At 47.1% G+C, this 115343-nt stretch carries 102 protein-coding genes and 3 pseudogenes (2 of these 105 cut by a window edge); 47 read left to right on the top strand and 58 right to left on the bottom strand.

Translation table 11 applies throughout. The features are described from left to right. The 11 genes from ON05_RS19885 to ON05_RS19935 all read right to left on the bottom strand — a co-directional run. Nucleotides 1-225 carry the beginning of a 3'(2'),5'-bisphosphate nucleotidase CysQ gene (locus ON05_RS19885; protein WP_175307251.1) on the bottom strand. The gene continues 543 nt to the left of window position 1, outside the view, so the window shows 225 of its 768 coding nt (coding positions 1-225); it begins with the start codon at nucleotides 223-225; the stop codon falls past the left edge of the window. 8 nt (nucleotides 226-233) lie between these two features. Continuing rightward, nucleotides 234-1061: an NAD(P)-dependent oxidoreductase gene (locus ON05_RS19890; RefSeq protein ID WP_010476797.1), complete on the bottom strand. Its 828-nt coding sequence runs from the start codon at nucleotides 1059-1061 to the stop codon at nucleotides 234-236. A gap of 49 nt (nucleotides 1062-1110) precedes the next feature. Continuing rightward, complete coding sequence (locus tag ON05_RS19895; protein ID WP_010476798.1) at nucleotides 1111-2151, bottom strand: N-acetylneuraminate synthase family protein; 1041 nt, start codon at nucleotides 2149-2151, stop codon at nucleotides 1111-1113. Between the two features lie 26 nt (nucleotides 2152-2177). Continuing rightward, nucleotides 2178-3176 carry an ATP-grasp domain-containing protein gene (locus ON05_RS19900; RefSeq protein WP_175307252.1) on the bottom strand — a complete coding sequence of 333 codons (999 nt, stop codon included), beginning with the start codon at nucleotides 3174-3176 and terminating at the stop codon, nucleotides 2178-2180. A gap of 191 nt (nucleotides 3177-3367) precedes the next feature. Further along, on the bottom strand, nucleotides 3368-4867 hold the full coding sequence (gene pseG, locus ON05_RS19905) for a UDP-2,4-diacetamido-2,4,6-trideoxy-beta-L-altropyranose hydrolase (RefSeq protein ID WP_010476800.1): 1500 nt from the start codon (nucleotides 4865-4867) through the stop codon (nucleotides 3368-3370). A 3-nt stretch (nucleotides 4868-4870) separates the two neighbouring features. Further along, the gene (locus ON05_RS19910; RefSeq protein WP_010476801.1) at nucleotides 4871-5494 is read right to left on the bottom strand and encodes a pseudaminic acid biosynthesis-associated methylase; all 624 of its coding nucleotides are present in this window, start codon (nucleotides 5492-5494) and stop codon (nucleotides 4871-4873) included. Next, on the bottom strand, nucleotides 5494-6234 hold the full coding sequence (locus tag ON05_RS19915) for a cytidylyltransferase domain-containing protein (RefSeq protein ID WP_010476802.1): 741 nt from the start codon (nucleotides 6232-6234) through the stop codon (nucleotides 5494-5496). Before ON05_RS19915 ends, ON05_RS19910 begins: the two co-directional genes overlap by 1 nt. Then, on the bottom strand, nucleotides 6231-7397 hold the full coding sequence (gene pseC / locus ON05_RS19920; protein WP_010476804.1) for a UDP-4-amino-4,6-dideoxy-N-acetyl-beta-L-altrosamine transaminase: 1167 nt from the start codon (nucleotides 7395-7397) through the stop codon (nucleotides 6231-6233). Before pseC ends, ON05_RS19915 begins: the two co-directional genes overlap by 4 nt. 10 nt (nucleotides 7398-7407) lie before the next feature. After that, entirely contained in the window at nucleotides 7408-8424 is a 1017-nt protein-coding gene (pseB, locus tag ON05_RS19925) for a UDP-N-acetylglucosamine 4,6-dehydratase (inverting) (RefSeq protein ID WP_010476806.1), read from the bottom strand. A 44-nt stretch (nucleotides 8425-8468) separates the two neighbouring features. Further along, nucleotides 8469-9629: a DegT/DnrJ/EryC1/StrS aminotransferase family protein gene (locus ON05_RS19930; protein ID WP_010476807.1), complete on the bottom strand. Its 1161-nt coding sequence runs from the start codon at nucleotides 9627-9629 to the stop codon at nucleotides 8469-8471. 454 nt (nucleotides 9630-10083) lie between these two features. Next, nucleotides 10084-11028 carry a Gfo/Idh/MocA family protein gene (locus ON05_RS19935; protein WP_010476808.1) on the bottom strand — a complete coding sequence of 315 codons (945 nt, stop codon included), beginning with the start codon at nucleotides 11026-11028 and terminating at the stop codon, nucleotides 10084-10086. Between the two features lie 162 nt (nucleotides 11029-11190). Between ON05_RS19935 and ON05_RS19940 the strand changes: the two genes are divergently transcribed. Next, a complete protein-coding gene (locus tag ON05_RS19940; RefSeq protein WP_010476809.1) occupies nucleotides 11191-11526 on the top strand; it encodes a helix-turn-helix domain-containing protein in 336 nt (111 codons plus the stop codon). 233 nt (nucleotides 11527-11759) lie between these two features. Beyond that, a pseudogene (locus ON05_RS38635) lies at nucleotides 11760-12492 on the top strand (transposase). Nucleotides 12493-12551: 59 nt separating this feature from the next. Here the strand turns inward: ON05_RS38635 and ON05_RS19955 are convergent. The 9 genes from ON05_RS19955 to ON05_RS19995 form a co-directional block, all read right to left on the bottom strand. Beyond that, nucleotides 12552-14486, bottom strand: coding sequence for a nucleoside-diphosphate sugar epimerase/dehydratase (locus ON05_RS19955; RefSeq protein WP_010476812.1), 1935 nt, complete (start codon nucleotides 14484-14486; stop codon nucleotides 12552-12554). 1420 nt (nucleotides 14487-15906) lie between these two features. After that, the gene (locus tag ON05_RS19960) at nucleotides 15907-16050 is read right to left on the bottom strand and encodes a hypothetical protein (protein WP_010476813.1); all 144 of its coding nucleotides are present in this window, start codon (nucleotides 16048-16050) and stop codon (nucleotides 15907-15909) included. A 251-nt stretch (nucleotides 16051-16301) separates the two neighbouring features. After that, nucleotides 16302-16979, bottom strand: a complete 678-nt coding sequence (locus ON05_RS19965; protein ID WP_010476814.1) for a DUF2301 domain-containing membrane protein — start codon at nucleotides 16977-16979, stop codon at nucleotides 16302-16304. 138 nt (nucleotides 16980-17117) lie between these two features. Beyond that, a complete protein-coding gene (locus ON05_RS19970; protein WP_139025964.1) occupies nucleotides 17118-17900 on the bottom strand; it encodes an S-adenosyl-l-methionine hydroxide adenosyltransferase family protein in 783 nt (260 codons plus the stop codon). A 159-nt stretch (nucleotides 17901-18059) separates the two neighbouring features. Further along, a complete protein-coding gene (gene rpmA / locus ON05_RS19975) occupies nucleotides 18060-18314 on the bottom strand; it encodes a 50S ribosomal protein L27 (protein ID WP_010476817.1) in 255 nt (84 codons plus the stop codon). A gap of 50 nt (nucleotides 18315-18364) precedes the next feature. Next, on the bottom strand, nucleotides 18365-18775 hold the full coding sequence (gene rplU / locus ON05_RS19980) for a 50S ribosomal protein L21 (RefSeq protein ID WP_010476818.1): 411 nt from the start codon (nucleotides 18773-18775) through the stop codon (nucleotides 18365-18367). Between the two features lie 164 nt (nucleotides 18776-18939). Further along, on the bottom strand, nucleotides 18940-19362 hold the full coding sequence (gene rsfS, locus ON05_RS19985; protein ID WP_010476819.1) for a ribosome silencing factor: 423 nt from the start codon (nucleotides 19360-19362) through the stop codon (nucleotides 18940-18942). A gap of 92 nt (nucleotides 19363-19454) precedes the next feature. After that, nucleotides 19455-20057: a bis(5'-nucleosyl)-tetraphosphatase (symmetrical) YqeK gene (yqeK, locus tag ON05_RS19990; RefSeq protein WP_010476820.1), complete on the bottom strand. Its 603-nt coding sequence runs from the start codon at nucleotides 20055-20057 to the stop codon at nucleotides 19455-19457. Between the two features lie 212 nt (nucleotides 20058-20269). Then, nucleotides 20270-21097 carry a COP23 domain-containing protein gene (locus ON05_RS19995; RefSeq protein WP_010476822.1) on the bottom strand — a complete coding sequence of 276 codons (828 nt, stop codon included), beginning with the start codon at nucleotides 21095-21097 and terminating at the stop codon, nucleotides 20270-20272. Nucleotides 21098-21355: 258 nt separating this feature from the next. Here ON05_RS19995 and crtR point away from each other — a divergent pair, with 258 nt between their 5' ends. Beyond that, complete coding sequence (gene crtR, locus ON05_RS20000; RefSeq protein ID WP_010476823.1) at nucleotides 21356-22306, top strand: beta-carotene hydroxylase; 951 nt, start codon at nucleotides 21356-21358, stop codon at nucleotides 22304-22306. 10 nt (nucleotides 22307-22316) lie between these two features. On the opposite strand, the gene ON05_RS20005 is transcribed toward crtR, so the two are convergent. Then, entirely contained in the window at nucleotides 22317-23372 is a 1056-nt protein-coding gene (locus ON05_RS20005; protein WP_010476824.1) for an AI-2E family transporter, read from the bottom strand. 82 nt (nucleotides 23373-23454) lie between these two features. Continuing rightward, nucleotides 23455-24312 carry an SDR family oxidoreductase gene (locus ON05_RS20010; protein ID WP_010476826.1) on the bottom strand — a complete coding sequence of 286 codons (858 nt, stop codon included), beginning with the start codon at nucleotides 24310-24312 and terminating at the stop codon, nucleotides 23455-23457. 221 nt (nucleotides 24313-24533) lie between these two features. On the opposite strand from ON05_RS20010, the gene ON05_RS20015 reads away from it, so the two are divergent. Together ON05_RS20015 and cimA are read left to right on the top strand one after the other, a co-directional pair. Then, nucleotides 24534-25079: a late competence development ComFB family protein gene (locus tag ON05_RS20015; RefSeq protein ID WP_010476828.1), complete on the top strand. Its 546-nt coding sequence runs from the start codon at nucleotides 24534-24536 to the stop codon at nucleotides 25077-25079. 114 nt (nucleotides 25080-25193) lie between these two features. Continuing rightward, nucleotides 25194-26864, top strand: coding sequence for a citramalate synthase (cimA, locus tag ON05_RS20020; RefSeq protein WP_010476829.1), 1671 nt, complete (start codon nucleotides 25194-25196; stop codon nucleotides 26862-26864). A gap of 47 nt (nucleotides 26865-26911) precedes the next feature. Here the strand turns inward: cimA and ON05_RS20025 are convergent, their stop codons facing one another. The 5 genes from ON05_RS20025 to ON05_RS20045 form a co-directional block, all read right to left on the bottom strand. After that, nucleotides 26912-27526 carry a hypothetical protein gene (locus ON05_RS20025; protein WP_262562035.1) on the bottom strand — a complete coding sequence of 205 codons (615 nt, stop codon included), beginning with the start codon at nucleotides 27524-27526 and terminating at the stop codon, nucleotides 26912-26914. Between the two features lie 149 nt (nucleotides 27527-27675). Then, on the bottom strand, nucleotides 27676-28581 hold the full coding sequence (locus ON05_RS20030; protein WP_039781161.1) for a hypothetical protein: 906 nt from the start codon (nucleotides 28579-28581) through the stop codon (nucleotides 27676-27678). A 256-nt stretch (nucleotides 28582-28837) separates the two neighbouring features. After that, nucleotides 28838-30478 carry a serine/threonine-protein kinase gene (locus ON05_RS20035; RefSeq protein ID WP_010476832.1) on the bottom strand — a complete coding sequence of 547 codons (1641 nt, stop codon included), beginning with the start codon at nucleotides 30476-30478 and terminating at the stop codon, nucleotides 28838-28840. 110 nt (nucleotides 30479-30588) lie between these two features. Continuing rightward, the gene (locus tag ON05_RS20040) at nucleotides 30589-31503 is read right to left on the bottom strand and encodes a branched-chain amino acid transaminase (protein ID WP_010476833.1); all 915 of its coding nucleotides are present in this window, start codon (nucleotides 31501-31503) and stop codon (nucleotides 30589-30591) included. Between the two features lie 158 nt (nucleotides 31504-31661). Next, nucleotides 31662-32918 carry a hypothetical protein gene (locus ON05_RS20045; RefSeq protein WP_010476834.1) on the bottom strand — a complete coding sequence of 419 codons (1257 nt, stop codon included), beginning with the start codon at nucleotides 32916-32918 and terminating at the stop codon, nucleotides 31662-31664. Nucleotides 32919-33203: 285 nt separating this feature from the next. Here ON05_RS20045 and ON05_RS20050 point away from each other — a divergent pair, with 285 nt between their 5' ends. The 3 genes from ON05_RS20050 to ON05_RS20060 all read left to right on the top strand — a co-directional run bounded on the left by ON05_RS20050 (nucleotide 33204) and on the right by ON05_RS20060 (nucleotide 36706). Then, the gene (locus tag ON05_RS20050) at nucleotides 33204-35009 is read left to right on the top strand and encodes a sugar phosphorylase (RefSeq protein ID WP_039781164.1); all 1806 of its coding nucleotides are present in this window, start codon (nucleotides 33204-33206) and stop codon (nucleotides 35007-35009) included. Further along, entirely contained in the window at nucleotides 35002-35829 is an 828-nt protein-coding gene (locus ON05_RS20055; RefSeq protein ID WP_010476837.1) for a mannosyl-3-phosphoglycerate phosphatase, read from the top strand. The genes ON05_RS20050 and ON05_RS20055 overlap by 8 nt, the downstream gene beginning before the upstream one ends. 166 nt (nucleotides 35830-35995) lie before the next feature. Next, nucleotides 35996-36706 (top strand): TVP38/TMEM64 family protein, encoded by a 711-nt coding sequence (locus tag ON05_RS20060; protein ID WP_010476839.1) that lies wholly within the window; start codon nucleotides 35996-35998, stop codon nucleotides 36704-36706. 18 nt (nucleotides 36707-36724) lie between these two features. On the opposite strand, the gene lspA is transcribed toward ON05_RS20060, so the two are convergent. Together lspA and ON05_RS20070 are read right to left on the bottom strand one after the other, a co-directional pair. Further along, a complete protein-coding gene (gene lspA / locus ON05_RS20065; RefSeq protein ID WP_010476840.1) occupies nucleotides 36725-37222 on the bottom strand; it encodes a signal peptidase II in 498 nt (165 codons plus the stop codon). 3 nt (nucleotides 37223-37225) lie between these two features. Continuing rightward, nucleotides 37226-37873 carry a biotin transporter BioY gene (locus ON05_RS20070; protein ID WP_010476841.1) on the bottom strand — a complete coding sequence of 216 codons (648 nt, stop codon included), beginning with the start codon at nucleotides 37871-37873 and terminating at the stop codon, nucleotides 37226-37228. Nucleotides 37874-38455: 582 nt separating this feature from the next. On the opposite strand from ON05_RS20070, the gene ON05_RS20075 reads away from it, so the two are divergent. The 5 genes and pseudogenes from ON05_RS20075 (at nucleotide 38456) to ON05_RS20105 (ending at nucleotide 42553) form a co-directional block, all read left to right on the top strand. Beyond that, nucleotides 38456-39514, top strand: a complete 1059-nt coding sequence (locus ON05_RS20075; RefSeq protein WP_010476842.1) for a chlorophyll a/b binding light-harvesting protein — start codon at nucleotides 38456-38458, stop codon at nucleotides 39512-39514. 273 nt (nucleotides 39515-39787) lie between these two features. Further along, a complete protein-coding gene (locus ON05_RS20080; RefSeq protein WP_262562041.1) occupies nucleotides 39788-40483 on the top strand; it encodes a hypothetical protein in 696 nt (231 codons plus the stop codon). Next, nucleotides 40453-40740: a hypothetical protein gene (locus tag ON05_RS20085; RefSeq protein ID WP_262562043.1), complete on the top strand. Its 288-nt coding sequence runs from the start codon at nucleotides 40453-40455 to the stop codon at nucleotides 40738-40740. The genes ON05_RS20080 and ON05_RS20085 overlap by 31 nt, the downstream gene beginning before the upstream one ends. Nucleotides 40741-41036: 296 nt before the next feature. Then, a pseudogene (locus ON05_RS38640) lies at nucleotides 41037-41755 on the top strand (2-phosphosulfolactate phosphatase family protein); the annotation flags it as partial. Nucleotides 41756-42085: 330 nt separating this feature from the next. Continuing rightward, entirely contained in the window at nucleotides 42086-42553 is a 468-nt protein-coding gene (locus tag ON05_RS20105; protein WP_262562045.1) for a hypothetical protein, read from the top strand. Between the two features lie 21 nt (nucleotides 42554-42574). Here the strand turns inward: ON05_RS20105 and dusA are convergent, their stop codons facing one another. From dusA to holA, 6 genes are all read right to left on the bottom strand, one after another. Next, a complete protein-coding gene (gene dusA / locus ON05_RS20110) occupies nucleotides 42575-43582 on the bottom strand; it encodes a tRNA dihydrouridine(20/20a) synthase DusA (RefSeq protein ID WP_010469664.1) in 1008 nt (335 codons plus the stop codon). 10 nt (nucleotides 43583-43592) lie between these two features. Next, on the bottom strand, nucleotides 43593-45158 hold the full coding sequence (locus tag ON05_RS20115) for a DUF4335 domain-containing protein (RefSeq protein ID WP_010469666.1): 1566 nt from the start codon (nucleotides 45156-45158) through the stop codon (nucleotides 43593-43595). A 57-nt stretch (nucleotides 45159-45215) separates the two neighbouring features. Next, nucleotides 45216-45812 carry a DUF3038 domain-containing protein gene (locus ON05_RS20120; protein ID WP_010469668.1) on the bottom strand — a complete coding sequence of 199 codons (597 nt, stop codon included), beginning with the start codon at nucleotides 45810-45812 and terminating at the stop codon, nucleotides 45216-45218. 24 nt (nucleotides 45813-45836) lie between these two features. Further along, nucleotides 45837-46772, bottom strand: coding sequence for a glycine betaine ABC transporter substrate-binding protein (locus tag ON05_RS20125; RefSeq protein WP_010469670.1), 936 nt, complete (start codon nucleotides 46770-46772; stop codon nucleotides 45837-45839). A 108-nt stretch (nucleotides 46773-46880) separates the two neighbouring features. Continuing rightward, nucleotides 46881-47330, bottom strand: a complete 450-nt coding sequence (locus tag ON05_RS20130; RefSeq protein ID WP_010469672.1) for a DUF4168 domain-containing protein — start codon at nucleotides 47328-47330, stop codon at nucleotides 46881-46883. Nucleotides 47331-47500: 170 nt separating this feature from the next. Continuing rightward, nucleotides 47501-48520 carry a DNA polymerase III subunit delta gene (gene holA, locus ON05_RS20135; RefSeq protein ID WP_010469674.1) on the bottom strand — a complete coding sequence of 340 codons (1020 nt, stop codon included), beginning with the start codon at nucleotides 48518-48520 and terminating at the stop codon, nucleotides 47501-47503. A gap of 191 nt (nucleotides 48521-48711) precedes the next feature. Here holA and ON05_RS20140 point away from each other — a divergent pair, with 191 nt between their 5' ends. Next, nucleotides 48712-49332, top strand: coding sequence for a cobalt-precorrin-8X methylmutase (locus ON05_RS20140; protein WP_010469675.1), 621 nt, complete (start codon nucleotides 48712-48714; stop codon nucleotides 49330-49332). Continuing rightward, nucleotides 49332-50588: a bifunctional cobalt-precorrin-7 (C(5))-methyltransferase/cobalt-precorrin-6B (C(15))-methyltransferase gene (locus ON05_RS20145; RefSeq protein ID WP_010469677.1), complete on the top strand. Its 1257-nt coding sequence runs from the start codon at nucleotides 49332-49334 to the stop codon at nucleotides 50586-50588. The genes ON05_RS20140 and ON05_RS20145 overlap by 1 nt, the downstream gene beginning before the upstream one ends. A gap of 130 nt (nucleotides 50589-50718) precedes the next feature. Here the strand turns inward: ON05_RS20145 and ON05_RS20150 are convergent, their stop codons facing one another. Next, complete coding sequence (locus ON05_RS20150; protein WP_010469678.1) at nucleotides 50719-51102, bottom strand: AbrB family transcriptional regulator; 384 nt, start codon at nucleotides 51100-51102, stop codon at nucleotides 50719-50721. A gap of 534 nt (nucleotides 51103-51636) precedes the next feature. Between ON05_RS20150 and ON05_RS20155 the strand changes: the two genes are divergently transcribed. Beyond that, entirely contained in the window at nucleotides 51637-52686 is a 1050-nt protein-coding gene (locus tag ON05_RS20155; RefSeq protein ID WP_010469680.1) for a succinate dehydrogenase/fumarate reductase iron-sulfur subunit, read from the top strand. Between the two features lie 113 nt (nucleotides 52687-52799). Then, entirely contained in the window at nucleotides 52800-52994 is a 195-nt protein-coding gene (locus ON05_RS20160) for a chlorophyll a/b-binding protein (RefSeq protein ID WP_012164046.1), read from the top strand. Nucleotides 52995-53060: 66 nt separating this feature from the next. On the opposite strand, the gene ON05_RS20165 is transcribed toward ON05_RS20160, so the two are convergent. Further along, nucleotides 53061-53660: a superoxide dismutase gene (locus ON05_RS20165; protein WP_010469685.1), complete on the bottom strand. Its 600-nt coding sequence runs from the start codon at nucleotides 53658-53660 to the stop codon at nucleotides 53061-53063. A gap of 297 nt (nucleotides 53661-53957) precedes the next feature. Beyond that, nucleotides 53958-55037 (bottom strand): phytoene/squalene synthase family protein, encoded by a 1080-nt coding sequence (locus tag ON05_RS20170; protein WP_010469686.1) that lies wholly within the window; start codon nucleotides 55035-55037, stop codon nucleotides 53958-53960. 246 nt (nucleotides 55038-55283) lie between these two features. Between ON05_RS20170 and ON05_RS20175 the strand changes: the two genes are divergently transcribed. Further along, entirely contained in the window at nucleotides 55284-55976 is a 693-nt protein-coding gene (locus ON05_RS20175; protein ID WP_010469688.1) for a hypothetical protein, read from the top strand. A 31-nt stretch (nucleotides 55977-56007) separates the two neighbouring features. Here ON05_RS20175 and ON05_RS20180 read toward each other — a convergent pair whose 3' ends face one another. From ON05_RS20180 to ON05_RS20195, 4 genes are all read right to left on the bottom strand, one after another. Then, the gene (locus ON05_RS20180; RefSeq protein ID WP_029315012.1) at nucleotides 56008-56964 is read right to left on the bottom strand and encodes a 3'(2'),5'-bisphosphate nucleotidase; all 957 of its coding nucleotides are present in this window, start codon (nucleotides 56962-56964) and stop codon (nucleotides 56008-56010) included. Between the two features lie 59 nt (nucleotides 56965-57023). Beyond that, nucleotides 57024-57338: a hypothetical protein gene (locus tag ON05_RS20185; RefSeq protein ID WP_010469692.1), complete on the bottom strand. Its 315-nt coding sequence runs from the start codon at nucleotides 57336-57338 to the stop codon at nucleotides 57024-57026. A 10-nt stretch (nucleotides 57339-57348) separates the two neighbouring features. Next, nucleotides 57349-58041, bottom strand: a complete 693-nt coding sequence (gene bchM / locus ON05_RS20190) for a magnesium protoporphyrin IX methyltransferase (RefSeq protein WP_010469694.1) — start codon at nucleotides 58039-58041, stop codon at nucleotides 57349-57351. A gap of 220 nt (nucleotides 58042-58261) precedes the next feature. Next, a complete protein-coding gene (locus ON05_RS20195) occupies nucleotides 58262-58636 on the bottom strand; it encodes a hypothetical protein (RefSeq protein WP_236618844.1) in 375 nt (124 codons plus the stop codon). A 135-nt stretch (nucleotides 58637-58771) separates the two neighbouring features. Between ON05_RS20195 and ON05_RS20200 the strand changes: the two genes are divergently transcribed. Next, nucleotides 58772-59653, top strand: coding sequence for an SDR family oxidoreductase (locus tag ON05_RS20200; protein WP_010469698.1), 882 nt, complete (start codon nucleotides 58772-58774; stop codon nucleotides 59651-59653). A 45-nt stretch (nucleotides 59654-59698) separates the two neighbouring features. On the opposite strand, the gene ON05_RS20205 is transcribed toward ON05_RS20200, so the two are convergent. From ON05_RS20205 to ON05_RS20215, 3 genes are all read right to left on the bottom strand, one after another. After that, on the bottom strand, nucleotides 59699-60172 hold the full coding sequence (locus ON05_RS20205; RefSeq protein ID WP_010469699.1) for a GNAT family N-acetyltransferase: 474 nt from the start codon (nucleotides 60170-60172) through the stop codon (nucleotides 59699-59701). A gap of 24 nt (nucleotides 60173-60196) precedes the next feature. Further along, complete coding sequence (locus tag ON05_RS20210) at nucleotides 60197-60664, bottom strand: nuclear transport factor 2 family protein (protein ID WP_236618846.1); 468 nt, start codon at nucleotides 60662-60664, stop codon at nucleotides 60197-60199. 61 nt (nucleotides 60665-60725) lie between these two features. After that, the gene (locus ON05_RS20215) at nucleotides 60726-61145 is read right to left on the bottom strand and encodes a Fur family transcriptional regulator (RefSeq protein ID WP_010469702.1); all 420 of its coding nucleotides are present in this window, start codon (nucleotides 61143-61145) and stop codon (nucleotides 60726-60728) included. Between the two features lie 201 nt (nucleotides 61146-61346). On the opposite strand from ON05_RS20215, the gene ON05_RS20220 reads away from it, so the two are divergent. Then, nucleotides 61347-61919, top strand: a complete 573-nt coding sequence (locus ON05_RS20220) for a peroxiredoxin (protein ID WP_010469704.1) — start codon at nucleotides 61347-61349, stop codon at nucleotides 61917-61919. Nucleotides 61920-62027: 108 nt separating this feature from the next. Further along, nucleotides 62028-63386, top strand: a complete 1359-nt coding sequence (gor, locus tag ON05_RS20225; protein WP_010469706.1) for a glutathione-disulfide reductase — start codon at nucleotides 62028-62030, stop codon at nucleotides 63384-63386. Nucleotides 63387-63514: 128 nt separating this feature from the next. Here the strand turns inward: gor and ON05_RS20230 are convergent, their stop codons facing one another. Next, the gene (locus ON05_RS20230) at nucleotides 63515-63985 is read right to left on the bottom strand and encodes a ubiquinol-cytochrome c reductase iron-sulfur subunit (RefSeq protein ID WP_010469708.1); all 471 of its coding nucleotides are present in this window, start codon (nucleotides 63983-63985) and stop codon (nucleotides 63515-63517) included. A 198-nt stretch (nucleotides 63986-64183) separates the two neighbouring features. Further along, nucleotides 64184-64615 (bottom strand): DUF6916 family protein, encoded by a 432-nt coding sequence (locus ON05_RS20235; RefSeq protein WP_010469710.1) that lies wholly within the window; start codon nucleotides 64613-64615, stop codon nucleotides 64184-64186. A 292-nt stretch (nucleotides 64616-64907) separates the two neighbouring features. Here ON05_RS20235 and ON05_RS20240 point away from each other — a divergent pair, with 292 nt between their 5' ends. The 5 genes from ON05_RS20240 (at nucleotide 64908) to ON05_RS20260 (ending at nucleotide 67489) form a co-directional block, all read left to right on the top strand. Beyond that, complete coding sequence (locus ON05_RS20240) at nucleotides 64908-65384, top strand: GNAT family N-acetyltransferase (RefSeq protein ID WP_010469712.1); 477 nt, start codon at nucleotides 64908-64910, stop codon at nucleotides 65382-65384. 161 nt (nucleotides 65385-65545) lie between these two features. Continuing rightward, nucleotides 65546-65857, top strand: coding sequence for a DUF6916 family protein (locus ON05_RS20245; protein ID WP_010469714.1), 312 nt, complete (start codon nucleotides 65546-65548; stop codon nucleotides 65855-65857). A 68-nt stretch (nucleotides 65858-65925) separates the two neighbouring features. Continuing rightward, a complete protein-coding gene (locus tag ON05_RS20250) occupies nucleotides 65926-66426 on the top strand; it encodes a phage tail protein (protein ID WP_010469716.1) in 501 nt (166 codons plus the stop codon). 15 nt (nucleotides 66427-66441) lie between these two features. Next, complete coding sequence (locus tag ON05_RS20255) at nucleotides 66442-66960, top strand: phage tail protein (RefSeq protein ID WP_010469718.1); 519 nt, start codon at nucleotides 66442-66444, stop codon at nucleotides 66958-66960. A 10-nt stretch (nucleotides 66961-66970) separates the two neighbouring features. Next, nucleotides 66971-67489 carry a phage tail protein gene (locus ON05_RS20260; RefSeq protein WP_010469720.1) on the top strand — a complete coding sequence of 173 codons (519 nt, stop codon included), beginning with the start codon at nucleotides 66971-66973 and terminating at the stop codon, nucleotides 67487-67489. 90 nt (nucleotides 67490-67579) lie between these two features. Here ON05_RS20260 and ON05_RS20265 read toward each other — a convergent pair whose 3' ends face one another. After that, entirely contained in the window at nucleotides 67580-78349 is a 10770-nt protein-coding gene (locus ON05_RS20265; RefSeq protein WP_236618847.1) for a hypothetical protein, read from the bottom strand. Between the two features lie 699 nt (nucleotides 78350-79048). Here ON05_RS20265 and zds point away from each other — a divergent pair. From zds to ON05_RS20280, 3 genes are read left to right on the top strand one after another with little or no spacing between them, the layout of a single operon-like run. Further along, complete coding sequence (gene zds, locus ON05_RS20270) at nucleotides 79049-80527, top strand: 9,9'-di-cis-zeta-carotene desaturase (protein ID WP_010469723.1); 1479 nt, start codon at nucleotides 79049-79051, stop codon at nucleotides 80525-80527. Continuing rightward, nucleotides 80512-80955 carry an SRPBCC family protein gene (locus ON05_RS20275; RefSeq protein ID WP_010469725.1) on the top strand — a complete coding sequence of 148 codons (444 nt, stop codon included), beginning with the start codon at nucleotides 80512-80514 and terminating at the stop codon, nucleotides 80953-80955. The genes zds and ON05_RS20275 overlap by 16 nt, the downstream gene beginning before the upstream one ends. A 57-nt stretch (nucleotides 80956-81012) precedes the next feature. Next, nucleotides 81013-82173, top strand: coding sequence for a pentapeptide repeat-containing protein (locus tag ON05_RS20280; RefSeq protein ID WP_262562058.1), 1161 nt, complete (start codon nucleotides 81013-81015; stop codon nucleotides 82171-82173). Here the strand turns inward: ON05_RS20280 and ON05_RS20285 are convergent. Then, a protein-coding gene (locus ON05_RS20285; protein WP_262562060.1) for an ISAs1 family transposase occupies nucleotides 82165-83252 on the bottom strand; the annotation gives its coding sequence in 2 pieces (ribosomal slippage) (nucleotides 82165-82892 and nucleotides 82892-83252; 1089 coding nt in all). The genes ON05_RS20280 and ON05_RS20285 overlap by 9 nt on opposite strands. Nucleotides 83253-83485: 233 nt before the next feature. Between ON05_RS20285 and ON05_RS20290 the strand changes: the two genes are divergently transcribed. The 4 genes from ON05_RS20290 to ON05_RS20305 all read left to right on the top strand — a co-directional run bounded on the left by ON05_RS20290 (nucleotide 83486) and on the right by ON05_RS20305 (nucleotide 87633). Beyond that, the gene (locus ON05_RS20290) at nucleotides 83486-84634 is read left to right on the top strand and encodes an acyltransferase (protein ID WP_010473507.1); all 1149 of its coding nucleotides are present in this window, start codon (nucleotides 83486-83488) and stop codon (nucleotides 84632-84634) included. 295 nt (nucleotides 84635-84929) lie between these two features. Further along, nucleotides 84930-85781: a lysophospholipid acyltransferase family protein gene (locus tag ON05_RS20295; protein WP_010473506.1), complete on the top strand. Its 852-nt coding sequence runs from the start codon at nucleotides 84930-84932 to the stop codon at nucleotides 85779-85781. A gap of 476 nt (nucleotides 85782-86257) precedes the next feature. Then, nucleotides 86258-86650 carry a hypothetical protein gene (locus ON05_RS20300; protein WP_139025760.1) on the top strand — a complete coding sequence of 131 codons (393 nt, stop codon included), beginning with the start codon at nucleotides 86258-86260 and terminating at the stop codon, nucleotides 86648-86650. A 143-nt stretch (nucleotides 86651-86793) separates the two neighbouring features. Beyond that, nucleotides 86794-87633 (top strand): RNA methyltransferase, encoded by an 840-nt coding sequence (locus tag ON05_RS20305; protein ID WP_029315201.1) that lies wholly within the window; start codon nucleotides 86794-86796, stop codon nucleotides 87631-87633. 57 nt (nucleotides 87634-87690) lie between these two features. Here the strand turns inward: ON05_RS20305 and ribD are convergent, their stop codons facing one another. Continuing rightward, on the bottom strand, nucleotides 87691-88854 hold the full coding sequence (gene ribD, locus ON05_RS20310; RefSeq protein ID WP_010473500.1) for a bifunctional diaminohydroxyphosphoribosylaminopyrimidine deaminase/5-amino-6-(5-phosphoribosylamino)uracil reductase RibD: 1164 nt from the start codon (nucleotides 88852-88854) through the stop codon (nucleotides 87691-87693). A 184-nt stretch (nucleotides 88855-89038) separates the two neighbouring features. Here ribD and ON05_RS20315 point away from each other — a divergent pair, with 184 nt between their 5' ends. Beyond that, nucleotides 89039-89479 (top strand): hypothetical protein, encoded by a 441-nt coding sequence (locus ON05_RS20315; RefSeq protein WP_010473499.1) that lies wholly within the window; start codon nucleotides 89039-89041, stop codon nucleotides 89477-89479. A 150-nt stretch (nucleotides 89480-89629) separates the two neighbouring features. Here the strand turns inward: ON05_RS20315 and ON05_RS20320 are convergent, their stop codons facing one another. The 3 genes from ON05_RS20320 to ON05_RS20330 all read right to left on the bottom strand — a co-directional run bounded on the left by ON05_RS20320 (nucleotide 89630) and on the right by ON05_RS20330 (nucleotide 91533). Beyond that, nucleotides 89630-89767 carry a photosystem II reaction center protein K gene (locus tag ON05_RS20320; protein WP_010473496.1) on the bottom strand — a complete coding sequence of 46 codons (138 nt, stop codon included), beginning with the start codon at nucleotides 89765-89767 and terminating at the stop codon, nucleotides 89630-89632. Between the two features lie 185 nt (nucleotides 89768-89952). Further along, nucleotides 89953-91077, bottom strand: a complete 1125-nt coding sequence (gene tgt, locus ON05_RS20325; RefSeq protein WP_010473494.1) for a tRNA guanosine(34) transglycosylase Tgt — start codon at nucleotides 91075-91077, stop codon at nucleotides 89953-89955. Between the two features lie 210 nt (nucleotides 91078-91287). Continuing rightward, the gene (locus tag ON05_RS20330; RefSeq protein ID WP_010473492.1) at nucleotides 91288-91533 is read right to left on the bottom strand and encodes a hypothetical protein; all 246 of its coding nucleotides are present in this window, start codon (nucleotides 91531-91533) and stop codon (nucleotides 91288-91290) included. Nucleotides 91534-91994: 461 nt separating this feature from the next. Here ON05_RS20330 and ON05_RS20335 point away from each other — a divergent pair, with 461 nt between their 5' ends. From ON05_RS20335 to ON05_RS20370, 8 genes are all read left to right on the top strand, one after another. Further along, complete coding sequence (locus ON05_RS20335) at nucleotides 91995-93017, top strand: permease (protein ID WP_010473491.1); 1023 nt, start codon at nucleotides 91995-91997, stop codon at nucleotides 93015-93017. 11 nt (nucleotides 93018-93028) lie between these two features. Next, nucleotides 93029-93790 carry a TIGR03943 family putative permease subunit gene (locus ON05_RS20340; protein WP_063710529.1) on the top strand — a complete coding sequence of 254 codons (762 nt, stop codon included), beginning with the start codon at nucleotides 93029-93031 and terminating at the stop codon, nucleotides 93788-93790. Between the two features lie 492 nt (nucleotides 93791-94282). Next, on the top strand, nucleotides 94283-95503 hold the full coding sequence (locus ON05_RS20345) for a response regulator (protein ID WP_010473489.1): 1221 nt from the start codon (nucleotides 94283-94285) through the stop codon (nucleotides 95501-95503). Nucleotides 95504-95603: 100 nt separating this feature from the next. Continuing rightward, entirely contained in the window at nucleotides 95604-97229 is a 1626-nt protein-coding gene (prfC, locus tag ON05_RS20350; RefSeq protein ID WP_010473488.1) for a peptide chain release factor 3, read from the top strand. Nucleotides 97230-97397: 168 nt separating this feature from the next. Next, complete coding sequence (locus tag ON05_RS20355) at nucleotides 97398-97661, top strand: helix-turn-helix transcriptional regulator (protein WP_010473487.1); 264 nt, start codon at nucleotides 97398-97400, stop codon at nucleotides 97659-97661. A 44-nt stretch (nucleotides 97662-97705) separates the two neighbouring features. Then, nucleotides 97706-97996 carry a hypothetical protein gene (locus tag ON05_RS20360; protein WP_010473485.1) on the top strand — a complete coding sequence of 97 codons (291 nt, stop codon included), beginning with the start codon at nucleotides 97706-97708 and terminating at the stop codon, nucleotides 97994-97996. Nucleotides 97997-98062: 66 nt separating this feature from the next. After that, nucleotides 98063-99244 carry an AGE family epimerase/isomerase gene (locus tag ON05_RS20365; protein WP_010473484.1) on the top strand — a complete coding sequence of 394 codons (1182 nt, stop codon included), beginning with the start codon at nucleotides 98063-98065 and terminating at the stop codon, nucleotides 99242-99244. Between the two features lie 285 nt (nucleotides 99245-99529). Continuing rightward, nucleotides 99530-101395 carry a sodium:proton antiporter gene (locus tag ON05_RS20370; RefSeq protein ID WP_010473481.1) on the top strand — a complete coding sequence of 622 codons (1866 nt, stop codon included), beginning with the start codon at nucleotides 99530-99532 and terminating at the stop codon, nucleotides 101393-101395. A gap of 60 nt (nucleotides 101396-101455) precedes the next feature. Here ON05_RS20370 and ON05_RS20375 read toward each other — a convergent pair whose 3' ends face one another. Further along, entirely contained in the window at nucleotides 101456-102574 is a 1119-nt protein-coding gene (locus tag ON05_RS20375; protein WP_010473479.1) for a hypothetical protein, read from the bottom strand. Between the two features lie 199 nt (nucleotides 102575-102773). Here ON05_RS20375 and ON05_RS20380 point away from each other — a divergent pair, with 199 nt between their 5' ends. The 3 genes from ON05_RS20380 (at nucleotide 102774) to ON05_RS20390 (ending at nucleotide 108380) form a co-directional block, all read left to right on the top strand. Further along, nucleotides 102774-103721 (top strand): DUF3616 domain-containing protein, encoded by a 948-nt coding sequence (locus tag ON05_RS20380; protein ID WP_029315198.1) that lies wholly within the window; start codon nucleotides 102774-102776, stop codon nucleotides 103719-103721. Nucleotides 103722-103766: 45 nt separating this feature from the next. Further along, a complete protein-coding gene (locus ON05_RS20385) occupies nucleotides 103767-107477 on the top strand; it encodes a hydantoinase B/oxoprolinase family protein (RefSeq protein WP_010473474.1) in 3711 nt (1236 codons plus the stop codon). A gap of 240 nt (nucleotides 107478-107717) precedes the next feature. Continuing rightward, nucleotides 107718-108380, top strand: a complete 663-nt coding sequence (locus tag ON05_RS20390; RefSeq protein WP_236618958.1) for a hypothetical protein — start codon at nucleotides 107718-107720, stop codon at nucleotides 108378-108380. Nucleotides 108381-108714: 334 nt separating this feature from the next. Here the strand turns inward: ON05_RS20390 and ON05_RS20395 are convergent, their stop codons facing one another. Next, nucleotides 108715-110022 carry a hypothetical protein gene (locus tag ON05_RS20395; protein ID WP_010473470.1) on the bottom strand — a complete coding sequence of 436 codons (1308 nt, stop codon included), beginning with the start codon at nucleotides 110020-110022 and terminating at the stop codon, nucleotides 108715-108717. Nucleotides 110023-110178: 156 nt separating this feature from the next. Between ON05_RS20395 and ON05_RS20400 the strand changes: the two genes are divergently transcribed. Next, complete coding sequence (locus ON05_RS20400) at nucleotides 110179-111888, top strand: MBL fold metallo-hydrolase (RefSeq protein WP_010473468.1); 1710 nt, start codon at nucleotides 110179-110181, stop codon at nucleotides 111886-111888. Here the strand turns inward: ON05_RS20400 and ON05_RS20405 are convergent. Beyond that, nucleotides 111885-112196 carry a DUF6679 family protein gene (locus tag ON05_RS20405; RefSeq protein WP_010473466.1) on the bottom strand — a complete coding sequence of 104 codons (312 nt, stop codon included), beginning with the start codon at nucleotides 112194-112196 and terminating at the stop codon, nucleotides 111885-111887. The genes ON05_RS20400 and ON05_RS20405 overlap by 4 nt on opposite strands. Nucleotides 112197-112474: 278 nt before the next feature. On the opposite strand from ON05_RS20405, the gene ON05_RS20410 reads away from it, so the two are divergent. Then, complete coding sequence (locus ON05_RS20410) at nucleotides 112475-113173, top strand: HAD family phosphatase (protein WP_010473464.1); 699 nt, start codon at nucleotides 112475-112477, stop codon at nucleotides 113171-113173. A 28-nt stretch (nucleotides 113174-113201) separates the two neighbouring features. Here the strand turns inward: ON05_RS20410 and ON05_RS20415 are convergent. Together ON05_RS20415 and ON05_RS20420 are read right to left on the bottom strand one after the other, a co-directional pair. After that, a pseudogene (locus tag ON05_RS20415) lies at nucleotides 113202-114721 on the bottom strand (SagB/ThcOx family dehydrogenase). A 60-nt stretch (nucleotides 114722-114781) separates the two neighbouring features. Beyond that, a protein-coding gene (locus ON05_RS20420) for a TIGR02281 family clan AA aspartic protease (RefSeq protein ID WP_029315197.1) crosses the window boundary here: on the bottom strand, nucleotides 114782-115343 show its 3' portion. Its footprint extends 95 nt past the window's final position; 562 of the gene's 657 nt are visible here — the last part of the coding sequence; the start codon falls outside the window, past its right edge; it ends in the stop codon at nucleotides 114782-114784.

Raw genomic sequence — 115343 nt, forward strand, 5'->3', positions numbered from 1 at the left:
ATACCGAGTAGGTCGTGTGCTGAGATGAGCCTCATCTTCTTCAGATATAACCGGTATATCAGGATAGAGATGGCTTAATTCACTCGTTAAAAACGCATGAGCACGCCTATCTGCTTCCGTCTTAAAGTCTTGCTGAGAATGAAGATGCCGAGCATTATTATCATGACGCCAGTGAGCAACTTGCTCACTTAACGTTTGAACGACTTTAACAACATCGGTAAACACACTATTGCTCACAACATTTGTCCAAACTCTATGATTGCTTGCCTAAATGATCGACTCGGAAGAATTCCTAATTCAGCAGCCTTATTCAAATTAAATTCAAAATCTGGATGCCCGATATCATAATCAATCAATCGTCCAAAAATGTTTTCAACTTCTTTGACAAACCGCGAGATTGAATAAACCCCTGGATAGCCAACATTCACAGCACAAAATTGATTCGTTTCATTATCAGTTAATAATGCAATGCTTTGTGCTGCATCTTCAACAAGCATTGCAGCCCACAAAATCGGCCTTTCTGGTAAAGATATTGCTTGTCTTTCCTTACAAGATCTAACTACGTTTGCCACCAATCCATTTTGACGAGGAGGACCAAATAGACCGGGGAGACGAACCGCAAACGCTGGGCGACCATCATTTTTGAGCATTTCTTCGCCGCTTAACTTACCTTTCCCATAAGCGGAAGTTGGATGCCCCACTTCTAATTCTGTTTTAGGTCCACTGGTCGCAGCATCATACACAGTCATTGAAGAGATGTAAATAAACGGGCACGATGAAGCTTGCAGAACATTCCGCAACATGGCCAAGCTAACTTCAGTGGCATCAGCATCTTGATATTCTTGTTGTGTCTGAGGCACAAAAGCAGCACAGTGAATGATTTGCTCGGGCTGGAGGCGAGAAACAAGTTGGACGACCTCACCATATTGAGTCAAATCACAAGTCCAAACGTTTTGACTAGAACGTCTCCCAGTCTTATGTACGTGCTCACCTTTAGCAATCAGCGCTTCTACAACTTTGCTCCCAAGATACCCTTGAGCACCCGTCACAAGAATAGACATGTTGTGGCAACGGCTTAAAAAGCCTATCTGATATCAGTTTTCACTGATACTAAATCATATCCCAACTAATCCATTCATCCGCCAAAATATCTCTCTTCGCTGTTCGCCCAATCACTTGATCTCGTAAAAAAGGTGAAATTCCAGAGCCAGGTCGTTTTGTACAAAGCATCTCAACCGTGATGCGCTCTCCTTTGGAGATATCTTGAGAAGCATGTAATGAACGGCGGACTTTTTCTGCCATTTCCATCTCTTCGGGGCGTGGTCCGTTTTTTACACCATCTCCTATCGCAGCTTCAACTAATCGAATTTGTTGGACTAAATCCTTTAATTCATGCGGCTCAATGGCAAATGAATGATCTGGCCCAGGTAACTTCCGACTAAGCGTGAAGTGCTTTTCGAGCATACAAGCACCCAGAGCAACAGCAGCCATGGGTACCGTGTTACCAATCGTATGATCTGAGTAGCCAGTTAACGTACGAAAAGAGGACCTCATCGTTGTCATGGCTCTCAAATTTGATAATTCAGCGGGAGCCGGATATAAAGATGTGCATTGCAATAAGATGACGTTCTCATTTCCAGCCGATCTACAGGTATCAACAGCCCGCTGGATATCCATCCAATCAGCACACCCCGTAGAGAGGATAATGGGCTTGCCAGTTTTTGCAATATACTCAATCAGATCGAGATCAGGAAGATCGAAGGACGCAACTTTATGAGCAGTAACGCCAATCTCTTCTAACGAATCTACTGCATCATAGTCACAGGGAGATGAGAAAAAGATGATCCCCTTGTTATTACAATAATCCTGAAATGGCTGCTGCCAGGAACGATTCAGCTCCAGTGTTTGCAATAATCCTTGCACACTTTCACCTTCCATTAAATAGGAAGGCATTTTTGCATATTTTGATACATGACTCTCTGCCTTAAAGGTCTGGAATTTAACGGCATCGACACCAGCATCAATCGCAGCATCAATATGCTCAATCGCTAGATCAAAATCTTGATTATGATTAGACCCAATTTCAGCAATGATAAAACACGGTTGTCCATCACCAATCAAGCGTTGTCCAACAGAAATTAAATTTTTCAAATTCTCTGTCCTCCCTGACAAGATACTTACGATATTGGAATAATTGTATTCACCCAATTTCTCTGAAGAGAACAATCTACCTTTGGAGTGAAACAGGAAGGATGCTCAAGATTCTGTTCACCGAGGAAAATTTTAACGGGATCGAACCCCGTGCTCAAAGCCAAGCAGAAAGTAGTCGATACTCTTGGATTAACTTCAAACGGCATCACTGTTGCATCATCCAATACAACACACTGGATGTTATAAACACCAGATGGTTTAAAGTAAGACTGAAATTTGGATACATATTCAGTGATTTCAGGTACCTTTTCTGTTTTAGCTGAAATAGTAATCCCTTTTTTCTCATTAACTTTTACTGGAATAACAGCACGAAGCTGGCCATAACTATCTGCACAAACGAAAACGGTATATTCTTGCCCCTTCATATGCTCTTGCGCAATAAAGGCACTAGCTTGTTTCTGCTGCAAGGTTAAGTAAGCTTGTACTTGTTCGATATCCTGGAGAAGCATAACACCTCGAGATCCTCGCCCTGAGCGAGGTTTCGCGATAAGTGGAAAGCCAATTTCCGCGGCATCCATAAGAGGTAATGTTCTCGGACACATCAAACCAGCAGATGCTACAGCATTAAAACAAGCCAGCTTATCTAACATTAGATCCACAAAGGCTTGTGACGGTAATAAAAACTCGGGCCAGTCTGAGTTCCCTTGCAAAGCAGATAATTGTGATAGTTCTTCATCTACTCCTGGAACTAGTAGGTCTATATCCAGCTCTTGGCATACCTTACAAAGCGTTATGCAAAACGATAGGTCACTGGCTAAAGGGATCGATACACGGCGATCACGAGGAATTACCGGAGTGATCGCCTGAACAGATGCATCAGCGAAATAAAGTGAATATTTATCCTTCCAAAGCTTCCAAATAGCTTCTGTCCCTGCTCCTCCTCCCCCTGTAAATAAAATATTTTTTCTCATACTATCCAGTTGTCCTGACAAGAATTTGAATAATGAAATTTCAATAACTACCAACCCGCAACCATACAGAAGGCAGCTGATCAATCAATAATTTAAATATTCACAGATTAATAGAATCTACTCAATCCACCACAAAGCCACTATCAGAAAACAACATTTCTAAGGCATCCTATACGAGAAAATGGAGCAACGGTATAGACCTAATTTCAAAAGTGCCTTCCCTCAAAAGACCTAGGAGAACGTGGCTAAGTAACTTTCCTCCTTTCAAGAACATAATGATAGGATGATGCGTTTCGCTCCTTCATGGAGAAATTAGCTTTCTCAAAAGTCTTGATAGAGGCAATATTATCAGGCTTTATATATGCATTAATCACTTCAATGATCGTTTCTCGAAAAATCAGATGAACCGCTTCCATCAGTAGCCGTGAACCATAACCAGATCCTCTCCGACCTGGAGCCAAATGAATATCAATTTCTGCCTGGTTCGTAGCCTCCACATCAAACCTGACTTGCCCAACCGGAAGATCGTCACCATCCATGGCTATAAAAATAAAGCAATTAGGATCTTGCAACTTATGCGTGAACCATGCCACATGCTCTTCCCAAGAAATTAACTTCGAGGAAAAAGCAGACACTCTCACTTGGGGATCATTGACCCATTCCCATAACATCTTGTCATCTGCTTGATTCGCTGTTCTTAATCTCAGGTAGTTATTTCGTAACTTCCTGACAATACGACGACTTCCTTCTCCATCTACTAACTGTCGAGCCGTATTGGAGAGCGTCTGTCTAAGATCAGATGACATTAGCAGGTTATCAACAGCATCAGTAATCGACCTTGGACTTATTGAAGAGTACCATCCTAAATTAATTGCAGCCCCTAGATCATCCAACTTTTCTGCAACTTCAAGCTGATTATCAGCTAGAACAATAATCAAGTTCGGCAAACCTAAAAAAGCTATATCCCAGCAAGTACTACCTCCAGCAGTAACAGCGATATCAGCCCAGACAATCAGCTCTGCCATATTGCTAACATTACACTTCAAGACAATATTTAGATCTGTTTTCTGGGTAAAATCTAACAACTGCTCATAGTTTGGATTGCTACCACCAATAACAACAATAATTTCTACCTCTTGATCCTTGATGTTCTCCAAGCCTTTCAGAACATTTAGTGTCACATTATTCGGATCAGCCCCTCCTAGGGTGACAAAGATTTTTTTTCCCTTGGTTGGGATTTCTCTCAACCAATTGCGATATCCATAAAATTCATTCCTGATCAGCGAATACGTACAACCCAATAAAAGTTTGGTATAAGATTCCTTATGAGCGTACAGTGTTTCGCTAGCATAAACATTGGGATTAACGATATAATCAGCCCAATAATGTTGGGCATGCCCATAATCATCAATAGCTAATAGTTGCAGCCCATTTTTTTTGATCCAGGACTGATAAGTTTCTCCAAAATGGTAGCCATCTAGTATCATCCAGGCTGCCTTAAATACTTTAGAGAGTTCTACTGTATACACGGCATCCTCTTGACTACCTGGAACAATTGAGTCTGCCAAATAGCGAACCTGTACTCCTTCCATTTGCAAACGATCTGCGACGGGTCGCGTACTAAGGCTTGTTAGGTAGGTTACTTGCCCTCCTTCATCCAGGCACACTTGAGCCAGAGCAAGACACCGCATTACATGACCTATACCCTGCTGACGAGAAGCATCTGCACGAATTAAAAGATGCATATCTCAAGTGGTCTTTTTCATCAAAAACCAAGTTGTATCATCTTGAGGAAAATTAGGATCTCTGTGATACGAAAATCCATAATCCACAAGCTTCAGATCAGGATATTTATCAAGAAGATCACCTGCGAAATCTCTCTTAAAAAGTTTATTTTCATGTCCACGATAGGTCACTTCCACGGGGACAGGGTTAAAATACTCAATCACCAGAATATATTTACAAGATGCTTGATAAAGCAAGTTGTAAACCTTATCAATGAAGTCAGGATTTATATGAATCAAAACGCCTTTAATCAAAACCAAATCATACTCAGCTTCTGCTTGAAAATCTAGTAAAGATTGATGATAAGGTTGTACCCATTTCAGTTGTTGAAGATGCTTAATTGCTTTATCATTGATTTCCACAGCAGAAAACACTGCACTAGGCCTGAGTGTTTTCAATGCATGCAGATTCAGGCCCAGATTAGCCCCTAGTTCTAAGACACTATTGACTTGATCAGTTCGAGATAGAATTTTTGAAAAAAGGGCTATATTCGCAGCGATCGCGTCAGCACCATTGTTCCTATCAACATAATCATCGCCAAATTGTCCAGCCCAAAACACCTCTTGATCTGTTTTAAATGACCGCATTAAGTTTCACCATATGCTTTCTGTTTGATATTCGAGTTTATGCGAATCCACTCGGGATTTTGTTCATGTAGCCTTAAACAATCTTCCATAGAAAAGTACGGCAATGTAGGATATAGATTCTCCAACATCACTTTTACTAATAAAAAGTCTTCCATAGTGTCAACCGTCCATCGATGCTGGGATTGGTCTTCACAATGCCTAACGTGCCCTATTCGATACTGTTCAGGATGTCGGTAAATATATGGTGTAACATGCTCCCTATCTGCCTTAGATGTAGCTTGAGCATGAATTTGCTTCAGTACACGGAACGAGAAAACCTCTGTATCCATCCCACGAGGATAAGTGCGTTCTAAACAATTAGCAACATAATCTTTGGCCGGCGAAGCCAGGCAGTAGGCATGAATGACTTGGTCAACCACCATTGGATCAATCAATGGACAATCTGATGTAATTCGAACAACGACATCAGCATCGAATAGTTGAGCTGATTCATAGTATCTCGAGAGAACATCTTCCTCTGAACCTCGGTAAGAGGAGACATTTAGCTGGTTACAAAGGGTAACGATGGGATCATCAGTAAGGTTGGTTGTAGTGGCCACCACAACATCATCCGCATTACTGACTCGTTTGAGCCGTTCAAGCTGATATTCCAGTAGTGGTTTACCCAATACTTTTTTTAGAACTTTGCCGGGCAGGCGAGTTGAAGTCATGCGAGCTTGCACAACTATCAGAATTCTCATCGCACAATCGCTTTAAGTGTGTCTACAATATAGTCTTGCTGTTCAAGCGTTAATCCATAATGCAGAGGGATGCTAATCGCCTCACTATAATACTTCTCTGCTTCAGGGAAATCCCCGCGTTGAAATCCAAGATCGGTGTAGTAAGGCTGGGTATGAACTGGGATATAGTGAAGATTAACTCCTATATTTGCTCGTCTCAACTCTTCAAAGATCTGTCTGTGCGTCTTACTAAGCTCTGGTAACCGCAATCGAATGACATACAAATGCCAACTAGACTCACAGTCTTTATGTTGAAGAGGAAGTTGAATGGGCAAATGAGATAGCAGCTGATTATAACGGCGAGCCAAAAATCTGCGACGGTCAACAAACGTCTCTAGCCTATCCATCTGACTTGCACCTAACGCTGCCTGAATATCAGTCATGCGATAGTTATATCCCAGCTCAAGCTGCTGATAGTACCAGGGCCCTTCAGATATCTCCCTCATTAATCTTGGATTGCGTGTGATACCGTGCGTCCTTAAACGAGTCAGTTTTTCGAACAAATCAGTATTGTTTGTCAGGACCATTCCTCCTTCACCCGAAGTAATGATTTTCACAGGGTGAAAGCTAAAAACCGTTAAATCTGAGTATTGACACGAGCCAACTGCTTTATCACAATACCGGGCCCCAATCGCATGAGAGGCATCTTCTAAAATTTTGATGTCATATTGCCTCGCAAGAGACGATATTATCTCCATCTGGCAGGATTGCCCTGCAAAGTGTACAGGGATAATGACTTTAGGTAATTTACCTAACTGAGCAGCCGCAGACAGTTTATTTTCTAATTGTTGAACACTGAGATTATATAGTGTCGGATCTATATCTACGAAATCCACTGAAGCCCCACAATACAGACCACAGTTTGCAGAGGCAACAAACGTATTGGGCGAAGTCCATATAACATCGCCTTCACTTAATCCTAGAGCCAGGCAGGAAATATGTAGGGCAGCAGTGGCACTACTGACGGCAACCGCATAACGACTCCCACAATAGTTAGCCACCAACTCTTCAAAACGTTCTATCGCTGGCCCTTGAGTAATATAATCTGATGTCAATACATCGATTACAGCATCAATATCCGCTTGATTGATATCCTGCCGACCATATGGAATAAAATTTGACATTAGCTATAAATTATGCTGTAAAACTAGGATCTACATGTTTCTGAATTAGAGACTGTATCTCAGAAATGGTAAGAAAGTGGTTGTTATCTCCAGAGTTATAGCTAAAACCTACCGGAACAAGTTCAGCACCCGTCAATTGGCAATACTCTTCTAAGGTGTAATTCATGTTGACAGGAAGAATCGCAAAATAGTCACCAACCTTTACGGTAGAAGTTGAATCAGAGGTCGTGATTAATTCCTCATGAATTTTCTCACCTGGTCTCAAGCCGATAATTGTATGCTTACATTGAGGTCCAATCGCCTTGGCAATATCTGTGACACGATATGAAGGCATCTTAGGCACAAGTATCTCCCCACCTCTAGAATTCTCGATTGACCAAAGTACCATCTCAACCCCCTCTTCAAGAGAGATATTGAAGCGAGTCATCTGTGGATCAGTAATCGGTAAGATGCCTTCATGACGTTTTTTTAGAAAAAACGGTATCACCGAACCCCGAGATCCCATAACGTTCCCATAGCGGACGACGCTAAAGGTTAAATCGCGGTTCCCTTTGATGTTATTGGCTGCTATGAATAATTTGTCGGAGCATAGTTTGGTGGCTCCATATAGATTAATGGGAGCTGCAGCTTTATCTGTCGAAAGAGCAATTACTTGCTTGACTTGTGTATTAAGAGCTGATTGGATGACATTCTCTGCACCCAGAACATTAGTTTTGATACACTCCATTGGATTGTATTCTGCGGTAGGAACTTGCTTCAATGCTGCTGCATGAATGACGATGTCAATGCCTTCAAAAGCTAACATTAAGCGTTGATTATCTCGGATATCCCCTATGAAATATCTAATTCCTGGGTAGTTTTGGCTTGAGTATTGCTGCGCCATTTCATATTGCTTAAGCTCATCTCGAGAATAAATTACAAGACGTCTTATATTTGGAAACTGGCTTAAAATAATGTCTACAAATTTCTTTCCGAAAGATCCAGTTCCTCCTGTGATTAAGAGAGAGCTGTTTTCATTTATAACCATAAATAACTAACCAGATATGACACAAAGTTTATGCAAAGTACGCTTTAAGTACAACAAATTGGTGTTTGTTTAAAGAGTTTGATGTCAGTAGATATTTTTTCTATCATCTTTGGTTTTAACTCCGGCCAAATTGGTAGACTTAGAACTTCTTTAGAACATTGGTGACTCACGTTACACTTGCTATATTGCCCTTGATATACTGGCAGCTGATCCTGTGGGATTGGGTAATATATCATGGAATCAACTCCTTGCTTTGATAAAGCTTCTTTGAGCGCATTACGCTGTTCGTCTAATACACGAATTGTATATTGGTTGAAAACGTGTCCTTTAATGATTTGTGGCGTAATTACACCAAGAATCCCTTCTAATTCGTGATTGTAAGTACGAGCTATCTTTTGCCGGGTTTGATTCCACTGATCTACATACTTTAGCTTTGTCCTTAGAATGGCAGCCTGGATAGTGTCCAACCGGGAATTATATCCTAAAACTTCATTCTGATACTTTTTTTGAGTTCCATGAACTCGTAGCATGTAAGCTTGTTCAGCTATTGTGTCATCGTCTGTGACAACCAGGCCACCATCTCCATATGCTCCAAGATTTTTGGAAGGAAAAAAGGAGTAGGCTCCTACCGTACCCATAGTGCCTGCGAGTTTGCCATAGATATCACTCAAACCATCTGAATTTGCGATATTTAGAGCCGGATTATAGTACTTGGCGCCAAATGCCTGTGCACAATCTTCAATGACTTTCAAGTTATATTGATGGGCAATCTCTAAAATCTTTGCCATGTCTGCTGGCCGCCCATATAAATGAACCGGCATAATAGCTTTTGTGTTGGATGTGATTTTAGCTGTAATTTCTTGCGCTGCAATATTAAATGTATCGGCTTCAATATCAGCAAATATAGGCTTAGCACCCACATTGCTAATTGATTCTGCTGTTGCACAAAAAGAGAAAGGTGTGGTAATCACCTCATCCCCTGGGCCAATTCCTAGTGCTCTCAATCCAATCACTAATGCATCTGTTCCAGAGTTGACGCTAATCGCATACTTGACGCCGAGATAAGTTGCAACCTCTTGCTCAAATAACTGAACATCTGGCCCCAGAATAAATTCGCCTGATACCAGTACTCTATTAATCGCTTCATTAATCTCAGCTTCCAGAAAAGCGTATTGGGTTTTGAGATCAAGGAAGGGAATTTTCATGCTTGTCTAATGAATGCCATGAGTAAGACTATCAATTTAGAAATTAGCCGCTGTAGCACGTCTATAGACACTCGTGTAAAGCTATGACTAGCACCATGAAAACTTTTCAGGGGACTAGATCTGGCATGTTGCCCACCCGGTGGTTGATATTGTGCAGTCAGTGTGTGGCGTATGTAAACACTCCTCTCCATGAGGATTTTTGGTGTTGATGTCGCCATATTTTTAAGGCATTAAATAAGGCTTGCAAGGGTTATGTAATGTGTAAAGAAAGGAATTGTGTTGGATGAAGAATGGGTTGGGGTTGTGAGAGTGGCATTTCATGCTTCAACGTTATCTGGCTATTGTGAAGTGTAAAGTGAACTGGGTGCAATAAATAAAGGAGTAAGAATCTTGCCTTTTTTTTATTAGCTTCTAGAAGATTCATAGACTCAGTTGTTTAATCTCTCATGTCAGCTCAGCAACACATCACCTCTTGAGCTTTTTCCAAAATGTCAACAACAGCAACCCCATTCCAACCATTAGATCTCGGTTGCTGGCGTGTATTGAGACACTCAAGAAAATGCTCACACTCTAATTGAAGCGGTTGAGTAGTAGCTATGTCGGCTATCCAAGCCTTAGCATCAATTTGTTGGAGGTTAGTATCAATGGATTTTTCATAAACTGTGACTCGTTGCATTACTTCGTCATAAGTTATCATTTGTCGCTCTGCAATAATAGTGGTGGATCTCTGTAATTGTGGATGATACCAAGAGACATAAATATGTGAGGTTTGACCACTCTCAAAAATTAAATCAACATGGACATTATCAGCAATATGAGGTTGTATCATGGCAAGGCCATTAGCCTGTATTGCTTGCAGGTTAGGGTTGTTCAGTAAATCCAGCACAACAGATATATCATGGGGGGCAAAAGACCACCAAACGTTTTTGTCTGAGCATGTTCTGCCTAGTCTGGTGCGTTGAGCCATGATATGCAAAACCTTACCTGCTTGACCGCTAATGAGATGATTGCGTATCCATGCGATCGCAGGTTGATACAACAGTAAATGTCCCACCATTAAAATCAGATCATGCTGATCTGCATATTGGGCTAGCTCAATGGCTTCTTGGGTAAGCAATGTCATTGGTTTTTCAAGAAAGACATCTTTACCAGCGCCTAGAGCAGCCTTCGCCAAGGAATAATGGGTTGAAGCGGGTGTTGCAAAGACTATTGCTGAGATGTCAGTTTCTAAAACTTCTCGATAGTCACTATAAATCTGCAGATTTTGATAGTTGGAAGCAACGGTCTGCCGTAGGTCTGGTTTAATCTCGACAACACCTGCTAAAGCATGGAGTTCATGAAAATTCTTAATTAGGTTCTTACCCCAGTTACCTGCACCAACCACAACAACTTTGTTCATAAACACTGGGTATTTCTAAATCGATATGGATTAGATCAGTTCCCATATGGAGTGTAGAAGATAGTTGGCTTAATCGCTTGTTTGTCAGGCCATTATTAACATTTCTCACTTCACCCTCTAGTTGAGCTATCACAGCAGTAACACCATTGTTTAACCCAAATCGTGCGACAAACCACCAATCCTTATCGCTTGGTACGTCGAGCGAGCATCATCCTATCAGCCGCTTCAGGCGAAAGTAATACCCAGATTAGCCGTCAATGGCAGCTCGACCACAACCAAGTTCGCTATTGGCGTCAGCGCTGGCTAGATAACCAAGAGCGTCTTGCCCTTTGTGAGCAGGTGGATGACAGCGAAACAGAATTAACCCAGCAAGTGTTGGAGACCTTAACAGATGCCCCACGTCCAGGTGTCCCCCCCACCTTTACCCCAGAGCAGGTGGTCCAAATTGTGGCCATTGCCCCAGGACTAAGCTCGCCCTGTGAGTCAATAGACGCCTGAAGAGATTGCTGATGAGGCGGTTAAACGTGGCATCGTCACTCATATTTCGGCAAGCAGTGTGAGACGTTTTTTGGGGAGAGGCTCAGCTGCAGACCCATCGGAGTCGCTATTGGCTCAATGCTAACCCTGAAGATCCAGAGCTGTTCGAGGCGAAAGTGCATCAGGTTTGCCAACTGTATGAATCAGCAGCTGAATTGGATGCTCAACAGATTCACCTTGTCAGTACGGATGAAATGACGGGCATTCAAGCGCTTGAACGACTACATCCAGACCAAGCCATGAAACCAGGGCAACCACGTCGCTTGGAATATGAATATGAGCGGCATGGTACCCTCAGTCTGATCGCCAACTGGCATGTGGCTCTAAGAAAGGTGATTGCGCCTTCTATCGGACCCACTCGAAAAGAATTTGACTTTGCCAATCATATTGCCAATACAGTTGAAACTGCACCAGACGATGGGGGAGCATGTCACCTTTGCAGATGCACAAAATTTAGAATTAAAAATTTGGTGTCTGAAAGCAAGGCTAGCAAGGATTTCTGAGATGAGTATAAATACTAGCTTGCAAAAGTGACATGCTCCCGACGATGGATGGGTTTTTCTGCTCGACCAACTCAATACCCACCGGTCTGCTTCCCTAGTGCGATGGGTCGCGGTCTGTTGCGGTATTGATGCAGATTTAGGCGTTAAAGGTCAATCCGGCATCCTTAAATCGATGGAGACTCGCACGGCTTTCTTGAGCGACCCCAGCCATCGGATTCGGTTTGTTTATATCCCCAAACATACCTCCTGGCTTAATCAGATTGAATGCTGGTTTAGTATTTTGGTGCGTCGATTGATTCGTCGAGGAAATTTCACCTCAACGGATGATTTACAGCAGCGTATCCTAGAATTTATTGAGTATTTCAATCACACTATGGCCAAACCTTTCAACTGGCAATTTAAGGGATTCACGCCGCACGAATAACTGATGAACTATTTACAGATCTATGGACTAGGTATCTTCGACAAACTCAGTGAATGATATCAGCGAGGAGAAACAGGGGTTTTAGTTTGATATCCAGGTACTAGCTTCTGGAGTAAAGACCGAATTTCCATTGAATCATTAATTGATGCAGATTGCAGTAAATCAGCAACATGTTGCAATAGCTGACTAGGAATATTTTGACTAGCGTTTTTAACGACCAGTAACTTCTCATGACCAGTCTTGTGATATTCTTCATCCGGCAGAAATAACTCTTCAAATAGCTTTTCGCCTGGGCGTAACCCTGTATAAGCGATTTCTATATCTTTGCCAACTTGGTAGCCCGATAAGCAAATGAGATCCTTTGCTAAATCCACAATTTTTACAGGCTCCCCCATATTCAGCATCAATATCTCCCCGCCAGGGCTCATCACCACTGCTTGTAGGACTAATTGCACTGCTTCTGGGATGGTCATAAAATACCGGCATATCTCTGGATGAGTCACTGTGACAGGCCCACCTGCAGCAATCTGTCGTTTGAATGTGGGAATCACGCTCCCTCGACTACCCAGAACATTACCGAATCGGACAACAACAAACGGCAGGCCACTCGTTTGGGCCGCCTTTAGCACAATCATTTCAGCAATACGCTTGCTAGCTCCCATTACATTGGTAGGGTTAACAGCTTTGTCCGTAGAAATCATGACAAAATGTTGTACCCCAAATTCAACAGCCAAATCAGTTAATGCTTTAGTGCCTAGAACATTATTAGTGACAGCTTCAGGCGCATTATTTTCCATTAAAGGGACATGCTTGTGGGCTGCTGCATGGAATACGACTTCCGGTTGGTACTTTTCAAAGGCAAACCGTAAGCGAGAGGGATGTCTTAGATCTGCAATGAAAGGTCTAAGTATAGGAACGGATACATCAGAACTGGCAACACCATTATGATTCTGATATTGAAGAAGTTCTTGTTGTATCTGGAATACAGAGTTTTCCCCATGACCCAGCAGAATAAGTTCTATCGGTGCACAACGAAAGATTTGTCGACAGAGTTCGCTACCAATCGATCCACCAGCTCCAGTCACCAACACCCGGCGCCCTTTAAGGAGCTGACGAACACCTTGTATATCTGTCTGAATCGGCTCACGACGAAGCAGATCTTCAATCTGCACTTCCCGAATGCTGTTTTGTAAATCTTGTTGACCGACTAAGACATCTTGTAACGCTGGTAAGGTTAAGGTCTCAACTCCAGTCATCTGACATAGTGCAACAATATCTCGTAGGCTCTGGCCAGATAAAGAAGGCATGGCAATAATCACGGTCTGAATATGCCAAGATTGGATCGTATCTGGGATGACATTCCGATTACCAACGACGGGTAATCCCCGGATGCGCAAATTTAATTTTGCAGGGTTGTCATCGACAAAAGCGATAGGCAGTAAACCAATATGGGGACTCCGTTCCAGCTCTTGTACAAGAGCAACACCTGCATTGCCTGCCCCGACAACTAATGCTCTTTTCCTTAAGTCTCTGCGTTCAGAGGTTTCAAGTTGACGCTTTCTCCGTTCTATTGCCCGAACACTAAACCGAATACCGCCAATAATGAGTAGTGTGAGCAGACCATCCAAAAACGGTAAGGATCGTGGCAAGGACAAAATGGAAAGGGATTTTAGCACTGCAAACGCTAAAGTTTGCAAAATAACTGATGAGCCTGTGAGCACAGCAACATTGCTCAACTCATCAATGCTTGCATAACGCCAGTAGTGCTTATAAAAACCACCTGACAGAAAAACAGTGAGTTTAATCACCATAAATAGCAAGGTGGCTAGCAATAAGTCAGCTTGGTATCGTTCGAAAGTCAGGATAAATCCCAGTGCACTATCTAAGCGCAAGCTCAAGGCAAACAGCGGGATAAATGTAAAGGCAATGATATCAACAAGCAAAAAGTGACGATTTCTGAGATGCAGGCAGTAATTTCCTAACCTATCGATCATTGAGGTAAACCTTAAGGGGAAGAAGTCTCGGTGCTACTTCAGTAGACTGAATAATAAAGCGATGGGTTTCTTTGCGTGTTTTTGTGGCTGTTGTTAGTAAAAAGCTATTCTTTGTCAAAATATAAAAGTTCATAAAAATTATACTGGATTCTTAATTATTTTTCTCATCGCAATATAATCTTTAGGGTCTACTTCACGGAGGCTGTCAGTGCAGAAATTAGGCCAGGTAATCGAGGTGAAATTAAATGCATAGGGTGTTCATATCAATACAGTTCTAAAGACAATCTTTTCTCAGCAAAACAACTGCAGGATGGTTGAAGATACATCTAGAACATCTTTTAACCAAGCCATATTAGTTTTTGTCAAGAGTTAAAGAGCACCTCAGAAACGAGATGGACTTGAGATTTGAAGGGCCTGTAAATACTACCGTATCGTTATGGAGTATCGATACGGCTCGTTTATCTTCCATCAGAATTTTTTTTTGAGACAATCCTAGTCGATTTAAAGCTATAGCGGATTGCATAACTATCGAAACTACATGATCAGCTTAAAGCCTTGTTAGGAAGGTGCTTGGTGTTTCTATAATTCTGAAAGCCGCTATATACGTGCATTGTAAAAGGAAGTTGAGGTTGGCAAGTACTGCTAGTTTACGATAAACATATTGTGAGTTGTTGCTATTCCAATCCCATGATTTAATCGCATTTAAGTTAAGTATTTTAGTCTGTTAGACATGCCAAATCATTTTTAATAATATTTCAATGATACTTAGGTGTGAATATCTTGATTTGATCTAAATTGGCGACTCAAAAAGGGAGGTTCTATCTGGTTGAAAAGTTGGGTTTTGATGTGGTAAAAAGACTTCGATCCAATCATATGGAGCCATCTACCTCTATATGGACAAGCCCAACTCATTTTGACCAAGCTCTATCGGTTGCATCTTTTTTGAGGGGCAATCTAAAAGTATGATTTTTTAGTCTCTGGACTTCAAGCGTATACTAATGCTCACCATGCTTGGATGAGTGAGAATAATTATTTAATATGTGCAACAGCTGGAGTTTAACAGTGGTTGGCCTATCCACTATTGGATAGGCATCAAGTTCTGTGGAGTGATAGGCAGAGTGGGTAAGTGTCCTTAACTAAAAAGACGCTAGTACCCAGAAATTCTAGCGTCTTTTTATCAGATATTTAAAAGCACTAATCGGACAGCGCTGATATCTAGTAGCAATTTAAGAATTCATTTTCTCAAATTTTTACGTAAGATATTATCACTGTCCAATTGTCAGAATTCTGAGTGAAGTTTATTGCTAAGGTGTTTGAGTCAATTTGCTTGCTAGGAGCACTTCAACCTATATCTTAGAAAATTAAGATACGGTAAGCGATAACCAGACTACAGAGCAACGCTGACTTAAACCGCTATTGCTTACTCAGCAGGAGAAGCTTCAGGGGAAGCCTCTGCTTCGGGAGAAGCTTCGGGGCTGGGAGACTCAGATGCGCTATCTGAGCAGGCACCTAAAAGGGTGGAAAAGCCAAGTAGAACGGCTAAAGCAGTTAGTTTGATTTTCATTTGTTTCTTAACTCCTCACAGTGGAATTGATAAAAAAAGAGCCACTTACTTGTATCAAGCCTACGCTGAATTTGCAACTGGTGCAGTTCAAGGCAGGATTATAGAAACATAGTAGTATGCGTCAGATGCTGGATTTGAGTGATAGAAATAGATTGTCCAGGTTTCTTCAAAATCTGTCAATCTATCTTTATGTTTTTGACAAAAATAATGTTTAATGATATGTGCAGGCTGTGAATTGACTAATAGTGTTCTTAGTCGTTGCTAGTTTCTAGTTGGGTAGACCTTTGCTGGTTGTGCAGGTACTCAAACACACTTTTGTCACCAATATCTGGGGGAATAGGTTTGACGATTTTCCTAGATGCAAAAATCATAAACAGTATGGCCCAAGTACCTAATAATACTTTTTCACCTATGATAGGTAGCCAGTTCAACCAATGCCCTAATAGCAGTATCGGAACAACACCCGTTAGCAGCTTGGTCTCTCCATGATTGAAGCAAAACGCTTCTTTGAAGAAAATCCCAGTCAGTGCAACAAATAGCCAGCCAACACCAAATAGATGGAGTGGTTGCTGATAAATGCTAGTAATGAGGGGAGAGGGTTGTGTGATGGCGATATAGACTGCAACTAAAGAGCCAATAGCCCAAAAAATTTGTAGAGCTCGATGTAAGGCACTCATGTAGATGTGAATGGTGGCTAAACTCACTCCGATTGCCACTGCAAAACAAATAAATAAGCCAGTTAGCCATGACAATACATGAGCTTGAGGGCCTAAAAGTAGAAATAGGATAGAGCCCAGGGCAAAGCTAGAAGCCGCTAGCAGCATTGCTCCACGATAAATGACGACTTCTATTCTATCGTCTTTAGAAATCGTGAATTCCCCAAAGTGGCCTTGATAAATGTCTGAGCTTGCTTCAAGGAAAGAAAACATATGTTAACTCCTGGCTACTGCGGGTGGAATCCAAAGGTGTTGAATGAGTCAGGTGGGATGCCTTAATCGATCATTGTAGCGGGTGTCTGTGATGGAAGTTTGTGAGTCTTATGGAGGGAACGGTCTAGGGTAAAAAATTTACGGATTGAGATGTAGCTCTACTGGGTCTCCTATCTTGCTGTTTAGGATGTGATGAGCAGAGCCGTTGGGAAGAGCGATTTCAAGCCACCCATGACTACCAACCAGTGCTTTTAGGGTGGGATAAGCTTCTTCCGTGGTGTATGAGGTCGTACTGTGAATATGGTGCTGATCAATCTGTAGGCTCCACGAAATGTGTTGGACCTCGCTGGCAGGAATATTGGTAATCAAATTGCCGAAATAGTCGATAGCCTGAATATTGCCCGTACCCCCATTTGGGGTGGGTTGCCAGGTAAAAATATTAGATAGGGCTGTGAGTGCCGAAAGGGGTACCTCGGGACCCATGACCTGGAGAGAGAGTCCTTTGGCTAAGTAGGCAGCGGCTGGAGCGAAAATGTCTCTGCCATGAAAGGTATTGCTAGGTTGGGTGGAATACCAATATTGGCTGTTGGTTAGTTCTACGGCTGAGATCGCATCCTCATACTGCAGAACATGGCTAAATAGACCATTGTCAGGGCCAATCAGTATGCCTGAAGGCATTTGGATCGCAATGGCTCGTCGATGGCTGCCCACGCCTGGATCAACGACGGCAACATGAATCGTACCTGGTGGGAAATGTGGATAGGCATTGCCGAGTTGGAAGCTGCCAAGGGCAATATTTTGAGGGGGGATTTGATGGGTTAAATCAATGACATGAGCCTGGGGATGAATGCCAGCGATAACCCCTTTCATAACGCCGACATAAATATCTTCTAGGCCAAAATCCGTAAGGAGTGTAATCATGGGTGTTGCCAATGGCAAGGGCTGGTTCAGGAGATACAACATGCTCCCTACTAGGATAGGAGAGCCCTGAACGCAGATATATATACAAAAACGAGCTGCTACAGAACAGTTAGCAGCTCGTTTATTCAATGCTAAAAGTGCTTTTAATCAAGCGCAATTCTATGCAGGATAGACGCTGACTTTTTTGCGGGATTTACCTTTGCGCTCAAAAGTAACAATGCCATCAATCGTGGCAAATAATGTATCGTCACTACCGCGACCGACATTATTGCCAGGATGAACCTTAGTGCCCCGTTGACGAATAATGATGTTGCCTGCCCGAACGACTTCACCGCCGTAACGCTTAACCCCTAAACGCTGAGCGTTAGAGTCCCGTCCGTTGCGGGTACTACCGGTTCCTTTCTTATGAGCCATAATGTCCTCGTGAATGCTTTGGGATAAGGTTTGAAATTGGTTGGGAATAACTAGTCCGCAACGACTTCTGCTTCAACAGCCACTGCTTCGTCGCTTGCTTTGGATTTCTTGGTCTTTTTGGTGCTTGCTGCCCCAAGAGCCTTACCGTCGAGGTGAATGGCATCCACCATTAAGCGGGTGAGTTCTTGACGATGCCCCCGTTTCTTCCGGGTTTTCTTTTTGGGCTGCATTTTGTAAACGATAATCTTGCGATCGCGGCGATGTTGCATCACGGTCACTTCAATGGTCGCCCCTTTGACTAGGGGTTGGCCAACCGTGGCTTCATTGCCATCATGGACGAGCAAGACTTGGTCGAGGGATAATTTGGTATCTGGATCGTCTGCTAGACGATCGACGTCGTAATATCGACCGGGTTCTACTTTTAACTGTTTTCCACCCGTTTCGATAATTGCAAAAGTCATTTGATTTGAACCTCAATAAGCCGTACAGGTATCTGATTCTCTGTTTTTGCTTGAGCATCAGCATTTAGGGCATGGACCTGATCCGAGCTGAACAAAAGTATGCCGAATATCTAGTATTCAAAATTTTAGGGTGGATTGTCAACTGTTAATCGCACAGACAACCATCATCCTTCAGAGGGAGATTGAAAGGGCAAAGGTAGACGCTCTGCATGTCCCCAAAATGCCTCTAAATCATAGTATTCCCGCTGTTCCGGCATCAGTACATGGGAGATAACGTCGCCATAGTCTAGCACAACCCATGTGCCTTCAGCTTTCCCTTCTTGACGAGCCGGGAGCCTATGGCAATGGTCTTCAGCTGCTTTCTCCATGGACTCTGTAATTGCTCTCACCTGGGTTCGAGAAAAGCCAGTGACGATGACGAAGTAATCAGCGATAAAAGAAACATCTGCGACCTGTAGCACCAAAATGTCGCCCCCTTTGCGGTCATCGGCTGCTTCAGCCAAGCATAAAGCCAAGGTTCGGGCTAAGTCTTGCGATGGTGACAAGGGAGTATTCAGGGTTGGTTGTCCAGAAGAATTAGAAACCAAAAGTTTGAAAAGGTATAGAGCTATTCTCTACACCTTAACTTAGGAAATTTGAGTTGTATGTCAAGATTGCTGAACCTCAATTGGATGTGTCTTTAAGATTGAAGTTCTAACCATGCCCAATTGCGAGTCAGCACCATGCGGGGGTGAATCAGACGCTGGGTTTTGACAAGGTGTTTTAGAGTAAGGTCACAGACGAGTGCAACGGCATGGTGAAGATTTTGGTAACTCATCTCGCGGGCTGCCTGGACTTTGGGCCGATCGCCCCGTCCTGGCTCTAAGCTGTCGGCCAGAAAGACCACGCAGCTTAAATCGCTCATCTGAGGTTGTCCAAGGGTATGGTTGCTGATGGCAGCTAGAATTTCAGTATCCGTAATACCAAAGGTTTCTTGAGCCACTACGGCGCTGACTTGGGCATGTAACAAGTGAGGATTGGCTTCATCCACAGGATCGGTGGGGAGTTGGTGCTTTTGGGCGAGTGCCAAGAGTTGTGCGGGCGGAAAATATTTGGCTAAATCATGCATCAGACCGGCCCTGGCAGCTTGCTCCTGATCGAGCTGATGTCGCTGAGCCAAGTCTCGGGCCATGGATTCGACTCTCAGAATATGTTGAATGCGAATCTCGGGGACATTCTCTTTAAGCCATTGGAGAACAGTATCTCTGGCCCAAGGAGCTAGATCAGGTTGCACAGATGTCATGGGATCAAAATCAATGGCGTATATCAAACTTGATGCAGGAATGATGCTGACGGACCCAGTAGGACTCCCAGCCCCTTGCCGTTCTCAAATCCTAACTGGAAAAGAAGTCTATAGCGAAAAAGCCTTGGCAGTTCTACCAAGGCTAGTCAAGTATTAAGAGAGACCAATGGTTTAGGGAGACTCCCCCTCAAGCCACAGCAATTTTGGGCAGTCTAACGGAATTGATCGGGTTGTAGTTTTAATCCTTTGCTGCTGTTGCGGGTCCGATTTTGCTGTTTGGTGATGGGAACGCCTTTACGGAAGGCTTTGCCGGTGCCGCCATCTGCGGGGTCGAGATGAGGTCTGAGATTCATCCCTGCCGTAAATTGGGTACCGTTTTGGGAACGATTCCGTTTGCCAAAAAGAGAGCGACCAATATTGACGATTTGCCCCAGGGAATCGTTGCCGCCATTGCCGACAAACGTATTGACGCCTTGAGTGGTTTGGCCACTGTTGGCAACCGTCAGGTTATCAAAAACAGCGTTGCGCGTGGTGGTGGCATCTTGTCCCGGTGGAACTGTGAACACGATGCGGCAGCTTGGATCGGCTTCAGATGTTGCACAAACGGTGTTGTAGCCATTCTCAGTGCCTGTTTGGAGTTCCAGCAAGCCGTCTGGGCGATATTCTTCTAAGCGTCGAGCAATTTCTTGACACCGCAGTTCGGGGGTCCAACCGCCTCCCATTTCAGCGGGGACGGCCCAGGCAAAGGCTTCGTTGGGACGACTTTTGGGGTTATACATGACGGTATAGTCACCGCTAGTATATTGGCAGAAAAAGCGAGTGCTGGAGGTTATATCTGGAGTGTCAGTGCGGATATCTGCATCTGGATTGTCGGGATCGACTCGCCCGCTGGTGTCGGGATCAACTTCAGGGATATCATCGACTGAGCTGTCTTGAGCCAGACTGGGATTGAAACCTGTACTGAGAATTGCGATCGCAATCCCCAAACTAGAGTGGGCTGCGATGCGAATTGCGCGTTGATCAACCCTCAAAGTCGCCATAGGAGTGCACCTCAAAATTCCTTAAAACAAGGACATCCAGATCCTCTGGAGCCCGAAAACACGAATGTGGGTAATCTGAGTCAATAGGATGACAACATTGATTCAGATTTTTTAGTAAAAACTGATATATCCCGTAATGACCATCGGATGATGACAATGTTCCACCGAACGCCAGGGAATGTCACAAAACTTTATTAATTATTGTAATTGTCGTATACTTCATAACGATGATCCCACCGGAGCAAGGATAGCCCTTACATGACAGCAAAGGTCACGCCCAAGTCGGTTCCATTTCATTTTCTCGGCCCGCCTGGGGCATTCAATCCAACCCTGCTGTTGTTCTTCGGTGCATTGGCGTTGCTGCTGGGGTCCACCTACGCTCATTACCAGCTGTCTTTACCCGGTTGGTGTACGTTCGTGGCGAATACCTTAGCGCTGCACTTTGCAGGCACTGTGATTCATGATGCTTGCCATAAGGTGGCCCATCAAAATCGCATCGTGAATGCTGCTTTAGGTCATGGCAGTGCATTGATCTTGGGGTTTGCGTTTCCGGTATTTACGCGAGTCCATCTTCAGCACCATGCTGCCGTCAACGACCCTGACAATGATCCCGATCATTATGTGTCGACGGGCGGTCCGCTATGGTTGATTGCCCCTCGCTTCTTCTATCATGAAGTCTTTTTTTTCAGACGTCGTCTTTGGCGCAAGTTTGAGCTGCTGGAGTGGTTCTTAAGCCGCCTATACCTGGTCACCCTAATTGTTTGTGCCTGTAAATTCGACTTTATTCACTACGTATTGAATTTTTGGTTTGTACCGGCACTGATTGTGGGGACCACTCTAGGATTCTTTTTTGACTATTTCCCCCATCGCCCATTTCATGAGCGCAACAGATGGCGTAATGCCCGTGTTTATGCCAACCCCGTCTTGAACGTTTTAATCTTGGGGCAAAACTATCATCTGATTCATCACCTATGGCCTTCTATTCCTTGGTATAAGTGTGAACCTGCCTATCACGCAGTCAAACCTCTATTGGATGAAAAGAACTGCCACCAGCGAATTGGCATTTTCCAGCGCAAAGGATTTCTTGGATTTGTCTATGATTTCTTCTTAGGTGTTCGCTTTGAACATACGGTTTCGACAGAAGCCCTCGAAGAAATGATTGGCGTTAACTCGACAGAACCAGAACTTCAGTTAGTTGAATCAGTTTAGTTATGTAGCCCTAAGACACTTTAGAAAAGTCGTTATCATCATCTTCTGTGTCATTATCCATCAGGCTCAGCAAAACCCCAGCAATGGGGATGGATAGGAATAAACCGACGAGGCCTGATAAACGTGAGCCGATCAGTAGCGCAAAGAACAATACGACTGGATTCATTTGTAATGAATTCTGCATGACTCGGGGCATCAGAATATTTTCTTCAATTTGTTGCAGAACAATACAAGCGATGAGCACCTGCATGGCTCTCCATAACCCTTGAGGCAAGAGAATCAAAGAGATTAAGCCGATCCCAATGGTCGCTCCGATGCCTGGAATCATATCGAAGATACCCGCAACCACTGCCAAAATGAGCGGTACGGGGACGCTTAGACTCAAAAAGACGAAAAAACTGGAGACTGCAAAAAATAACGCCAATAAGAAGCGTCCCCAGAAAAACCCTAAGAAATTCCGTTTCATCGCTAGGGTAAATCGGGTCCGAGACGCTTTGGGGAGTCCCCTGAGTAACCATTTCCAAATGCGCCCACCATCTAACAGCATGAAGAAACTGACGACCGCTACTAGAATAAGGTCGATTAGATTGTTAACGATGCCTTGAATGACCCCGACACTAGACCCAATACTTTCAATCACCTGGTCTCGAAATTTGGCTTCGATAGCCCCAAAGTCAATTTGGACATCGCGTGCCGCCAGCATCTGTTCAACTTGGCGACTTAACTGTTCCATGGCGTTCAAAAATTCAGTCACACTATTGACCAGCTCTTGTCCTTGAGAGAGGACGGCAAACAGAACTGTGATCAGGAGGCCAAACAGCAGCAGTAATCCCACCATAAAGACGACGGTAGCGGCAACGCCGTGGGGGAGAAACCGCTTCAGCCATTGGGTGGGATAGTTGAGGAGAAAGGCCAGAATGGCGGCAAATATAAAAATCAGTAAAATGCTTTGAAAATAGGCAAATACTTGAAGGGTGGCCCAACTTGAAGCAAATAAAAGCAAAAAACGAATGAGAACAGAGTTCGTCAAGCGATTTAAAAAGTATTTGCGGTAAGGAGCAGGCATAGAGACCAGAGGATAACCTACTCAACTATTGCATGCTCGGCTGAGCAGTCGCTTAATCTTATATAAAAGCCATAGATTGCTTCTAAGACGTTTCCATGTTCAAGATGGACTGTAAGCCTTCTCGGTACGAGGGGTGGAGTAGCTGTATACCCAGGTCTGTTTTAATTTTGGAGTTGCTGACGCGGCGACATTCTTGCCAAAAAGAATGGGCCATGGGACTCATCTGAGCATCTTCATAGGCCACAACAGCTGGGGGCTGAATCCCCAGTAATCGGCTGCCTTCTTCAATTAAAGTACTGGGTTCAGAGGGGAGATCGTCGGCAACGTTATAAATAGAGCCAGGCTGGGGGTTCAGCATGGACTGATAGACGGTCTGGACGATGTCATCTACATGAATTCGACTGAAGACATGGCCAGGTTTGAAGATATTGCGGGCAGTCCCCTTTTCGAGGCGATCCAAAATACTCCGACCGGGACCGTAGATACCTGGTAGACGGAAGATGTGAGTGGGTAATGCAGACTGTAAAAACTGGGTTTCAGCATGGACACGATTTTGCGATCGCACCGACTGGGGCTGGACAGAACTCTCTTCATCCACCCATGCCCCTTGGGAATCCCCATAGACACCCGTTGTAGACAGGTAGCCAAACCATTGCAAAGGCAGCTTTTCTAGGGTTGATAGTAGGTGTACAGCGACGGGATCATTGCCCTGTTGATCGGGGGGAATACTACTCAAGACATGGGTGACTCCCTCATAGGCAGCAGCAGGGGGTAAGACAGGATCGGTATCAAGATCATGGGCAAACGGAAACGCAGATAGTCCTGGAATGTCACCGCTGCGATTGGTAACATGTACCCGAATGTTGTCCTGGGTCAGCCGGTCCACTAATCGCAGCCCGGTATAGCCACAACCGAGAATTAACACTTTCATATCAGTCATAGATGCTTGCTGGTGGGGAGACGACGATCTGTGTAGCCAATGGTATGAGAGATGGAAACTGTGCCTTTAGGCAGCGACTTTCAGCCCTGCCATGCCAACCATAGACTTTTTTTCGCAAAAATCATCTCTTTGATTTAAACATTGCTTTGTGTTTGTGTAAAAAACTGGGCAGACTAAGAGCAAGACTTCAACTAGAACTTGCACAGAAGATGACTGCAACGATGACTATTGGTGAAATTGTTGAACAGGCAATGAGAAACGGCTATCTGACTCCAACCATGGAAGCAGAAGTGGGCCGGATCTGTGATAATGCCTCCGAGCTGGCTGTTGAAGAATATCAATCCCTCGATCGATTGATGGGGGCTCTGCTCACGGGCCAAGTGGTGGCGGTGCCTCGCAAACAGTTCATTAATGTCATGGAAGAACTGGTGCTGACTGAAGCGATAACCCGCGTGTCCAAGATTGAAGCAACGAGCAATCACACCTTGGACTTGGGCGATATTGCGGCCTATGCCCTCAATCGATTGCCACCCCTCTATGCCACAACGGAAGAAGGGGCAAACTATCAGCGTCAGCGAGCCAGACAAGAGCTGCTCGATCTGATTATTCAGCAAGTTGAAACCGCAATTTCCCGCAACCTGGATCAGCCGGACTTCTATCCTGATCGTCATGCGCTAGAGTCTGATCACCAAAAAGATTTACTGGGTCAAGTCAGCTCGTTGCTGCAAGCTTATGCCCCTGATTATGAGCAGCCTGTCAAAAGCTAAATAAAGATTGCTTTCAGGATTATGCGGCCTTTCCCTGATACGCTGAGGCTCTAGAATTAATCAATCAGATTCTAGCTTGAGCTTAAAATCAGCAGTTTTGGCCTATCTCTGTCCATGAATATCCAACATCGTTCTCCCCTATGGATTTACGACACAACGCTGCGGGACGGTGCGCAACGAGAAGGTATTTCTCTATCCGTTGAAGATAAATTAACTATTGCTCATCAGCTGGATAAGCTTGGTATTCCCTTTATTGAAGGGGGGTGGCCGGGTGCGAATCCGAAAGATGAACAGTTTTTTCAGAAATTAAAAACGTCACCCCTTCGTCAGGCTGAGGTCGTTGCGTTTTGTTCGACCCGTCGTCCAGGGAACCAGGCTGCAGAAGATCCGGTTCTACGACCGATTTTAGCGGCAGAAACGCGGTGGATCACCCTATTTGGCAAGTCTTGGGATTTTCATGTTACGGCTGGCCTTAAAACCACCCTGGGTGAAAACCTAGCTATGATTGCTGATTCCATCAACTACCTGTGCCAGCAGGATCGACAAGTGATTTATGATGCAGAGCATTGGTTTGATGGATATAAGCACAATCCAGCCTATGCTCTAGAAACGATTCAATCTGCGGTTCAGGCAGGGGCCAAATGGGTTGTCCTTTGTGATACCAATGGCGGAACATTACCCCATGAAGTTGCAGAGAGCGTCCAAGCAGTCAGGCAAGTGATTCAAGACTGTCAGGGAACGACTCAAATTGGCATTCATACCCATAATGATTCGGGAACGGCTGTCGCGAATGCGCTAGCAGCGGTGCAGCAAGGGGCTGAGATGGTCCAAGGGACGATCAATGGTTATGGTGAGCGCTGCGGAAATGCCAACCTCTGTACTCTGATTCCTAACTTGCAACTGAAGTTGGGTTATCGCTGTGTAGAACCAGAGCAGTTAGCTGAACTCACACCCAGTAGCCGATTGATTAGTGAGCGCGTTAATCTAGCGCCGGATGAACATGCCCCGTTTGTGGGGTTATCTGCGTTTGCTCATAAGGGGGGCATCCATGTCAGTGCGGTACAGCGTGATCCCCAGACCTATGAACATATTGAACCCCAGACAGTAGGTAACCAGCGGCGGATTGTAATTTCTGAGCAGGCTGGGCTGAGTAATGTTCTAGAGAAGGCAAACCATTGTGGCATTGCCCTGGATAAGCAAAATCCGGTGAGTCGACAGCTGCTTCAGCAGCTAAAGCAGTTGGAGCATGAAGGGTATCAATTTGAAGCAGCAGAAGCGAGTTTTGAGTTGTTGCTCAGGCAAGCGTTGGAGCAGCGACCTAGTTTGTTTGAACTCCATGGTTTTGATGTGCATTGCTACTGTGGATCTCTAGAGTCTCGCCAGCAAGGCGGCTTTAGCAGCACTGCCCTAGCGACAGTAAAAGTGGTGGTCGGTGTGCAAGAAATTTTGACGGCTGCTGAAGGGAATGGACCAGTATCTGCTTTAGATGCAGCCTTAAGGAAGGCGTTAGTAGATGTATATCCCAGTATTGCGAAGTTTCAGCTTACGGACTATAAAGTCCGAATTTTAGATGGTAAGCATGGTACCTCTGCTAAGACCCGGGTGCTAGTGGAATCGACTGATGGTCAGAATCGTTGGACTACTGTAGGAGTGTCCACCAATATTATTGGGGCCTCCTATCAAGCGGTGGCAGAAGGGATTGAATATGGATTGCTGCGTCCTTGCTTTAAGGATTCTGATGAGTGTCCTATTGGCATTAGAGCTATTTTGAATGATTTAAATTAAGCGCCCGTCAAGCATTCGGCTTAGACACTTAGATTTAGACACTTAGATTATGTGGTGGCTAAGTCTTGGAGCAGCACCTGGAGTCGATCTTGTTCAAAAACTGTAAAACCAGGTAGGAATTGAGGCTTTTGTAAGATTGCTAGGCTTTCTTCAGCTTTGTTCTGAGCAGATTTTTTGTCTCCTGCAGCTAGGTGTATGGCGGCTTCGGCTCTAAGAAGTGTCGAAGGATCAATCAGAATTTTTTCTTGAATTTGGTCTAGCCATTGCCTTGCTGTATCAGGATTCTGACGTATATGTGCTTCATAGTAAGCCCCTTCCAGCAACAAAGAGGCGCGAAAGAGTTCAGGATAGTAGGCATTGATTTTCAATGCCTGATCGAGATAGTCTCCTGCCTGCTGGATGTGGCCTTGGTCTAAGGTCATGTAATAGGCAATGATCAGGCCCGATATATGATCCATGGAGTTCTCGGGTAGTGCTAATACTCGAGTTTTAAGGTCCGGATCGATATCTTTTGGGCGAATTCCTTGTAGCAGAGAAGCGTTAAATTGATACAGAGCTAAAAATCTTTTGCCGGGTACGTTTTTTTGGGCCAAGTCGAGCATCCGACGACCATCGGTGGAGAAGTAACCGATTTTGATGGGGATGGTGTTCAAAATAGCCATATGTAGGCTGATGGCAGACACAAAGGTCAAACACCAGAGGAGAGAAAAGTTACTGATTAAATAGGGAGATAATAGTGGAAGAGTCCCGAGGCCAAATAAGACAAAAGAGGCTGCAGGACCACCCATAATCATGAGAAAAAGTTGTCTGTCTAATCGATGTAGAGATGTCGGGATAGGCTCAGCAAAGCCTCCTGCAAGCTGTTGACGGCACTTACGTAATTTGAGAGACCTTGATCCGTTCGAAAAAGGATCAATCGACCAATGGCGAAACGATAGAGTTCAGAGCCATTTGCCCATGCAAATAAGTAATGGCCCAGTTCATGGATGAAGATGGCGAAATATTGGTAGAGATAGAAAATTCCTAGAAAGATGAATGCTTCAACAATGTAAGGAAGGCCAGATGAAGGTATAGGCGGCAGTAACCACAGCCACCCGCCTATGATGACTAGCAGCGGTAAAAGGGTAATGACAGTGTCTACCCATGTTTTGTGATCTGGAGGAGTGTCCTGCTTGGATGCTGGCTTTGATGATTTCGGAGAAGTATATTTTTGCTGAGTGATATAGCGGAGAGCAACAGCTGTAATAAGGCTGTAGACGAGACCACATGTCAAACCACCGGCTAGGGCAGATATACCAAAGGCGTTATGCCCTAGGTAGAGATAACCCCCGAGCAAAATTCCTAGACATCCTCCAGCGAATAAAGCAAAGCAACTTGCTGGAACCCAACTCCATGCAGGCTGCAACCTTTGACGAAGAACATGCCACTGGCCAAGGCTGATGATTAGCGGAAAAAGGCAAAGCCTCACTGCAGCATCAGATGATGGTAATAGACGTGCGACCCACAAAAGCAGGAGAACAGAGATAATATATCCAGCAAAGCTAAACCAAATCCATTGTGCGGATATAGTCAACTTTCGACGGAGAACTAGCCATTGTGGTATGCCAACCCATAACCCCATAAACATTACGGCTTGGCCAATATAACTGTCGTAATTAGGTGCAGATTGTAAATCTGCCAGAATAATAGGTATGCCCAAACCTAGGCTATATGCCAAGCAATTGCACAGAATCCATTGCAGCCAGAATGTCCGATCTATGCGGCAGGTGGTTTGCATAAAAGTAGGTGAGATGTTGTTGGGTTGAATATGGAGCAGGACGAAGATTAATTGGAGCGATAAACGCTACCAATAACGTTGAATTTCTCGAATTAGCCTTATTCCTTTAACTCTTATTGTTCCCAAAGGCCATTCTGGAAAGGCTTTTGCCTGGGAGTCCTTCACTTTGAATGCTTTATCAGTGGTTGAATAAACACTAATCAGATGTAGATGGAGGTACTTGAAAAAGGACGCTAGGATTTTGGGTTGATGCTAACTTGCTGATGACTTCTAATGCGGTGAAAGCAAAGGTATAGCCTTCAGGGCAAGGCCAATCTTGGTAAGTTTGGGGTTGTGGTGTCGGTAAATCAGCTTTTGGGGGCAACTTCTGACTTGGTTGTAAGCTCTCGCAATAGTTCGTGACGACGATATGGGGCGAAGCTTTACCGCTTCGATTCAGGTTAGGCAGTTGGGATAAACTCAAATCACCCAAAGGATTGCTACTGGGCTGTTTGTTTGCAGGAGTAGGATTACTAGGGGAAGCGGGGGAAGGCCCACCCCAAGCCAAAATGATAAAACTCCGAAGCTTCTCTGTGGTTGGTGTACCAGACACTTGAAGGCCATGTTTGCCTAGTTTTGTAATTTGAAGCGTGTATTGATCTAGGGAAGGCTGGCGGGATACATCCGTTAAAAATTGTCCATGAGCCTGATAATATTGACCGCTGGCATTGGCGATAAAAATTAGGTTTTCTATCGCTTTTAATTCGGTGCTTGTAGCAGGTGTAGGTATGGGGATTGTGGGGGATGGGGATTTGGAGACTGGTGCTTGCGGGGTATCCTGTGGAGCGGGTTTCGGCGTATTTATGACAACAGCATCAGAGGGTGGGGATGAGGTTTGAGGGAATAACTGATACAGAAAGCCCCCTAAGACTAGGCTGCCTAGAAGGCCCGCACCCAAGAGTAGACGACTGTGGCTAGGCTGTTTGGGTTTTGGAGGGGTGTAGAGGTCTGCGATCACATCCTCAACATTCCCATATCTCTGATTTAACGCCGGGGCAATCATCTGATTCAAGACGGTCACCAAAGATGGCTCAAGCGTCTGGTTACAGAGCGATTCCCAAATCCAGACGCCATCTCCATCCATCAAATCAAAAGGAGATAGCCCTGTGAGGAGATGGATGCAGGTCACCCCCAAGCTATACAGGTCGCTGGCAAACTGAGCTTTCCCCCGAGCCTGTTCAGGGGCGATATATTCTGCGCTACCGATACTGGTGCCCGTTTTAGCGATGGCAGTACCCGTTAGCCGTTTGGCTGCACCAAAATCGACGAGGACAAGCTGCTGGTCCGTGGTTCGTCGAATGATATTGGCGGGTTTTATGTCACGATGGAGCAACTGATGCTGATGGATAAAGCTCAAGACTGGCAAGACGTCAGTGAGTAACTGCTGAACTTGTGGTGGACTAAATCGTTCTACGTCAGCTCGTTCCTGAGCCAGGTTTTGACCTTCGATATATTCTTGGATTAAATAAAGTTTGTTATCCTGCTCGAAAGAGGCTAAAAGCTGTGGAATTTGAGGATGATGGCCGAGTTCGTTTAGCAGTTGAGCTTCCTGGTGAAAGAGCGCAACGATCTTGTCTGGCTCCGGGAATTGAGAGGGCCATACTTGTTTGATAACGCAGGCGGGGTGATTGTCTTGGCCTTCATCAACGGCAAGAAAAGTGCGGCCAAATCCGCCTTGACCGAGGAGGCGAATGGGGCAGTAGCGATCCCACAACCGTAACGCAGTCTGACATTGCTCACAAACCGTTGCGGTTTCGGAATTGCTATGGTTACAAGCTGGATTTAGGCAAGCGATCATTCCATGAACACCCTTTCATCCCATGCTAACCGCTTGTTCAGTCAAGCCAAGTGATAATGCACCTAAAAATTAAATAGGTGTAAAGCCAGGAGGGCTTGGTGGATGACGATTTAGCTGAGAGGAATGGGGAAGACCCATTGCTGATATTGGGAGTCACGATTTTCGGTAATAGCCGTCAGTTTATCCCGGAGCTTTTCAGTAATCGGTCGGTCACTAGGCATTGTGTAGTTTTCGATCCGCTTGACTGGGGTAATCTTGGCTGCCGTTCCACTCAAGAAGACTTCATCCGCGATAAATAGTTCTGACTTGTCCACTGGGCGCTCGATGACTGGAATGCCTAGGTCGTGGGCAAGTTGCAAAACACTATCGCGAGTAATGCCTTCCAAAATATCTTGCTCAAAGCCTGGGGTAATAATTTTGCCATGCCGAACGATAAAAATATTCATGCCTGAGGCTTCACTGACTTTGCCCTGAGCATTCATCAGAATTGCTTCATCAAACCCAGATTCGACCGCTTCAGTCTTAGCTAGGGATGACGTAATGTAAGCTCCACTAATCTTGCCTCGCAGCGGTAAGCTGCGGTCTTCCTGTCGGAACCAGGAGCTAAGGCGACAGCTTACTCCTTCGGGAGAGAGATAATCCCCCAGCTCAATCCCATAAACAAAGAAATTCTTTTCGATGTTATGGAGTCTGGGCGCAATTCCTAGGTCGGAGGTATAGACAAAGGGGCGAATATAGAACGAGGTTTGGGGATGGTTTTTTTGGACAAATTCTTTGATCACCTGCTCGATTTTGTCTGCAGGTAAATCGAAGTGGAGTAAACGAGCACTTTGGCTGAGGCGTTGGCAATGTCGATCCAAACGAAAGAGCAGAATTTGATTGGGATTTTGTGGATCGGGTATACCTCGCAGTCCCCCAAAAGCGCCTGTTCCATAGTGAAGCGCATGGGTGGCAATGGAAATATTCGCGTCTTTGAAAGGGACAAACTGATGTTCAAAGTAGGCAGTTGGCAAAAAATTATGCATAACCCAGATCAATGCTCGAACAATTTAGGGAGGACAGCATCCATTCTTCCCTCTACCATTGGGAAATGGAACTGTCACCATCCTAATTGAGACTAACATCGATAGGCTGACACTCCTAAAGAAGCTTACAGCAATTCACTTCTAGCAGCTTCTAAGACTCACCCATTGGATTGAACGGCATGGGGAGCAGCGACAGGTAGAGACAGCGCTTTGACTTCAGCGGCATCGAGTATGGCAGCTTCACGGAGCTGTTCTCGCAAGTCTGGCATCACTGCTAACGCCCTAGTCCAGGCCGGAATCTGTGAGTTTCTGGGATCTGTGACATAAGCTTCGCCACCGTCCAAGATAATTTTTTCGAAGGTTTCAATGGTGACTTCTTCTTGGTGGCGATCAAAGTGTAAGCTGTTGAAACTGGCATCAATAAAATATTGATGAGCATAGTCTTGGGCCGAGCGGCGGAATTTGACCTGTAGAGCGTGAATATGATCTTTGGTCAGCACCACCTGCTCCGTTTCGGTCAGAGTGCGCAGAACGGATCCCAAAATGTCGCGGCACATTTTTTGTAGGCCTGATTGATCCGAGGTCCCAAGCTGTTGATGCTTATGCTCAAACACGCCTAAATCAACTTGGGAAATACGGCGGTGAGCCAGATTTCGATAGACTTCAGATAATAGGCCAATTTCTAATCCCCAATTGCCAGGAATGCGAGTTTGTAAAGCCAGATCATGGGTTAACGCAAACTCCCCCGATAGGGGATAGCGGAACGCATGCAGGTATCGCAAATAATCTCGATCACCCAGTAATGCTGTAAGAGATGTGAGCAGTGGAGCGACGAAGAGGCGGGTGACGCGGCCATATAGGCTGCGGGGATAGTGGCCTAAGCGGGCATAGTACGCCTTATTAAAGGCAATACCGAATTCTTTTTCTAAAAGCGGATAGAGCAGCTTCAGAGGGTAGGACCGATCGTAGGTGGTAATGTCGGCATCGTGAAGTGCGATCGCATGGGCTTCCAAGGACGCAACCCCTAGGCCCAACCATACTGCCCGACCTTTACCCTTATATTTCAGTAAATCTAAGCCTTTTTCTTTCAGCTTTTCTAAAGTTTGGCTGATGGTCGGGCCATTTTCCCAAATAACATAAGTCTTTTGTGGGAGGACGCTAAAAAATCGAACCGCCTGGGCATATTGCTGCAGACTATCAGCGTAGAGACAAATGACAACCGTTTGAACAAAGGCACAGTCCTTCAGATGATCGCAAATCTGCCCTAAAGCCGGTCGTTCCAATTCTGAGTAGAGAGCCGGAATTAAGACAGCGGCGGGGCTTGACTGGGTCAGTTCCGTGAGTCGGTTCTCTAAGAATGCCAAATCACAATCAAAATCGTGAATGGTCGTGATTAAGTCTTGCTTATAGTCCATGCAATGGCCTAAATACTTGAGCGGTAGTACTTAATAAATACATTGTTAAATTTTTGGTGGTATGTCAATGTTACCTTTGCTACAAAATTTTTAATATCTATTCTTGCAAAATAGCGTACATCACTGATACCAGGTGTATTGAAAGATACTCGCTCCTTCTCACTTAGCTCAACCCAGGGCTAGAGTTAAAAATTGATTAATACGATACAATTAGCGATTCTCATTTGGATCAGGCTAGCTCCATAGTTCCCAGCCGTCACAAAAATTGCCTATTTTGGGATGCCCATGATTGATCGAGCCCAACAGCATCAAGCCTTCACCATCAAAGTGAAAGCCCTGCTGGAAAGAATTTATGGTCCAGATTCTCTAGAACCATTACTCGAAAAGCTGTTCGAACTGTTACAACCCCATTTCGCGGATTCCATCTCTGAGAATTTGTATAAGTGGAGTCAAGACAACATTCTGTTGATTACCTATGGAGATACCATTTGCTCGCAGAATGGTCACCCTCCTTTGGGCACATTACATCACTTCCTTAAGACCCATCTGCAGGAGGTGGTGACTGGGGTGCATATCTTACCGTTTTGTCCTTTCAGTTCTGATGATGGTTTTTCGGTGATCGACTATAAGGCTGTCAATCATGAGCTGGGCACTTGGGATGATATTCAGCAGATTGCTCAGTCCTTTGAACTTATGGCTGATTTGGTGCTTAACCATGTCTCTAGCCAAAGCCAATGGTTCCAGAATTATTTGCGGGGTATTGAACCGGGCCGAGACTATTTTGTCGAAGTCGATCCGGAGACAGATGTCTCTAGCGTCGTCCGACCTCGGAGTTCGCCATTACTGGTCGAAGTGGAGACCCTAGCAGGACCCAAGTATGTTTGGGCCACCTTTAGCGCCGATCAAATTGACTTAAATTTTGCGAATCCCAAGGTTCTCCTCGAATTTACTAAAATTCTGCTGTTTTATGTGCAAATGGGCGCCAAGTATATTCGCTTGGATGCCATTGGTTACTTATGGAAGCGGTTAGGGACCTCCTGTATTCATTTACCTGAAACCCATGCCATGGTCCGATTGTTTCGGGAAATTCTGGAAATGGTGGATCCATCGGTGGCGCTGATCACTGAAACCAATGTGCCCAACCGTGAAAACCTCAGCTACTTTGGCAATCGCAATGAAGCCCATTTAATCTACAATTTCAGCTTGCCGCCCCTGATTTTGAATGCGTTGCTCCAGGGTAAGGCTGAGCATTTAAAGACCTGGATGATGAGTATGCCCCCAGCTCCTTTGGGATGTGCCTATTTCAACTTTACGGCCTCCCATGATGGAATTGGGTTGCGACCGACGGAAGGCTTATTGACTGAGACTGAATATCAAACGCTCCTCCAATGTATGGAAGACTTTGGTGGCACCCTTAGTATGCGCACCAATGCTGAAGGGATTGATTCACCTTATGAAATTAATATTTCCTTTTTCGATGCTCTGCAAGGCACGGCCAAAGGCAAGGATCAGTGGCAGATAGAACGCTTTATCTGCTCCCAAACGATCATGATGTCTTTGGAAGGAATCCCAGCCTTTTATATTCATAGTTTGTTGGCCACCCATAATGATTGGGAGAATGTCCATCGTACAGGGCGCAAGCGGTCCATTAATCGCCATCAATGGTCTCTCCCTGCTTTAGAACAGCAGTTAGAGGATGAACAATCTCCCCATGCCATTGTCTTGAAAGAGTTGACTCGGCTCATCAAGATTCGCCGCCAACAAGATGCCTTCCATCCCAACGCCACCCAATACACCCTGCATTTGCCCAATAAAGCGTTATTTGCGTTTTGGCGACAAAGTATGGCCCGCGATCAGAGCATTTTTTCAATTCATAATCTCAGCGATCGCAAACAGAAACTGAAGCTCTCGGACCTGAACCTAGTCACCATTGATCCTTGGTATGACCTGATTAGCGGGTCTTGTATTCGAGGCATTTATGACACTTTGCTCTTGAACCCCTATCAATCCCTATGGATTACAAATAAGTTTGAAGGCCTTGAAGCCGATGGGCAAACCTGTCACTTAGGAGTCGAAGGAGACGATGACTAACGCGGCGTCTTATTTGGTTTTTACAGACTTAGATGGCACGCTATTAAATCATGATGACTACCGATATGATGATGCGTTGCCAATGTTGGCCTGGTTAAAAGATCATCAGATTCCAGTCATTGCCGTAACTAGTAAAACACGGGTCGAAGTGGAGGAGCTGCTGCAAGCCCTCTCCTTTGAGGAGCCCTTTGTGGTGGAAAATGGCAGTGGTGTCTTTATTCCCTACAATGATCAGCGGTTTGATCTCTCCCACACAGATGTTGCTCAGCAGGAGCAGCATCAGCGCTTGTGTTTGGGATGTACCTATGATCAGGCTAGAACCGGACTTAAAACCCTTTCCCAGAGACTGAATCAGCCACTCCAGGGTTTTGGGGATATGACGGTGGATGAGTTAATTGCCTTAACCGGTCTAAGCTCAGATGATGCACTTAAAGCTCAAACCCGCGAGTTTACGGAGCCCTTTGTCAATCCAGGGCTAGACGCTAAAGAATTAGAACAGCATGTGGCTGCAATAGGGTTTCAGGTCTTGGTGGGCGATCGCTTCTGCCATCTGATTGGAGTAGGGGCGGGCAAGGGCAAAGCGGTTAATCTTTTGGTGCAGTGCTATCAAGTGCCTCAGGGACCCGTTAAGACCGTAGGACTGGGAAATAGTCCTAATGATTTAGCTATGTTAGAAGTCGTCGATATTCCGATTGTGATTCCAGGCGTAAAAGGCCCCCATCCAGGATTAGCGGATCGAGGTTGGCAGATCGCACCCGCTACAGGTGCCAAGGGTTGGTCGATGGCGATGGAACAGGTGCGTGATCAGTATTGGTCATAGGAATTGAGAATGTTTCTGATCTGCCGTCATGGCCAATTCTGAGAGTCTTTCATAAAGTTCTTATCGTTTCCTCAGATACGGGTTGGGATAGCCTCAGTCACGTTAGCGAAGCTAATGACTGTTAGTCCATTCCCTACCCTACATACCCATCATGAACGGATGCTCCTTGGCCCTGAAATCGAATCTGAATCAGAAACGCTATGGACCCACCTCTCTCTGGTTCTGGATTGTAACCGTAGTCGGGATCTTGGGTGTTTTAGCGATGACAGATCACCTGCCCTCTTTGAGCTTGCAAGTATTCACTGTCGAGGGTTTTCAGAACTTTGTAAACCAGATAGGTCCTTGGGGACCCATCGCTTACATTGGGTTGTTGATTATTTCGGTGGTAGCTAGTCAAATTCCGGGTGCACCGCTTGCGATCGCAGCCGGCGTATTGTGGGGACCCTTAACAGCAGGTGTGTATACCATCATCGGCGGATTTTTAGGAGCAGTCCTTGCTTATAGCTTAGGCAAGTACCTGGGACAATCCTTCTTTCAAACCCTTACGGGTAAGAGGATTATCATTTCTCCCGATTTAGCCACGAATCTAATGGGCTGGTTTATTTTTGTCAGCCGTCTACTCCCGGTGCTCTCCTTCGATTTAGTGAGCTATGGAGCCGGAATGGCCGGTTTATCGTTCCCCATTTATGCTGCGGCGACATTGGTAGGCATGATTCCATCCACGCTCCTCCTAACCTACATGGGCGGTACCGCCGATCCATCTCAGATGCTGGGACTCACTGGCTTACTCTTGGTGAGCATCATTGGTCTCCCGATTGTAATTGTTCGTCTGACGGGTGACCGCCTCACAACGCTAGTCAAAATTGAGCCCGCATAAGGATATAACGTTTAGACCTTATGGAGTCGGTGTTTTGCGTGAGCCCTTACGACTACTTTTCCAAGTTGCAAATATCAGGCATGCTAGGCCCACATTGATTGAGATATCTGCAATGTTGAAGACCGGAAATTGAATAAGGCGGAAATCTAAAAAGTCAATCACTTCACCCAAAAAGATCCGATCAATCCCATTCCCTGCTGCCCCACCTAACAAAAACCCATAGCCTGCTTGTTCCCATTGGGGGAATCGAGGTCCAAATAAGCCCAGCCCAATGAGTCCCAGACAAACCAAAAACGATAACCAAGGTAAGAGCGGACTATCTTTGAACAAGCTAAAGGCTGCTCCATCATTGGTCACGTAAGTGAAATGGAACACGTTCTGAATCAGAGGCCAAGTGTCAGGTTGTGCAGGGGGTCTTCGTAGTTCGAAGTTCTGAGTGACCCAAAACTTAGTAAGCTGATCGGCCCCCACACTCAGCAGGGCAGATGCCCAAAACAGCAATTTTTTCCAGCGCATAGGTCAATAGAACAAGATTCGTCGAAGCAAAAATGCGATGAGAGCAGAGGCACACATGACAATCAACTGTCCAGGAAAGGGCAAAATCGAGAACTGCCAGATCGAGGCCCCCCAACTTAAAGAAGATAACTGTAACAGAGATAATCCCGTCAGATAAACAATGCCAAATAAGTGAATTGTCAGCAGTCCGCACAGGCAACTCAGTAATAAAATCTCGATGCGACTCTTTTTGCTGCGAAAGGCCAAATATCCACAAACCCATGCACCAGGTAAAAAGCCGAGTAGATAGCCAAAAGTAGGCTCTTGTACATAGCCTAGCCCACCCCCTTGGGAAAATACTTGGACGCCACTTAGCCCCAAGACCAAATAGGCAATTTGGGAGAGCGCTCCTGCATTTTTACCTCCCAAGCACCCTACGAGTAAAACAGCTCCTATTTGTAAAGTTGTACCTAAGGAGTAGAGATCGATCTGATTCCAATCAATCGGCCATGTTGACGGGACAGGGACCGCAACCTCAATGAAAACCCCATTGATGGTTAACAAGAGTCCGATAATTGCCCATAGAAGTTCATCAAAAGTGGTCAGCACGGGGTTGGAACGTAATAGAGAGTGTTTGGACTCGTAGTTCAAAGAAGCAATGCGGTCATCCATTAGGAATAGATTAGGAGAGGATTGGACAATCTAGTGCAACTTTTTGTCGCTCAGCAGTGATGCGTACGAACGAAAACTACGCTGTTATCTGTATTCTGAACCGACAGGAATTCAAAATAAGTGAGTCTCGTTAGCTCAATCTTCAAAAGCTGCGAAAATCACAATAGGGCTATTCTATATTGATTTATCAACCCTAAAACCCTGAAAATTCTTGGCTGAGATTGCTTTCCTCATAATAATGCCAACGAGTAAGACCCGGCTTTGTTGCGTCGCTGTCCAATCTATATCCACCGACTGTATCCATCTATAAGGTCGGTGTAACAGTGTCAAGTATTGGATGCTGTCAGACACATCTAGTACCTCTAGACTTAAACTAGGGTTTGCCATATAGAACTTTTATTGGATGGAAGACTTGCCAGTGTTAGGATGTAGAAAAACAATACTTCATAAGTAAGCCACTAAGTATATCTGCTCTGCAGTCAAATTAACATTACTTAGCGGGCGAGGTCTGATAGTATTTTGTATTAAGTTTGATAATAAAGTTACGGTGGCACCGATAACAGAGGAGGAGATAGCTTAACAATGCAAACTTATGGAAATCAAAACGTTGAATACGGATGGTGGTCGGGAAACTCCCGGTTCACTGATTTTAGCGCGCAATTTTTAGCCGCTCATATCGGCCAAATTGCTTCAATGACATTTTTTGCTGGTTCGATCACTTTATTTGAACTCTCTCGATATAACCCTGATATTCCCTTATATGCTCAAGGCTTTGTCTGCTTGCCCCAGCTTGCCCGTGAGGGTTTTGGTATTGGTTCAGGTGGAGCGGTTGTGGATACTTATCCCTTCTTCGCCGTTGGCATGATCCACTTATTTGCAGCAGCCGTTTTTGGCTCAGGTGCGATTTTTCATATTCTAACGGGTCCTAAAGTTTTGGCAGAAAGTGATTCTGCTGCCTCTCAAAGATTCCACTTTGAGTGGGATGACTTCGAAACACAAGGTCGGATTTTGGGCCATCATTTATTGTTCTTAGGGTCTGGTGCGCTACTGTTTGTAGTCTGGGCTGCTACCCACGGGATTTACGATCCGAATGTTGGAGAAGTGCGAGCAGTTGCTCCTGGCTTTGATATTGTTCGAATCTTTAAATATGGCTGGTCTACCCCTGGCTTCAACCCCTTCTTTGTTGATAACTTAGAAGATGTAATGGGAGGTCACCTCTTTGTTGCTCTGATCGACATTGCTGGTGGTATCTATCACATTCTTGTTAAGCCTTGGCCTTACACAGAAAGAATTTACACAAAATCTGGTGAAGCACTTCTGGGTTATGCATTAGGTGGCCTAGGACTCATGGGTCTCGTTGCAGCCTATTTCTGCTCTGTTAACGACGTTGTTTTCCCTGTTGAGTTTTTTGGTCCGGTGCTTCAGCCTAACTTAGGTTTCTTGCCTAACTTTGCAGATACCTTAGATGTTTCTGCCAGTGGTCATACTAGCCGTTTCTGGATTGCTAATTTCCACTATTTTTGGGGATTCTATTGCATCCAAGGTCACCTGTTCCATGCCTTGCGTGCCTCAGGTTTTGACTTCCGTGTGCTTACCAAGTTCTTTACAACTGAAACCGTTGAGCTTGGCGCTGACATTTAAGTCAGACTATATTTTCGCAAAAGTTTGAAAGCGCTTCTGCTGCAGTCGCGCTTTTAGACTTTTGTAAAACGGAAATATGAAGGCAGTGAAACTTAAACTCAACTAAGTTCTATCTGCCTTGGTTATTTGAATTCGAAAGAGTTAATAAATCTCGCTCAACTTAGTCATGGCTCTGCATGATTTTATGTTGATTGCTTCAAAATAAACGGTTTTATCGTTACACCAGCAGTTTTTGAATTTTTCAGTTAACCGATACAAAAGAGGAAAACAGTTGTGACCGCATCTGTACGAGGAAGAAGAGGCGGCAAGGTAGCCGTCCAAACTGAATTACCGACATCCGTATTAAGCAACTTTGAGAACGAATGGTGGGCCGGCAACGTTCGGATGACCGACCTATCCGGTATGCTTTTGGGTGCTCACCTATGCCATGCCGCCTTAATGAGCGTCGTTCCAGGCGCCTTCATCGTTCAAGAAGTAGCCCGTTATCAGCCGGGAGTCTCCCTGCCAGATCAAGGGATGATCTTCATGCCCCACCTAGCCGCTCTTGGTGTTGGCATTGGAGCAGGTGGCGAAGTCGTTGACACCTACCCGTTCTTCGTCATTGGAGTCCTGCACTTTTTCATAGCAGCCGTATGTTGCGCAGCCGGGTTATTCCACACCTTCCGAGGAGAAGCAGACCTGAACGATGCTCCTGACGAGAGCTATGCAGCTGCCTTCCGGTATGAGTGGGACAACTTTGAGAGCCTCTCTACCATCATTGGTCATCACCTCGTCTTCATCAGCGTGGCCTGTCTAATATTTGCCGTCAACGCTGCCTATGGCACCGGCATGTATGACATCAACACAGACACCGTGCACCAAATCAGTCCTAACTTAAATCCTGTAACCCTTTGGGCTACCTTTTCGGATTTACCCCCAACGGTTGGAGCGGTGCTGGAATGGCAGCAGTCGACAACATGGAAGACGTGATTGGCGGCCACTTCTTGATTGGTGTGATTGACCTATTGGGTGCAGCCTTCCATATTCTTTATCGCAAGCCTACCCCCATCTTCAACAAGCGTCCTGTTTACTCTCCCGCCAATGGAGGCTGGACCATTTCTGAAGGGATTCTGAACGGTGAAATCATTCTGTCATGGAGTGTTGCAGCCGTAGGTTTCATGGGCATTAGCTCCTCCCTATTCATCCGCTACTGTGATGTGGCCTATCCCCCATCTTCCATGGCGTAGATCGGACAGGTGCTGCCACCCTTCAGCTCATCCTGGGTCTAGTTTGGATGTTAGGTGGCGGCCTTTGGCATGGACTGCGCGGTGAAAGACTCCACGCTCTGACCAAATAAAGCCCCCTGACGCACTGGTCAAAGTACCAACAGACCATAAAGTCAGTCATCAAGGGCAAGCAGGACATCCTGCTTGCCCTTTGGTATGAAGAGGCTTTGTAGAAAGGAAAAAACCGTGCAGAAGTGGCAACAAAGCCCCATAAAATAGAACTCGATAGAAAATAACGATATAGGTCATCTTATCCCGTGAAATTATTCGTTTACCATACCCCTGAAGAGATTCCCAATAATCGTCTCCCCGGCTGTGCCGTCGTTATCGACGTATTGCGCGCCAGCAGCACCATCGCAGCGGCCATCAACGCAGGCGCATCAGCCGTCCAAGTTTTAGTGATATTGAACCATTATTAGAAGCCAGCGAAACAGTAGAGGAAGACAAACGGATTCGGGCAGGTGAACGAGGCGGCCGGAAAGTCAAAGCCTGTGAATTTGGGAACTCCCCCTTAGCCTTTACCCCGAGAACACCGAAGGCCGTCGATTATTTTAAGTACAACCAACGGGACCCGCTGTTCCGAGAGCGTCCGGAACGCCTCCAAAGTGATCATGGCCTCCTTGACCAACCGTCAAGCCGTCGTGAACTATCTCGCCACCAAGCGTCCTGGGACCGTTTGGCTCGTGGGTTCTGGTTGGGAAGGCAGCTATTCCCTAGAAGATACCGTCTGTGCCGGTGCGATTATTGATGGCATCTTAGCCGTAGGCAAGACCCCCTCAGTAAACTAGCCGGGAATGACGAAGCCATCGCCGCCGTTTCCTTATTTCGTCAATGGCAAGACCAGTTGCCCGAATTATTGACCAGTGCCAGTCATGGTCAGCGGTTATTAAAGATGCGGGGTAAAGCCGACGTTGCTTATTGCTCCCAGCTAGACGTATTGGATACCTTACCAATTCAAAAAGGATTAGGCATCTTTGTTCAACGCAAGCCAGGCGTGATTGAGAAGACCTGTGAGTTCTTAGGTCGCCTCATGGGTCGCAAGCCCGTCAACATCCCAGCCGTCGCTAATCCAGACGTAGAAGCCCCTGCACCGGAAGCAAAAGCAGAAGCGAAGAAGCCAACGAAATCGAAGAAAGCAGCAGCCAAAGTAGACGAGAAGTTGAGACACCAAAAGCAGAGGTCAAAGCCAAAGGCAAAGATAAGCCAGCTCCCAAAGCCGAGGCGAAGCCGAAAGCCAAAGGACCTGCCGCGAAGTCTCTAACCGCTGGGCTCCCAAAGTAGCTGCCCCCCTAAGGCGAAGACAGAGGTGAAGCCCAAGGTAGAAGCCAAGCCTCAAGCGAAATCAGAGAGCAAACCTTCTGCTCAGGCCGCTGAGTCCAAAGTGAAGCCAGAGTCAGGGTCTAAAGGAACGTCCACCCCCGCTCCTAAAGCTGCGTCCACAGCGCCATCGACACCATCGAAGGTAGAGGTGAAGGATGTAGGGGAGAAATCGACTTCTGCTGTGAAGGTGGAGCCGAAGGGAAGTGAAGATCAGCCGAAGGAGTCAGCATCTGCGTCTAAAGGCGATGCACCGGTAGCGTCTGAGTCCAAGGTAGAGAAGTCGAAGACAGACAGCCCTAAGGCGGAATCATCAGCACCTAAGACGCCCAAGGTTGACTCTAAGGAAGTCGCGGAGAAGGGAGAAGCGATGCTTAATGATGTTAAGGGGTTATGGGCCAAAATGACGAAGCCGAAGCCTGGCTATGAGCGTGTCCCCGGGAAAAAAGAAAAGTAAATTACCAGCTCATATTGTGGTTTACTGGGTCAATCCTGGTATAGCTAAAACTTTTTCTAATGCTTGATGAATAATATCTGGGCCTGCATCCGGGCGGCACCCTTGTTCCGTTAATAGCCGCTTCCAAGCCCGGCTACCAGGTTGACCTGAAAATAATTGCAGCATATGGCGGGTAATGGAGTGGGGTTTTAATAGCCCTTTCATTTTCCATTCCTCTAAATAGTCCATCATGGCTTGTGCAACTTTGTGTCTAGAAGGGGCAGAACGGTCTTCGTGATAAAAGTCGCGATCGACTGTTGCAAATAGGTAAGGATTATCATAGGCAGCCCGACCAATCATGACTGCGTCTACTTTTGGTAATTGATTGTGCACCTGGAATAACTGGGTGAATCCACCGTTAATTTCAATCCAGAGATGAGAAAGGTTTTGTTTTAATCGATAAACATCTTCGTAACGTAAAGGTGGGATATCACGGTTTTCCTTAGGACTTAAGCCTTTTAGCCAAGCTTTGCGGGCATGAACATTAAAGATTTGACAGCCTGACGCAGCAACCGTCTGGACAAAGTGGGCCATATCTTCATAGCGATCGCAATCATCAATCCCAATGCGATGCTTGACGGAGACAGGTAGGTGAGTTGCCTGCATCATGGCTTCCACGCAGGCTGCTACCCGATCCGGCTGGGCCATCAAACAAGCCCCAAAATGACCGTTTTGAACTCGACTACTGGGACAGCCCACATTTAAATTAATTTCGTCATATCCCCAGTCTGTTGCAATACGAGCACATTCAGCTAAATCTTGGGGATTATCGCCGCCGACTTGCAAGACCAAGGGTTTTTCAATGGGAGAAAAATCGAGTAAATGATGGCGGTCGCCATTTAAAATCGCAGCACTCGTCACCATCTCTGTATAGAGCAAAGTCCGTTGGGTGATTTGCCGCATAAAGTAACGGAAATGCCGATCCGTCCGATCCATCATGGGAGCGACACTGACGGGATAATGACGTTCAGAAGGGGATGAGAATGCCATATTGATCAGTTTAGGGAGCTTTGCCTCCAGCTACATCCTCCAATATTTGCACGGTGCCATCTGGGTTGAGGATGAGCTGAATTTGGAGTGATTGGGATGGTTGTAGGGGGGCAATAAACGGCTGATTCACCGCAGGCAACGGAACTTTGTCTAAATATTGAATGGCAAGGTTGTTTAAAGGAGTTACCTGTTTAAGAGAGCCATTGGCCTTCAAGGTGAGCTGATAGGGCAATGGCTGAGTTAAGCCTGGGGGAACTTGCCAACGCGGTTTGAAATATTGGCGAAGATTTTGGGCAGGAACGGATGTAGAGGGAATGAATGCAGCTTCGGTATTTCCCGGTGCTTGTCGACCGAATGAATTGAGGGTGCGATCTTCTGGTACTCGACGGTTGCGACTTAGGTTGTCTGTTTCAAGTAAACCTGATTCTGCATTGATTGTGTCAGCGGTGCTTGCTGGTGCGGGTTCAGCTGCAGGGGCTGGTGCTGCCACTGCAGGGGGGTGTGAAGTTTTAGCTTGAGGCGCAGGGGGGGGCGAGGTCTTGGCTTGAGGCACAGATTTTGCGGTTTGAGCGGGGGCGCTCGCGACTGGCGCTGGTGCTTTCTGCTCGTCTAAGATTTCTTTCTGGGGCGATGGAGACTGTTGAGGTATCTGTTGGTTCTGGGCAGAGATAGGGGGTGGCTTTTGTGTCTTTGGTGTGGCGGGGAGAGCTGGAGACAAGGTCTCTGATCGAGGTGCCCTGGCGATCACGGACGGCGAAGGTTGTTGTCGTTGCGCTGAACTGTCAAGGTTGCTTGGGGCTACACCTGTAGAAGGAGATATCTCCGGGATAGGAGAGCTAGACGGTTGCGAGGCAATAGTAGGTGGGGGTTGAGGCTTTCTCTTTGTGCTGTCCTTGGGTAGGGCGGCAATCCCTTCCGCTTCATCCGCAGACAGGGTAGGGGCGTTGGTGCTAGGTTTGTCGGATGAAGTTACCCAGTCCCGCTTGGATTCGGGCTGCTGTTGGGTTAGTTGTAACGTCGCCGTAGAGACTCCCAGCATGACAACGAGAACGGCTGCACTGCTTGCCCATAAGGGTATTGCAGGTCGTTGGCTAGGTGTTGAGATCGGGAGGACTTCTAATTCGGCGGTACAGTCATCTAAGGCCGAGACTAAATCAAACAGTTGTGAGGCTTTCAGAGAAATTCTTTGATGGTGAGCGTTGGTTGCGAGTGGCCCTAGAACTAGATCATGAGTGACCAAACTACGTGGGTGCAAATAGAGTCGCGAGGCAGTATTGGGTTGAGGTTCAGCCTCTTGTTCTGAGTCTGAAATAGGATGGGTAGGAGATGTGACTAAGGATTGCCCTAATCTATTCTGGACATAATGAGTGACGGTTTCTGAGAGAAGCTGGAGCTGTTCATGGTTTCCTCTCACTTCTATGGGTTCATGATTTTGGCCCGATAGCCCTCGAAAACTTAGCAAAAAATTGACGGATTTCAGAATCGGTCGTTTGGCCCACCGGGATAAGGGTGAGGTTTGTGCAGTAATTTCTAAACTGCAGCTTTGAGGGTGATATTGCCGAGAAATAGAAGGCATTGCTTTATATAAAGACGGGTGGCCAATTGCTAGAAAGCAACTGCAGAGGTTATCTTTCTAATGATTTGCCCGATCAAGCAGGGCCATCCACAACCGCCGTGGCCCCTGGTTGTTGCTATAGAATAACAAATCTATGAGTAACTTTAAGGCCAGATCGGTCAGGGCATCGACGGATAAAGTATCTTCCGTCATCCGGTCTTGGTAAGTGTTGGTGAAGTTATCTAAGTAATCTCCCAACAAAGCGACCTGATGAAACGGTTGCTCGGTTTCTGCCACGGACTCTAATAATTCCACAGCTTCTCGGATGAGGTTTTGATGTTGGTGGGCAAGGTGACAGCTGATCATTACAAGAGACCGGGCTTCTTCGATATCCAGTTTTTTGCGTCCGCCAGTACCTCGGCGGAGAGGATTAGACTGCCTCAGACGCCATAGGGACACTCGATCGCTGACGACATCCTGCAGGTTGAGATCGGCCGCAGCTTGGAGGACAGCTTCAGAGCCAATACCTACCAGGGCTTCTAGGGCTAGCAGCACTAGATCTAACTGGGCTTTAATATTGTCAAGTTGAGACCGATCAGGCTGAGCCGTTTCTGTGAGGGGGAAGGCGACAAGCTTGCCTTGATCCGATGCTGGATTGTGAAGGGAAATGTCCATGTCTAACACAGAGCCTAAACCAGCTTAGGTCGGAGAGATAAGTCCTGTCTCTTGAAGGAACTGTTGGGCCACGGTTCGGGGTTCTTGGCGGTTGCCGCTTACCTCATAGTTCAGACGACGCATGGTTTCGTCCGTTAACTTGGGGGCGAGGGCATTGAGGGTACCTTTGACTTTAGCATAGGCCTCTAAGACGGGCTGCCGGACGACAGGTGCCACTTGGTAAGGCGGGAACAAGCCTTGATCATCTTTTAAAACCACCAAATTGAGGGCATCAATTTCCCCATCCGTGCCAAAACCAACGGCAATTTCTGCTTGGCCTGATTGCAATGCTTGATAGCGTAAGCCTGGATCCGTGGCGATATAATCTTTGAGTTTGAATGCGCCGTAAGCAGATTGAAGTCCGGGTAAGCCATCTTCCCGCGCTTCAAATTCGGGCGGGCCGATCATTCGTAATTTCTGGGCTTGTTTGGCAAAGTCAGAAATGGTTTCTAGTTGATATTTTTTTGCGGTGTCGGTGGTCACGACTAACGCCTGGGTGTTGTTCATGGGAGCAGGATTGAGCCACACCAAGTTGAAGTTGTTCTCGTAGGCTTTTGCAACCGTATCAAACACCTGTTGGGGGTTAGTGTTGCTAGGCTCTTTCAAAATGGTCAATAAGGCTGTGCCCGTGTATTCCGGATAGAGGTCGATATCGCCCTTGACGAGTCCGGCTTGGGCAATAGGAGCACCCCCTAGGTTGAATTTCCGTTCGACTGCTAAATCTTGGTCTTCCAGGAGTTGGGCATAGAGCTCACCTAAAATAAATTGCTCTGTAAAGTCTTTAGACCCCACGCGAATGACATTATCGGTGGCTTGGTCGCCACTGCCGACCTGGCAAGCGACGACGGTGAAACAAGTGAGGACTGAGATCGCAACTAAAGATACGAACCGCTCCCAAGGTGTCTGAGATAATTTAACCAATTGCGAGATTACCCTTTACCTTCAACCAACATGTGTTGCTATTATTCCACCTTCCGAGACTGAGGCAAGCGCCAGGCTGGGAGAGATTGATCGTCAGGCCAGAGGGAACTAGTTACCTTTGCGGCGGATCAGTTCTTCATCTAATTGATTTTTGAGGGATTTATTCTTGCGAACTTCTTCGGTGATGGCATTGAAGTCGGTTAAAGATAAACCATTGTTACGGATAATTTCTGCAGACTCATTGAAAAAGCGATCGCAAATATTATTGACCGGTGCCACTAAATCAGATTTCTTACAAATATTTTTGGGCAAAGCTCCGCCCATGATTTGTTGCACTTGCTGGTAGGATTGCAACCTCAAGGGTTCCATTTGGAGAATTGCCTCTGCATAATTCCCTAAAAGTTTCTTGTACTTGGGCTGACTCTGGGCGGCGGCATGGGAGGCCCAGGTGAGGGTCGATAAATTATTTGAAAGACCGGGTGCCAAACCACTCAACCAACTGCACGATGTTAAAAGCAACACCCACCCCAAACGGGTGTTGATAAGAGGTTTGAACATGTATGTTTGCCGTGTAAATGTTGACATAAACCCTAATAATCCCAACAAACTTGAAGTAGTGTCGGTATAACTATCTTGAATCATTTTTTCTGGGGAAGTTCCAACATTGGTGGAATTACAGATCGATTGAAGTAAACTGCAGGGATTCGATTCCTCTCCCCCTGATGGTCTTAAGACAAGATTGGATTAGCTTGGCAAATGTGACTCATCTCAACCACAGTGGTGATTAAAGTTGAGCGGGGGGCTTCGCCTTGCTTCAGGGCAACTTCCAAATCTAAGAGACAAGATAGGGATTGACGAAGTTGCTGACATGTCACGGTTTGGACGGCTTGTTTGAGAAAATAGATGCGTTTGGGATTACCCACTTCTGCAGCGCGAGCAATGACCCGTTCGTCCTGTTCGCCCGAGACCACCATCAGTTTGACCCATAGCCAAGTCCGAAATTGCCGTATCAAGGTCGCGACAATTTTTAAGCCAGGTTCATTCAAGTTCAGTAACTCAGCGACTAATCCCAAGGCCTGATCGGTTTGCCCTTGGCGAATGGTTTCAGCTAACTGCAAACTGTTTTGAGTCGTGGAGGAGACTAAATGCTGAACGATCTCTAGACCGATCCGTTTGGTTTTGTTTTGGGCATCTGAAGATAAGGAATATAGCTTTAATTTCTCTAGCTCTCCATAGAGACGACGGGTATCGTTACCCACTGCATCGGCAAGATGTTCTCCAGCCGCTTGGGTTAACGGAACCTCCAAATCATGGGCTGCCCGTTTGACCATTTGCAAAATCTGGGCGGTCTTCCAAGGAGGAATGAGGGCAAACTCAGTCACTTGAGCCTGTTTTTGTAATAATTTTGTCAGCTTGCTACGACCATCTGGTTTGGTGGTTTGAGTTAATAACAAGTGGGATGTGGGGGGTAGATCGGGAAGGGTGCGTTCAAATTCGGGTAGCAGATCGGCTGTGGCTCCTACTAAGGGATTCGTTAACCAGACCAAACGATGCCCTACGCCAAACGGTGGCGTCATCACTTGATTCAGACCTTGAATCACCGATGCGGTGCCATCGGATCCAGAAGCGACATCTATTTTATCCAGGTTGAAGCTTTGCCACTCTGGATCTAAGACCTCTTGATGAAGGGCCTGAACTGCTTTCGATAAGCGATAAGTATCTTCTCCCCAGAAGAGATAAACGGGCATAGTAATCTGGTGTGACTACTCACATTATGAATAGTGTTAGGGCAACAAAGCGACCTTGTGGTTTAGTTAAGATGCCCTTTTTGGGCGAGTCGACAGCCATCTGAGAACTGGAGTCTCCCTCACAATCTTTGTAGATGGACGGGTGGAGAATAGCAGTAGAGTAAGGTATTGGTCCTTGATGTCGTTGTGACATGACGCTTATTCTTCATCCGATTTTGCAGCAGAGCTTTGCGACCATCGATCGGGAAATTGGCTCGCATCATTTTTCTGATCAGCAATATGCAGTCTTGCGCCGTGTCATCCATAGTACGGCTGATTTTGAGTTTCGAGAGCTGTTACGCTTTAGCCCCGATGTGGTGGCTGAGGCTACCGCAGCCTTAGCCGCAGGTACCCCCATTGTTACCGATGTGAAGATGGTTTCTATGGGGATTCAAACGGTCGTCCAACAAACTTTTCAAAATCCGATTGTCACGGCTGTCGATGCCTGTCAATCTCCTCCCTTGGGGCAAACTCGGACTGAAACAGGCATGCTTCAATGTCTGCAAGTTCACCCCCAGGCTATTTATGTGATTGGTAATGCGCCAACGGCCTTATCCGCCCTCTGTCGACAGATTGCTCATGTACCTAAGCCGCCATCTCTGATTATTGGTGTACCCGTTGGCTTTATTGGTGTCCTTGAAGCCAAATCTGCTTTGGCTCAGTCTGGAATACCCCATATTCGAACGGAGGGGCGCAAAGGGGGATCGCCTGTAGCGGCGGCAATTACGAATGCACTATTGACGCTGGCTTGGCAACAAAGGAATACATACTGATGACTCCCATTCATGTTATTGGGATCGGGCTGACCGGTGGATCAGGGTTGCAGTCCCACCTCCATATGCTGATTGATCAAGCCACTGTCTTAGTCGGCAGCGAACGACATCTCCAATACTTTCCATTGCATCCAGGAAAACGCATTACCCTGACGAATTTTGCTCAAGGTTTAAAGGCGATTCAACAGCATTTAGATCAGTCTCCCAACCCACTCGTGGTCGTGATAACGTCTGGAGATCCGCTATTTTTCGGGTTTGGCCGTCTATTGCTACAAACTTTTGCGGCTGATCTATTGTGCTTTCATCCCTATCTCAGTTCTGTCCAAATTGCTTTTAACCGCCTCAAGGTGCCTTGGCAAGATGCTGAGGTGATTAGTGTTCATGGCCGTTCTCTATCTTCCTTGGTTACAGCATGGCAAAAGGGAGTGAGAAAAATTGCAGTGTTGACGGACCATAACAATACGCCTGCTGCGATCGCAAAATTATTCCTCAGTTTAAATCTACCCATCCACTATGAATTTTGGGTGTGTGAAAATCTAGAAGGCTCAGATGAGCGCGTTCAAAAATTTGAACCCAAGACGCTACTCAATCGACAATTCTCAGCTCTCAATGTTGTCGTTTTACTACGCCATAGCCTAGAAAAACAAGAAAAATCTGATCTTGCCTCTTTACCGGTTCTTGGACTTCCTGATCAGGCTTTTTATAGCTTTGCTGATCGTCCTGGGTTAATGACCAAGCGAGAAATTCGTATTCTGGCATTGGCTGAATTACAGCTGCAAGACCATCAAATAATTTGGGATATTGGATCGGGTACTGGCTCAGTTGCGATTGAAACCGCTCGCATAGTCCCCGGTTCCCAAGTTTATGCCGTTGAAAAAACAGCTTTAGGGACCCAGCTCATCCACCAAAATTGTCAGCATTTTCAGGTGAACAATGTTCATATCGTTTTGGGCGAAGCCCCCACCGCATTAAATAATTTGCCTGACCCCCACCGAATATTTATTGGAGGAAGTGGAGGGCATCTTCAGGAGATCTTAAATTATTGCCAAATGCGACTTGACCTATCAGGTGTCATCGTCTTGAGCCTGGCAACCTTAGAAAATTTTTATATTGCTACCCAGTGGTTTGATAAACCTAATTGGGTAGTAGAACATCTGCAAATTCAACTATCACGTTCTGTTCCCGTTGCATCCATGACTCGATTAACTCCATTAAACCCAGTTATGTTGATCAGAGCCAGCAGAAACCCTAACTAGAGTTTAGATAGAGCTTCTGTTAAATAATGCATTTATGAGAAATACATTAGACTCTGAAGTCGTTTGATGTTTATGCCGAATTTCAGCTAATAAGGAAATAGGAGCAAACCCTAAGACTTAGAGGCAAGCCTTATACATCTTCATCTTCATCGACTTGAATGAGATGAATATGCTTATATCCCAACTTAATTGAAAACTCATCGCCAGGTTTTAATCCCATGGCTTGGGTATAGGTGGAGCCAATTACAATTTGACCATTCTTATGCACACTAACCCGATACGTCGGTTCCCGTCCACGCCCATCTTTAGAGCCATCAGGATTGAGATCAATCCCTCTTGCTTCAATAACGGCATTGAGAAATTCGCCGAGATTAACGCGGGTTTGCTTATTCTTTGTAATCGAATAATATCCGCATCGTTTAGCCTTTTCACGGCGAGACAAGTGCTGAAGTTCTTTAACTTTTTGCAAGAGTGCTTTGCCAGTCAAAGGCGTTGTTTCGGTATCGGTTGCCATCTACAAAAATATCCTTGCAATCAACGTGTAGAGAAACAGAAGCATTTCTGCTTAGGGGAGATCTTTAAAGCTGGATGATGAATTCCAACAACTAGACCTTATTTAAACTATTGCAATTGTAGCAAAAAGAAAACGAATTGCTTTCTAAATATTATTCTAACGGTTTCTTTTTAATTAGCAACTAATTTTTATCGATGAAAGATCGGTCGAGGATATATCGTCTTTCCTGTAGAGAGGCAAGAATTTGCTGCTCTTATTTAGTAAAAGGGTTTGCTAAACCTATTTTTTAGGTTAGAGAAAGTCGGCATCTCTCTAAGACCTACTAAATTCTCTCGAACTTGTACAAAGGTAGAACAATAATATGGAGACTTCCATAGAGATTATTTACCTGTGATACATTGATCGTAATAATAATATGCCTGCATAGTTGTCCGTATACCTTTACTAAAGGTAATCTTTCTTTAGACTTTCCAGAAAACTCGACAAATATAACAGAAAAATTGATAATCTCTCAAAGTTCTTAGGCATGAAATCATGCAAGTTCTGTTCAAAATATCCCGTCAACAGCGACAAAGTGCAGTTAAAGTCCAGACGTATTCATTGGATGTAGACCCGAGTACCACGATTCTGGACTGTTTGAATTTGATTAAATGGCAGCAGGATGGGTCTCTAGCTTTTCGAAAAAACTGTCGCAATACCATTTGTGGTAGCTGCAGTATGCGGATTAATCATCGGGCGGCTTTGGCCTGTCAACAGAACGTGAAAGCAGAATTAGCCCGTTCTTATTCAGCCTGGAATCAACAGAACGGAGCCGACTCAGATCGAGAAAATCCAGACTCAATTCCCGTGATAGAAATTGCGCCCATGGGGAATATGCCAGTCATTAAAGACTTGGTTGTGGACATGAATCAGTTTTGGCAAAATTTGGACCAGGTTGAACCTTATGTCAGTTCTTCCAGCCGACAAGTCCCTGAGCGGGAGTTTCTCCAGTCTCCAGAAGATCGCAGCAAGCTTGATCAAATGGGGAATTGTATTTTATGTGGGGCTTGTTATTCGGACTGTAATGCCCTCCCGGCAAATGGGTCTTTTGTGGGTCCCCATGCTTTGGCAAAAGCCCACCGATTATTAGCCGATACTCGTGATCAAGCGACGGAACATCGCCTTGAACAATATAACCAGGATATCCAAGGGGTCTGGGGGTGTACCCGTTGTTTTAATTGCAATACGGTATGCCCGATGGGTGTGGCTCCCCTGGATCAGATCAGTAAAATCAAATCTCAGGTCCTGGCGAACCCAACGCTTCCTGACAGTCGCCCCCTGCGCCATCGGAGGGTCTTGGTGGATTTAGTCCAAGAGGGGGGCTGGATTGATGAACGGAAATTTGGGTTGAAAGTGGTGGGCAATAACTTTAAAGATCTGCCAGGGCTTTTCAGTCTGGTGCCTTTGGCGGGACAAATGCTCCGGCGCCAAAAACTGCCGATTAAATTTGATGCTTCAACCGGGACAGATGAAGTGCGAGGGCTGATTGAGGCCGTTAAAAAGCGGCAGTCTAAGGCGGCTTCTCAGAGCGAGTCAACGCGCTAATTCTGAATGAAGTCGGAATCGGGCAGGGGGGATAGATACAGATTGCTAGGGTTTCTTCAGTGCGATCCCAAAGGAATTCCGTTAAGATCCTGAAGTCCTTTGCTGCTTTGTTTATGAGTTCATCAAACGTCCCTGAACCGGATCAAACCCCCTCAACAGAGCTAGAGACCGTCCCTGAACCTGGGTTTGGGTGGACGGATTATGCAGAGCGGATTAATGGTCGCTTTGCCATGGTGGGGTTTATGGTGCTTCTTTTATTAGAACTAGTGACCCGCCAAGATTTCTTTACTTGGGTGGGATTGCGCTAATCAAAAGAGGCGCTGCAAAGCGCCTCTTTTGATTCTAAATAGAGATCGGTCTACCGCATCCTTGGATTAGGCAGCTCCAAAGTTTTGGGCGGCAAAGTCCCAGTTGACCAAGCTAGATAAAAAGGTGTCAATATAGCCAGGACGGCTGTTTTGGAAATCTAGATAATAGGCATGCTCCCAAACATCCATCGTCAGCAAAGGGGTTTGCCCATAGACCAAAGGATTTTCAGCATTGGGCGTTTTAGTAATTTTTAGCTTGCCATTCTCCAGGACGAGCCAAGCCCAGCCACTGCCAAACTGAGTTGCGCCAGCTTCCTTAAAAGCAGCCTTAAAGTTATCGTAGTTGCCAAAATCTGTATTGATTTGGGCCGCTAATGCACCACCGGGCAGACCACCGCCGCCGGGCTTCATGGAGTTCCAATAAAAGCTGTGGTTCCAAGCTTGGGCTGCATTGTTAAAGAGACCGGCTTTGGCAGCATCCTTGTAGGCAGACTGAATGACTTCCTCAATGGACATGTCATCCATCGGAGTATCCTTGGTCATGCCATTACACTTGGTCACATATGCTGCATGGTGTTTGTCATGGTGAAACTCTAGGGTTCGGGCAGAAATATGGGGCTCTAAAGCGTTGTAATCGTACGGCAGGTCAGGTAGTTGGTAAACCATGCAGTTCATCCTCTCGTGACAATAGGGTAAATGAGCCTTTTCAAGATCGTGGTGATCTGAAAACGACTCTAATTCGATGGGACTATACGGCTGTAACAGCTGTATAGTCTGTGTTCTCTCAAAGATCGCCAAATTATCCTATCACTCATCCTCAGTCTTCTAGGTCTATCTTGAGGTGGGGATAGGGGGGTGTCCGCAACGTAGCTAGAAAATGTTTACTAGTTACGGATCCTTGACCTAACCAGAGGTCTTTAATAATTTATCTGGGCGCTACAGTTGCCAATAACTGGGGAAGTCCTAGGCCACTTTCTTGAATGAAGTGTTCTTATTACCCCATAGAAAGGGTTGCTGGCGGACTTGGTCAATCAGGCGACGGATAGTGAAGTTGCTTAATACGGTGAAGGGACCCACCATAATTAAAGACTTGACCTCTGCCCTGGAAATTTTAATATTCCCGCCGGACTTGAGCATTGCGGTTGATCCGGTGATATCCCGCAGGGTCGCATAGGCAAACACCAGAGGTAAGATGCAAAAAAGCCGAATAGGGATGGCAGACCGAGGAACCTCCATCAAATATTGGGCTGCTTTATCTAGATCGGACCAGGCCAGTTCTACCAAAGATTTGATGGCTGCATGATTCTGGGCAAGAAATTCTGGATCCAACAGTTTTTCATGACTGCTGCCATGGGTTTCTAACGCATCCTGGGGGACATAGATGGAGTTCTCATGTTCAGCATCCCAAGCAATATCCTTGAGAATATTGACGGTTTGTAACCCTTCACCGAAGGCGGCACAGGTCTGCCGCAGAGTATGGTAAGTGGCAAAATCAACGCTGGGAGAATGCTCAAACCATAAGTCCGTGAGCAGATAGCCGACGGTACCGGCGACGTAGTAACAATATTCCTGATATTCTTCTAGGGTCTTAATGCGGATGCCTTGGGCATGGAGTTTGACAAACTTTTGCATCCCCTGCACCATTTCTGTAATCCAATGCTGTAGGGTCTGTTGTGATTTGGCCGGTAAACTACGAAACAGGGCAAAAACAAGATGGGTATTTTCAACCAAATGGAGATGGGCCGCTTCCCCTTCTAGGGTGCCGACGATTTGGGGGAACATATCGGCCTGGGCTGGCTCATCAAAGCAGACCAAAAATTTGTCCAAGAGTCTGATTTTGGATTCTACCGTGGCGACGGGATCATCTTCGATGGTGTCTGCAATTCTAGCCAGCAGGTAGCCACAGAGGACGGCACGCCCTAAGTTGCCCGGTAAAAACCGAATACTTAAGGCAAAGGTGCGAGAGACTTGTGGCAATATTTCTTGGCAAAAGCGTTCAACTTGCCGATGATCGGTGGGAGACTCCAGGGCCATTTGTACCATAATCGTTCACTCCTGCTTTAAACCAACACTCAAAATGCAAATCACACCACGGCCACAGAGGTCTTTAAGGACAGCATCACTCATTGCTGAATGAGTATGTATACCTGTCTCCGAGTGAACATAGCATACGGAACTCTCAAATTACAGAAGTAGTGTGAGAGTTTAAGATCTGTCCTTTGAATCGTGAAGGCCTGAAACCGTGGCCTATTCAGACTTTCTTTATTCCACAACTGGAGACTAATCACCATGCCACCTCAGATTGATCTTGTGTTTGTGCCCCAAGGAGCAGAATATCGGTCGGTCTGTAAGGGCTTACAAATTGCAGGCTATAACGCTGCAACGGTTGTGCCCATTCCCGTGGGTCCCCAGGGGGTGACCCAGTTTCTCCAAAAGTGGCTGCAGCCGTCTCCTGGGAAGACTTCTCTTAATGCCTTACTCATGGGCTTAGGCGGTAGTTTGACCCCTCAACTCTCGGTGGGTGATGGGGTGATCTACCAGACTTGTGTTGACGGTACCCAAGGGGGAGACGTTCCAATGACTTGTGATCAACAGATCTTTCTGAGTCTATCCCAGCGGCTCTCGGAGACTGTGATACCTGTCACGGGGGTGAGTTGCGATCGCATCATTCATACCGCTACAGAAAAGCGACAGCTCGCCCAGACCTATCAAGCGGATGTCGTGGATATGGAAGGGTTTGCGCTGTTGTCGGGGTTGAAATCTACCCCGATCTCCCTAGGCATTGTCCGGGTAATGAGCGACGATGTTCACCATGATTTACCAGATTTGAATGGGGCGATTAGCCCAGAAGGTCGCCTCCAAACCTTGCCCATGGCTATGGGAATGCTGCGGCAGCCACTGCCCGCCCTGCGACTGATTCGAGGATCTCTCAAAGGGCTTCAACAGCTGGAGCAAATCACCACTCAGCTGTTTAAACCCTGAATTTTGTCTCGATATTGTTGGTCTGGAGGTTTTACAGAGCGGCTAGCACTGGATCATGGATACTGCCATTGCTGACGACGACCCCTTGGTTATTCACCAGTTTTGCGCCGATGGAGAAATCGAGGGATCGACCGGCGATATCCGTGACTCGACCGCCTGCTTCTTCCACTAAGATCACCCCGGCGGCGTGGTCCCAAATCTTCTCGCGATAATCCGGGGTTTTGGGAGAGGGGAGCCGCAAATAGAGGGCGGCTTCTCCAGCGGCAACCGCCATATATTTGGCTTGGCTATCCATTCGTAAGGAGTCTTGGGTAATACCTGCAGCTTTGGCAACCGCGGCTTGGCGGGACTGATCGCCATGGCCGGATTCTACGCTTTCTACAAAGCGGAGATGGTCAGATTGATCCGCAGAGACGACTTTTATAGATTGAGGGGCTCCCCCTGCTAAAGGAGATAGGGTTGCGCCGGCTCCGCGCACGGCAACGCCCATGAGACCCGTTTGACCCTCTGTAAAAGAGAGGGCTGGACAGCCCAAAACGCCGACTTTAATTTCGCCATTTTCAATTAAGGCTAAGGCAATGGCATATTGATCTCCACGCAGGAACCCTTTGGTGCCGTCAATGGGATCTAAAGTCCAGTAGCGTGATCCCACCTGACCGTTACCATGGTCAATCCAGCCAGTGACTTGATCAGACGTGGCATCGGGAACAATGGCCTGCACATATTGAGTGACCTGGGCCAATCGCTCAGCCATCTCCGGGGTTCGTAAGTCTGCGGCATCCTCTTCACCCACCACGGGATCTTGAGGAAAAGCTGTAGATAAAGCTCGACAAATTAGAGCTTGAGCGCCAAAGTCAGCCACGGTTACCGGGCTTTTATCTTTCTTCTCAATGGCTTCTGGGACAATTTCGCGCCGCACTTGTTCGCAAAGTTGGGCTGCCGCTTGTACAGCTTGGATGGCGATATTTCTCTCAGATTCGTAGGGCATAATCATGTGGCGTCAACAGGGCAATGTCTACCATAGCTGATTCGCTAGGGTGAAACCAGTCAATCTGAAGACAGAGGGTCAGCCCAGGTAGAGACGCTTTTGACTAACGGGGGGATGTCGTAGAAGTCTGGTGGAAACTCGAGCTGGGTTTCCCGTAAACCTAAATAGCCCGACTCTTGAAATGCCAATAAGATTCGCTTCAGGGCTAGCCAGACTTCCATTTCATATTCCCAATCTCCATACCGCGGGGCATGGCCAGCAATAGCTCGCATGGCCCAAAAATAGCTGTTACGCACCACCGATCCACCCTTCTTAAACTTGGGTAGGTCGTCCTTGTGAATAATGATCAGATCTTGGTCGAGCCGTGCTCGCATGTTGAATCTGCTATGCTTCTGGACGCTTGGCTTCGATGATGCGAGAGAAATAGAAGCTGGTTTTAGTCATGGCTTTGCGTTCAATGGTCCACCCTTGGGATCGCAAAATGTCGCAAATATCAAAATCTCGATGTAGATAAGCGCGGGTCGTTTTGCTGGGACCGGGGAAGAAGCTGCCGATTTTCTTCAACAACATATAGCCAATCGTCCAGGGGGCAAAGCTCAGAATAATCCGGGATTGGGCAAGGGACGCTAAGTGGTTGATCATTTCCGGTACTTTTTGGTCGGGATAATGGATCAAAACGTCCAGACAAATGACCGTATCGTAACTCCCGGATAAGGTTTCCAAATCTTGAACGCTGAAGCTAGGGTTTTGATCTTGGCCCAAGGTTTGCTGGGCTCGAGACTGGGCCTCTTCCACCATTTTTTTAGAAATATCACTGGCCGAGACCTGGATGCCCATTGTTGCCAAGGGGATGCTTAAACTACCCACGCCACAGCCTGCATCGCAAAAGGATTGTCCCGATAAATCTCCGTCGGCTTTTAGCCAGGAGATTACGGTATCTACCGTTTGCTGATGACCGATGCGAATGTCTTTTTGGACTTTATTGACATCTCCGTCGCCATAAATCCGCCGCCAACGGTCGAAACCAACGGTATTGAAATAATCTTGGACAACAGCTTTATCGTTGGTGGTAGGCATGGGTATATTTCTGACAACGGTCTCAATCCTCTATGGTTGCAGAAAATTGGACGATCAGGGATTTTTTGCACTCAGCCCTTCCACAAGGGGACGTTGCCCGCTCATATCCCTTGAGGAAGGATCAGGATTGCAGGGGTAGGCAATTCGTTAAGGGCACCTAGGTCACTAGGGTTTGAGGGATAACACCGTGGATGTTCGCGCTGGCTTCTAACTCAGGCCTTCAGCGCTTTGTTTTATATCTTTTGTTATAGAGTCGACAGACTAACGGGCTCGGATCTCCGTCTTCAAAGGGAATGACTGTACCATCGGCTTGGATGCGAAAGCGATCGCGACAGTTATAGGTCTCTCGAGGTTGTCTGGCCCCATCAATGGTGACGATGGCTCGATATTCCCAATAATTTTTGGCTGTACGATTTAAAGACGCTTCACAAATGCGACGGCCTTTGATATTCCGGCAGCTAGCTGCGTAGGCAGGATCAGGAAGACTGAACAGCACTATCCCTCCTATCAATACAATAAGCAAGCTCTTGCGAAGTAGCGTTTTCAACCCTAGGACAGTGATGGGTATCTGTGGCAACGAGAATTGTGAGGTCATCAGCAAAAACTCAACAGAAGTATTGATTTATATCTTGACTTGTATCACAGTCCATACCCAGATTGGCTTAACCTGAACGTACACTCAATATTTTTTCAACTATTGAGGGGTAATTTGAAATGGCTGCTTAAGTCGATGGTCGTCTCCCAACCGCAAAACCCATCCCGTTCAGCGGCTAAAGTGGTGCTGATTACGGGCTGCTCCTCGGGAATTGGCAAAGCCCTCGCCCTAGAATTTCACCACCAGGGCTATCAGGTCTATGCCACTGCTCGAAACCTGGCTGATATGGAAGAATTGGCCCAACAAGGGATGGCTACATTGAAGTTAGATGTCACTTGCCCGGCAGAGATTGCCGCTGTCATTGATACCCTGGTGGCAGAGACGCAGAGGCTCGATATTCTGGTGAATAATGCAGGCTATGCGGTAATGGGACCGTTACTGGATATTCCCCATGCCGAGCTGGTGAACCAGTTTCAAACCAATGTATTTGCACCGATCCAGCTGATTCAGCAGGTGGTACCGTTGATGGAGGAGGGAGGTCTAATCCTTAATTTGGGCAGTGTCTCAGGAATCATGAGTACGCCGTTTGCAGGTTCCTACTGTGCGTCTAAAGCGGCCTTACATGCGTTATCTGATGCATTGCGCATGGAACTGGCCCCTTTTAATATCCAAGTGGTGACCGTGCGAGCCGGGGCTATTCAATCCCAGTTTGGGCAAACAGCCTCCCAAAGGGCTGAACGGTTGCTCCCTCCCAATTCTCGATATCAACACCTCGCTCCTCAAATCCAGGCGCGCGCCCAGGCATCTCAGAACCAGGCCACGCCTGCTGCTACCTTGGCCCAACAGCTCGTGCATCGGATTCAGCGATCCGATCGACTCCCCCCTGAAATTTCCATTGGCCATAAAAGTCTTACCTTGCCACTGTTAAAACGATGGCTACCGACTCGACTATTGGATCGAATTTTGAGGCGGAAATTTGGCCTAGGAGATTGGCAACCGGGTCCATTGCAGAAATAAGTTTTGCTCCGGTGCCAACTTTAGGAGAAGTTAGTCGTGAGTCGGCTAAAGCTCTAAGCGCATTTCGTTGGATGGTGTAAAGCCAATCTGCTCGTAGACGGGTTTGCCCCAAGGGGAAGCATGGAGGATGGCATGGGTACAATGTTGCGATCGCAAATATTCCACAGCCACTTCAGTCAGTTGACGACCAACCCCCTGGCGACGGTAGGCTGCTTCCACATAGACGCCCCAAATATAGCCATAGTGACGTTGGTCTTGGCTAATCAGAAATGGATACAGCCCCGAAAAGACTTGACAGCCCACCGATCCGACAATTTCTTCATCTAGAGAGGCGATATATCCCTGATAACCCAACTGATCGCGGGCCGTTGCCAGGAACGCTAAGGTGACGGCTTGCCAATCCGCTCGAATCTGCTCAGCAGGGACCTGGTTATCCAGCCACATTTGGTAAAAATGCTGGGCAATCTGTTGATCATCGGCGGGAGTTGCAGAGCGAATCAAAAGGGAGGAATTTTGCATGGCGACACATCCCGGAATGACAGATTATTCTTTGGGTACAGAGGGTGAGGGAACATTGCTGTGAATAACGCTACTATGGCCGATAATCACTTGCCACAGATCTTGAGAAGAACGTTGCCATAGACGAGTAAACCTGAGATGGTCCTGGAACGGGGTCTCGCCATAAAGGCCTGCCCACTGCACTCGCACAGAGACAACTACCCCCTCTCCTAGGGGTTGGATTCGTCGTTCTGAATACTCAATTGTCTGAAATCGACAGAGACCGGATTGATGGAAAGCCAAGTCATCATGTTTGCTGATGGTCTGGCCCAGATGATTCGTAAACACCAAATCATCGGCAAGCAGTTGATCGAGAGCGGCCACGTCAGAGGTCAGCATGGCTAAGCGGAGTCGTTCTTCAACCTCGATAATATGTTGCTCTAAGGCAAGCGAAAGGGGCTGAGCCATGGGCAATACACTTGAAACCGATAAAACGGAGCGTAAAGCGGGCATCCTTGACCCAACATCAATGGGGGCTTAGGAGTCACAATAAATTTAAGTTCGTCTATTTTATTTAGGGCTGGCAGCGATCACATAGGCCACTTACGGTGACCTCATAGGTTTGGGCTTTTAAGCCGGGCCGGAGGTTACTAAGGCTAATTTCTTGGAAACAATTCCAGGGGATGTCTTCAATTTCGCCACACTGGCGACAGCGGAAATGATGGTGAGGATCGACGTTGGCGTCGTAGCGGGACACGCCTTCTTCAAGTAAGACTTCCCGGACCAGACCTACATCTCTTAGGGCTTGCAGCGAGCTATACACCGTCGCTTGAGAAGAAATGGGAAAATCTTGATTTAGATCCTGCAATAGATGCTCTACGGTCGGATGATCGGTCCGAGACAGCAAATTGGCATACACCGCATAACGCTGGGGTGTGACTCGGAGACCTTTCTCCTTTAAAACTTGCACGATGGTGTCAGCAGACTGCTTCATTATTTTGTTTGTCAAACAGCAAATACTATTGCGGCAATTTATTCACTAATTATAGATGCAAAACTTGCGATGTCTCAATAAAATATAGTATTTCTTAAAAATAAGTATATATTACTATTGAAATATTCTTAAATAAGAATTATTCTTAGATATGTGGAGGCGATTGCCGACACCTGTTCACCCCAACACATGAGGAAAAACATGGCTGTATTTGCAACTGAGCGAGTGCCTGACGTCGTCTTCAAGACCCGAGTTCGGGATGAGTCCGTTTCAGGACCCAATCCCTATCGATGGCAAGATAAAACCACCCAAGATATTTTTGGTGGCAAGCGGGTTGTTCTGTTCTCCCTGCCAGGTGCATTTACCCCCACCTGTTCATCGACTCACTTACCTCGCTATGAAGAGCTTCATGAAGAAATCAAAGCTCAGGGAGTTGATGAGATTATCTGTCTATCGGTGAATGATGCCTTTGTAATGTTCCAATGGGGTAAGCATCAAGGGGCGGATAAAGTCTTTTTGCTGCCCGATGGCAATGGTGAATTCACCCGCAAGATGGGGATGTTGGTGGACAAGTCTAATCTAGGCTTTGGTATGCGCTCTTGGCGCTATTCGATGGTGGTTAATGATGGCCAAATCGAAAAAATGTTTATTGAAGCGGATTACGGCGATAACTGTCCCACCGATCCTTTTGAGGTATCTGATGCCGATACGATGTTGGCCTATCTCAAAGGTGCCCATGCCAGCACAGCTCCTACTGCAGCAGCAGTGGGCTAAAGCGGCCTGATGTCACCGTCTGGAGTTGGTCAACGGGCCAGCTCCAGTGTGCCATGTATTGATTAGGCTAAAGTGAAACGTGATTGAATCTGCAAAGGAGGGAAGGCGATGAGTTACGACTATGATTTATTTGTAATTGGTGCAGGCTCCGGTGGAATTGCCACAGCCCGTCGCGCTGCCGAGTATGGTGCCAAAGTTGGCATTGCAGAATATGGCCGTTTGGGCGGCACCTGTGTGAATCGCGGCTGTGTGCCTAAGAAGCTGATGGTCTATGCGTCTCACTTCCCGTCCCATTTTGATGCTGCCACGGGCTATGGTTGGAGCCCAGTCGAGAGCCAACTAGACTGGCTCAAAATGATCACGGCTGTGAATGATGAAGTCACACGTCTTAACGGTATCTATCAACGGATGCTAGATAACTCCAAAGTGGAAGTCTACCGGGGACGTGCGGCCCTTGTCGATGCCCATACCGTTGCAATCGGCGATCAAAAAGTCACTGCAGATAAAATTTTGGTGGCGGTGGGGGGCAAACCCGTTAAGCCTGCCAACATTCCCGGTATCGAACATGCCATTACTTCAGACGATATTTTTAATCTGAAAGAGCAGCCTAAGCATCTGGTTGTTCTCGGTGGGGGCTATATCGGCATTGAATTTGCCTGCATTCTGAAAGGATTAGGGTCTGAAGTGACGCTGATTATCCGGGCTGACAAGATTTTGCGCGGCTTTGATGACGATATCCGCTCAGAAATTCAAGACGCGATGCAGAAGCATGGTATTCGGGTACTGAATAATATGACAGATTTGGCCATTGCAAAATCCGATACGGGACTCCAAATCACCGTTAAGCAGGCTGACAATGCTGAAGAAACGATTCTAGCCGACGCTGTGAGCCTGGCGGCGACGGGGCGTATCCCCAATCTCGAAGGCTTGGGATTGGAAAATACAGCTATTGAAGTAGACGGCGGTGCGATCGCAGTTAATGAATATAGTCAGACTGCAGAACCCAATATCTATTCCGTGGGTGACTGTACGGATCGGATTAACCTCACACCCGTTGCCATTAACGAAGGACGAGCATTTGCCGATACCCATTTTGGTGGCAAGTCCCGAACCATGAGCTATGACAATGTACCGACAGCCATTTTTACCACCCCTGAAGCCGCTACGGTGGGTTTAACGGAAGCAGAAGCTCAGGAACAGTATGGCGAAGACAAAATCAAAGTCTTTCGCAGTCGCTTCCGCCCCATGTATTACACCCTGCCGAACCATGATGAGAAAACCTTGATGAAGTTAGTGGTCAATACCGACACCGATCAGGTGTTAGGAGCGCATATGGTGGGGGACCATGCGGGAGAAATTATTCAAGGGGTTGCGATCGCAGTCAAGATGGGAGCTACAAAAGCCCAGTTTGACGCTACTGTCGGGATTCACCCCAGTTCTGCCGAAGAATTTGTAACAATGCGCTAAGCAAGGTGTCACTTTTTGGAATTAAGGGGGCACTTTAAGCTCAGGAATCTGGTATCGAGAGATTCCTCCTCAGAGGATTTAACCCCTGACTACATGTCAGGGGTTTCTTTATTGAAATTAAGCGATTTTTAGCCCGCTTTCACCAAGATGGCGTCTCCGTCTACCTTCGCTTCATAGGTAGGAAGTGAGTCTTTTGCAGGACCGTTGGTAACGGTCCCATCTGCCTTGAACTTGGAACCATGGCAGGGGCAATCCAGGGTCCCTTCTTCTGCATTCCAATCAACAGGGCATTGACTATGGGTACATTGATTTTTGAACGCAACGACTTTGGTTTTGTCATCAGGATTGAAAATGACGAGTAGGGGGGCACCACCAAAGTCTTCCATAACCACAGACCCATTGCTTTCTAGGTCTGCCAGCTTACCGACTTCGGTGAACCCATCTGCTGTTGTAGCTGGAGCGGCAGATTCAGCAGTATCAGAGCCTTCTGGTGAAGATGCTTCTGGTGAGTCACTAGAGGTGCAGGCAGCGAGCACCACAGGTAAGCTGCTGGCTAATGTACCAACTCCTACCCACGAGAGAAATGTACGACGATCCATTCAGTGTTCTCCTGTATCTGAGATACGGACTTCGCTGGATATTATGCCTGATCTAATCTCAATTCGCTGCTCTTCCGTGATAAAAAACCCCAATTGCATTACGATCTGCGCGATTGGGACCATGCCATAGCCTCGTTCTAGGGAAGAGTCTCGCTGATGGGGTCATCTACCTTAGATTGCTTTGGATCGAGACCGAGATTAGACCAGGAGGCGAGTAAAGGCAGCTTGATAGTACATGCTTGTTTCTGGTTCTCCTGTGGGAACCAGAAACAAGCTAAAGCGCCCCAGTTGACGATGCTGAATCTGATAAGTCCCTTGGGATAAAGATTGGCCTTGGTAACCTCGAAAAATGAGCGAAAATTGCTCCAACTGTTTGGACTGCCCATGTTCATCGACTTGCTCTAACTGGAGGTGCAGCTGCTCTCCTTCCTCGGTAAAAACTTGGAAGGTTCTATCCTTGAGGGTCTCAAAAGTAGAGCAATGCATCTGGCCCAAAGACGCATTGCTGGAATTCAATGTCTTAGCCCAGGTGTGAGAGTTTTGTTTGGCACCTAGGGGCAAGGAAGAAGTTCCAACTGTGATGAAAGTGGTGCCAGAGAATAAAAGAAAATGCCGTCGGGAAATACTCATAGCAGTAGACTGATATCTATTTAATCATAAAAACTAGTACTTCAAGCATTGGCCTGAAGATAATTGTTGCGGCCATTAAACGTGAGTTTTTGAGTGCAATCGCTTCACACACATTGTATTGGCTGAAGCAAAATTGTAATCTTTGTAGCTCATTATAGAGCTTCACTTCAAAATAGAAATTAAGAAATAAGTAGTTTTAGGTGTATACAAATAATTCGTCTTATATAAAATAAAAAGCCTATCAATTGAAGATATTTCTGAGAAAAATATTTATGGCTTTTAGCAGGTGATTATGCATTTGTCTATCGACTTTCGTCCAATATGTGATGACGATCTCAATAATTTAAAGCAAATCTATGCAAGCACTCGGGCAGAAGAATTGCAGGTCTTATCCTGGAGTCAAGAAGAGAAGGAGATCTTCTTGCAGAGACAGTTTCAGGCTCAGCATCAATATTACCAGGCTCAGTTTAGAGAGGCTGAATATTTGATGATTTTGGAGGGAAATCAGCCTATTGGTCGCTTATATGTTGACCGACGTCCTGATGAGATTCGAATTATTGATATTGCTATTTTACCTGCCTATAGAGGACAAGGAATTGGTTCATCACTACTACAACAAATCTTAGCTGAAGGGCAGTGTTCACATAAATCTGTCAGGATTCATGTTGAGCAAAATAATAGAGCTTTAAAGTTATACCAACGTCTTGGATTCCAAAAGAAATCTGAGAATGGTGTTTATTTTTTGATGGAATGGATGCCTAATTCTTAGTAATGAATATATCTATAGACAAGCAGTTTTGGAGTAAGTATATTCATTTTTAATAGAAAAATAATGACTTTATAAACGCAAGACAGAAAGACCTGTCTTGTGAGTGATTGAAGAGCTGTCAACGGTTAAGAAAGATGACGTTATAGGTGCAAAGTGAGGCGATGAGACTAGCAGAATTAACACAATCACAATTCTCAGACTATTTAGGGGATGCATTCCGAATCGAAGGAGAATTGGAGGCGAGCCTGAACCTTCAGTTGATTGAGGCGACCCATCTATCATCAGGACGCCATACGAAGTCCAACGGTCAACGTCCAGAACCTTTTGCTTTGGTTTTTCAAGGACCGCAAAACAGCCCTTTAGATCAAGCGATCTATCAGCTACAGCACGAGCATTTGGGAGAACTGCCTTTATTTTTGGTGCCTATTGATCAGGATGAGGACGGGGTCTATTACGAGGCAATTTTTAACTAGGCTATTCGCATAAGCCTGCAAGATAGCGATTTTTGGATAATTTATATCGAATTGTGAGGATATTGCTTATGTCTGAACCATTTTTAGCAGAAATACGAATGGTGAGCTTTAATTTTGCCCCGCGAGGTTGGGCCTTTTGCGATGGGCAAATTTTGCCGATTAATCAAAATCAATCACTTTATTCTCTTTTAGGTACGACCTATGGCGGAGATGGGCGTACATCTTTTGCCCTGCCCGATTTGCGGGGGCGAACACCGATTCATGTCAGCAGTAGCCATCTCCAGGGACAAAAGGGAGGTGAAGAAACCCATACCTTGGCTGGGAATGAAATGCCACAACATACCCATCAACTTCAAGCCTCATCTAGTGCTGCGAATAACCCTATTCCGACTGGCCATGTGTTGGGAGAGGTCTCATCTGGGTTGTATCACAGCAATACTAACTCTGTAGCACTGCTTGCGGGCACAGTGACAAATGTTGGGGGTGGTCAGGGACACGATAATATGCAGCCCTATCTCGCTGTTAACTTCTGCATTGCCTTACAAGGTCTTTTCCCGTCCAGAAATTAGTAGGAGATATCACTTATGTCAGAACCTTTTGTTGGCGAGATCCGTATGTTTGCAGGCAATTTTGCCCCGCGTGGATGGGCGTTCTGTGATGGGCAACTGCTTGCTGTGTCCCAAAACGATGCTTTATTTTCTTTGCTTGGCACGATTTATGGCGGTGATGGTCGAACTACCTTTGGATTACCCGATCTGCGGGGACGTATTCCCATTCATGCAGGAACAGGTCCAGGGCTTTCCCAGCGTAGGCTAGGTGCGAAAAGTGGTGTTGAGCAAGTCACCTTGACTGCAAATCAGCTACCCAGCCACACTCATACATTGCAAGCCTCAACTGACTTAGCTGATCAAACGGCACCACAGGGCAACGTCATAGCCCAGCCCTCAACACTGTCTCTCTATGCCCAAGAACCTATTGATACCAATATGAATGTTGCTGCCATTACCAGTGTGGGAGGGAGTCGAACGCACTCTAACCTACAGCCATTTGTATGTATCAATTTCATTATTGCTTTGTTGGGTATCTACCCATCCCGTAACTAAGGAGTGTTACATGTCCGAACCTTTTATTGCCGAAATTCGCATTTTTGCAGGCAACTTTGCACCACGAGGTTGGGCCTTTTGTGATGGGCAATTGCTACCTGTTTCCCAAAACACTGCGCTCTTTTCTTTAATTGGCACAACCTATGGCGGTGATGGTCGTAGCACTACGGCATTGCCTAATCTACAAGGACATGCGCCGATGCATCCAGGACGTGGTCCAGGTTTAACGTCTCGTAGTCTAGGTCAGAAGGGCGGAGCAGAAATGATCACGCTGTCTGAAGCTCAAATGCCTAACCATACCCATACGTTAAGAGCAACTTCGGAAACCGCTGAGCTTCAAGCGCCTGGAACAGATCGAGCACTGGCTCGTTCTTCTCGGGGACTTGCCTATCAATCTGCTGCGACTAACCTCGTTACTATGGCTGACCTCCCTAATGCGGGAGGGAGCCAATCCCATAACAATATGCAGCCCTATTTAGCTATCAATTTTATTATTGCTTTGCAAGGGCTCTATCCATCGCGCAGCTAATTGTCTAGTTTTTAGACTGTTGGTGGTTAGCTTCAAACTAGCCACCAATGTTTGTCTGAGCGTAGACCGGAACCGTCCTACTTTGGTCAATTAAGGAGGGGTGGGGCAAGAAACACCACCACTGAAGGTGAGTCCAGCATCAATGGTGATATTGTCGGATGTACTATTATTGCGTCCGGCTAAATAGTTTGCTACATCTACACCACTAGTTCCCGAGCCTGTGAAGCCTGGAAGTACAAACGAATCTGTACTGCTTCGCAATCTCAAGCGGATATCATCTGTACCACCTGCTGCACTAACAGTGTTGGCTAGCGCACCGGCCCCGCCTATATCAGCGCAAGCATTGATATCGTCTGTTGCCGAGCCCGTAGCACCGGACTGGAAGAAGATGCCTTCTAGGCCAAATATATTAGATTGCGTTACAGCATTACCTGTGACCGTTGCATTGAATGTGTTATCCCCATCTCTAGCAAATAGTCTAATAACTTCTTGAAATCCAGCATTGACGAGCGTGTTATCGGTAATGGTTATGGTCAGTGTTCCGTTACCCTCGGCAATTGCTGTAATGTTTTCACCTAGGAAATTATTCGTATCTGTCAGACTAATAAAGTTGTTGTCAATATTGCCCTGTAAGCGTCCAGACGTTGTAGATTGACTACCCAGTAACAGGTTAATTCCATCAGAATTCGTACCGCTAAAGAGCACAGGATTACCTGCTGTTCCATGATTTCGGATGTCGAAGTTCACGACTGCATTTAGATTAGATGTAATCTGGCCAAATGTATTTGTTCCAGTGATGGTGTTTCCGTCTAACACCACATCGGCTGTCCCCTGATCCGTGACATTAATGATGAAAGCACTGGCAGGAATATTCTGAATGGTGTTGTTGGCAATATTGGCCGTTGTTAGGACTGAAGTTCCTGTCCCTTCGTAGACAAAAGCACTATCTTGCGTATTATTCGAGATAGTATTGCCTGTTAAGGTCAAGCTGCTAAGCGTGCCCGAACTATTGCGAATATCAATGCCAAAGGATTGACTACTATCGATGAGACTATTGGTAATGGATACTGCACCAGAGACTCCATTGAGAGGTGTTGTTGTATCACCAAACTGAATTCCAGATTCTCCGTTAGCATTGCCGTTACGGAGAATGCGCCCGCTGCTCAGGGTAAACCCATTCACGTTGTCGCCAAAAATGCCATCATTGCCGCCATCTGTGACATCTATAAAGTTCAGGGAAATATTTTGAGCATTACTCAAACGGATGCCTGCCCCTGTGCTGTTATCAATGAGCCCTCCCGATCCTAAGGTTGCTCCATCTCCTGTCACATTGAAACCGCCACTACCAACATTATTTAAATTGATGCCATTAGTTCCACCATTTGCTGAAATGCTCTGAAAAGTGACTCCACTTGTACCTATCGTGGTGTTGGCTATATTGAGCGCTGTGGTTGCCCCGGAATTAATTGTGTTGGCTGTACCCGTAACATTCACCGTTCCCCCGTTGGTGGCATTGAAGCCTACGCCTGTAGTAGTGTCAATATCCAAAGTGCCGCCTGCAAAATTAATCGTAGCGCCAGTATTGCTGGTCAAATTGACCGCATTGACCGTACCAGAATTCAATGTGAGGGGACCTGTGATAGCGACCGTACCCCCTGTCTTATTCGCCACATTGATATTGCGAGCGCTGAAAGTAGTGCCAGTCCCACGGGTAAGAGTGATATTACCCGTCCCACCATTTGCGTTGAGTAATTCCCCAGCAACATTGATAGTGTTGTTCTGGGCGGTCACATTCGTCGTCAGGTTCGCAACATTGAAGACCGTAGCATTGGCACCAACATTTTGAATGACATTGTTCTGAATCGTGATACCCGTGCCATTACTGAACCCAGCGGTGGCATTATCAATATCGAAAATGTTAGCCGTGCCAGTGCTGTATTCAAAGGTATTGTGCTCGATGGTATTGTTGCCCCCTAGGGTCAAGACATCGCTACCCGCTGTTGAGTTGGTGATCACGGCAGAGTTGGCTGTGATAGTCCCCCCGACTGTACTGAACGTGCCTAAAATATTGGCCGGTTTTATAGACCCAAACGATACCGAGTTAGTGTTGGCAAAACCTGTAATGCTTTGACCTGTCGCCAGGGTAAAGCCTGTAGCTCCCTGGGCCGTTACATCAATATTGCCGATAAAGGCAAAGGTTTCGGTTCCGGCCAATAAATCCGCCGCAGCTACAGAGATCGTGCTGATGGATTGACTCAAGCCAAAGGTTCCAGCGGTGAGCGTGCCACCATTCTGACTAACGAAGGTGGCTGAAGCTGCACCCGCCGGGAAATTAGCAGCATCGCCCGCCCCAAACGTGACATCTTCAAAATCGAAACTGGAAGCGGCGAGGGTGCCATTCCCGGCATCCACTGTAAAGGCTCCTGCTTGAGCGTTGACATTAATGCTGGACCCGGTATCACTGGCAGATTCACCATCGCCAAAGGTAAACTGAACCGCCGCAGTATTGTCGATGACGACCCCTCGATGCAGATCAGTAATACTGCTGGATGGGCCTGTGGCTGGCGTGGTTTGGGTCCCTAGATTGACAGTCTGGTTGCCAGCCAATGCAGTTAAATCGACCCCGATAGAGCTAGTTGAGGTATCAGGACCAGAAATGGCGACAGCGTTATAGGCTGCAGTCCCTGATAAGGTGGCGCCATTGAAGTTGATGCCGACCTGATTGGCGGCAGCCCCTACATCTGTAATTGTGGTGGTGCCGAACGTCGTTGCAGCGTTCGTGCCGACATAGCGAATGCCACTCGTGCTGGCGGTCGTCCCCATGTCGATATTGACGGTGCCAAAGGTGACAGTACCACTATTGCTGGTTAGGGTGATGGCATTGCCAGTGGGGTTATTAACGTTTGTAGTGCCAGTGACTGCAAAGGAACCCGTCAAAGTGTTGAGGGAAATACCACTGGCTCCTGCTGTAGAAGAGACGGTATCAAAAGTAATGTTAGACGCAATTCCATTGAGGTTGATAGCCTGACCAGATGTTGTGGTGACGGACTCATCCCCTGCTGTAGCCGCTACACCCACTGTGCCGCCAGTGGTGGCATTCAAGCCTGTGCCTGTCGTGGTATCAATGTTTAAACCAGCATTGAAATTGATAGTGCTGCCTGTATTGTTGGTGAGGTTAATGCCAGGGGCAGTACTGGTATTGGCAGTAACTAAGCCATTAAAAGCGGTGGTGTTTCCGGTTTTGTTGTTGATATTGACCGCACTGGCTGCATTATTTTGGGTAATGGTGCCAGCGTAGGTGACGGAGGCGGTGCTGGTGTCTTCATTAAACGCAGTTCCTGATGGGCTGGTGATGGACGTATTGGCACTAAAGGTGAACGTGCCCGCAGACCCATTGAGGATATCAATTCCTGCATCACCGCCATTCAGAGTTGTAGTGCCGTTGAAGTTGTAGGTGCCATCAGCATTGTTAAACTGCAGGCCATTGCCATTCGTGGCATTGATGTTGGTGGTGCTGGCAAAGGTGATGGTGCCTGTATGCCCACTTTGAACATTAACAGCGCTAGCATTATTGGCCTGAGCAATCGAACTGGTGCCGTTATAGTTGATATTGGCTGCACCACCGTCAACATTCAAACTAATGCCAGTGGGACTGGTGATAGTTGTGTTTGCAAAGGTGAATGTGCCTGCAGATCCGTTGAGGATATCAATTCCAGCATCACCGCCATTCAGGGTTGTGGTGCCGTTGAAGTTGTAGGTGCCATCAGCATTGTTAAACTGCAAGCCATTGCCATTCGTGGCACTTAGCATTCCAGTTTGGAAGGTGACCGTTCCTGTAGAATGGCCGCCCGTTACATTGACCGTGCTGGCATTATTGGCCTGAGCGATACTGCCGCTATAGGTAATGCTGGCCGTACCCCCATTGAGATTGAATGCTGTACCTGTGGGATTAGTGATGGAGCTAGCGGTATCAAAATCAAAGGTGGCGTTGCCTCCGCTGATATCCACGCCAATACCGGTGGCGTTGGTGATGTCTAAATTATCGATGTTGACGGTGCCAGCGGCATTGGTAAAGACGACCCCCCCAGCTAGGGATACATTCTGGAGGGTGGTTGTCCCGGTCGCATTTGTGATTTGAAGCGATGTCCCCGTGGTGCCCGTACTGGTGATATTAGAGAGCATCGTATCCGCAGCATTAACAATGACATCAGTGTTATTGCCGCTAAAGGTGACATTGTTGAGGGTGGTATTGGTCGACGGTGTAATTTCAATCCCGGTGGTGAAATTCCGAATAGTGGTGTTTTGAATAGTGGTATTGTTTGCACCTGTTAAACCTGCGATCGCACGGGCAGCCGTACTACTACCATCGAAGATCACATTCTGAATCGTATTGTTATTCGCCAGGGTGATAACGTTATTCCCAGCGCTAGTACTGAGGACCGCAGCACCATTCCCCGTGGGATCTGTGATGTTGGTACTTGGGAAAGTACCTAATACATTAGCGGGTTGCTGAAAACCAAAGGTTTGACCATTACCAAACCCATCGATAGCATCGCCAGTCCCTAGGGTAAAGCTATTGCCTGCCGCTGCCAGCAACGTATCAAAGTTATAGGTTGTGCCATTGTTGATAAAGACAAAGGTGTTGACGGTGGCCAAATTCGCTTGGGTTTGAGCAGCCGTAACACTAGCGGCTTGAGTTGGAGAGCTACCATCCCCCATGCCCGTATTAGAGACAAAGAAGAGCTGTCCTGCAACTCCAGCCCCACTAGTGAAGTTGGGATTACCTGTGAAGCTGACATCATTAAAGTTATAAGTACCGCTGGCTGGATCTAGGCCGATAGCCTGCACTGTAAAGCCACCTGCCGTGACGCTAATCGTACTTGCTTGATCGACGGTATCTTCACCATCTCCAAAGATGAAGTTAACGTTCGCCGTTGTTCCGACGGCTTGACTGGAAGACAGCTCTACTCCAATTTCGACATTGGCGATGGAGCTTGGAGTATCCGCACCTGGGTTCATTGAGTCACCCACCTGGATCAGACGATTGCCGAGGGTGGAGGACAAGTCGATACCCACAGACCCTGCAGTTCCCGTTCCTGCAATGTTCAAAGACGTAAACTGGACTCCACCCATTGGATCAGACCCAGCAAAATCGACCCCCGTATCGTCTCCGAAATTCGTAATGCTGGTGTTGCCAAAGGCAATAGCTCCATTATTAACCCCTTCAATATCAATACCCGCTGCATCAATCACACGAGGCGTGAATAATGGTGTGGGGACAATCGGCGCTCCAGGGTTACTGATATTAGTCGTGCCAAAGGTAACGTTGCCTGGATTATTAGAAATAAGAATGCCATCTTCAACAGTGGTGTTGATGGTGGTAGTTCCTGTGGCGGTGAATGTCCCTGCATTCCCTGTCAATTGAATGCCCACAGTGGGGCCCCCATTGGTCAAGACCAGACCTGTCGGTGGGGTGAGTGTGGAGGGAGCAATATTAATTGAGTTAAAAGTAAAGTTAGCACTGGAGTTGGCAATACTTATCCCTTGCGTTGTTGCAGTAGGACTAAAGAATTGTGCACCAATCGCTTGAGAAAGTTCGGGCGCGGTAATAGAAGTCGCCCCAGTTACCGTAAATGAGCCTGTGACCTGATTAGCCACAAATCCACTGTTCCCCCCATCCTCATTCAAAGTTAGACTAGATAGAGTGATATCAGAGTTGACCTGGTTAAGGTCAATCTGGCCCGCATCGACATTGCCATCTAAGATCCGAATCGTCAAATCAGCACTACTCGCATTGGTTAAGATGGCGGCATTGGTTACGTTGGCATTGAATTGGTCAAAGCGAATCGTTCCTCTACTGCTCCGGCCAGTATCAAGTGTTGCTGCAGTAAAGCCAAAAGAGGTCCGTTCCGTGGGACTGCCAAGGGTTAAAGTCCCCCCCTGTACTTCTTGCAAACCCGCCGTGTTGGGATCTGCATCAAACACGACCCCGTCAAACCGGAAGCCGTTCGCCATAAAAGCGGGATTGAAGGCTGTGGAATCTCCTTGCAGCGTGTTGTTACTAAAATCGGTAACGATTAAGCCTTCTGTAATGCCCTGAATAACAACCCCCTGATCTTCTGTTTTGAAGATACTGTTGGCAATGGATAGTACTAACTGATCGTCATCACGGGTTTCTGCAAACACCCCAAAATCCAAGTCTCCAATACTGGTAGTGGCATCATGAATAATAGAAATGCCGTCGATTGCCACCGTGAGGTTGCGAGTCGCCGTGACATCATTCTGAATAATTGAAAAGCTATTCTGATCGCTACCCACGGGCGAGCTAAGGGTGCCGCCATTCACAGCAAATGCGCCATCCAAATTACTGAGGGTTATCCCAGAACCTGAGGTTGACCGAGTGGCGCTAATGGAATTGAAGGTTGTATCCACCGTACTATCGATAATATTGACGGCTAGGCCATCCGTAGTGGTAACCGTGTAGGCGCCTGTAGACCCCAGCGCCCCCACATTGACCGTACTGCCTGTGACATTGAATCCAACGGCTGTCGTTGTATCTATATCTAGTCCGCCCGTAAAGCTGACCGTGCTTCCCGCATTACTTGTTAGATTCACTCCAGTTGCCGTACCGGTATTGGCGGTGACTAAGCCATTGAAGGTGGTGGTGCCTCCAGTCTTATTATTGATATTGATGGTACTAACCGCATTATTTTGAGTAATCGTGCCGGTATAGGTAACAGTTGCCGTACTCGTATCTTCGTTGTAGGCAATTCCGGTTGGATTTGTGATGGCAGCATTGGCAAACGTAAAGGTGCCTCCAGAGCCATTGAGAATATCAAGACCCGCATCTCCGCCATTGAGCGTAATCGGACCATTAAAGGTGTACGTTCCATCAGCGTTGTCAAACTGTAACCCTGTACCGTTGGTGGCATTGATGGTGGTGGCCGCATCAACCGTCAAGGCCCCCGTATGTCCGCCGCTAACGTTGACCGTTGCTAACGGATTGCCGTTGTTGAGGGTGGAGCCCGTAATATTGACGTTTACGGTGCCGCCATTAAAGTCCACCGTTGGCAACGTAGACTGTTGAATCGTGGCTGCTCCAGCTAGACCCGTCCCAGAAACGGCTGCCCCATTCCTGCCATTATCCAGAACGACTCCATTGATGGTGTTGTTATTTGCAAAGGCCACGGTTGCGGGCGTTCCTGCTCCCGTGGTGGTCAAGGTAGGGGCTCCGTTACCTGTCGTGTCTGTAATCAACCCCGTTGAAGCATTTAGCAGCACATTGCCGGGACCAGCAAATGGAATATTGATCGTGGATCCGTTGCGGAAACTGAGAATTTGTTGATTGGCAGTTAGGTCAAAGGTGCCCCCTGCATTGTTCGCATCAATGACATCTGTTCCAGATGTATTTACCAAGATAAAAATATCGGCCGTTGGGCTAGCCTCAGCGGTGGTAATACTGCCTGGATCGGTGAGGGTGGCTCCTGAACCATTGGTGTTCTGATCAATGAAGAATAGCTCAGGGAATGTAAACCCAAGGCCCGGATTACCTGTAAAAGCAACATCACGGAAATTGTAAGTACCATTTGCTCCCACAGCACTAGCATCAATCGGAGTCGTCGCTGCAATCGTACTGGGAGCATCGGTCATCTGCTCCCCATCACCAAAGGTAAAGTTGGCATTGGCATTATTCAACTGCACCCCAACATTCACCCCCGCGATTGAACTGGGAGTATCTCCATTGACATTGGCTGGATCACCTAAGGTAATCACCCGATTGCCCGTGGTATTGGTCAGGTCAATGCCGGTGCCCACATTGCCCGTATTGGTAATCGCTACTGTCGGAGCCGTGACGCTGACATTCGCTCCTGTCAAATTAATCCCGGACCCCGTAAAGCCATTAATCGTCAATGCCCCTAAGTTAAACACTGTAGTGGCATCATTAATCCCTGATAGATCCATACCATCTAGCCCAGCATTGGTGATGGTCACGGGACCAAAGGTATAGGTCCCCGTACTGTTGGTTGCTAAGAACCCATCTCCAGTGGTGTTGGCAATTGTAGTGGTTCCAGATACGCTCACCGAACCAGTCACCGTATCCAGGTTGATGCCATTCGTTCCCCCAGTCGAAGACACTGAATCAAAGGTAATGTTGGCCGCTATATTGTTGAGATTCAGGGCAGTGCCACTGGTTGTGGTGACCGATTCATCCCCACTTGTAGCGGCGACATTGACGGTACCGCCATTGGTGGCATTAAATCCGATGCCTGTGGTGGTATCAATATCCAAGCCTCCGTTAAAGGCAATGGTACTGCCTGGGTTGTTGGCCAGATTGACGCCAGGAGCCGTACTCGTATTGGCTGTGACTAGACCATTAAAGGTCGTGGTGCCACCTGTCTTATTGTTGATATTGACGGCACTGGCTGGATTGTCTTGAGTAATGGTGCCGTTATAGGTAATCGTGGTGGTGCCACCGACTACATTGAACGCCGCATTCGTAGCATTGGTAATCGAGCTAGCCGCATCAAAGGTAAAGGTGCCATCGCCGTCTGTAATCTCAAGGCCGTTATCGCCAGCATTGGTGATATCCACATTAGTGGCCGTAATCGTTCCTGATGGGTTGGCAAACTGGAGACCGTCTCCACCTGAATTGGAGATATTGACATTGGTGAGGGTGGTGGTGCCTGTGGCATTGAGAATCTGAATGGCGGGACCCGTGGCGTTGGTGCTCACCACATTGGTCAACGTGGTATTGGCGGCATTGACGATGGCATCTGTAGCGTTGTTGTTGAAGACCACATTGTCGATGGTGGTGTTAGTGGAGGGGGTGATCTGAATGCCAGCGATGGTGAAGTTCCCGAGGCTGCTGTTGCGGATGGTGGTGTTGGTGGCTCCTGTAACGGCAGCTATTCCCCGAGGAGCTGTATTTTGACCATTGAAGGCAAGACCATCGATGGTGTTGTTATTGGCGAGGGTGAGGACGTTGTTGTTGGCACCATTGACCAGTTGGGGTTGTCCGGTATCGAAGATGGTGACTGAGCCCAGGTTGGGAACAGTGAAGACAAAGTTGGGAGTGGTGCCGACCCCTAGTGCTTGTTGTCCCTCCTTTAGGGAGAGGGTTCCACCGGTTCCGGTTTGGGTATCGATGGCTCCAGCATCGTTGAGAAAGAAGAGAATATCGTTGGCTTGGGTAAGAGCGCTGGCCTGAGCAATAGTTAAAGGACTGCTTTGGGTTCCACTGCCAGCGGTGCCATCTCCATCGATGAAGAAAATATTGATAGGGAGTCCAGTGGCGGGGTTAAGGGCTACTTGGGAATCTGAGGCGATAATCTGAGGTCCAAGGGGAGAAAGGGTACCTTGACCCGCAGTCGCCGCCTGGAGCTCAGTCATAGAAATAGGACGATTGATGTCCTGAGCAAAGGTGGTGATTTCGTACTCGCGCCCAATCGGACGCCGGGCTAAACGCTGGGTGAGGCTGAGGGGCTGAGAGCGTTTAGGACCGCCAAAAGGAATCCCCAGACGAACAAAGCCTTCAAGTTCTGAGCCTCGGGTTTCATCAAAGCGGAAGCGACCGCCAACTTGTAACAAGCCTCCGTTCATCCCTAAGGGGTCTTGAACTTCGAGTTGGGCGCGGGCCATGGGGCCATCGATGCTGAGGGTTTCGCTACTGTCAAAGAAGAAGTAGCCTCCAAACAGGCCGAGACTGACTTTGTCATTGAAGTGATGACGATGACCTGCTTCAAAGTCAAACCCGGCCAGGGCTCGTTCACGAGCTTCTAGAGTAAGGGTTTGTTGGACAATGTTGGTGCCCAGGCCATTCGCACTAGGCTGGATCCCTAAAACGCCGTTGACGGTGCGTTGACCGACGACATTAGGGTTACCGCTAGGGAGATAGCCGTTAACTCTAAATTCAAACTTTTTGTTGACGAGTTCGGCCCCAAGGCTGCCTTGGTGATACTGAAAGCCGTTTTCACTGCGTTTGGAATCGTAGAAGGCATGGGTGCCGAGGATCCAAGGGTTCTCGTTCGAGGTGTTGAGGACACGGCGATAGGCGAGACCGAGGTTGCCGAGGAAGGTTTCGTTACTGCCTCCTTCAAAATGAATATCAGCAAAGGCGAAAGATTGATCATCCTGCCAGAAGGGAAGTCGGAGGTTGATCCCCCCAAATTGACGACGGGTACTACCACGGAATTCGGTATCGACAAAGTAGGGAATGCCTAGGTTGGTGGAAGTGTCTGTTTCTGTGCCGGTGGGCGTATCGGATTGTTCGCCAGTTGTGGTGTCCGTAGGGACATCAGGCTCTGCTTGGACTAGAGGTTGGGATGTTACTGCCGCAGAATTAGATGGAGTCGTTCCTTGGTTGATCGCGATAACTTGTGGTGCTGTTGTCCATCCTGCTTCTGCCAACGTGCGAGGCGGAGAGGCTGTAATGGGTGGCTTGGTGTCAATTGTTGGAGGAAGCTGTTCGATGACAGGCTGATCCGTCAGGTCCTTGGGTGAAGGCTGGGGGTGTTGGTCAGCTTCTAAAGCTGCTGCTAGGGATGCTTCAGGATGCTGTGTGATGCTCTCATCCTGGGGTACAGGAGATAGAGAATGTTCTGGAACGGTGTCAGCAGAGTCCAGCGTCAGTTGAAAGTCGCTGGGTGGAGAGATGTAGGCTGCAGTAATCTCCGGTTCTGCTGAAGGTGGTGCCTCTAATGGTGCTGGATCAGTTCCGATATCCCCTAGAGGTTCGGTTGCTTGGGGTAGGGCAGCCGAGATCTCTTCGGCCAGCGCCGCCATGGGCCATACCCCTGCGATCAGCAAACTAAGTGCTAAGGATTTCCCAAGGTGCGATCGCACCTTGGGATCAATACTCATCCAGCCAGCCATTAGTACCTCACTTACCGCTCAGCGGTTGTGTCTCACTTGCAAGTCACCCTGGCAACCATTGGGTTGCTCGATTTATCTCTTGTTCCCAAAAATCATGGCAACTTACATGTCTAGGGATAATTAGTCTTTGGTAGGGGAGCGAAGAAAATTTCAATCGGTCATGCAGGTGTCTTTGGGGTGATCTAGTGTTTGTTCTAGTCAAAAAGTATGAGAATGACCTGCCTTGATTCCACCCCATCAGCCATGCCCTATACGTGTCTGGAAAAGGACTATCGTCAGTCTTGAAGAGGTCAAGCCCGGTTCTTCATTCACCAGTGAAAATCTAAGGTGCGAAGTCGCTTGTATCCTAGTCGAGATAAGCTATTGCTGACGTCATGTTGCAGTGAAATAATTTAAATTTCAAAGAATGATTTTTGCTGATTTAATTTAAGAATCAATGCTTTCTAACCATTCCAGTGAGACGATTTTAAGGTAATCATTTAGTAAGTTATCTGCAAATAATTGCTAAATAAAATCTCTGAATAGAACTTGCTTAACGTCTTTTTATCTCCTTTGCAATAAGCCTCAGAAAACCGCATTAGACTAAAAACTTAAATTACTCTGCCAAAAGATATGCAATAATTTGTTACATTCAAGATCTGAGCTGTGTGAGTAACAGTTCAAGCCCTTTGTTTGAGAAAAAGAAGCATGCGTGTTGCGATTGTTGGTGCGGGTTTGGCAGGGATGGCCACCGCTGTTGACTTAGTGGATGCCGGTCATGAAGTCGAGCTATACGAAGCTCGTCCCTTTGTTGGCGGTAAGGTCAGTAGCTGGGTCGATGACGACGGCAACCATATTGAAATGGGTCTGCATGTCTTCTTTGGCAATTACCGTCGCCTGTTTGCCCTGATGGCAAAGGTAGGGGCTTTAGATCACTTCTTGCTCAAAGAGCATGTTCATAACTTTGTGAATAAAGGTGGGCGTCTCGGAGCCCTGGACTTCCGATTTTTTGCTGGGGCACCCTTTAATGGCCTAAAAGCCTTTTTTACGACGTCGCAACTGTCCTTGAGAGACAAGATTCAGAATGCGATCGCACTCGGTACCAGCCCCATTGTTCGCGGCCTAGTCGATTACGAAGGGGCCATGCGCAACATCCGCGCCCTAGATAATGTCAGCTTTGCCGATTGGTTCCGCCGTCATGGGGGCAGTGACGGCAGCATCAAACGTATGTGGAATCCCATTGCCTATGCCCTTGGATTTATCGACTGTGAAAATATCTCCGCCCGCTGCATGCTCACCATCTTTCAGATGTTTGCGGTTCGCCGCGAAAACTCCATGCTACGGATGCTTGAAGGCTCACCCCAAGAATATCTGCATCAACCCATCATTAACTACTTAGAAGAGCGGGGCGTTAAATTTCATCTGCGTCGGCGCACCCTAGAAGTGATGTACGACAACAAAGATGACGAGACCCATATTACCGGCCTCCGAGTGGCGAAGGAAGAAGGGGATGAAATTATTACAGCAGATGCTTATGTTTGTGCCTGCGATGTCCCTGGCATTAAGCGCCTGATTCCAGATGATTGGCGCCACTGGTCAGAATTTGACAATATCTATAAACTTGATGCGGTTCCTGTGGCCACCGTGCAGCTCCGCTTTGATGGCTGGGTCACCGAAATGAAAGACCCCCAAGCTCGCAAGCAAGTGGCAAAAGCAACGGGACTGGATAACCTGCTCTATACTGCCGATGCTGATTTCTCTTGTTTCGCCGATCTAGCCCTGACGAGCCCTAGCGATTACTACAAAGAAGGGGAAGGGTCTCTCATGCAGCTGGTGCTGACCCCTGGCGATCCTTTTATCAAAAAGAGCAACGAAGAAATCGCTAACCATGTCCTTCAGCAGGTTCAAGAGCTGTTCCCCTCGGCCCGAGACCTAAATATGACTTGGTACAGTGTGGTCAAGCTGGCCCAGTCTCTCTATCGAGAAGCGCCCGGTATGGAACCCTATCGTCCCCACCAAAAAACACCCATTCCTAACTTTTTCCTAGCCGGAAGCTACACCAATCAAGACTATATCGATAGTATGGAAGGGGCTACGATTTCCGGCCATCAAGCTGCCCAGGCCATTTTAGAAAACGCGACTACGATTCAGCAACTGAGTGAGAAATATCCATGTCAGATTGGCTAGAACATAGTGAACAAGTCGAGGTCCCCGTTAGCATTGATACGGCATGGGACCTCTGGTCTGATTTAGAACTCATGCCCCAATGGATGAATTGGATTGATTCCGTTGAAATCTTAAAAGACAAACCTGAGTTGTCCCGGTGGACCTTGTCTGGAGGCGGTCTGACCTTTACTTGGTTATCTCGCATCCTTAAAGAAATTCCCAATCAAATTATTCAGTGGGAATCCGTGGATGGCTTGCCTAACCGAGGGGCAATTCGCTTTTATGATCGCAAGCAAGATACCAGTGTGGTCAAACTCACGGTTGCCTATAAAATTCCCGGTGTAGTGGGGGAGTTTATGGATAATCTGTTCCTGGGGAATGTGGTGGAATCCAATCTCCGCAGCGATTTACAACGGTTCCGAGAATATGCCATTCAAAACCAGTCTTAGATCGCTGCAATAGATTTGTATGGCTAGTAGATTTGTGTGGCTAGCAGCAAGCGAAGAATGATGCAGACGGCTGCTTGGCATCTAGGATTTGTCACCGTAGTCGTGAGTATGGCTAGCGCTGCTGTGGCTGCCAATCAAGACCATGTTCAACAGGTCAAGCAAACGGGTTCTTGCCCAAATTGCGAATTAAGCCATGCTGATTTACAGAATCTTGAGCTAGAAAATGCAGACCTTAGCCGCGCTAATTTGAGTCACGCCAATCTGAGTGGCGCTAACTTAAGAAATGCCAATCTGAGGGGAGCCAACTTAACGGCAACCAATTTGACGGCAACCCATCTGCGCGGGGCTCAGCTCCAGGGTGCTTTTAGTCAGAATAAATGTGACGACGTCTATGCAGAGTTAGCCCAGTTGGGTGCATTTGCAGTCCTGAACCCATTTCGTAGCTCTGATCAGGCTCTGATCTGTTCCCTGGCTGAAATGGTTAATTTGGCACGCATCATTGATGTTCCCCTCAAGACATCCTCCGAGAATGTAGAGATGCCTGGGTTGGTTCAAGGTTTTATTGACCAGTTCAGGAAGGAGGACACATGGCAGAATCGAGGGCGTACGCGTTTTTACACAGCCAATCTCCAAGGCGCGAATTTAACTGGTGTTCGCCTTGAGGGGGCTGATTTCCGTGCGGCAGAGTTAGAGGGAGCGAACTTGAGCAACGCCAACTTAAGCAATGCTCTTTTCTTTGGCGCATCCTTAGGAGACATCAAATCGGCTAGTTTAAAGAGCAACTATATCGAGAGCTCTACAGTGAGAAGAGAGTTGCAACGTGGTATTGATCGGATGCATGCCAGATTGCAGACTCAAGCGACTCGGGCAATTGAGCTGGGTGGCCGCTCAACCCTTGGCTATATCCTGCGGGCACAGCAGGCTTTTTATCTGGAGCATGATCGATTTGCGCTTGACATAGGTGAGCTGCAGGTTGATGCTAAGCGATTCACAACAAACTATAAATTCAAGATGTTTGCTCTGAAAGCTCCCCAGTCAGATGTATTACCGTCAGGGCAAAACCAAGCAGTATGGATTACGGCCCTTCCCCACAAACCGCAGTGGCAAAGCTATATCGGTTTTGTTTGGCGGAGCTTAGAAAGTCCAACCTTCGGCTTTGGAAATGACCAGCGAAAGACAGCACAACCCTCCTCGTTATCCAGGGCTGTTTTAAGTTAGCAGCGAAAAAATAATATCGACCCGATTAGCCAGCTTAGTCATCGCGGTTTTGAGGGATTGATAGTCGTTTAGCCGCAGGATATTAATCCCAATAGTTCTAAGCACTGACCAATTGAGCAGTGCTTGTTCATCTTCGAGTCGATAATCATCTTCGCCAAAAACAACATCCTTCGGCCAATGCAACCGATTTTCAATGCCCCAATGTTCTCGGACCAGAGATTGCCAATGCTGGGGTGAGGTGGCAGCTGAACTGATGTAATAGGCCGTATTGTGATACTCCTTTCCTTTGCGAGTGCCCCATCGTTGGACACAAAGCACAGAGCGAATTGCCTCCCATTCCTGTAAGGCTATGCCGACAGGCTCATAAACCTGTATACACCGATGTTCATCTCGTCCTCTACTTTGGGCGGAGTGGATGTGCTCAGCCATGGGTTTAAGACACTCAAAGTAAGTCTGGAGGTGGTCGTAAAGTCTTCCCTGATTGGATTTGACCGCCACAAGATAGTCGTTACCCGAGGCCACAATCTTCTCAAGTGTTTTTTGGGCGTGTAAGGCATCCATGGTAATCAGCAAGCCATCGAGTTGAAGGGTTTCCAACAGTGCCTGGACGACTTTGATTTCGCTATTATCCTCCTGAGTGAGGGCTTCGAGCTTGAGGGTGATGCCTGCTTCCACCGCAAATAAACTCACCAACCCTACAAAACGCTGCTTCCCTTGGCATCTGTCAGCCCCTGACGAATCCGTTTGCCATCAATGGAGGCTGCATAATTATCGGGAGAGTGAGTCTGGGCTTTCGAGAGCATCCATGCTTCAAATTGGTGGCTCAACGCTTGGAAGTCAAGCCCCTTCATCACTCGACGAAAGGTACAGTGAGACGGAACTTCGAGGCTCTCAAGCCCCAATAGCTCACTTAAAGGCTGGCGATAATCGCTCACAAAGGTTTCTAACGGACGGTACCCTTGATATCCAGCAAGCATGCCCATCACCATCAATAGCAACAGCAGCCATAACGGATGAATACGGCCATGGGCACTGCGGAAATCCGGGACTTGCTTCAAAGTATCGATTAGATGGCTCATCGGTCTCTCTACTGTTGGTCAGTAGAACCATCCTATTTTTTCTAGGAGGAACGTAAAACAACCCTGCCTCGTTATCTATTGTGTGCCGTTCTAACCAACCCGTAGCTCCAGCCCCTTCGTCGCCTCGCTTGAACAATCAGGGTCTTCATCGTAGTGATGCCTTGTGCCCACAAGGCTACTCCCTAGTGAAATAATAATTTTGCATCCCATATACATCTCATAGCGGATGTCACTTGACGATTCAAGGTGAATTTGAAATGCAAGATTTGCAAGTGAAACCCAAAACACGCATCTATTACTTTGATGCGTTAAAAACGATCTCTATCTTTTTAGTTTGCATCTATCACTACAATGCCTTAAATCTGGACATCATTAATAACCCTGGTCTAGGGGTATATATCAATTATTTGTTTTATGGCCTTTCCAGTATGGCAGTTCCATTATTTTTTATGGTCAATGGAGCTTTGCTCTTAAATCGTCCCTATCGGCTAGGAAAGCATATCAAAAAAACGATTTATCTATATATATTGTTGAATCTGTGGAGCTTGATTTCGCTTGCTCTATTTATTCCTATTGATGGGGCAACCTATTCCATTAAAGAATTTGTGAGCGCATGGTTCCTGCTGAAAGTTCATGTGAGTAACCATCTATGGTTTTTGCAAGCCTTAATTTCTGTCTATTTATTGTTCCCTGTGATTAAGGCTGTGTATGACTTGGAAGATAATAAGCTGACTTTAAAAATACTGTGTTTTGTGGTGTTTATATTTTCATTTGGCAGTTTATTTCTTCATACGATCTTGAACGTAGCTGAAACAGTCTTAGGCTTTAACTATATTAACTCTAACAGTTTTAACTTTTTCCCAGGTCTCAATCCATTTAATCAGTACGCCTATACCTATATTTATTTTATTTTGGGCGGCATTCTTTCTGCTCAATTTTCACCGGATAAGATAGGGGCTAAACGGACAATCTCCCTTAGGAAAAAAAGTCTATTTTCATTCTTATTGGCATGGGTGTCTTTATTTTTGTATGGAGTAATGACAACTGTTTCTAGTCAATCTTTCTACGATACGGTTTGGAATGGATACTATTCCATGATGACATTGGTCATGTCAGCAGCCTGCTTTTATTTTCTGTCCAGTTTGTCTTATGGAAATAAGCTATTAAATTCTGTCTTTGTGGTAGTGGGGACCAGTACGTTTGGGATCTATCTGCTCCATCGGTTTGTCGGTGCTGTGTCTATAAAATATTTTCAAAATATTCCATTCTCTACAAACTTGTTTCCAAATTTGCTGTATTGCCTTGGTGTCGTAGCAGTTACGTTATTAGCGGTTCAAGTCCTAAAAGCAATTCCCTTGTTTAGAAAGACGGTCGATCTCTAGCATTAAGTTTAAAGTATGTGTTGTCAGATGTTTATCCCTGAGTGATGTATGGGATGGGATGTGCGATTCTGCCTATCAAACGGTGGTGCCAAAAAAGACTTAACGCTGAGGATGGTGATATAGAACTTTGAGGGAAGACGAGGCCTGGACTCTAATAGTTCTGGGATAAAAGCAGTACTCTCTTTCTCTCTAGCCTAAGGACTGGTACACCCAAGTGAGTAGATGAACCCTTGTCTATGCTTAGATAAGCAGTGGGTTGATGATGTGCACTGCAACGGGATTGTAGAAACTTTTGGTGAAGTCCACTGTCTCCTCTAAGCCCCGACAGGGGTGGTCCCTTGACGATCGGGATCCGGCTGCGATCGCAGCTTTGATACCGCGCTGGAAGTGGTTTTACGACTGCTATTTTCGGGTCCAAACCAGTGGCTGGCAACATGTTCCCACCGCGAAAGCGTTATTTGTCGGTTCTCACAATGGTGGATTAGCAGCCCCTGACCTTCATATGTTGATGTATGACTGGTTTTGTCGGTTTGGGGCTGAACGACCGATTTATGGACTGATGCATAAGGGCATGTGGCAAGTCAGTCCGAGTGTCGCTGAATTTGCCACCTTAGGAGGAGCGATTCGGGCTTATCCAACAGTGGCAAGAGCGGCGTTTCAGATGGGTGCTAGTGTTGCCGTATTCCCAGGGGGCGCCCAGGATGTGTTTCGACCCCATCGACTGCGGGACCGGATTCATTTTTGCGATCGCAAAGGGTTTATCAAGCTAGCCCTCCAAGAAGAGGTCTCAATTATCCCCTTTATCTCCTGGGGAGCCCATGACACCTTGTGGGTGTTAGCGGATTGTTATGAATTTATAAAACAGCTGCATCATCTAGGTATGCCCTGGCTGTTAGATACGGATCCAACTATTTTTCCCATCTATCTGGGGTTACCCTGGGGACTGAGCATCGGACCCTTGCCCAATTTTCCGTTGCCCATACAAATTCACACACAGATTTGCCCTCCGATTCACTTTGAGCGGTACGGCAGAAAAGCTGCCAAGGATAAAGTCTATGTTCAAGCTTGCTATGACCGGGTGGTTCGTAACATGCAAGATGCGTTGGATCAGCTCATCTTAAAAGCGAGCGAGGCTAGGGAACAGTAACTTGCAGGTAACGCTGATGGAGAAGTCGAACCCATGACGGGCAGGCATAGAAACGTGAATGGCAAATAACTAGGAAATCATGAACATCAGCCACCCCAAGTGATTTTAAGAACCATGCATAGCTCATCTGGTTAGGAGCTGCTTCACAGGTTTGATTCCGCAAACTTCCCGATATCTTCCCGAATTTTGACTGCTTTTCTTCACCTAAATTCAATACAGTCAAAATAAAGCACTAAATATACAGTGTATAAATTCCTCCAAGACTAACCGTCTAGCGTACATCTAGAGCAAAGTCTGCTGTTATTGACAGAAATGGACTTGTTCTTAGCGTTGTATACAGAATGATGTGTTGAAAATGTATATTTCCCAAAATATACCGTCTGCCCCTGTAGAACCCACTCTGAAATATAGTAATGATTGAAAAAACTGTGACTACGCACTATTTCAATAATGCTATAGTGCATCCTTCAACCACCATGACTGAAGACATCTCCATTTATGATTTTCTCAACTTAGTGAATTGTTTTAGTGGTGTTGTCAAAGTATTTTTAGGTGCAAAGGTAACAGCGAACTATTTAACGGAGACTAAGCCAGAGTTTGCCTATCTAGCTGATTTTGAAATTGATCGCAATGCACAGTTTCAATTTCGGGGAGATGGCAATCGCAAAATTACTGCCATTATCCATCTGGGGTTCAAACTTTGGTTTAATGCTTTTTTTAAGCGAGTATCGGTTCTTATTCAGGATTTACCGGAATTAATCAAGCTGGAATGTAATAAGCAAGATAAATTGACCGTTTTATCTCTGATTCCTGCTGGCTACTTATGTGAAGTGGGGGATCTACAAGACGCCAATACGGCCTTGTTCTGAACATTGGCAGGTTTTTGCTATTCTTTATCCTAGGGAAATAGATTTCTCATTCCTCATCGCTTCAAGTTCCAGGCAAAGCCTGATTCCGTCCATGAATATTGCATGTACTCATATTCACTCCCTGATCCAGCAGGGTAAGGAGGATGGTCAGTAGGAAAAGTGCTGACTGTTCTGCATCCAGTGTTGCCGCAACACTTCATCGTATTAAAAGACTACAGACCGATCGGAGATATCGCGATGCTCAAGGGGCTTGCTTTATTGAAGGAGTACGTAACTTTGTACACGTGTCTGATAGCCGCCTCGATATTGCTGTTATTGTCTATAGCGAAAAACTCCTGACAGCGCCTTTAGCTCGCAAGCTGGTCCGACGCTGTCGTCGGTCTGGAGTAGAGACAATTTCGGTGTCTCCAGAGCAATTTCGCGAGATTTCTCAAACTCACCGGGCTTCAGGAATAGGGGCCATTATTCGACAACGATGGCAGCGCTTACCATCGATCACGCCCAGTATGGGATTGTGGGTGATTCTAGATCGAGTGCGATCCTTGGGGAATTTTGGCACTTTGATCCGCACCCTAGACGCGGGGGGTGGCACTGGATTTATTCTCCTGAATCAGGCAGTTGATCCGTATGCACCGTCTACGGTCCGGGCCTCTATGGGGTCAGTATTTCAGCAACAATTTATTCGGACTCATGATCAGGCCTTGTCTCAGTGGCTACAACAGCATCAAGGCTATGTGATTGGTGCTTCTCCCGATGGCGAGGAAAATTTTCACACTTTTACCTATCCCAAAAATACACTGCTATTTTTAGGTGAGGAACGCAAAGGGTTGTCTCCAAAACAGCGGTCCCTGTGTAATACTCTCCTCAAGATTCCCATGGTGGGTCAGGTTGATTCTTTAAATGTGGCAGTTGCAGGGAGTTTATTTATTTATGAAGTCCTACGGTCACGCATGTTGCATAGCAGTGACTTCAGGGACAACTAGGCTGCAGCATCCTGAGATGGCCCTGCGGAATCAGTAAACGCCCCATGCTGAAGAGGATTATTCAGAGGTTGACTTAGGTAGATATCCTTCTACGAGGCAATCTTCACCGACAATATGCCAGCGTACCCGCTCTAACTGAAGGGCCTCCGTCATCTGATTGAAACCCAAGTCTCCCACAGGGGAAGGCGCATTTTGGCCTCCGACAATTTTGGGGGCGATAAAGGCCAAGACTTTTTGGACAGAACCATCTGCGATCGCACGGGCAGACAAGGTCCCTCCACATTCCCATAACACTGATAGCAGTTCCTTCTCACCCAAATAAGCCATCACCGTTGCTGGTGTTAGTTCGTCTAAGTTCACGACTTCTACGCCCTGCTTTTCTAGGTAGGCCTGACCCTTCCCATTCGGATGACCTTGGGTGAGCACAATCGTAGAAGCGATATCTGTTTCCCACAAATGTGCCGTTGGCGGCAGATCAAGGGTCCGGCTTAACACCACCCGTAGGGGATTATTGGGGGGCTGATTCGCATCTGCTTTGTGATGGGTTGTTAAATGAGGATTATCCCGGCGGACTGTATTGCCACCGACGATCACGGCATCACAAGTGGCCCGGAGTCGGTGCACATGGGCACGGGCGACTTCCTTGGTAATCCAAGCGCTATGGCCTGCAGTCGTGGCAATTTTGCCATCTAAGGTCATGGCATATTTAAGGATGCCAAACGGGCGCTGATAGAGGACCCGATGAACAAAGGCTTCATTAACGCGTTGACAGTCAGCCTCTTCTACCCCTGTAATCACCTGAATACCTGCAGCTCGAAGGCGCTCAATCCCCTTACCTGAGACTCGTGGATCTGGATCGACCATCCCCACCACCACCGTAGCCACCCCTGCTTTGACTAACGCTTCGGAACAGGGCGGAGTGCGCCCAAAGTGATTACAGGGTTCTAAACTGACATAGGCGGTAGCGCCCTTGGCTTTATCCCCCGCCGCTCTCAGGGCAAATACTTCAGCATGGGGTTCTCCAGCCTTAGGATGATAGCCTTCACCGACAATTTTTCCATCCCGTTCAATCACACAGCCCACAAGGGGATTAGGCGTCGTAAAACCAGCCGCCTGTTGAGCCAGCTGTAAACAACGCTGCATCATCTGTTGGTGGTGCGGATCAGTATTCACAGCATCCTTGGAGAGAGAGGGCTGGTCTGACAGAGGATGAATCTCCATTACGGCTATTCACAGAACAGGACTACAGAGAGGTAGGCATATCCCTACTCTAGTTGAGCGTAGCGTGGAATGGTGCTGAGGCGGTATGAATCAAACTGCTTTCTCAGAAATCGCAACAAATTGCACCAGACGGTCTAGCTATCCATGAGTACACTAGAAAACGTGAATCCAGACTAAACGGCCTATGATTACCCCCATTCTCTCATTGCTTTGTGTCGGGGTCTCCTATGGACTACTCGGTTGGCACCTCTCGGCCTACCATATTGGCTGGGCGATGGGGTCTTGGTTCGTCGCGATTTCCCTCACAATCCTGTTGTTTTGGGGAGAAGAAGTGACCAAGCGGATGTTTCGTCTGGGCCCTAGGGGAGTCGTTTCCATGCTGATTCTCAGTGGCATCATCACCATGGCCGTCGCTGCTTCAACTTTATTTGGCTTGATTGTGGTGTTGTTAGCCTCCCAAACCTTGGCACGGCTGGAACTACAATCGTCGGGTCTCAGTCGTCGGCTTACCCTGTTGCTGATGGTTATTTTGTCGATTGGCACCCTCAGCGGTGGCTGGATTGCAGGGATTTATTACCCAAGCAGTCCCTATTGGCTCACCTCTTTTCTGATGGCTGGGCAATAGCCTCTGCTGCGATCGCCGATGACCAATAAAAAAGGGAAGCAATAAAATACTTCCCTTTACAACTTTAGGGGTGGTCCCTAAAGCTGATTTATAACGAAGGCCTGTTAACGGTTTATTAATAAATCAACGGCTTATTAAAATGCGTGTTGTTTACTTAAAACCAACCGCTGCTTGCCAAACGAAAGCAAGCGCCAAGAAGAAAAGTGGAATAACAGGCATAACATCCACAATCGGGCTAAAAACGGAGAAGGCTTCAGGTAGTTTCGCCAACAGCAGAACTGCTTCCATGAATAAATGTTCCTTCCAACACAGCTTTTTGAATCGCTAAATATCTTAACATGAATCCTGCTGCCAAAAATGGATCACTGACCTAGAGCGGCCAAGGGCATGTAAGGCATCCACCCGCATCGTCTCTATCCTAGCCGTTAGCATGAGCTACCAAAAATCACCCTTAGCTGCGGATTGAGGAGCGATTAATCGAGCGGAGTATCCGAAGAAGATAGCCAGGTGCCAAAGACTTGCTGAAACTGATCATTTAGGATTGCCTGCCGAATACGCTGGGTAAAGCCAATTAGCTCCGTAATATTGTGAATACTTAAGAGGGTATAGGCGAGAAGTTCTCGTGAACGTAACAAATGACTGATATAGGCCCGCGTAAAATTTTGGCAGGTATAGCAAGGACAGGCAGAATCCAGAGGGGTAAAGTCTTCCCGGAATCGATTGTTCTTGAGATTCCATCGTTCTCCGGCGACTAAAGCATTGCCATGACGGGCTAAGCGCGTCGGAATCACACAGTCAAACAAATCAATCCCGGCAGCAATGGCTTGCACCATCTCTCGGTAGGTGCCCACCCCCATGAGATACCGGGGTTTATGGACCGGTAACAGGGGCGTTGTCACTTTGACAATTTTTTCAATAAGTTCCGGGGGTTCTCCCACACTGACACCGCCAATGGCATAGCCGGGTAAATCAAATTCCACCACAGATCGCGCAGCAGCTTGACGCAAATCGGCAAAGGTTCCCCCCTGAACAATGCCAAATAGAGCCTGATCAGAGCGGTCGTGCGCCTTAACGCAACGGGCTAGCCAACGCTGGGTTCGCTCTGTGGCGGCTTGAATCGCATCTCGACTCGCCGGATAGGGGGGGCATTCATCAAAGGCCATAATGACATCTGCTCCCAGGGCATTTTGAATCGCCATGGAAGTTTCGGGCGAGAGATGAATCATTTGACCATCCCGGGGAGACCGAAAACTCACTCCTTCTTCGGCGATGGAACGCATGTCACTGAGGCTAAAGACTTGAAAACCACCGGAGTCCGTCAAGATAGGCCCTGGCCAGTTCATAAATCGATGTAGACCCCCGGCTTGCTCCACGATGGATTCACCGGGTTGCAAATGCAAATGATAGGTATTAGCCAAAATCATTTGAGCCCCCGTCTCTTGCAGTTGAGCTGGGGTCAAGGTTTTCACATTGGCTAAGGTTCCCACGGGCATAAACCGGGGCGTATCCACAGGACCATGGGGAGTATAAAAGGTGCCAACACGGGCCTGGGTTTGGGAGCAGTGCTGATGACATTCAAACCGAAACTGATTGCTCAAAACAACCTCAATATCGCGAGGGCCTCTGTCAAAATATCAGGTTTATCCTCAATGCTTAGAGCGTTAAGACAAAAAAATACCGACGTTCTTGCTCAAGAAGAAAGCCGGTGAGTATGATTTGAAACAGAGTTGGATTAGCAGTGGGTATCGACACCACAGCTAAAGGTATGAGCGCTCAGGAACGGCTAGAAGCGGTTTCTGAGAGTCGGGCTATAGTAGAGCACCGGTTGGATGGTAAACCAGCCACAGTTCTAAAGCATGGCGGGTGAGCAGCAGCAAGCTAGCGGAGACGGATACGATAAATAAACCCATCATTAAGTTAGAGGTAAATAACTCTAACCGTTGACTTTGCTGAGCAACCTGGTCATTCAGATCTCTGATATCAGCATCGAGCTGCTCGAACTGATCCAGGATGCTTTGTTTGAAACCATATGTGTTTTGAGTAATCCAGGTCATAGTTCCTCCTATGAGATTACGCGGGGGAGCATCCATTGGTTAAAGATCCCAAAGGGCTGTGCTTGAAATGAGAGAAGGGGGCTATGATGGCCACTTTCTACTGATGTTCAAGGTCACGATAGATGGCAAGCCTGAACCAATTGAAACATGAGCTTTAGCTATAGATTCTTAGGTTCAAATGCAGCTTACCCAACCTAAAATATATCAAACTTACTGAACGATGCCTGCCTACTCTGCTTCTTAAGGCGGAGATCTACCCTAAAATCTTCTGTCTAGGCGCAGCCTGAGAAGGTGACCCTGGGGATAGCTAAAGGTCATCGGGCAGATTCAAAGACAAATGATAGGTTCATCGCCTAGGGTAGATACTGATGCTGAGATGCAAACGTTAGCCGGTCACACTTCAATTTTTTTACTCCTAGCCGTTCATCCTGTTAGACACTCACTGTATAGGAAGCCTGCGAATGTCCCAATTGGGTAGTGGATTAACCCTATTTCTAAGCCTCATGGTTGAGGCCATGCCATTTTTGATTTTTGGTGTGTTGGTCTCGGGGGTGCTGCTGATTTTTATTGATGAGAAGCGGCTAATTGCCATGTTCCCCAAGAATCCATTGTTGGGTGCCCTCTCGGGCAGCCTATTTGGCTTTTTATTTCCTGTCTGTGAATGTGGCAATGTCCCCGTTGCTCGACGCTTATTGATTCAAGGGGCATCTGCTCCGGTGGCGATTGGCTTTTTGCTGGCAGCGCCAACCATTAATCCCGTGGTGATTTGGGCGACGTGGACCGCATTCCCAGATCAGCCTGAAATTGTGATTTTGCGAGTCGTGTTTTCTTTTGCGATCGCAACCATTATTGGTTGGGTATTTAGTTGGCAATCGGATCTCAAACCCTTCTTGCAGCCCAACATTGCGACCCTAATGCCTGTCCTATCCAGCGCATCTCCAGCAGAATCGACAGAGTCTTCAAGTTTTTTAAAATCTGGCACCTACTTCCTCGATCAACCCAGCAATCCCATTGCCTTAGAGGCCGCCAACTTGGATGCCGTTATGGCCATTGCTTCCCCTCAGCCCAAATCCCTATGGGACAAGCTGCCGCTCTTGTTAGACAACACCATCCAAGAATTACGAGAAATGGGGGGTGTCTTAGTGCTGGGCAGCCTGCTTGCAACCATTATTCAAGTATCGGTGCCCCGCAATATTATCCTCGCCATTGGTCAAGGCCCAGTGACTTCGGTGTTTGCCATGGTGATTTTAGGGGGGATCATCTCCATCTGTTCGACTGTAGATGCATTTTTTGCCCTTTCTTTTGCCTCTACCTTTACCAGTGGTGCTCTCCTCGCCTTTCTCGTCTTCGGTCCTATGTTTGACCTGAAAAGTATGGGCTTATTATTAATGGTCTTTAAACCCCGGGCTGTTTTTTACATCTTTGCCATGGTCTTTCAGCTCACCTTGGTGTTTACCCTGATCATTAATCTGTGGATTAGTTAGAGATAGGCTCTATGACAGCAAAACGTATACGCACTAGACTGCTCCCTTACCTATCCGAAGGATTGGCCACTTTGGCCCTCTGCCTATGGGGTATTTTAATTCTGCAATATTGGCAGTCTGGCAAACTGGGGCTACTCATTCATCCCAACTACTATGGCTTGACCCTGGCAGCAGGCTGTTTTTTGCTGATGTTAACGAGTCTTCAGGTCTTAAAGCTTTGGCGTCGGCGAGTTCCCATGCGGTCTCAGCACCTGTCTTTACTATCCCCTCCCGTGATGAGCGGAATTATGCTTGTTGCTGCCCTAATTGGATTACTAATTACCCCCCGTCCTTTCACCAGCCAAACAGCCATTCAGCGGGGCTTACAGGATAAAACGATGGTGACTCGGGTGAGCCCTCAAGCCTTCCGAACCACCAGCCAACCCGAGCGTCGGACATTATTGGAGTGGATTCGTACCCTGGATGTGTATCCAGAACCCGATGCCTATGCTGGGCAAAAGGTGAATGTGGATGGCTTTGTCGTTTATCCAGAAGACTTGTCCGATAACTACTTCACCTTGACGCGTTTTGTGATTAGTTGTTGTGCTGCAGATGCTTATCCTGTGGGTTTGCCAGTGAAGTTAGAGAAAAGCCGCCAAAACTACGCAGTGGATTCCTGGCTGGCGATACAAGGCGAAATGGCGACGGAGACCCTCAATGGTCAACGCCAACTTGTTATTCAAGCCCAGACCCTCAAATCTATCCCTGAACCAGATAATCCTTATTACTATTAGCGGTGGCTTCAACATGACTCCCTGTTTGTTGCGTAAAGCACAGATAGGGAACATATTTTATCGCTACAGTGGCCCATGAATGCTGTTAGTGCTTGGATCAACTTTTAGTTTGGCAACTCTTGTTTTGAGTTGGATAAAACCCCGTATTTCTACGGAGAATGAGTAATCTATAAGAGGATATTTTTCTCTTATAGAAGATTAATTAAAGATCTCTGATGTTACTTATAATTTATACACAGTAAGAGTTGTAACCATTTTAAAGAGAGTCTCACATGGGCTCTTTTTAACTTTGAAGTATGATCAGTGATAATACTGAGGTCATCTCGGGGCTTACTATGTTTGAGGGCATTAAGAAATTCTTTAGCCTTCAGCAGCATATGACCACCATTTCTAATGCTGTGTATTAGCCCAAAGCTTGGGTCTTCGACCTATAGCAGCATCTTCAACTTGCTTGAACATCAAGCAAGACTTAGTTATCGGGGGGAATGAAAGATGCTTCAAGCCAATTGTCTTCACTTAGGCAAAAAGAAAGCAATGACCGCTTTTGACACTGGAGTTAAAAAATCTACAGCTGAAACCCTGAGGGATCTTATTCATGCGTATCCTTCGGGTCGAGTGGTGATTCGAGATCCTAATGATCTGTCGATTGGATGGCGAGTATCTTTCAGTCAAGGTCGGGTAAATTTTGCCGAAAGCATTGTTGGCAATCAAGAGCGCTTATCTTACTTACTTCAGCGCTGCATGCCTCAGTTCGAAGGGTCTCGCCCTCAAGAACCTATTTCGGATTACTCTTTTCTCTGCCATCTGTGGCAAGCGGATTATATTTCCCATGATCAGCTCCGAGATTTGCTGATGGCCGTCACCCAAGAGGCTCTGATTCATGCTCTGGCTATTCCCCATGCTCAGTATCAATTTGAGGCCAATATTCAGATTGACCCTATTTTGCTATGTATGTCTTTGTGGGATTTGGTTTTACCTGTAGAGCAGACGATTAATCAATGGACACTGCTGAGCACTGAGATTCAATCTCCGTTTTCACGCCCCTATATTATCGATACTGATAAGTTTGCTGAGTATGCAGACTATGTTAGTGAGAGCCTCCCTCATCTAGACCATTTGACTCATGCCCTAGAGCAAGAACAGTCCTTGTATCAGTTGGCCCATACCTTGAGTGTCAAAGTGGGCGATTTGGCTATTTCACTTCATCCTCTGATCAAATTAGGAGCATTAGGGATGAACCCCTATCATCTGGGTGAGGTATTAACCCGGCCTCGGGTGGCCTGTATCAACCAGAGTAAGTTGACTCAGCGCTATGTGACTCAGGTCTTAGAGCCATCAGGCTATGATGTGATGCGTTTGAGCGATTCAATTCGAGCATTGCCTGCCTTGCTCAAGCGTCCACCCGTTCTGGCGTTAGTCGATGCAGAACTTCCCCATCTAGATGGCTATCAGCTTTGTCGGATGGTTCATCGGCGTGAATCTTTGCGGGAAATGCCCGTGATTATCATGGCTCCTAAACGAGGCATGTGTGATGTCATTCGGACACGACTCTCGGGGGCAATGGCTTGTTTAGGGAAACCATTTCATCATCAAGAGTTATTGGCATTAGTCCAGAAAGCAGCCGCCGCTTTACCGGTAGATCAACAACAACAGTTACACGCTTTGCCAGTATTAGAAGCTCAAGCAAACTCTAAAGCCTTGATCAAAGTCTAGCTGGGGTCGTCAATTCTGCTACTTTGACCGGATCGACAAGGGCTACCAGTTTCCTGACCTATAATAAAGTGTCTGAAAACTCCTCAATCTAGTCATCTGTATGCCCACTGAATTGCAAACTGAGTTGGCTGAGGCGGTAGAAGCTCGTCGCAACTTTGCGATTATTTCTCACCCTGATGCTGGTAAAACCACCTTGACGGAGAAACTACTGCTTTACGGAGGTGCCATCCATGAAGCAGGGGCGGTTAAGGCCAGACGGGCTCAACGTCATGCGACGTCTGATTGGATGGAAATGGAGCAACAGCGGGGAATTTCGATTACCTCGACGGTGTTGCAGTTTGCCTATCAGAACTGCCAAATTAATTTATTAGATACGCCGGGTCACCAAGATTTTAGTGAAGATACCTACCGCACTTTAGCCGCTGCTGATAATGCGGTGATGTTAGTGGATGCAGCTAAAGGCTTAGAGCCGCAAACCCGAAAATTGTTTGAGGTTTGCAAGTTACGGTCCCTGCCTATTTTTACCTTTATCAACAAGCTCGATCGACCTGGAAGAGAGCCCTTAGAACTACTTGACGAAATTGAGCAAGAGTTGGGACTGCAGACCTATGCTGTCAATTGGCCCATTGGCATGGGTGATCGCTTTCAAGGGGTGTTTGATCGACGCAGTCGTAAAATCCACCTCTTTCAGCGCAGCGATCATGGCAAGCGGGAGGCCATCGACACCCAAATTGATTTAGGCGATCCACAAATAGAGTCTTTGCTGGATCAGGAACTCTATTTTCAGCTTAAGGATGAGCTGGAACTGATTGAGGAATTAGGGTCTCCCTTAGATCTGGAGCAGGTTCATAACGGCCAGATGACCCCCATCTTTTTCGGCAGTGCCATGACCAACTTCGGGGTGGAACTCTTTCTGGAAGCCTTTTTGGACTATGCCCTGAAGCCAGGGGCCTATGAGAGTACCCAAGGCACCATTGAGCCGACCTATGAAGATTTCTCGGGATTTGTGTTTAAGCTCCAGGCCAATATGGATCCGAAACATCGCGATCGGGTCGCGTTTATCCGGGTGTGTTCGGGCAAGTTCGAGAAGGATATGACCGTAAGCCATGCCCGTACAGGCAAAACCATTCGCCTCTCTCGTCCCCAAAAGCTCTTTGCCCAGGGCCGTAATTCCCTAGAAGAAGCCTATCCCGGGGATATTATTGGTTTAAATAATCCAGGCGTTTTTGCCATTGGCGACACCATTTTTAAGGGAAAAAAACTGGCCTATGAAGGGATTCCTTGCTTTTCACCTGAATTGTTTGCCTACCTAAAAAATCCGAATCCCTCTAAATTCAAGCAATTCCAGAAAGGTGTTTCTGAGTTGCGGGAAGAAGGCGCAGTACAAATTATGTACTCTGAAGATGAAATTAAGCGTGACCCGATCTTAGCAGCGGTGGGGCAACTGCAATTTGAAGTGGTTCAATTCCGACTCCAAAATGAGTATGGTGTTGAAACTCGGTTGGAATTATTGCCCTATTCCGTTGCCCGGTGGGTCAAAGGGGGATGGTCGGCCTTAGAGTCCGTGGGGCGAATTTTTAATGCCATCACCGTCAAAGATAGCTGGGGGCGTCCTGTTTTACTGTTTAAGAATGAATGGAATTTGCACCAAATGCATGGTGATCACCCTGATTTGGAACTGAGTGCGATCGCACCTTTGGCTATTGATCAAAACAGGGTGAGTTAAGTAGTGCTGTTTCTACCAAAATCTATTCAGCACTGCTTCTATTCCTCTAAAACTTTTAATAAAGTTGTTGTTAAATATGACAATCTGTTCCAAACCTGCAGATTGTGAGGTTAATCCCTACAATGTGAAGATGAGAATGAGTATTTATGCAGGGGTACACGGCAGAGCATGAGTAGTGGCGAGCTGCAAGGAAATCATCAATTGTCTGAACGGGAGTTGCAAGTCATTGAACTAGTGGCTTCTGGCCTTAAAAATGAAGAAATTTCTCAGCGGCTAGATATTAGTAAGCGAACGGTCGACAACCACATTAGCAATATCCTCACTAAAACGGATACGGATAACCGCGTTGCTCTCGTTCGGTGGGCTTTGCAGTGGGGTAAAGTATGTCTCGATGACGTAAATTGTTGCACCTTACCTCAGGCGGAGCCATAAGAGATTTTGGTCTTACCCTGGTTGTTTTGAAAGACAGCATTACTGTGACCCATAAAGAGTACGATATCCAATGCCCCGGTTTGCCCTTAGCGATTTATCGCGAGATTGCTGCCCATTTACTGCAAGTAGAGGGTGTTGAAACTGAGCTATTGCCTCAAGAAGCCAAACATTTTGATTATTCCCTGAGCCAAATTGGTTGGTTAAGACTGCGCCATCCTCAAGATTTGCCGACCGCCGATCAATCGCGAATTGATCAAATTCTGAGCTTTTATGCCCAGCGTTATGGAGACTGGATTGCTCGATCCGATGCAGAATCGACTCCCAGCTCTACTTAAGCCGCTGGTCTTTAACGAGAAGTAACAACTCCACTGATAACCACTCATTGATCATCGGGAGAAGGGATGAACCTGACGTTTGCAGAACTGGCCTTACAGTACAAACAAGCGCTGTTAGATGATGTCCTCCCGTTTTGGCAAAACTATTCTTTAGATGAGCAGGAAGGGGGCTACTTTACTTGCTTAGATACCCAAGGCCAGGTCTACGATACGGATAAATTTATTTGGCTGCAAAACCGCCAAGTCTGGACCTTCTCTATGCTTTATAATCAGCTCTCTCCAGACCCTGACTGGCTAGAAGTGGCCCGATTGGGGGCTGATTTTCTGGCCAAAAAAGGACGAGATGCAGACGGTAACTGGTATTTTGCTTTGAATCGGGCCGGAGCACCTTTAGTGCAGCCCTACAATATCTTCTCAGATTGCTTTGCGGCGATGGCTTTTAGCCAATTTGCGATCGCGTCCCAGGAAGACGCCGCAAAAGCTGTGGCCCTCCAAGCCTATAACAATGTTCTCCGACGCCAACAAGATCCTAAAGGACGGTATAACAAACTCTATCCTGGGACACGTCCCTTAAAATCCCTTGCCGTTCCCATGATTTTGGCGAACTTAACCTTAGAAATGGCCCCCCTGCTCGATGCCACTCAGCTGGATCAGGTCTTGGATCAGACGGTGCAAGAGGTGATGACCGATTTTCTGGATGCAGAACGAGGCTTAGTATTTGAAGCCGTGGCTCCAGAGGGTGACCAGGTCGATTGCTTTGAAGGTCGATTAATTAATCCTGGCCATGGTATTGAGGCTATGTGGTTTTTGATGGATATTGGCCAACGTCGCTATGATACGGCGTTAATTGAGCGGGCCGTTGATGTGGTGCTGAATATCTTGGACTTTAGCTGGGATCAGGAGTATGGCGGCTTGTTCTACTTCCTAGATGCAGCAGGACATCCTCCCCAGCAATTGGAGTGGGACCAAAAATTATGGTGGGTTCATCTAGAAACGTTAGTGGCCTTGGTGATTGGGTACCGCTTGACCGGTCGAGAAGAATGCTGGCAATGGTATCAAAAGGTGCATGACTATAGCTGGTCTCATTTTGCCGATCCGGGTCGAGAATGGTTTGGCTATCTAAATCGAGCCGGACAAGTCCATTTGCAGCTTAAAGGTGGAAAGTGGAAGGGCTGCTTCCATGTACCTAGAGCTTTGTTCCTCTGCTGGCAACAGTTTGAAAAGCTGAGTGCCAAAGACTTGGCATGAATTTTAAGCTGGCAATTTTCGACTGTGATGGAGGGCTGATTGATAGTGAACTGCTGGCTAATCGTATAGATGTAGAGTGCTTACAGACGTTAGGAATTGAAAGTGACCTTGATGACTATATGACTGAGTGACCTGTACTCGAAAAAGTGGATGGTTGTTTGGTTTCCTAGTCAGCCACAAATATAAGACGGGGAATAGGAGAGCTATGGGTTTTGCTAAGATTAGTAAGCTCAACATGAATTCACCACCCTGGTAATGGCTCAACGGGCCTCAAGACGATAGGACATGGAAGGAAATTTAGAAATTACCCTGTTAATGGTGATCACTGTTGTGGCAGGGATTTCAGCCCAGGTGATTGCTGATTTTCTCAAAGTTCCCAGTATTGTTTTTCTGCTACTGTTTGGCATTGCCATGGGGCCGAGCGGTTTTGGGGTGCTCCACCCCAGCTTGCTAGGCAATGGTTTAGAGGTGATGGTCTCTCTCTGTGTGGCGCTTATCCTGTTTGAAGGAGGGCTGAACTTACAGCTGAGGGAGGTAGAAGAAGTTTCTACTAGCTTGCGCAATTTGGTGACGGTGGGAGCGTTGGTCACCTTGTTTGGTGGTGGTCTAGCAGCCCACTGGTTGAGCGAGTTCCCTTGGCAAATTGCTTTTCTCTATGCCTCTCTGGTGGTAGTGACGGGGCCAACAGTTGTGGCTCCCCTGCTGAAACAGGTGAATGCCGACCGACAGGTGTCGACCCTTTTGGAGGGGGAAGGCGTTCTGATTGATCCAGTCGGAGCAATTTTAGCGGTCGTCGTCCTCAATATTGTTCTGCAAGGGAATGCGGATCCGTTCACTATTGTCAGCGGCCTGCTGCTGCGTCTGGGGATTGGGGGCGTGATTGGAATTGGCGGAGGATGGCTACTGGGCCTGTTTCTCAAGCGGGCTCGATTCCTCTCGGAAGACTTAAAAAATTTATCGGTTTTAGCCGGTTTGTGGGGATTATTTGGCCTCTCCCAAGCCTTGATTAGCGAATCAGGCTTGATGACGGCAGTAGCGGCGGGCATCATGCTTAAAATTGCCGCGTTGCCAGAAGAGCGACTGCTGTTGCGATTTAAGAATCAACTCAGCATTCTGGCGATTTCAGTTTTATTTATTCTGCTATCTGCCGATTTGTCCATTGCCAGTATTTTTGCGTTGGGTTGGGGAGGAACGTTTACGGTTGCAGCATTAATGCTGATTGTGCGCCCTCTGAATATCCTGGTGTCGACCTGGTCCAGTGACCTGAATTGGCGGCAAAAAGCATTTTTATCTTGGGTGGCTCCTCGAGGAATTGTGGCGGCATCGGTGGCCTCCTTATTTGCTATTTCCCTGACCAAACAAGGGATCAATGGGGGTGATGCCATTAAAGCCCTCGTCTTCTTAACCATTATTTTGACGGTTTGTGTGCAGGGACTGTCTGCTCGATGGGTGGCTGGCTGGCTCAAGGTCCGCTCGGATGAAGCGAGAGGGGCTATGATTGTGGGCTGCAATCCGTTCGGCCGGACGGTTGCCCATCTGATCAAGAGCCGGGGCGAAGATGTGGTGATGATTGATGCCAATCCTGAATACTGTAAGCAGGCGAAAGCCGAGAATCTGACGGTGTATCGAACCAGTGCCCTGAATATGGATGCCCTGGATAATCTGGGTCTAGCTTCCATCGGCACCTTTTTAACGGCCACCAGTAATTCTGAGGTCAACTCGGTACTAGCCCAGCGGGTAATGGAAGAATTTCGACCCCCGCGAGTATTAGCCGTCTATCCCGATCAGTCGCCAGAAACGGAAGTGGCTGAACCGGCGGAAAAATTGGCAAGCCCAGAGGTGAAGCGAGCCTTCTCTTCTCAGCTTTCGATTAAAGAATGGAATCAGTACCTCAGCACCAATGAAGTCAAAATTACCGATACGGTCTTGGATATCGATGAGCATAAGTTTAAGCGGCAGCGAGATCATCTGCAGGCTTTGATTAGTGCTGGAACCGTTATTCCGCTGCTTGTTCAGCGCCAAGACCAATTGCGTATTGCCAAGGCGGATGAAGAGTGGCAACCTTGCGATCGCATCACCTACGGTCTCCATATCCCTAAGCCCAAATTTGGACTTGCTATCCCCAACGAAACCATGCAGGTTTCTTCATAAGGTACCTTGGCTGTCCTTATAGCTCTGTGTACCAAGAGCGGGTTTGTTGTTCTTGAATCCTCAAGATTTGGCTAAGTCGCTACAGGTAGAAATGGCACTGTCTAAGATTATTGCCAATCGCTGCATATCCTCAGTCGTGTACCTAAAATCACAGGGAATGGACAACATGGTGGATGAAAATTCGAGTCCTTGACTATCCTTGAGATCGGTTGGTAGATCCCAAAAAATTGCTGGGTAAACGTGTTCTTGGATTAACGCACTGCGAATACTCTCTCTTTGCGCTCTGTCCTTAAATCGAAACACAATTGAAAAAGGGTAGCAGCTCTGTTTTAACTGACCTTGCTCGATATAGGCTTTAACTGAATCGGAAGCAAGTTCATTGAAGGTTTGAAAATTGTCCAAACGACGTTGACTGAGTTGAGTAATCGAGAGAATGGATAAAAAATATCGGGAGAGTTCTGAAATGCCTGAAATGCCGCATTCGCCACCAATTTCTTCTTCTCCAACAATAGCTTTCTCTCTAAAATCTGCTTTATTGATAGAGCCACCATTGAGATAAATCTGCTTTAAGAGCATGCCACTCAACTTATTTTGAACCGCCGAGAGATGGCTGACTGTCAGTTCAGGCTCATCAGGTAGCGCTTCGCCGATGGGTGACCATAAAATGGCTCCATCGGGGAGAGGATAAACTTTCCTTAAAGTCGTTAAGCAATAGGTCGCTTGACTGTTTTGTGCCCATGGCCCGATTGGATCATGGCAATGATCTTCGATAATGTCGCAACCGGTATCCGTTGGGGAAAGAATGGCTTCGGTGCCTCTCCAACCAAAATAATTGAGTCGAAACAGCACATCAGAAGAAGTAAGAGTCTCTTCTGGTAAACCGGGAGACTTGAGCAAAGGATTATCCTGGTAATACTCAACCGTCAGACTACTATCTGCGATAGCTGCAATCACATCCGAAATTAAATAAGTGGGCACCCATACTCTCTGCCAACCGCGTGTATCTTTGCCGTAATTGAGAATCGTTCGAATCGTGGAGCATCCTGTACCATGTAGCTTGGCATGGGGCAGAATCTCATGGATCGTTTCGCCTTGGCATAAAGCCTTTAATTCTAGGGTGGATTGCCAGTGTAGTTCACTACCGTATTCCCATCGGCTTTGATGATTCTTATTACTCATAATCTCAGAATGTATAGGGCACTGGAGGGAACTACTGAGCCATTCGTGATGTTATTGATAACTACATTTCAATGAGTTGAGCTTCTGATCGCAGATGTAAGCGGTTAACAGAGGCTAGAAAGTTGGGCGTCTTCTGATCTTTACCCAGTTTGATCAATGGATATGTGAATAATGAACAATATATTTTTCTTTTGGGGGAATGATGGCGAGTCTTAGAAAAATAGAAGAAATAAGTTTTCTCGGTGAAATACATGAAACAGAAGATATTAGTGCCATTGCATATTTTGAAGACTATATTTTTGTAGGATCAGATGAAAGCCAAAATATCATTAGTCTTCTGAAGAAAGATGGGCAAGACTTCAAATTAATTAAGGACGTGCCGCTAGAGCTCGATGATGAGAAGGAAGAGATAGATATTGAAGGAATGTCCATTACTACAGATGGAAAATTGTGTGTCATTGGCTCTCACTCATCTAAGCGGAAAAGAATAAAAGCCACTAAAACCTATGCTGAAAATCGTCAACGTCTGGAAACAGTCGTTGTAGAAACGAAGAAAAATACAATCTTCCAACTCAAGTTGGATGGTAATACTGGGCAAGTTTTAGAACGAGAATCTAACACCCAATTGAAAGGTGTATTAGAGAAAAATACGATTCTGAGTCGCTTTCTCAATATCCCTAGTAAAGAGAACGGGATTGATATTGAAGGATTAGCTGCTGATAATAAATACCTTTATATTGGGTTCCGAGGCCCCGTCTTACGCGGTAACTTTGTGCCTGTGATGGTCACGACGTTTGATGATTTACTGGACTATGAATTACGATTCGTGCAACTAGCGGGGAATGGGATTCGGGACATAACGAGGGTGCAGGATGGCTTTTTGCTGATCGCAGGCCCGGTTGGAGATGGGCTGGGGCCTTATCAACTCTATTTTTGGAATGGTGAAGATACGATTCCTGGAGAAGATCGGCCAGACACATCAGAGTATTGTCGATTGATTGGTGAGATTCCCCGGCCTTCGGACTATCCAGAGGCGAAGGCAGAAGGTCTGACGATCCTTGAAGATCAGGGTAAGGAAATGACTGCCATGATGGTTTATGACGGTGTCCCTCAAGGAGCCCCGACCATTTTTACGATTGAACTTTGACGCTCAAATAGAAGAGGCTGAGAGTAAGCAATAATCGTGGAATGCATGAGCAATACAGAATTAAAAAAATGGCAATTCTGGATTGATCGGGGAGGGACCTTTACCGATATTGTGGCCCAAACACCTAATGGCTCCATCGTGCTGCATAAACTCCTCTCAGAAAATCCAGATCGCTATCCTGACGCACCGCTGCAAGGAATTCGAGATCTGATGGGTATTGATACGGACCAGCCCATCCCTGCTAACCAAATTGCTGTGGTCAAGATGGGAACGACAGTGGCCACAAATGCTCTATTGGAACGGAAAGGCGATCGCACCCTCTTGATCACCACCCAAGGTTTCCGCGATGGCCTGCGGATTGGCTATCAGAATCGACCTGATATTTTTGCGCGTCAGATTCAGCTCCCGGAAATGCTTTATGAACAGGTGCTGGAAGTGGATGAGCGAGTCACGGCAGAGGGAGAGGTGTGGCGACCGATTACCCCAGCGGTTGCAAGCCAAGTTCGAGAAGGGTTGCAAGGGGCTTATGATCTGGGGATTCGAAGTTGTGCGATCGCATTTCTGCATGGTTACCGATATCCCGCCCATGAGCAGCAGGTGGCGGCTTTGGCAAAGCAGATGGGATTTATCCAAATCTCGATGTCCCATGGGGTTAGCCCCTTGATTAAATGGGTGAGCAGAGGCGATACCACCGTTGTTGATGCCTATCTCTCTCCCATTCTGCGGCGATATGTAGACCGGATTGAACAGGAACTGAGACCGACCGACTGCAATGCCGAATCCCAGCCCCAGCTTTTATTTATGCAATCAAATGGGGGGCTGACCCCCGCCCGGTTTTTCCAGGGGAAAGACAGTATTTTGTCGGGGCCAGCAGGAGGGATTGTGGGGGCCGTACAAACCTGTCTAGCCGCAGGGTTTCAGAAGCTGATTACCTTTGATATGGGCGGCACGTCTACTGATGTCGCCCACTTTAATGGCGAAAGAGACGGCACCTATGAGCGAGTTTTAGAAACTGAAGTCGCTGGCGTCCGATTACGGGCACCAATGATGGCCATTCATACCGTAGCGGCAGGTGGCGGCTCGATTCTCAATTTTGATGGTTCACGCTACCAAGTGGGACCAGAATCAGCAGGGGCCTATCCAGGACCCACCTGTTATCGTCATGGCGGTCCCCTAACGGTGACGGACTGCAACGTGATGGTGGGTAAAATTCAACCTCAGTTTTTTCCCCAGGTCTTTGGGGCTGAGGGGAATCAACCCTTGGATTTAGAGATTGTTCAACAGGGATTTGCTGCTCTCTCAGACGAGATTGTGACCGCGACGGGAGATCAACGGAGTGCAGCTCAAGTCGCAGAGGGATTCTTGGCCATTGCCATCGACAATATGGCCAATGCCATCAAAAAGATCTCGGTACAGCGGGGCTATGACGTCAGTGGCTATGCTCTCTGCTGTTTTGGTGCAGCTGGGGGACAACATGCCTGTCGGTTAGCAGAATCTTTGGGGATGAAAACGATTCTGATTCATCCCTATGCAGGAGTCCTATCGGCTTACGGCATGGGATTAGCGGATCGGCGAGTGCTGAAGGAGCAATCCTTAGAAATTGCCTTGACTGTGGATGGCATGATCCGGTTGACCTCAGAGATTCAGAGCTTAGGGAAAGCCGCACTCACGGAGCTAAAACAGCAGGGGGCTAGCGATATTCAGATCTTTGAGGTGGTGAAACAAGTCCATCTCCGCTACGAAGGTACCGACTCTGCTTTGATCGTGACCTTCGGTTCTTTAACGGAGATGCAAAACCAGTTTGAGCAGCAGTATCAACAGCGATTTGGCCTGATTCAACCCAATACAGGACTGGTAGTGGCGACGATTATTGCTGAGGCCGTGGGTCAAACAGCGACTCTCGATCAGGCCAAAGTGTCTCAGCCTGTAACCACCTTACTGACACAGATAGCCAACATTTCGCTCTTCTCAGACGACCAGTGGTGGGATACCCCCGTTTTTCAACGCCAAGAATTGTCAGCAGGAACGACTGTCCAGGGTCCTGCCGTGATCTTGGAGCAAACCGGAACCAATGTGATTGAGCCAGGGTGGTCTGCCAGTGTCACAGAAACGGGGGTGTTGATTGTCCAACATCAGGTTAAACAGCCCCAACAATCGGATACTCAGGCCGAGTCTTTAGCCCTGTCGACTTCTGCTGCCCCCGATCCGGTGCGCCTAGAGATTTTTAGTAATCTATTTCAATCTATCGCCGAGCAGATGGGATTTACGCTTCAAAATACAAGTTCCTCGGTGAATATCAAAGAACGCCTTGATTTCTCTTGCGCCATCTTTGACCGCCAGGGCTATCTTATTGCGAATGCCCCTCATATTCCGGTGCATCTGGGGTCGATGGGAGAGAGTGTCCAGGCATTAATTGCTGATCAGCCGGAACCCTTCCAGCCGGGAGATGTATTTGTTTCCAATAATCCCTATAACGGCGGTACCCATCTGCCCGATGTTACGGCCATTACCCCTGTGTTTGTGGAGGGGCAGCCCCTGTTTTTTGTGGCGTCACGGGGCCATCATGCCGATATTGGTGGGATTACACCTGGATCGATGCCACCCCACAGCACCCATCTCGATCAAGAGGGCGTGTTACTGGACAACTTTAAGCTGGTGGATCAGGGCGTCTTGCAGGAGAAAGAGCTGCGCGATCGCATCTCCGAATCCCCCTATCCTGCTCGCAACCCTGACCAAAATCTGGCTGACTTGCAAGCCCAAATTGCCGCCAATACCAAGGGGGCACAGGAGCTACACCGGATGGTGGATCAGTTTGGTTTGAGTACCGTCCAGGCCTATATGCAGTATGTTCAAGACAATGCAGAACAAGCGGTCCGCCGCGTGATTGCCTACCTTTGTGGCCACGCTGGCGACAGTCTGGTGTCCACCTATCAGGTGCCGATGGATTGCGGGGCAACGATTCAAGTCCAGGTCACCCTTAATCCTGACAACGATAGTGCCATCATTGACTTTGCAGGTACCTCTCCCCAACAGCCCAATAACTTCAATGCTCCCCTCGCGGTCTGCAAAGCAGCGGTTCTCTATGTCTTTCGCACCTTGGTGAATACTCCCATTCCCCTAAATGCAGGTTGCTTAAAGCCTTTAGAGATTCGTGTCCCCCCAGGCTGTTTACTCAATCCCACCTACCCAGCCGCCGTGGTGGCCGGTAATGTAGAGACCTCCCAAGCTGTGACCGATGTGTTGTATGCAGCGCTTAAGGTTCTAGCTGCTTCTCAGGGGACCATGAATAACTTCACCTTTGGCAATCAGCAATATCAGTACTACGAAACGATTTGTGGTGGTTCGGGTGCTGGTCCTGGGTTTGCGGGTACCGATGCGGTGCAAACCCATATGACCAATTCCCGACTGACAGATCCAGAGGTTTTAGAACTGCGCTTTCCGGTGTTGGTGGAGGAATTTTCGATTCGTCCTGAAAGTGGCGGGAAGGGCCAGTATGACGGGGGCAATGGTGTGATCCGACGGATTCAGTTTCGAGAGGCAATGACAGCCAATATTTTGTCTGGTCGCCGACAGGTTAAGCCCTTTGGTCTAGCGGGGGGAGAGTCGGGTCAAACCGGCCAGACCCAAGTGATTCGGGCGGATGGCAGCACCACAGACCTCGCAGCAACAGATACGATAGAAGTGGATACGGGGGATGCGATCGCAATCTTCACCCCAGGCGGTGGTGGCTATGGTTTTTCAACAACCGCAACCTAGCGTCGCCGTTTTCTATCTTTTACGAATGGGTAGAAATGCGCTTGCAGAACAGTTATAACCCAGATTGTTTTTCGAATAATAATGTATTCACAAGACCCACAAATTTCCTCAGAATGAGGGAAGCAAATGGGCTATTCTAATACGATGTAAACAAAATTGTAATATTTGCGACATTAAATTCAATGTATTGAAAAATCTCATTATCTAATATGAGAAATTTCGGCGTTTAAATCTAGGAGTATGGTGCAACTTAGAGAAGAATTTTTTAATATTGACTCTGAGCTTTATACTATCTATCTTTCTAATCATCGAACAGCAGAATTACCGCCGCTGCCTAGCTTTTACGATATTCCCCAACAAAGCAGAGGGGCAAACCCAGCTGCTGACGAGTTTCAAGAGCTGATCCCTCCTCAGACCATTGCTTATGAACGGCTCAAAGGCATGACGATTGCGAGTCAAGCAATTTGCCTCTATGTTGCCTGTGATGAAATCGACTTTCCTCTACGACTAGAGCTGTGGGATTCACCACCAGAGGATCTAGATGAGCAGAATTTGAATTTATCGAACTGGTTTTATATTGCCGAAGTGAGTTTTGATTTATCGAATGGAGAGCTTTATCTTCATGGACTGATGGATCACGATGTCGCCAAACCGATCTATATTGCGCCAGATATGTATCGTTTGCGGTTTTATTTGGGATCTTTGGATGCTCTGGATGAGAGCTATACCTTAGAGCATTGGCCCATGATAGAAGATGAAGATGAGCTAGCGGATGAAGATGACTTAGAAGAGTTAGGTCCTCGTATATATGACCCAGAGCGGAATGTCTGGTGCCGCTTAGTGTTGTGGCCCAATCCATATCGTCCTCCGAAAGATATCTTGTCATCCCTTGCATCGGATTAAGTGGCATTAACAGGGCATGGAGAAAGATTAGGAATATGACCAACTATCGATATTTTGGCATCTCGATTTGATTCGTAAAGTGACGTATTAACGTTTGGTTTGTGCAAGGTCTTTGAGCTGATGCTCCGGCTTAATTTTGGACTTGCAAAATCACGCTGCAGCTTTGGCCTATATGCAATCAAATTCTGCTTTATTTTGAGTTGTGACGGTATTAACCGGGCGATAAAAAGGTTCATAGAAAATGGTAGCTGTAGGCAAAATACCCACAGCTACAGCCATCAATTGATCAAGATTGGTGAAGAATCATCTGAGAGGATGACGTTCACCTCCCTGATTAAGACTTGAATCCGCCTGGCGATTGTTGAGGAATAGGGCAATAAATGGAATAAGGTTTCCAAGGAGTTTTACCGGAAACTCGTTGACCATCCATTACAAATGACCAATGGGCGCGACTTTTACCTGACACCCTGAGGCGCTTGCCGCGCTTCGGTAATTGGACAATTTGCTGAGTCGTCCCTGGCCCACCTGTTCTGCGCTTTAGGGTGATGGTTTTGGGGGTTTTACCGGCCAGCATGAGGGTTTGCTTAGGGCTGAGTGCCCCATTCTCGCCTTCAAATTGATAGGTGAGTTTGGCTGGATACTGGGATCTAATCCGTGCTTTAAGATCCATCGTGCCCTTACAAGCCTTACCCTGGCGAGGATGCTTCACTTGCTGGAGGACGGTTGACACCATACTTTTATCGACTTTGATGTCGTAGGCCACCACTAAATCACCGTTGGGCTTGAACCTGACGGGTCGTACATTAGCGAATCCAGCAAAGGCATTTAATTGGCTGATGGCATGGGTCGTGCGTTGTTGCATCGTTGCCTGCCGTTGAGGATCTTGGAATGCATGGTAGATGGCATCGCCCAGTTTGCGTTTGCCATAGTTCTCGATGGCGTCTTCAATCTTGTTAAACCAACCGAGAACGCCTTGGATTTGTAAATCGCCGCCAATTTTGACATTGCTCCGCTGAGGCACCGTGAGGACAATCCCGCTGTTGCGAACCACAGGTTTGAGAGCGATTTGGACCTTGGCATGATTAAAATCACCATCAGGGGCAGGGCGATCATTACCACTGGGTTTGCACTGGGTATATTTCCCTTTGTTTTTGCCCACGGCTTTTTTCCAGCGGCACAGTCCTTTAATCTCGCGATCGCGACTTTCAAAGAACGCGCGGAACACATAGCGGTTATTTTCGTGACGCAGCGTTACCGCTTCTGTGTTGACGTTATTGATGTAGTAATACCAACGTATATGACCTTTTTCCCGTCGACCTGTCCAATGCTGGAGTGAAATAGGCTGTTTTCTGCCCATAAATTGGAAATAGGAATCATTGGGTTTATACCAATCGTCTTTGAGGTAGCGACCATAGCCATTCAGATCCACGTTGTTGAGACGAATTTTGGCGTCTGTCAAGGTGCCGTTCATTATTTGGGCAACCCTTGATGCTGGGATGGTTTTTTGACCAGAAAGAGCAGCAGCAGGTGAAGGGACTAGACTTGTAAGAAGCATGGCTCCCAAGGTTGCGCTGGTTGCGCTTCGCAGTACCTGGGCTACTTTAGAGGGCTGAAACTTGGTGGCGGTTAGTTGGTGTTGCATAACAGTTCCCTAAGTTGATTGGATGGTGGTTGACCTTACTCAACTGTTAGGTTTGTTTTTGGATTGATATGCAGGGACCCTGTAAAAAATTCGGTCTCAGGCTTTTGCCTAGGGCTGAAAAGCTTTAATGGATCAGCGGTGCAAGTCTCGAAACTTATGTCTTCAGTACCAGTTGAATGTTTTCCCTATGGTGTTGAACCCCAGACCGGTGTGTGCCTAGGACTGAGGCTAGGGCCGTATCGAATTTTACTGGACTGTGGATTAGCCGATATTTCTGGCTTACTAGCAGATGAGTTGCAGTCCGATGCCGTTGTGGAGCACCCTTCTGAGCAGCAGCCTGCTGATTTTGTCGTCTGTTCACAAGCCCATGCCGATCACGTGCGCGGGTTAGGAGCGTTGCGCCAATCCTTTCCCAAAACGCCGATCTATATAAGCCTTGAAACTCAGCAAATATTGAGTCACCTGGAGGCTGATCCATGGGCCTCTGAGTGTAATCCCATTGCCTGGAATACGCCGTTTAACTTGACTTCAGACTTGTCCCTAGAACTGATTCCTGCGGGGCAGATGCCTGGAGCAGCAGTCTGTTTACTGACCTATACGGCGAAGGCTGAGATAGGAGAAGTCTATACCGTTGCCTATACGGGGGATTTTTATTTAACTCATACTCGGTTTGCCCCTGCCTTATCGACCGCCAGTTTCAAAGACCGCAGGATTGATCTGTTGATTGTGAAGGGGGGCTATGGAACCCTGCAACACCTCCCTCGGAAACAGCAAGAAAGTGAGTTGGTACAAGCCCTGCTGCAGGCGTTAGCTGCCCAACAATCCATCGTCATACCCGTGCCTCAGGTGGGGTTGGGACAAGAGCTGTTGATGTTGATTCGGACGAATGCAGAATTCGCCCGCCAGCAGGTCACTGTTTGGGTCGATGAGACGGTGGCTCAAGGATGCGATGCCTATGGCCAGATCTTGGCATCCTTGCCTGCCAGTATTCAAAACTTTGCTCGTCAACAGTCTTTGTTTTGGCAAGCCACCGGACAGCTACAGATCCAGCCGCTAGGGGTGATGACTCAATTACCTTGTATTCTTCTTGTCCATCATCAAACGGATCTGGGGCAATATGCTCAGGCTCTAGGAGAGCAGGTGCTGGTGTTAGACCCCATTCCCCCTCAATCGCCTCAAGCATTGCGAGAGCATCCTCAGGATGCCAAGGGAGAACCGATGAGCCTTCCGGCTTCCTGGCAGAGACAGACTTTTCTGCTGGCACAAGCCTGTGATGGCCCTAGTACGACTCAGTTGATTCATAATAGCCGTCCCCGCCATGTGGCGTTTTATCACCGCTCGCCCCTAGTGGTTGAGGATTTAATGCAAATCCCAGATCTACAGAATCGCTATCAGCTTCATCCTCTGATACCAGGGGAGCGACTAAAGGTGGGGTTAGCAGAGAGTGCCTCCCTACCTCAAGAGGCCCTGGCTCCGCCTTTGCAAACCTATAGGGGTGAACTGGTGGAGTCAGGATTATCTGTCACCTTGAGCTTAGGGGCTAATATTCTGGAAGACCCACGGTGGCAGACCTTTGCGGATACTGGCTTAATTGAAGCGGTTTGGCAGGGGCATCAACTGGTGATTCGAGGATTGTCTCAGGCAGAAATATTACGCAGTAGTGCGAGCCAACACCCTGTGGATCGTACTTGCTGTGCCAATTGCCATTACTACCGAAACCAACGCTGTTGGCAGACAGACTCTGCTCTATATGGCTTTAAAGTGTCTCCTCAGGGAACATGTCCGGTCTATGCACCGATAGGGGATAGGTCAGGTGACTTAGAGCCGGGGTCAGAAGACTTCGACGACGAAGGAGTAGATGTTTAATCTGAATTATTGTCTGGGTGGGGGTTGGGGAGTTGTTCTGCTTCGGGACAGTCATCTGAGACCATGGGGTCAATATTATGTTTGGGAACGGCCGCTAAACGCGTGGTGACGGCTCCAATACTTTCGATGCGGACCATCTCTTCCCAGGCGCAAATCTCATCATCTTCTTCGGTTTCATAGCGAATGGTGACGATATCGCCATCTAGGCCCGTCACACGGGCGCGATCCAACCAGCGCTGCTGGTCCCGTAAGTAGATCCAGACTTCTTGACCGTTATTGTAGAGTTGGTAGATCTTGCGGTCTAGCATAAGTGGCCTCTCCAAAACAACGTTCAAACAGCGGACATATTAGAAGATCAAAGACAGTAAGCACCCGAGTAATCAATTTGACGCCGTTTCCCCCATATCCGACTTTGCTTTACTGTTCAATCCAGTGTAGTCTATTAACTCGGATCACGCCTGAGTAGGCATTCAAGAACTAAACGTGAGATCGCATTGCCGGAATCGGTCTGTTAGCCTACCGCAAAATTGAAACGAGTGTAGCAGCAATTGCTGCGGTTTGGTTATTGTAAGTTTGATAAGCTCCCATGCCCCTGAAGGCAGTTTTATTTGATTTCAATGGTGTTGTGCTAGATGACGAGCGCATTCACCAGCAGATTATCTGGGAGATGATGGAGCAAGAAGATCTGCCCCTCACTCAAGAAGAGCTGCAGCTTCACTGTCTGGGTCGAACGGATCGGGCATGTTTTCAAGATTTGTATGCCAGCATGGAGCAGCCTCTCAATCAGTTTCAGCTGCGGCGGTTGTTGTCCTTCAAAGCGAAGGCTTACCGCCAATATATAGAATCTTTGGAATACCTACCGATTTTTGAAGGCCTGATCGAGCTGATTGGGCAATGCCTAGATGCGGGGTTGATCCTGGCCATCGTCAGTGGCGCGCTCCGGTCAGAAGTGCGACTGGTGCTTAAACAACTGTCTTTGGAGGAGGCCTTTCCGATTACCGTCACCTCGGAAGATGTTAAAAAAAGTAAGCCGGATCCAGCAGGGTATCAATTGGCGATTAAGCGGCTCAATCGTAAGTTTCCTGGTTTGGATTTAGACCCTTGTGATTGCTTGGCGATTGAGGATAGCTTTGCGGGTATTCAGGCAGCCAAACAGGCCCAAGTTCCTGTGGTGGGAGTGGCGCATACCTTGCCTTTTCATATGCTGCAACGTCAGGCGAATTGGTGTGTCGATTACCTACACCAGATTGAACTCGATCGAATTCAAACCATTTTTGCGCGTTAAAATCACGGGTCACTGACGAAGCCCTCCCTTACTCCTGAGCAGGAGGGGGCGGTTTTCCTAGGGTCGTTATGTAGAGGACGGCTTCTTCTTCTGGGATGCCTAAAACTTCGTTTACCTGATCGTCAAAGAAGCCACCGATGCCGCTGACCCCTACCCCCAGGTGTGTGGCGGCTAGGTTTAAACGCTGTCCCAGATGTCCCGCATCCATGTGGAGATAGCGATAGGCCCGGTCACCGTAGCGTGCGATCGCACTTTGCAAATCAGCCGTATGAAACACAATGGCAGCGGCATCTCGCCCTAGATCCTGACCTAAGCACAGATAATGGGATTCTCGTCGGAAGTTCTTAAACCGAATTTGTCGTAGTTCCTGGGCCTGAACTGCATAGTAGTAGCAGCCCGTGTCTAAATCGGTAATATCTAAAACGGCGATAAAGGTTTGGATTAGCCCTAAATCGAAAAAGCCCGGATCGCCATCTAAGCCTTGCTCTTGGTAGCTTTCTGGACAATAGGTGAAACTGAGAAGGCCACTTAAGGTGTCTAAGCTCAGGGATCTCCTGTGAATTTGCGGGTGGAGCGGCGTTTGAGAATACTTTCTTTTAAGTCAATTAAGTCTTCTCCCCAATCCACGGGAGTGTTGGACAGCGGCACTTTCAAGCAAAAGGGAAAATTGTACTTATCTTCTTTGGTCGTTGTGGGCAGAAGGTTGTTATAGGTAATGTCTTCGGAGGCAATACTGGTGGCAGTGTGGGTATAAGCGAGCAGTTCACCATCCGGCAACTTGGGAAAATCTTCTACGGTGGGAGAAGGCAACAGGGTGGGGGCAGGGGGTAAGTTTTGGGCGGCCTCCAGTAAGTCAGCTAAGGCGAACGCCGCGACGACGCCTTCTTGATCGGCGTCAAGATATAGCAGTTGGTTAAAGGGCTGATCGACAAAACCGCCAATCAGGTGGGCTTTATAGTCACAAATGGAAGCGGCTAGCTCAATATTGCCTAGTAAATGGCCACTGTCCAAGCAAATCCGCCGATAGGCGCGGTCTTCATACCGCCAGGCAGACCGATGAAAAATAGCGGTGACCACTACGGCCAATTGAGTTTTCGCCAGGGCAGGATGCCAAAGACAAGCAGATTCTAAGGCTGACCAAACATGGCTGTCCCAGAATCGTAACAAGGAGTGGGTGCGGACCTGGTAGTTATAGAGTCCGGCGGGGAGGACGGTGCCTTCCCCGGCAATGACATAGAGTTCCGCTGGATAGAGGCCTCCTGCGGATGGAGCCGTCCTTAAGTAAAGGGGATTGTCCGGGTAGGGAATGACGGCGGTGATGCCGTAGCTACAGTACAGGAGCCGGGATAACCGTTGCCACTGCATCTGAGAAGCATCGACCCCTTGCTCTAGGTATTCTTTGAGCCCAATGGTAGTGCCAAATTTATAGTCCTTGAACGGCACGGGCTGTTGGCTGAAATCCAGGGAGCGCCCCCGTTGCGAGAGGGTCTCTGGATCATATTTTGTCCGTTGATGGTAGTGCTGGGTAATGCTAAGGACATCTGCCATAAGGCTGGGAAAAGGGTAAACAATGCACCTTCAATCCTGGCACACCCATTTAAGCATTGCCTACCGCTTGTGGAACTCGATTTGATTTCCGCGAAAGGTGAAATCATACTTTTGGAGAAAATCTTGGCCCAGTAACCCCATGTCCATATCGGGTCCAGCCACGGCCACGGGTACTTGGTAACTCTTTAAACCACCCACTTCCATGGCCTTGACATACACAATCGGAAATTCTGCATAGCCATTGGCTGTGGACGCCCCGAAGGTACCCACGACATCAGAGGTCCCGATACCCAGCGCTTTGGCCATGGGTCGAGTAATGACGGTTCGGCTAGCACCCGAGTCCACTAACATTTCAAAAGTGCGGCGACTATTAAATTTGACGTCCACAATGGCCACGCCCCCGGATCGGCGTTTGATGGGGACGAGGCCCACTTTGCTCGTGGCTTTTTTGGCCGATGTCGGCTGAGAAGAGCTGCCCTTAAACCCCGTCTGTTGGAGCTGCTTGAGTTGACTGCGATACTGCTTGAGTTGAGCTGCTTGGCCAGGTGCAAGAGGAATTAGCTGATCGATCACTTGAATCGCTTCAGACCAGTTTTGGCGATGGACTGAATCTTGTAATTGT

The sequence above is a fragment of the Acaryochloris sp. CCMEE 5410 genome (assembly GCF_000238775.2).
GTDB lineage: Bacteria > Cyanobacteriota > Cyanobacteriia > Thermosynechococcales > Thermosynechococcaceae > Acaryochloris.

Excerpts from the sequence above, each read along its gene's own strand:
- ON05_RS20050 (WP_039781164.1), top strand. The coding sequence starts at position 33,204 with ATGATTGATCGAGCCCAACAGCATCAAGCCTTCACCATCAAAGTGAAA.
- ON05_RS19915 (WP_010476802.1), bottom strand. The coding sequence starts at position 6,234 with ATGAGAATTCTGATAGTTGTGCAAGCTCGCATGACTTCAACTCGCCTG.
- ON05_RS20355 (WP_010473487.1), top strand. The coding sequence starts at position 97,398 with ATGAGTAGTGGCGAGCTGCAAGGAAATCATCAATTGTCTGAACGGGAG.
- ON05_RS19995 (WP_010476822.1), bottom strand. The coding sequence starts at position 21,097 with ATGGCGACTTTGAGGGTTGATCAACGCGCAATTCGCATCGCAGCCCAC.
- ON05_RS20220 (WP_010469704.1), top strand. The coding sequence starts at position 61,347 with ATGGCTGTATTTGCAACTGAGCGAGTGCCTGACGTCGTCTTCAAGACC.
- ON05_RS20320 (WP_010473496.1), bottom strand. The coding sequence starts at position 89,767 with ATGGAAGCAGTTCTGCTGTTGGCGAAACTACCTGAAGCCTTCTCCGTT.
- ON05_RS20395 (WP_010473470.1), bottom strand. The coding sequence starts at position 110,022 with ATGCAACACCAACTAACCGCCACCAAGTTTCAGCCCTCTAAAGTAGCC.
- cimA (WP_010476829.1), top strand. The coding sequence starts at position 25,194 with ATGAATATCCAACATCGTTCTCCCCTATGGATTTACGACACAACGCTG.
- ON05_RS20205 (WP_010469699.1), bottom strand. The coding sequence starts at position 60,172 with ATGCAAAATTCCTCCCTTTTGATTCGCTCTGCAACTCCCGCCGATGAT.
- ON05_RS19965 (WP_010476814.1), bottom strand. The coding sequence starts at position 16,979 with ATGTTTTCTTTCCTTGAAGCAAGCTCAGACATTTATCAAGGCCACTTT.
- yqeK (WP_010476820.1), bottom strand. The coding sequence starts at position 20,057 with ATGACATCTGTGCAACCTGATCTAGCTCCTTGGGCCAGAGATACTGTT.
- ON05_RS20390 (WP_236618958.1), top strand. The coding sequence starts at position 107,718 with ATGGTGCAACTTAGAGAAGAATTTTTTAATATTGACTCTGAGCTTTAT.
- dusA (WP_010469664.1), bottom strand. The coding sequence starts at position 43,582 with ATGGCATTCTCATCCCCTTCTGAACGTCATTATCCCGTCAGTGTCGCT.
- ON05_RS20055 (WP_010476837.1), top strand. The coding sequence starts at position 35,002 with ATGACTAACGCGGCGTCTTATTTGGTTTTTACAGACTTAGATGGCACG.
- ON05_RS20250 (WP_010469716.1), top strand. The coding sequence starts at position 65,926 with ATGTCTGAACCATTTTTAGCAGAAATACGAATGGTGAGCTTTAATTTT.
- ON05_RS20130 (WP_010469672.1), bottom strand. The coding sequence starts at position 47,330 with ATGTTCAAACCTCTTATCAACACCCGTTTGGGGTGGGTGTTGCTTTTA.
- ribD (WP_010473500.1), bottom strand. The coding sequence starts at position 88,854 with ATGGAGATTCATCCTCTGTCAGACCAGCCCTCTCTCTCCAAGGATGCT.
- ON05_RS19930 (WP_010476807.1), bottom strand. The coding sequence starts at position 9,629 with ATGAAAATTCCCTTCCTTGATCTCAAAACCCAATACGCTTTTCTGGAA.
- ON05_RS20255 (WP_010469718.1), top strand. The coding sequence starts at position 66,442 with ATGTCAGAACCTTTTGTTGGCGAGATCCGTATGTTTGCAGGCAATTTT.
- ON05_RS20040 (WP_010476833.1), bottom strand. The coding sequence starts at position 31,503 with ATGCATAATTTTTTGCCAACTGCCTACTTTGAACATCAGTTTGTCCCT.
- ON05_RS20400 (WP_010473468.1), top strand. The coding sequence starts at position 110,179 with ATGTCTTCAGTACCAGTTGAATGTTTTCCCTATGGTGTTGAACCCCAG.
- crtR (WP_010476823.1), top strand. The coding sequence starts at position 21,356 with ATGACAGCAAAGGTCACGCCCAAGTCGGTTCCATTTCATTTTCTCGGC.
- ON05_RS20010 (WP_010476826.1), bottom strand. The coding sequence starts at position 24,312 with ATGACTGATATGAAAGTGTTAATTCTCGGTTGTGGCTATACCGGGCTG.
- rplU (WP_010476818.1), bottom strand. The coding sequence starts at position 18,775 with ATGACTTTTGCAATTATCGAAACGGGTGGAAAACAGTTAAAAGTAGAA.
- ON05_RS20380 (WP_029315198.1), top strand. The coding sequence starts at position 102,774 with ATGATGGCGAGTCTTAGAAAAATAGAAGAAATAAGTTTTCTCGGTGAA.
- ON05_RS19935 (WP_010476808.1), bottom strand. The coding sequence starts at position 11,028 with ATGAACAAAGTTGTTGTGGTTGGTGCAGGTAACTGGGGTAAGAACCTA.
- ON05_RS20315 (WP_010473499.1), top strand. The coding sequence starts at position 89,039 with ATGATTACCCCCATTCTCTCATTGCTTTGTGTCGGGGTCTCCTATGGA.
- lspA (WP_010476840.1), bottom strand. The coding sequence starts at position 37,222 with ATGCGCTGGAAAAAATTGCTGTTTTGGGCATCTGCCCTGCTGAGTGTG.
- ON05_RS20035 (WP_010476832.1), bottom strand. The coding sequence starts at position 30,478 with ATGATCGCTTGCCTAAATCCAGCTTGTAACCATAGCAATTCCGAAACC.
- ON05_RS20210 (WP_236618846.1), bottom strand. The coding sequence starts at position 60,664 with ATGCCCGCTTTACGCTCCGTTTTATCGGTTTCAAGTGTATTGCCCATG.
- ON05_RS20365 (WP_010473484.1), top strand. The coding sequence starts at position 98,063 with ATGAACCTGACGTTTGCAGAACTGGCCTTACAGTACAAACAAGCGCTG.
- ON05_RS20120 (WP_010469668.1), bottom strand. The coding sequence starts at position 45,812 with ATGGACATTTCCCTTCACAATCCAGCATCGGATCAAGGCAAGCTTGTC.
- ON05_RS20230 (WP_010469708.1), bottom strand. The coding sequence starts at position 63,985 with ATGGATCGTCGTACATTTCTCTCGTGGGTAGGAGTTGGTACATTAGCC.
- pseG (WP_010476800.1), bottom strand. The coding sequence starts at position 4,867 with ATGCATCTTTTAATTCGTGCAGATGCTTCTCGTCAGCAGGGTATAGGT.
- ON05_RS20160 (WP_012164046.1), top strand. The coding sequence starts at position 52,800 with ATGAGTTCATCAAACGTCCCTGAACCGGATCAAACCCCCTCAACAGAG.
- ON05_RS20070 (WP_010476841.1), bottom strand. The coding sequence starts at position 37,873 with ATGGATGACCGCATTGCTTCTTTGAACTACGAGTCCAAACACTCTCTA.
- bchM (WP_010469694.1), bottom strand. The coding sequence starts at position 58,041 with ATGCCTACCACCAACGATAAAGCTGTTGTCCAAGATTATTTCAATACC.
- ON05_RS20180 (WP_029315012.1), bottom strand. The coding sequence starts at position 56,964 with ATGCCCTACGAATCTGAGAGAAATATCGCCATCCAAGCTGTACAAGCG.
- ON05_RS20200 (WP_010469698.1), top strand. The coding sequence starts at position 58,772 with ATGGTCGTCTCCCAACCGCAAAACCCATCCCGTTCAGCGGCTAAAGTG.
- ON05_RS20005 (WP_010476824.1), bottom strand. The coding sequence starts at position 23,372 with ATGCCTGCTCCTTACCGCAAATACTTTTTAAATCGCTTGACGAACTCT.
- ON05_RS20085 (WP_262562043.1), top strand. The coding sequence starts at position 40,453 with ATGGCAGCAGTCGACAACATGGAAGACGTGATTGGCGGCCACTTCTTG.
- ON05_RS20305 (WP_029315201.1), top strand. The coding sequence starts at position 86,794 with ATGGTCAGTAGGAAAAGTGCTGACTGTTCTGCATCCAGTGTTGCCGCA.
- ON05_RS19955 (WP_010476812.1), bottom strand. The coding sequence starts at position 14,486 with ATGATCGATAGGTTAGGAAATTACTGCCTGCATCTCAGAAATCGTCAC.
- ON05_RS20335 (WP_010473491.1), top strand. The coding sequence starts at position 91,995 with ATGTCCCAATTGGGTAGTGGATTAACCCTATTTCTAAGCCTCATGGTT.
- rpmA (WP_010476817.1), bottom strand. The coding sequence starts at position 18,314 with ATGGCTCATAAGAAAGGAACCGGTAGTACCCGCAACGGACGGGACTCT.
- ON05_RS19910 (WP_010476801.1), bottom strand. The coding sequence starts at position 5,494 with ATGCGGTCATTTAAAACAGATCAAGAGGTGTTTTGGGCTGGACAATTT.
- ON05_RS20175 (WP_010469688.1), top strand. The coding sequence starts at position 55,284 with ATGCCACCTCAGATTGATCTTGTGTTTGTGCCCCAAGGAGCAGAATAT.
- ON05_RS20165 (WP_010469685.1), bottom strand. The coding sequence starts at position 53,660 with ATGGTTTACCAACTACCTGACCTGCCGTACGATTACAACGCTTTAGAG.
- ON05_RS20265 (WP_236618847.1), bottom strand. The coding sequence starts at position 78,349 with ATGAGTATTGATCCCAAGGTGCGATCGCACCTTGGGAAATCCTTAGCA.
- ON05_RS20215 (WP_010469702.1), bottom strand. The coding sequence starts at position 61,145 with ATGAAGCAGTCTGCTGACACCATCGTGCAAGTTTTAAAGGAGAAAGGT.
- gor (WP_010469706.1), top strand. The coding sequence starts at position 62,028 with ATGAGTTACGACTATGATTTATTTGTAATTGGTGCAGGCTCCGGTGGA.
- pseB (WP_010476806.1), bottom strand. The coding sequence starts at position 8,424 with ATGGTTATAAATGAAAACAGCTCTCTCTTAATCACAGGAGGAACTGGA.
- ON05_RS20300 (WP_139025760.1), top strand. The coding sequence starts at position 86,258 with ATGACTGAAGACATCTCCATTTATGATTTTCTCAACTTAGTGAATTGT.
- ON05_RS20240 (WP_010469712.1), top strand. The coding sequence starts at position 64,908 with ATGCATTTGTCTATCGACTTTCGTCCAATATGTGATGACGATCTCAAT.
- ON05_RS20245 (WP_010469714.1), top strand. The coding sequence starts at position 65,546 with ATGAGACTAGCAGAATTAACACAATCACAATTCTCAGACTATTTAGGG.
- ON05_RS20075 (WP_010476842.1), top strand. The coding sequence starts at position 38,456 with ATGCAAACTTATGGAAATCAAAACGTTGAATACGGATGGTGGTCGGGA.
- ON05_RS20185 (WP_010469692.1), bottom strand. The coding sequence starts at position 57,338 with ATGCGAGCACGGCTCGACCAAGATCTGATCATTATTCACAAGGACGAC.
- ON05_RS20410 (WP_010473464.1), top strand. The coding sequence starts at position 112,475 with ATGCCCCTGAAGGCAGTTTTATTTGATTTCAATGGTGTTGTGCTAGAT.
- ON05_RS20170 (WP_010469686.1), bottom strand. The coding sequence starts at position 55,037 with ATGGTACAAATGGCCCTGGAGTCTCCCACCGATCATCGGCAAGTTGAA.
- ON05_RS20375 (WP_010473479.1), bottom strand. The coding sequence starts at position 102,574 with ATGAGTAATAAGAATCATCAAAGCCGATGGGAATACGGTAGTGAACTA.
- ON05_RS20275 (WP_010469725.1), top strand. The coding sequence starts at position 80,512 with ATGTCAGATTGGCTAGAACATAGTGAACAAGTCGAGGTCCCCGTTAGC.
- ON05_RS19960 (WP_010476813.1), bottom strand. The coding sequence starts at position 16,050 with ATGAAAATCAAACTAACTGCTTTAGCCGTTCTACTTGGCTTTTCCACC.
- ON05_RS20195 (WP_236618844.1), bottom strand. The coding sequence starts at position 58,636 with ATGACCTCACAATTCTCGTTGCCACAGATACCCATCACTGTCCTAGGG.
- ON05_RS20145 (WP_010469677.1), top strand. The coding sequence starts at position 49,332 with ATGACTCCCATTCATGTTATTGGGATCGGGCTGACCGGTGGATCAGGG.
- prfC (WP_010473488.1), top strand. The coding sequence starts at position 95,604 with ATGCCCACTGAATTGCAAACTGAGTTGGCTGAGGCGGTAGAAGCTCGT.
- ON05_RS20150 (WP_010469678.1), bottom strand. The coding sequence starts at position 51,102 with ATGGCAACCGATACCGAAACAACGCCTTTGACTGGCAAAGCACTCTTG.
- ON05_RS20115 (WP_010469666.1), bottom strand. The coding sequence starts at position 45,158 with ATGCCTTCTATTTCTCGGCAATATCACCCTCAAAGCTGCAGTTTAGAA.
- ON05_RS20260 (WP_010469720.1), top strand. The coding sequence starts at position 66,971 with ATGTCCGAACCTTTTATTGCCGAAATTCGCATTTTTGCAGGCAACTTT.
- ON05_RS20155 (WP_010469680.1), top strand. The coding sequence starts at position 51,637 with ATGCAAGTTCTGTTCAAAATATCCCGTCAACAGCGACAAAGTGCAGTT.
- ON05_RS19890 (WP_010476797.1), bottom strand. The coding sequence starts at position 1,061 with ATGTCTATTCTTGTGACGGGTGCTCAAGGGTATCTTGGGAGCAAAGTT.
- ON05_RS20330 (WP_010473492.1), bottom strand. The coding sequence starts at position 91,533 with ATGACCTGGATTACTCAAAACACATATGGTTTCAAACAAAGCATCCTG.
- ON05_RS20140 (WP_010469675.1), top strand. The coding sequence starts at position 48,712 with ATGACGCTTATTCTTCATCCGATTTTGCAGCAGAGCTTTGCGACCATC.
- holA (WP_010469674.1), bottom strand. The coding sequence starts at position 48,520 with ATGCCCGTTTATCTCTTCTGGGGAGAAGATACTTATCGCTTATCGAAA.
- ON05_RS20280 (WP_262562058.1), top strand. The coding sequence starts at position 81,013 with ATGATGCAGACGGCTGCTTGGCATCTAGGATTTGTCACCGTAGTCGTG.
- ON05_RS20025 (WP_262562035.1), bottom strand. The coding sequence starts at position 27,526 with ATGGCTATTTTGAACACCATCCCCATCAAAATCGGTTACTTCTCCACC.
- ON05_RS20370 (WP_010473481.1), top strand. The coding sequence starts at position 99,530 with ATGGAAGGAAATTTAGAAATTACCCTGTTAATGGTGATCACTGTTGTG.
- ON05_RS20405 (WP_010473466.1), bottom strand. The coding sequence starts at position 112,196 with ATGCTAGACCGCAAGATCTACCAACTCTACAATAACGGTCAAGAAGTC.
- zds (WP_010469723.1), top strand. The coding sequence starts at position 79,049 with ATGCGTGTTGCGATTGTTGGTGCGGGTTTGGCAGGGATGGCCACCGCT.
- ON05_RS20345 (WP_010473489.1), top strand. The coding sequence starts at position 94,283 with ATGCTTCAAGCCAATTGTCTTCACTTAGGCAAAAAGAAAGCAATGACC.
- pseC (WP_010476804.1), bottom strand. The coding sequence starts at position 7,397 with ATGTCAAATTTTATTCCATATGGTCGGCAGGATATCAATCAAGCGGAT.
- ON05_RS19970 (WP_139025964.1), bottom strand. The coding sequence starts at position 17,900 with ATGATTACACTCCTTACGGATTTTGGCCTAGAAGATATTTATGTCGGC.
- ON05_RS20385 (WP_010473474.1), top strand. The coding sequence starts at position 103,767 with ATGAGCAATACAGAATTAAAAAAATGGCAATTCTGGATTGATCGGGGA.
- ON05_RS20015 (WP_010476828.1), top strand. The coding sequence starts at position 24,534 with ATGACTATTGGTGAAATTGTTGAACAGGCAATGAGAAACGGCTATCTG.
- ON05_RS20235 (WP_010469710.1), bottom strand. The coding sequence starts at position 64,615 with ATGAGTATTTCCCGACGGCATTTTCTTTTATTCTCTGGCACCACTTTC.
- ON05_RS20045 (WP_010476834.1), bottom strand. The coding sequence starts at position 32,918 with ATGGACTATAAGCAAGACTTAATCACGACCATTCACGATTTTGATTGT.
- ON05_RS20340 (WP_063710529.1), top strand. The coding sequence starts at position 93,029 with ATGACAGCAAAACGTATACGCACTAGACTGCTCCCTTACCTATCCGAA.